The following is a 112,111-nucleotide window of genomic DNA, read 5'->3' on the forward strand; positions in this document are numbered from 1 at the left end:
TGCGACTGGACTAACTCTGCCCCGGCCGAAACCTTCTTGGCAAATTGATCGACCCGGGCCGTATACGGCGGAGCGAACGGGTTGATCGAGCTGCCGATCAACAGCCGCGGCGGCAGATCGAGCTGGCGGCCCGACAGGAACCGGCTTTCATCGCGCAGCGTCCGCACGGTCTGCAGCAGCGACACCGAATCAAGATCGAACACCGGCCTGGCTTCGGGATGATCGCCGACCGACACATCGTCGCCCGACAGGCACAGCACCGAGCAGACCCCCAAGGCCGAGGCGCCCAGCAGATCGCCCTGGATGGCAATGCGATTGCGGTCGCGGCACGAAACCTGGATGATCGGCGAATAGCCCTCACGCGTCAGCAGCGCGCAGACCGCCAGGCTCGACATATGGCAGTTGGCGCCCGATCCGTCGGTGGCGTTGATCGCATCGACATAGCCATCGAACAGCGCAGCCCGGCGCAGCACTTCTTCGGGATCGGCCGAATCGGGCGGGGCGATCTCGCTCGACACGGCAAAGTGCCCAGCGCGCAGCACCCGTTCGAAGCGCCCGTGCGAGGTATGCTGCGGCAGCATCGGCAACGGATCGCCGGGATTGGCACCGACTTCCGCGTAGTGCTCGTGCTGGTCAGTCATCGCGCGCCAGCTTGAGCCACGAGCTTTGCCCACCCAGCCGGTGATCGAGCGCGAAACTGGCCTCGCGGATCGCATCGCCGTGCTTCATCCGCGATGCCCCGTCCCAGGCCGCCACCCAGACGCAGCGCATTTCGGGCTTGACCTCGCAGTGGCCATCTTCGCGCACCCCGCCGCACGGGCCATTGCGCAGGGTCTTGGGGCAATTCATCGGGCACGACATGCCGGTGCGCGACAGCGCGCAATCGCCGCACATCTGGCAATCGAACAGGAAGCCTTTGGCCATGGCTTCAACCTTGGTGATCGGCTTGTCGAGCTTGCGCCCGAACACCTTCACCACGGCGCGCAGCATGGTCACAACGGCGGGATTGAAGGTGGTGTAGGCCCATTCCATCTGCCGCGAATGGCGCACTGACCAGAGCCGGACCCTATACATGCGACGTCCCCCGGATCGCATCGGCCAGATCACCATAGCCAACCTTGCGGTAAACGTAGTTGAGGCCGAGCCGCTTGGCGGCCTCCTGTGCCTTTGTCTGCAGCAACGGCGTGTCGGTCTGGGCAAGATAGACGAGGTCGCGATAGTTGCCGAAATAGGTCTCGAGCATGTCGGGCCGGGTATCGAGGCCAAGGCCTTCCCACACGAGTCGGTCAAAATGCCGCACGAGGAAATCGGTGACGAAGTAGCTGCCAATCTCGGCTTCAGTGATCTGGTTGAACAGCGGCGTGCGGGCAAAGAATTCATAGCAATGCGCATGCGGCAGCCGGTCAGCATCGTGCCGTTCCAGCACCTTGTCGAGCGCGCCGCCGGTGCCGCAATCGCCGTAGCCGATCAAGACCCGCGAATATTTATGGCGGTGCTCGGTCAGGAAGGCATCCACCCGCGGCGCGATCTGGCCCGGACGATTGTGCAATTCGGCGGGCAGGCAGTGCAGAACCATGACATCGTCCGCGATGCCAAGTTGTTCGCGCAGGGCGATGATCTCATTGGCAAGCGCGCCGCAAGCCAGCACCAGCGCGGGACCTTCGGGGTTGGCGCTGGTGGTTACGAGCGATTCCGCCGCAGCCGCCGAAGCTTCCTGCGGCCGGGCACGGCGGCCCAGCCTTGCCTGGCGGCCACCGGTCCGGCGGACAGCGGGCTCATCCATTAACGGTTCTGGCCGACCAGCGCCTTGGCCAGCTCGGCGCTGACCGCGGCATCGCGGCCATAGGAGGTGGCGTTGATCGCGTCGGCAAATTCCTGGTTGAGCGGTGCGCCGCCGACCATCACTGGCAGCGTCTTCAAGATCCCGCGCTTGTCGAGTTCCTCGATCACCACCTGCATATAAGGCATGGTGGTGGTGAGCAGCGCCGACATCCCCATGATTGCCGGATTGTGCTTGTCGATCGCGGCCAGATAGTTGTCGATCGGGTTGTTGATGCCAAGATCGATCACTTCAAAGCCCGCGCCTTCAAGCATCATGCCGACCAGGTTCTTGCCGATATCGTGAATGTCACCCTTCACCGTGCCGATCACATAGGTGCCCAGGCTGGCCTTGGAATCGCTGCTGGCGAGGATCGGACGCAGCAGGCCCATCCCGCTTTTCATCGCCCCGGCGCACTGCAGCACTTCAGGCACGAACAGGATCCCGTCGCGGAAATCGATCCCGACGATCCGCATCCCTTCGACCAAGGCTTCGGCCAGCACATCGTTGGCGCTCCAGCCGCGATCGAGCAGGATCTGGGTGCCTTCGTGCACTTCATCGGCGAGGCCGTCGTAGAGATCGTCCTTCATCTGTTCGACCAGATCGGCGTCGTTCAGATCGCGCAGAATGATGTCTTCGCCCTCGGCCATCGCTCACCCCTCAAACTCGCTGCGCATCGACCATGCAATTGCCAAGACATACTGCGGCAAAGGCTGCAGCATATATATTCCATTTGCGTCAGATGCTGATACATTTGCGACATGACAAATAGGCATGAAGCGTGACCGAGCCCGGCCGAACAGGACGCTGGCCGCGCAGCTTTGCCTTTGTGCTGGTCAAAGACTTTTCGATGATGCCGTTTACCGCCGCGATCGAGCCGCTGCGCGCGGCCAACCGGATGTCGGGCCAGACGCTCTATCAGTGGCGCACGCTGAGCAAGGATGGCGCTCCGGTGCGCGCCAGCAACGGCGCCATGGTTCAGGTCGATGGGATGCTGCGGCTGGTCGGGCTGGCCGATGCGGTGGTGGTCTGCGCCGGGATCAATGCCTACGATCACCGCGATCCGGACCTGGCGGCACAGCTGCGCCGCGCCTCGCGCCAGGGCGCGCTGATCGGCTCGGTCTGTTCGGGCAGCATCGTGCTGGCCGATGCCGGATTGCTTGATGGGCGGCGCTGCACAGGCCACTGGGAAGACCTGGAAACGCTGGCCGAAAACTATCCCGCGCTGGACGTGACCAAAAGCATCTACGAAATCGACGGCAACCGCTTCACCTGTTCGGGCGGGACCGCCCCGCTCGACCTGATGCTCAATTTCATCGCCCAGGATTTCGGGCGCGATCTGGCCGCACAGGTCGCCGATCAGATGTTGCACCATTCGGCGCGCGCTGCCGCCGGGCCGCAGCGCCTGGCCTTGAGCGAGCGCACCGGTGTGCGCCACCCCGGGTTGCTCGATGTGATCGGAGCGATGGAGGCCAACATCGAAAATCCGTTGCCATTGCCCGCCTTGGCAGCACATGCCGGACTGTCTCTGCGCCAGTTGGAGCGGCACTTTGCGGCCCATCTGGGCCAGCGTCCGGCGGCTTATTACCGCAATCTGCGGTTGGGCCGGGCGCGCCAGCTGGTCCAGCAGACCGGCCTTTCGATGCTCGAAGTGGCCGTCGCCACCGGGTTCTCTTCGGCCTCCCATTTCGCGCGCGAATACCGCCGCGCCCATGGCCATGCCCCCAGCACTGATCGCACCGCAGCCTAGGTCATCGTTTCAGCCGTTCGCCGTGCCAGGCCACGTGATCGGCCATGAAGCTGGCGATGAAATAGTACGAATGGTCATAGCCCGGCTGCATCCGCACTGTCGCCGCAATCCCGGCCTTCTTGCAGGCCAGCACCAGCAGCCCCGGCTTGAGCTGTTGATGGAGGAAATTATCCGCCTCGCCCTGATCGACCAGCAGATCGGGCAACCGCGCGCCGTCTTCGATCAGCGCGCAGGCATCGTATTGCCGCCAGTGCGCCTGGTCCGCGCCAAGGTATCCGCCCAGCGCCTTTTCGCCCCACGGGCAGTTCATCGGGCTGACGATCGGGGCAAAGGCGCTGACCGACTTGAACCGGCCGGGATTGCGCAGCGCGATGGTCAGCGCGCCGTGGCCGCCCATCGAGTGGCCGGTGATCCCCTGCCGCGCCATGTCGGCCGCGGGAAACTCCGCCCCGATCAGCGCGGGCAGTTCCTGTTCGATGTAGCTGCGCATCTGGAAATTCGCGGCCCACGGTGCCTCGGTCGCATCGACATAGAAGCCCGCGCCCTTGCCGAAATCATAGCCTTCATCATCGGGCACATCATCGCCGCGCGGGCTTGTATCGGGGGCGATAGAGATGATGCCGTGCTGCGCACAGGCCGCGCGAAACTCGCCCTTTTCGGTAACGTTGGCGTGGGTGCAGGTCAGCCCCGAAAGGAACCACAGCACCGGCAATTTTGCGCCTACCGCATGATCAGGCACGAACACCGAGAAAGTCATCGGCGTGCCGGTGACGGCGGACTGGTGGGTATAGACCCCCTGAGTGCCGCCGTGGGCGCGGTTGCTTGATACCTGTTCCATAGTGCTTCTCCTCCCTCCCGCTTGCGGGAGGGGCCGGGGGTGGGTCAGTCAGCGGTCGGGCGGAAGGCCAGAATTGACTGGCCCACCCCTAACCCCTCCCGCAAGCGGGAGGGGGACTAGACTAGAAAACGACGACGCTGCGAATGCTTTTCCCCGCATGCATCAGCGCGAAGGCCTCGTTGATCTCCTCCAGCCCCATCACGTGGGTGATCATCGGGTCGATCTCGATCTTGCCGGTCATGTACATATCGACGATCCCCGGCACGTCCGTCCGCCCCTTGGCCCCGCCAAATGCGGTGCCGCGCCAGTTGCGCCCGGTCACCAGCTGGAACGGTCGGGTGGCGATTTCCTTGCCCGCTTCGGCCACGCCGATGATGATCGAGGTGCCCCAGCCGCGGTGGCAGGCTTCCAATGCGGTGCGCATCACTTCGGTGTTGCCGGTGGCATCGAAAGTATAGTCCGCGCCGCCATCGGTCAGCGCGACGATCGCGGCAACCGTCTCTTCGCGGCTCATGCCCCTGGAGTTGAGGAAGTCGGTCATCCCGAACTTGCGGCCCCATTCTTCGCGGTCGGGATTGATGTCGACCCCGATGATCTTGCCCGCACCCGCCAGCCGCGCGCCCTGGATCACGTTGAGCCCGATCCCGCCCAGCCCGAAAATAACGACGTTATCGCCGACCTGGACCTTGGCGGTGTTGATCACCGCGCCGACCCCGGTGGTCACCCCGCAGCCAATGTAGCAGGCGGACTGGAACGGCGCGTCCTCGCGGATCTTCGCCACGGCAATCTCGGGCAGCACGGTGAAGTTCGAGAACGTTGAACAGCCCATGTAGTGGAAAATCGTCTCGCCCTTGTACGAAAACCGGCTGGTGCCATCGGGCATCAGGCCCTGGCCCTGTGTGGCGCGGATCGCGGTGCACAGGTTGGTCTTGCCCGAAAGGCAGCTTTTGCACTGGCGGCATTCGGGCGTGTAAAGCGGGATCACATGATCGCCCGGCTTCACCGAAGTTACGCCAGCACCAACCTCGCGCACGATCCCGGCGCCTTCATGACCCAGCACCGAGGGAAAGATCCCTTCGGAGTCAAACCCGTCGAGCGTGTAGGCATCGGTGTGGCAAATCCCGGTGGCCATGATCTCGACCAGCACTTCGCCGGCCTTGGGCCCTTCAAGATCGAGCTCGACAATCTCGAGCGGCTGCTTGGGCGCAAAGGCGACGGCTGCACGGGTCTTCATGGGCGGGGATCCTCTTCGGTGCCTGATGTTCGTGCGGCGCTTATCGCGCGGGGCTTTGCGCCGTCAATGCCGCGCTATCCGCGATGCCGAAAAGGCATCGGCTTGGCAATCGCAGCCCACACAGCTAGCGCGAGACTTATGAGAGCCTTGAAAGATCCCGATTGTCTGCTGGCCGAAGGTCTGGCCGCGATCCGCGCCCAGTTCAAGGTGCCCGCCGCGTTCCCGCCGCAAGTGCTCGCCGCCGCCGAGCAAGCGGCGCGGCGCGTGCCCAGCGAACATGCCGACCGCACCGCGGTGGCTTTCGTCACGCTCGATCCCGCCAGTTCGACCGACCTGGATCAGGCCTTCGCGATCGAGGCGTCCGGAAGCGATCTGCTGCTCCACTATGCGATCGCCGACGTGCCGTGGTTTGTCCGCGATGGCGATCCCATCGATACCGAGGCCTGGGCGCGCGGCGAGACGTTCTATCTGCCCGATGGCAAGGCCGGTCTGCACCCGCCGCTGCTGGCCGAGAACGTCGCCAGCCTGCTCCCCGATGGCGACCGCCCGGCGGTGGTGTTCACCACCCGCGTCGCCCCCGATGGCGGGGTAAAGCTGGAAGGGGCCGAACGCGCCATGATCCGCAGCCGCGCCAAGCTGGGTTATGAGACCGCCACGCCCGCGCAATTGCCCGCAGGCTTTGCCGACCTCGCCCGGCGCATTGCCGCGGCCGAAGCGGCCCGCGGCGCCGCCCGGGTTGATCCGCCCGAGCAGGAAGTCGAGCGTGACGCAGCCGGCCATTTCACCCTCCGACTGCGCCCGCTGACCCTGGCCGAACGCAGCAACGCCGCGCTCTCACTCGCCACCAATCTGGCAGTGGCCGACGCGCTCTATGCCGCCAAAACCGGGCTGTTCCGGGTGATGGCCGGGCCCGATTCGCGCGCCGTTGCACGGCTGCGCTTTACCGCCAAGGCCTTTGGCCTGGCCTGGCCCGAACAGGCCACCCTCGAACAGTTCGAGCGCACGCTTGACGCGGCTGATCCCGCCGCCGCGGCCTTCATGCTGGCGATCCGCCGTGCCGGCAACGGGGCCAGCTACGTGCCTTATGAAGCCGGCGTGAAACCATGGCACGCCGCAATGGCCGCGACTTATTGCCACATGACCGCCCCGCTGCGCCGCCTGGCCGATCGTTATGTCGTGCGCGCGGCGCTCAGTGTGGCCAATGGCCGCCCGGTCGAAGGCGAAGTCGAGGCTGCCTTCAAGCGCCTCGGCCCGGTGATGGGCAAGGCCGATGCCCGCGCCGGGCAGGTTGAGCGCGCGGTGGTCGATCTGGCCGAAGCCGCGATGCTGGCTGACCGCCAGGGCGAAAGCTTTGCCGCAGTGGTCACCCAGATTGACGAGGCCGGAACCCGGATCCAGCTGTGCGACCTGCCGGTAGTCGCCCGCACAACCGCGCACGGCGTCAAGCCCGGCCAGCGCATCACCGTGCGGCTCGATACGGCCGACCCGGTGCGCCGGATCGTGGGCTTCAGCCGCATGGCGTGATTGGTCTTGCGCGCGATAAGCGCCTAAGCTAGTGGCGCACGCTTCTGCGGGAAGCTGCGGAATGAGGCCCGATGGCGGAGTGGTTACGTAGCGGACTGCAAATCCGCGCACGCCGGTTCGATTCCGGCTCGGGCCTCCAATCTATGCGAAGTGCCGCTTTAGCTCAGTCGGTAGAGCACATCATTCGTAATGATGGGGTCACAGGTTCGAATCCTGTAAGCGGCACCATTGCTAATCTGAAATCCGGCGACCGGCGCGAGGCTGTGCCATCTGAACGTCCGCGTGCGCAGAAACCCGGCAGGTCGCTCGGCGTCCATCACCAGATGGAAGGCTGCAATCGCCAATCGACGGCAGGTTTCGATCCTTTTTAGAGCCGTACTGTCCGCAGCCGCAGTGAATTGCCGATCACCGCGACCGAGCTGAAAGCCATGGCCGCGCCGGCAATGATCGGACTCAGCAGCAAGCCGAAGCTGGGGTAGAGAATCCCTGCCGCGACGGGAATTCCAGCCGCGTTGAACACGAAGGAAAAGAACAGGTTCTCGCGGATGTTGCGCATCACGGCGCGGCTCAGCCGCCGCGCCCGGACGATCCCGCCAAGATCGCCTTTGACCAGCGTGATCGCCGCACTCTCCATCGCCACGTCGGTCCCGGTGCCCATGGCGATCCCGACATCCGCTGCAGCGAGGGCTGGCGCATCGTTGATCCCGTCCCCCGCCATGCCGACCCTGCGTCCCTCGCGGCGCAGCTGTTCGACCACTTTCTGTTTCTGCTCGGGCAGCACGTCCGCCATGACTTCATCGATGCCCCCGATCTTGCGCGCGACTGCCTCGGCAGTACGGCGATTGTCGCCGGTCAACATCACCACGCGCACCCCGTCGCGGCGCAGTGCAGCAACCGCCGCGATCGCGCTTTCCTTGATCGGATCGGCGACCACGATCAGCCCCGCAAGCTGGCCATCGACGGCGAGGAACATCACCCCCTGGCCATCGGCGCGCAATGCGTCCGCGCGGGCGGCAAGCGGCGCCGGATCGACCTTGAGCAGTTCCATCATTGCAGCGTTACCCAGCCCGACAGACTGTTCTGCAATACGGGCCGTCACGCCCTTTCCGGTGTGCGAAGCGAACCCGGAAACCGGGGGCAGAGCCAGGTTGCGTGTCTCGGCACCATCGACAATGGCCGCGGCCAGCGGATGTTCGCTACCCCGTTCGAGTGCGGCGGCCTGGGCAAGAAGCACGTCTTCAGCGAAACCTTTCGCGACGACGACCTCGACCAGCCTGGGCTTGCCGAGTGTCAACGTGCCGGTCTTGTCGACCACCAGGGTATCGATTTTTTCAGTCAGTTCGAGCGCTTCGGCATTCTTGACCAGTACGCCCGAAGCGGCACCGCGGCCTGTGCCCACCATGATCGACATCGGCGTCGCCAGCCCCAGGGCGCAGGGACAGGCTATGATCAGCACCGCAACGGCATTGATCAGCGCGTGGCTGAGACGCGGCTCGGGTCCCCACACAAGCCACACCGCAAAAGCCACTACCGCGATCGCAATGACCCCCGGAACGAACCAGCCGGCGACCTTGTCCGCCAGCGCCTGGATCGGGGCGCGTGAGCGCTGTGCTGCAGCAACCATATGCACGATCTGCGACAGCACCGTATCGCTTCCGACGCGCTCGGCGCGCATCAACAACCCGCCGGTGCCGTTCACCGTGGCTCCGGTCACCTTATCGCCTGTGCCCTTTTCGACCGGAACCGGTTCGCCGCTGATCATCGATTCATCGACCGAGGAATGACCCTCGGTCACGGTTCCATCGGCCGGAACTTTTTCGCCGGGGCGGACCCGGAGCAGATCACCGGGCTGGACTTCCGCAAGCGGAACATCGGCTTCAGTACCGTCGGCAGCAACCCGCCGGGCGGTCTTGGGAGCAAGACCAAGCAGCGCACGGATTGCCCGGCCGGTAGCCGATCGCGCCTGCAGTTCAAGCACTTGCCCAAGCAGCACCAGCGCTGTGATAACCGCGGCGGCTTCGTAATAGACCGGCACCATTCCGCCCATCGTCCGTGCGGCGAGAGGAAAGATGCCGGGGGCAAAGGTTGCCACCAGGCTGAACAGATAAGCGGCGCCGACACCCAGCGAAATCAATGTGAACATGTTGAGGTTGCGGGTCTTGAGCGATGCCCAGCCGCGTTCAAAGAACGGCCAGGCGCCCCACACCACCACCGGGGTTGCAATCGCAAACTGAACCCAGATCGAAAGAGCCATAGGCAGCGGATGCCACCCGGTCAGTTCGGCCCCCATCGTCAGGATCAGCAACGGAACCGACAGCGCCGCGCAGACCCGGAACCGGCGGGTCATGGCGATCAGCTCGGGATTTGGGCCCTCGTCGAGGCTTGGCTGCAGCGGCTCCAGCGCCATCCCGCAGATCGGACACGTACCGGGCCCGCCGCGCCGGATCTGCGGGTGCATCGGGCAGGTCCAGATGGTTCCGGACACGGCGGATTGCGGAGGGGCTTTCGGTTTCTGGTAAGCGGCGGGATCGCCAGCAAACTTGCGCGCGCACTGTTCGCTGCAGAAATGCCAGGTCACGCCGGCGACTTCATGGCGGTGCTGGCTCGTCGCCGGATCGACTTCCATCCCGCAGACCGGATCGGTCACCTTGCCCACCACCCCGCCTTGCGCGTGGCGGTGTTGCTGGGGGTCCTGGTCTGCTGCTGGTTCGGGTTTCATGGAACTTCCCTAACGGCCAGCGCAGGGATTGGTTGCTCCTGGAGGTCAAGCCCAGCAACATCACCAAGGCTGCTCGAACTGCGGCCAGCTCCAGGCATCGACCCTTCGCTTGCGAAAGTCCATCGATGCCAATGAACGGTCAATATTCGGGTCACAGGTTCGAAACCCGCAAGTGCACGTGACCTCTCATCTTCTCGCAAAACTTCCATCCTCACGCGCGGTTTGCTCAACTCGCCTATAGCTTTGGGCAGACTGGCGCAGTCATGGAACTTGCCCGCGCCGAGGGTGTTAGATTGGCATGGCAAGCGCCCGGTCTGACCGAGTCGCGCTGCGTTTGATGGAGACTTGCGATGACCGATAGCCAAGACCTGAGCCGCGAATTCTGGAAAGCGCTCGACGACTCGCGGACGGTCATGCTGGGCACGGTAGGCGAGGGCCGGGTCGCAGCCCGGCCGATGACCGCGCAGACCGATGAAGACATCAAGGATGGCTCGATTTACTTCTTCGCCTCGCGCGGGGAAGGGATCGGGCAGGAGGTGCTGGATGGCGCCACCCACGCCCATTTTGCCTTCCAGTCGAAGGATCATGCGATTCTGGCCAGCGCGCTCGGTCCGATTGCTGCGGTGGATGATCCGGCGATGGTCGACAAACTGTGGTCGTTTCTCGCTGGCCTCTATTATGATCAAGGCAAACGCGATCCCGATCTGGTGCTGCTGCGCTTTACGCCGCCCGAATTCGAAGTCTGGCGCTCAACCGCCACCGGCTTTCTCAAAACGATCGCCTCCAAGCTGGCAGGCCGTGATCCCGGCGCGGCGCAGAGCCTGGACAATCGGGCGACCATCCCCGCCTGACGGTGCGGGCCCTGGTCAATGCGGGGAGCCCTGTGCGCCAGGAATGCCGTGCGGCGGTCGTTGCCCGATGGCCGGAAAAATCGGACGAAGGCGTTTTAGCGATTTCGGGCAGAACCATTGTTTCGCAGTCGCAGCAATGCATACGTATCCGCAATCTGCCGCATTGACCGGACGCCACAACAGGGTCTTGCTGCAGTGCAGCAGGAACCTTTCGCAACTGCGGTCGTTAATTGCGATGTGCACAAGGGACGACAGGATCATGGGATATCACAGCGCAGGAGATGCCTTTTTGGGCGATGGCCAACCCGCCGCCCGCAAAATTGTTTCACTTTTCAATGACGATGGGCCGCTTGCCAATGCCCACCGCCCGGGACGGGTGGCGCTGGTTGGCACCTATTCTCCGCGCAAATGCGGCATTGCGACGTTCACCGCCGATCTGGTCGAACAGCTTGGCCGCCATCATCCCGCAATTTCGGCAGAGGTCTATGCCCTCGATCACGCTGGCACTGCCGACCAATACGCAGCGCTGGCCGGCTGGATCGATTGCAGCCAGCCGGATTGCTATGCCGCTGCCGCGCGGCAGATCAATGAAAGCGCGGTCGATGCGGTGTGGCTGCAGCACGAATTCGGGATTTTTGGCGGCCCCGACGGCGACATGGTCTGCGATTTTGCCGATCGCCTTGCGGCCCCGCTGGTCGTCACGTTTCACACCGTCCTGGGGGCGCCATCGCCGGGTCAGCGGCGCATTACCGAGCACCTGATCGCGCGCGCATCGCGCATCATGGTCATGTCGCAACACGGGGCCGACCTGTTGACCGCGCACTATGGTGCCCCGCCCGAACTGGTGGCGGTGATCCCGCATGGCGCGCCCGATCGGCCGTTCGGGCGCGAAGACCTGTTCAAGCAGCGCTTCGGCCTGGCCGGGCGCAAGGTGATCATGACCTTCGGGCTGATCGGTCCGGGCAAGGGGCTGGAGCAGGTGATCGAAGCCATGCCGGCGATTATCGCCCGCCATCCCGAGGCGGTCTACCGCGTGGTTGGGGCAACGCACCCCAACCTGCTGGCCCGCGACGGTGAAAGCTACCGCGAACGGCTGGTGGACCTGGCCGAGCAGCTGGGGGTGGCCGGGCACATCGCGTGGGAAAACCGCTTCCTTGGCACCGAGGAACTGCTCGACCAGCTCGAAGCCTGCGACATCTATGTAACGCCCTATTTCAACCTGCAGCAGGCCACATCGGGCACGCTGAGCTATGCCGTGGCGCTCGGCAAAGCGGTTGTTTCCACCCCATACGTCCATGCCCGCGAATTGCTGGCCGACGGGATCGGGGTGCTGGTCGAACCCAATTCGAGCGCGGCGATCAGCGCTGCGGTGATCCGTCTGCTTGACGATCCCGATCATTTCGCTGCGACCAAACGGCGGGCCTATGGCGCCGGACGCAAGACCATCTGGCCGCGCTTTGCCGATGCCACTGCGGCGCTGCTGCGCCAAGCCATACGGCCCGATGCGCGCGACATTCCGCTGAGCGCGACACCGGGCCTGCTGGGGCTGTTTGCAACGAGCGATTCCACCGGCATCCTGCAACACGCGATCGGCGTGGTGCCGGACCGGCGCCATGGCTATTGCCTTGATGATAATGCCCGGGCGCTGATCCTGATGAACGTTGCGCAGGGGCTTTCACCCGCCGAGCGGCTGGGCTGGTCTTCGACCTATGCCAGCTTCATCCAGCATGCCTGGAACCCGGATCGCAGCACGTTCCGCAATTTCATGCGCTTTGAACGCACCTGGTGCGAAGAAGCGGGTTCGGATGATTCGTTCGGCCGCGCCGTCTGGGCGCTGGGCCACACCGCGGCCAATGCGCCCGATCCTGACATCGCATTCTGGGCCCGGCGCTGGTTCGATACCGCGATCCCGCATTTCGCGCGGGTCGATTCGCCGCGTGCCATGGCCTTTGGCACCCTGGGGGCCTGCGCGCTGCTGCGCACCGGCGAGCACCACGAACAGGCCTGGGCGCTGGCCGAACGCAGCGGGGCGAAGCTGGCCTACCTGCTCGATACGAGCCGCCGCCCCGACTGGGCCTGGTTCGAGGCGGTACTGGCCTATGACAACCCCCGCCTGCCCCAGGCCCTGATCGAGGCGGGCCGGATCCTGCATCGCGGCGATTGGGTGCAGGCCGGGCTTGAAACGCTGGACTGGATCGCCGATCGCCAGACGGCAGCCGAAGGGCATTTCCGCCCGGTCGGTTCGGAAACCTTCGGGCTTCAGCACGATCAGAAGCCGTTCGATCAGCAACCGCTCGAAGCCCAGGCCGCGATCGAGGCCTGCGCCACAGCCTTTGCCGCCACCGGCAATCGCCGCTGGGCCGATCACGCGCAGGCCGCCTATCGCTGGTTCTTCGGCGCGAACGACCGCGGCGCGGTTTTGGCCGATCTCGCGTCGGGCCGCTGCCGCGATGGGGTCAATCCGCGTGGCCGCAACGAGAATTGCGGGGCTGAATCGATCCTGGCATTTCAACTCGCCCATTATTCCGTGCTAGAGATGCTCCACGGCGAACAACCCGCCGACGCGACGCGGACCAAGGACGCTGGGGGCGAAGTTGAACAAAGCCGAGACATTCGAAACCAGTCCCTTGCGCATCCTTGATACGCGCCTGCATGCCGATCCGTCGCGGGTCGTGCTGCGCCCGTTTCACCTTGGTTGGCAATCGACCAGTGCGCCAGGCGAACGGGCGAGGCGGCTAGTCGAGGACGTGGCCGGGCTGAGCAAAGCGCGGGCCAACGAGGAATATGCCCGCGTGGTCCGCGATTTTTCCGGCCGCCACTGGCAAACCGAGCAGATGTTCGACGAACGCTACCGCGAAGTCGAAGCCATGCTCGCGCTTGACGGCACGCGCTTTACCGAGCGGCGCAAGCGGCTGATCGGCGCCTATTTCTGCCACGAATACACTTATGCGGCGGCGGCGCTGATGAACCCGTCGATCGTGCCGCATCCTGACCAGTCAGGCATGGCCGAAGGCGCAACCCGGTTCGTGCTGAGCCTGCGTGCGGTGGGCGAGGGGCACATCTCCTCGATCGCCTTCCGCGAAGGAATTGCTGATGCCGATGGAACGTTCCAGCTCTGGCCGCAAAGTGCCTTTGCCACTTCGGTCGAGCTTGACGACGAAAGTCTGCACGACTGCGACAGCGCGGTCACCGTGCATCGCCATCCCGAAAGCAACCTGTCGAACACCGTGATTTTCCCGATCACCGAACAGCAGCGCGGCGGGCTGGAAGACCTGCGGCTGGTGCAGTTCGAACACGACGATGGCAGCCGCGAATGGATCGGCACCTATACCGCCTATTCGGGCAGTTCGATCCGTTCCGAACTGCTGCGCACCCGCGATTTCCGGCGCTTCCAGCTTGAACCAATCGATGGAGCGGCGGGCCGCAACAAGGGCATGGCGCTGTTCCCAAGGAAGATCGACGGGCGCTACACCATGGTTGGGCGGCAGGACGGCAAGAACCTGTTCCTGCTCCGCTCGGACCGGCTCGGTTGCTGGGACGACGAGGGCGTTTTGCTGATGGAGCCCAAATATCCTTGGGAATTCATCCAGATCGGCAATTGCGGTTCGCCGATCCTGACCGATGCCGGCTGGCTGCTGTTTACCCATGGAGTGGGCGCGATGCGCAAATATGCGCTGGGCTGCGCGCTGCTTGACCGCGACGATCCTTCGAAAGTGCTGGCCCGCACCAGCGAGCCGGTGCTGACCGCCGAAGACGCCGACCGCTCGGGCTATGTGCCCAACGTCGTCTATACCTGCGGCGCGCTGCAAGTCGGCGGGCGGCTGCTGGTGCCCTATGGCATTTCCGACAGCGCCGTGGGCTTTGCCACGGTCAGGATCGACGATCTGATCGCCTCGATGGTCTAGTCAATAACCGCCAGAATTTCGGCAATCCTGCCGACGATTTCGTCGATATGGCTGCGTTCAAGGATCAGCGGCGGCGACAGCGCGATGATATCGCCGGTCACCCGGATCAGCAGCCCGGCGTCGAAGCAGCGGTGGAACAGCTCCATCGCCCGCTTGGTCGGCGCGCCGGGGCGGGGTTCAAGCTCAATCCCGCCGATCAGGCCGATATTGCGGCAATCGATCACGTGGCGGGCTGCTTTCAGCGAATGGATCGCATCGGCCCAATAGTCTTCCAGCCCGGCTGCCGCTTCGAACAGGTTGTCGTCGCGGTAGATGTCGAGCGTGGCTTGCGCCGCAGCGCAGGCGAGCGGGTGGCCCGAATAGGTATAGCCGTGGAACAGTTCGATCCCCGGCGCAGCGTTATCAGCGATGGTATCGTGCAATTCGCGCCGCACCGCCACCGCGCCCATCGGCACGGCGGCATTGGTCAGCCCCTTGGCCATGGTGATGATATCGGGCGTCACCCCAAAGCGTTCGGCGGCGGTCGCCTTGCCCAGCCGGCCGAAGGCGGTGATCACTTCGTCAAAAATCAGGACGATGCCGTGGGTGTCGCAGATTTCGCGCAGCCGCTGCAGATAGCCCTGCGGCGGCACCAGCACCCCGGTTGAGCCCGCCACCGGCTCGACAATCACCGCCGCGATCGTCTCGGCGCCGTGCAGGGCAACGAGCCGTTCCAGATCTTCGGCAAGTTCGGCCCCATGCGGCGGAATTCCGCGCGAAAAAGCATTACGCGCGGGATCATGCGTGTGGCGCATGTGATCGACGCCGGTCAGCAAGGTGCCGAACTGGCGACGATTGCCGACGATCCCGCCCACCGAGATCCCGCCGAAACCGACCCCGTGATAGCCGCGTTCGCGCCCGATCAACCGGGTCCGGGTGCCCTGCCCCCGCGCGCGCTGATAGGCCAGCGCGATCTTGAGCGCGGTGTCGACGCTTTCTGATCCCGAATTGGTGAAAAAGATCCGGTCCAGCCCGGCGGGCATCAGCAGCGCTAGCCGCGAGGCGGTTTCAAAGGCCTGCGGGTGAGCTAGCTGGAAGGTCGGCGCGAAATCGAGCTCACCCGCCGCCTTGCGGATCGCTTCGACGATCCGGCTGCGGCCATGCCCGGCATTGACGCACCACAGGCCGCCCGTGCCATCGAGCACCTGATGCCCGGCCGAGGCGGTATAATGCATCCCCTTGGCGGCAACGAACATGCGCGGGTTGGCCTTGAAGTAGCGGTTGTCGGTAAACGGCATCCAGAAGGCAGACAGATCATTGGGATCGGGCACGCGGCAAGTCTCCAGGCCAAAGGGCATCGCAGGTCTTAAGCGCAGCCTATGGCGGGAGCCACCCGGTTCGCAAGCCGTCAGCCTATCGGAAAAGCCGATAGCTATAGCTGCGATAAATCCCATTGGTAATACCGCACGATTGCCGTCATGGACTGTGCAGGAGGAGGTTGAGCTCCAGAAATGGCGGTATCGTGTGCCTCGGCAGTGTTGCACCAGGCCCGAATGCAGCGCCATCTGCTCAGCCGCAAAATGAGGATGCGCCCATGAAGACGATCACCATTCGCTGTGCCGCCATGCTTGCAGCAACGCTGACCCTGCCCGGTCTGGCGCAGGCCGACGAGGCCGAAGCCGAGGCCGAGGCCACCCCGGCCTTCGATATTTCGGGTGAGGTTGGCCTGCTCACCGACTACCGGTTTCGCGGGCTGTCGCTGTCGGACAAAAGCCCCGAGGCGACCGCATCGCTGAGCATCGAGCACCAGTCGGGGCTCTATGGCTCGGCTTGGGCTTCGAATGTGGAACTGGGTAGCGGAAAGGCCGACGACCTTGAGGTTGACTGGACGGTGGGCTTTTCGAAAGACGTTGGCCGGGTCAATCTCGATGTCGGGGGGACCTACTACACCTACCTCGACAGCAAGGACCTCAACTACTTCGAACTCTATGGCGCCGTCGGCACGGCGGTCGGGCAGGCCGAAGTAAAGGTCGGGGTTGCCTATGCCCCGGTGCAAGACAGTATCGGCGGCGAGGACAACACTTATATCTATGTCGCGGGTGAAGTGCCGCTGGGCGATGGGCCGGTATCGCTGCACGGCACCTTCGGGATCGAAGATGGCGCCTTTGGTGATAGCAAGAAGGACTGGGCATTAGGGCTCAGCGTCGATCTTGGCAGCGGACTGACCGGGAGCGTCGATTACGTCGACACCGCCCACGCGCTGACCACGGCGGGTGATCCGACCGTGGTGGCATCGCTCAAGTTCGGATTCTAGGGTAGGGTTGCCCAGCGGGGTGCAATTTCGCGCCCCGCCCCGCCTGTGAAACGAGACATCCAATGACTACCGACATCGCCAGCTGGATCAAGGAGCGCGGGATCAGCGAGGTGGAATGCATCGTCCCCGACATGAACGGGATTCAGCGCGGCAAAGTGCTGCCCGCGGCCAAATTCGTCAAGTCGCTGGCCGACAGGACCCTGCGCATCCCCGGCAGTGTGTTCATCGTTACCGTTACCGGCGGCTACCCGGAAGATGTCCAGCACATCGTGCCCGATTTTGATCCCGACGTGTTCCTGGTCCCTGATCCTTCGACCCTGCGCGAGGCCCCGGGATACAAGACGCCGACTGCTTATGTGATCTGCGATGCCTATAACGCAGCGGGCAAGCCGATCGAGATCGCCCCGCGCGAAATCCTCAAGAAGGTCCTGGCACTCTATGCCGCCAAGGGCTGGCAACCGGTGATCGCGCCCGAGGCAGAATTCTACCTCGTCACCAAGAACCTTGACGCCGATTTCCCGCTGACCCCGCCGCCGGGCCGTTCGGGCCGCGCCGAAACCGCCAGCGAGGCCTTCGGGCTCGAGGCGCTGAGCGAATACGAAGACATCATCGAGCAGATCTATGACTGGTGCGAGAAGGCCGAGCTCAACATCGACACGATGATCCACGAAGCCGGTGCGGCGCAGCTGGAAGTCAACTTCATCCACGGCGATCCGCTGGCGCTGGCCGATCAGGTGCTGCTGTTCAAGCGGATCGTGCGGCAAGTGGCGCTGGAGCACGGGGTCTATGCCACCTTCATGGCCAAGCCGATGGCCGATCAGCCCGGCAGCGCGATGCACATTCACCAATCGGTGCTGGGCATCGAGAACGGGCGGAACGTGTTTTCGGCCCTCAATGGCAAGGAAACCGCGCTGTTCCGCAGCCATGTGGCCGGGCTGGTCCGGCTGATGCCGCAGATCCTCCCGCTGATGGCCCCCAACGTCAATTCGTTCCGCCGGATGCGCCCCGATACGGCCGCGCCGATCAATGTCCATTGGGGCAACGACAACCGCAGCTGCGGGTTCCGCGTGCCGGTTTCCGATGCCAAGGACCGCCGGGTTGAAAACCGCCTGGCGGGCGCAGACGCCAACCCTTATCTGGCGATCGCAGCTTCGCTGATCTGCGGTTACATCGGCATGGTTGAGCGGATGGTCCCGCCCAAGATGCTGGAAGGCAACGCCTATAACCGCGCCCGCACCCTGCCGCGCACGCTCGAAGCTTCGCTTGACCGGTTCTATCAGTGCAAGCCGGTCAAAAGCTTGCTGGGTGAAGATTTCTTCGAGATTTTCTGGGCGATCAAGGACGCCGAGCTTTACGCCTACCAGTCGGTCATCTCCTCGTGGGAACGCGAACACCTGTTGCTCAAGGTCTAGTCTTGCAGCCGCACGCCCCGTCCTATTACGCCGCCAGCGCCAACCCGTTCCCCGCCCAGCCCCGTCTGGCAGGAGCGGAAAGTGCCGACGTGGTGGTGGTCGGCGGCGGCTTCACCGGGCTGTCGGCCGCGCTGCATGCGGCCGAGGCAGGCTATTCGGTGGTGCTGCTCGAAGCCAGACGCATCGGTTGGGGGGCATCGGGGCGCAGCGGCGGACAGATGATCCCGGGGCTGCGTTGGGGGGTAAAAGATCTGGTGCGCGAACTGGGTCGCAGCCGCGCCGCCGAACTGGTGACGCTGGCCAACAGCGCGGGCGCGATGGTGCGCGGCCGGATCGAACGCCACGCCATCGCCTGCGATCTGCGCCGCGGACACTTTACCGCCGCGGCAAAGCCCAAGCACCTTGACGCGATGCGCGGCGAGCTGGCGCTGCTGCAGGATCTGGTCGGCTACACCTGTGCCGCGATCGTCAGCCGGGCCGATCAGTCTGATTTCGTCGGCAGTGACATCTATCACGGCGGGCTGATCGACATGAACGGCGGGCACCTGCACCCGCTCAACTACGCGCTCGGCCTGGCGAACGCGGCGCTCGCCGCCGGGGTGCGGATATTCGAAGACAGCGCGGTCGCGGATGTCGATCATGGCACCCCGGTGCGCGCCCGCACGGAAAGTGGCAGCGTAACCGCGCGCCACGCGGTGCTGGCGGCCGATAGCTGGATGGGCGATCTGGAGCCGCGCTTTGCCGCCATGACCATGCCGGTGATCAATTACAACGTGGCCACTGCGCCGCTGGACAAAGCGCTGGCGCGCAGCCTGATGCCCAGCGGCGCAGCGGTGGCCGACAGCCGGTTCGTGCTCAACTACTATCGGCTCAGCGCTGACAACCGGCTGATTTTTGGCGGGGGCGAGAAGTATTCGCCGCGCCCGCCCGCCGATATCGGCAGCTTTGTGCGGCCCTATCTGGAGCAGGTCTTCCCCCAGCTCAAGGGTGTGGCCATCGACCATGTCTGGGGCGGAACGGTGGGGGTAACGCTCAACCGGCTGCCGCTGTTCGGGCGGATCGGCAACAGCTTCTATGCCCACGGCTGGTCGGGCCACGGGGTGCTGCTGACCACCTTGGCCGGCGACCTTATCGCCCGGGCCATGCGCGGATCGGCCGAACAGTTTGACCTGTTTGCGCAGCTGCCGCGGCGGGCCTTTCCAGGCGGAACCTTGCTGCGCCAGCCGCTCTATGTGGCGGGCATGCTCTACTATGCATTGCGGGACCGGCTGTGATCACGGCCGCCGCCATAGCCCGGATGATCGCCGCCGAAACCGAACGGTTCAGCGCCGCCAATCCCCGCTCGGCCGCGCTGGCCAAAGCGGCGGCGCGGCATTGGCACGGCGGCGTGCCGTTCCACTGGATGCTAGATTGGGGCACGCCCTTCGCGCTGTTCGCCGACCGGGCCGAGGGGGCGGAATTGTGGGACGCTGACGGGCACCGCTACGACGATTTCTGCCTCGGCGATACTGGATCGATGTTCGGCCATTCGCCGCCGCCGGTTGCTGCCGCGCTGACCCGGCAGGCGTCGCGCGGCCTGACCTATATGCTCCCCACCGAAGATGCGGTGGTGGTGGCAGACGAACTGGCGGCGCGCTTCAAGCTGCCGTTCTGGCAAGTCACCTCCAGCGCCAGCGAGGCCAACCGCGCGGTAATCCGCTGGTGCCGCGGGATCACCGGGCGCGACAAAGTGCTGGTTTTCAACGGCTGTTATCACGGTGCGGTCGATGATGTGTTCGTCGACCTGCGCGATGGCGTGCCCGAACTGCGCGGCAGCCTGATCGGCCAGGTGTACGACATGCGCGAACATACCGTGGTGATCGAATTCAACGATCTGCCCGCGCTGGAAGCGGCGCTGGCCAAAGGCGATGTCGCCTGCGTTCTGGCCGAACCGGCGATGACCAATGCCGGCATGGTCCTGCCCCAGCCGGGCTATCTGGAAGCACTGCGCGAGGCTTGCACCCGTCACGGCAGCCTGCTGGTGTGGGACGAAACGCACACGATAAGCTCCGGTTACGGCGGGTATAGCGCCACCTTTGGTCCGCTGGGCGATCTGTTCGTGCTGGGCAAGCCGGTGGCAGGCGGGATCCCCTGCGCGGTCTATGGCTTCAGCGCCAAGGTTGCCGCGCGGATGGAGCAGCTGCGGGCGGTGGGCGAGAAAGGCCATTCGGGGATCGGCACTACGCTTTCGGCCAATGCCCTCGCGCTTGCCGCGATGCGCGCCTGCCTGACCGAGGTGATGACCCCGGCCGCCTATGCCCACATGCTGCCGCTGGCCGAAAGTCTTGCGGCCAAGATCAGGGCGGTGATCGCGGCCAATGGGCTCGATTGGCACGTCGCCCATATCGGTGCGCGCGGCGAATTCATCTGTGCTTCCGCCCCCGCACAAAACGGCACCGAGGCCCGCGCGAAAATGCACGGGGCGCTTGAACACGCGCTGCACCTGTTCCTGATCAACCGCGGCGTCCTGATCGCGCCGTTCCACACCATGACCCTGGTCAGCCCTGCCACAACAGCAACGCAGGTTGACCGATTGGCCGAAGTGCTCGACCAATGTCTCAAGACCCTGAGGGAATAGCCGCATATGCCTGCCATCAGTTCCAACAAGCGCGCGCTGGCGCAGGAAGCCGAAGACTTCTTTGCCGCCAATCCCGATGTGGACGCGATCGATATCATCTTCACCAACATGTGCGGCGTGCCGCGCGGCAAGCGGCTGCGTGCACATGAGGTCAAGGCGGTCTACCAGTCCGGCCGGTTCCTGCCCGGATCGGTGCTGGTGGTCGATATCACCGGGCGCGATTGCGAGGAGACGGGGCTCGTCTGGGAAGACGGCGATGCGGACCGGTATGTCTATCCGGTCCCTGGCACGCTGGTGCCCGCACCGTGGCTGGGCCCCAATGCCGCGCAGTTCCTGACCAGCTTTTATGAACTGGACGGCACCCCCAACGATCTCGATCCGCGCCATGTGCTGGGCGCGGTGATCGATGGGCTGGCCGAACAGGGCCTGACCCCGGTGGTCGCGGTCGAGCTTGAATTCTATCTGTGCGATATGGAAGACGGCCGTCCGGTGCCGGCCCGCGGCCAGCTGACCGATCACCGCTCGGCCGACATCCAGGTCTATGGCCTGCGCGAAATGGAAGACCTCAAGCCGTTCTTCGACGAGCTGTACGAGGCTTGCGATGCGCAGGACATTCCGCTGGAAAGCGGGATCTCGGAATATGCCCCGGGCCAGTTCGAATTTACCCTGCGCCACAAGCCCGATGCGCTGCGCGCAACAGACGATGCCATCATGTACAAACGGCTGGTCAAGGGCGTAGCGGTGAAGCACGGCATGGAAGCCACCTTCATGGCCAAGCCGTTTGCCGAAACCGCCGGTTCGGGCATGCACCTGCACATCTCGATGAACGACAAAGATGGCAACAACGCCTTTGCCAGTGATAATCCCGAAGGCACACCGCTGTTGCGCCACGCGATCGGCGGCATGAAGTCCATGCTCGCGGAATCGATGGCGATCTTTGCCCCCAACGCCAATTCGTTCCGCCGCTTCAAGGCCAATTCCTATGCGCCCGTTGCAGCCACCTGGGGGGTCAACAACCGCACCGTCAGCTTGCGGATCCCGGCGGGCTCGCCCGCCTCGCGCCATGTCGAGCACCGCATCTGCGGGGCCGATGCCAACCCCTATCTCGCCATGGCCGCAGTGCTGGCCGCGCAGCTCCACGGGATCAGGAACCAGATCGATCCCGGCCCGCCGGTGGTCGGCAACGGCTATGAAGCCGAAGGCGCGGATATCCGCTTGCCCAATCACTGGGCGGCGGCGATCGAGGCGTTTGAGACATCCGTGCTTATGCAGGACTATCTCGGCGTGCGCTTCGTGCAGCACTACGCGACCGTCAAAGGGGTAGAGATGGCGCGCTTCATGGCCGAGGTGACCGAGCTCGACTATGCGTGGTACTTGCGCAACGCGTGAAGCTGCCCGGCGCGCGAAAAATTTGAACTTCCGCCACAACGCCAATCGACAAAACGCAATCGCAGGGTAAAGTATCCCTGCACTGGTACTGCACTCGGGTTGGGTCTGGCGGGATTCTGCCGGACCGGAAGCATTAGGCTTCAACCCGCTGGCAGCCAGGTCTGGGCTGGCAGAATCGCACCGGGTCGCACTGGAACGCATCGTCATACCGGCTGGTCCGGCTGTGGCCTGATGCCTGGCTGGAGCGCCCTTTGGATTTAAGTTCTCAAAATGGAACGGCTGCCGGGCCGAGTTATGTGATCAAGGGTGAAGAGCTGCCGGCGCTGCCGTTTCTCAATCCCGCACATCCCAAACCGGTAACGCTGGAATGGATCAACCGCGGCACCGACCAGAAGCTCAAACCGTCGACTGTGCGGATGCTGCTGCGCACCGCCGACAGCCCCGGCGCTTCGGACAGCGTCCTGCGTCAGCATGAGGCAATGGGGCTGCGCGCGACTTTTGCGAGCGAAACCGATCGCAGCGCTTTCGCCACGGCCTTTACCAGCGCGGTGGCCCACGAAGCGATCAGCAACGGCAACCGCGAGGCCGCCTTTTTCGCCACCAAGGATACCGCAGACGCCGCGATCCTCGAACTCGTTGCCGGCGGGATCGACCCGGCCGCAATCAGCGCGCTGGCACGCAGCGACACCGGCGAACTGATCCGCGGACACAGCCGTCTGCGCGTTGCTTCGGCTACTGCGGGCGGCGGGCTGGCCGGCGCGCTGCTTGGCATGGTGCTGCTGACCATTCCCGGGATCGGCGCGGTCGCCGCGTTCGGTTCGATTGCCGGGATCATCGGCGCGACCGGCGGGGCGCTCGCGGTCATGCTCAGCGATATCGATGTCGATGGCCGCGATCCGTTCGAGATCGAACGGAAACTGACCGCGGGCAAGACCTTCGTGGCGGTGGCCATTGCCCCCGTATCCGGCCCGAAAGCGTTTGTGCGCAAAGTGCTCGACAAGAACGGTGGTTCGAAGGTCCGACTTGGCCCGGTGCTGTACCAGACCGCCCCGCATTTCGAGCAGATGCTGCGGATCTGAAGCGCCCGCCGATCAACGCCGGTGCTGGTGGACCGTTTCCATAAACAGGGTGGCGGCTTCGCTGTGCCGGTTGAGCCGCCGCCAGGCCATGCCGATATCGACCGTGGGCAAGTCCTCACGCGTGCGCTTGGCCACGATCCGGTCACCATCCAGGCTCCACGGGCGATAGACCAGATCGGGCAGCAGGGTGATCCCTGCCCCGGTTCCGACCAGGCTGCGCACCCCTTCCATGCTGCTGGTTCGCCAGGCCACGCGCGGCGGGTGATCGAACTTGCTCCAGATCCCGTCGATCAGCCCTTCCAGCTCATCGAGCTGCAAGGCAACCACCGGCTCGTTCTCTAGATCGGCCAGCGTCAGCCCGTCGACATCGGACAGCGGATGGCTGGGGGCTAGCCAGGCCCGGCATTCGCTGCGCAGCAGCACCTCGTGATCGATCGCGCTCCGTTCCTCAAGGTTTGAGACGATCAGCAGCGCCAGATCAAGTTCGCCGCCGACCAGCATGTGTTCGATATAACTCCGTTTGTCCTCGACCAGCGTGATCTCGATCTTGGGGAACAGCTTGCGGAAGCGCGACAGCAGATCGGTGAGGAAATAGCCGGTCACCACCGGGGTCACGCCGATCCGCACTGCCCCCTCGGTCGTCTCGCCCTCGCGCCCGACCCCGCCGGCCAGATCGGCAATGGCGCCGATGATCGAGCGGGCGTGGCGCAGGAACTGGTGTCCTTCGCGCGTCAGCGTCACCCCCTTGGCATGGCGGTGGAACAGCGTGACCCCGGTTTCCAGTTCAAGCGTGCGGATCGCGTCGGTCACCGCGCTTTGCGAAATGCCGACCGCGCTTGACCCGCCCGAAACCGAGCGCGCCTCGGCCACGGCGATAAAATAGCGGATCTGGCGGAATGTAATGTTCATCGGTTTTTTCGATACCTATCGCTTCGTATAATCGACTGGTCCCCAGCGCAAGAGCGGTCATGCTGCATAACAGGCAATGCTTGGCTTTCCCGGTGCCTGCGCTAGCATCGCCGCTTCGGGACATTCACAACCAAGCCAAAGGGTGGTCAGATGAGCGGTATCGACAATCTGCAGGGTATGAAACTGGGTCGGCGCGGGTTGCTGCAAACGCTGGGCGTTGCTGCAATCGGGATCAGCTTCGGCGGGCTGGCTGCCTGCAGCAAGGGCGAGAGCGGCGGCAAGGCGGCGGCCGGTGAAGAGCCCAAGCTCAACTTCTACAACTGGGACACCTATATCGGTGAAACCACGCTGGCCGATTTCAAGGCGAGCAGCGGTGTCGATGTGAAGATGGACCTGTTCGATTCGAACGATGTGCTGTTCGCCAAGTTCAAGGCCGGCAACCCCGGCTACGATGTGATCGTGCCGTCGAACGACTTTGTCGAGCGGATGGCCAAGGCGGGCATGCTGATGCCGCTTGACCATGCCCAGATCCCCAACCTGAAGAACGTGGATCCAACCTTCATCGATGTTGCCTATGACAAGGGGCGCAAGCATTCGATGCCCTATACCTGGCTGTCACTTGGGATCGGCTATCGCAAGAGCAAGGTGAAAGCCCGGCCCGACAGCTGGAAAGTGCTGTTCGACAGTGCCGAATATTCGGGCCGGATTGCGCTGCTGTCGGAAGCCGGCGACCTGTTCCGGCTTTACGCCAAGTATCTCGGCAAGTCGGTCAACGCCCTGACCCCAGCCGACGTCAAGACCATCGAAGCGATGCTAATCAAGCAGAAGCCGCACGTCAAAAAGTTCCACTCCGATGACGGGCAGGATCTGCTGGCCAAGGGCGATGTCGATCTGGTGCTGGAATACAACGGCGATATCGCGCAGCTGATGCAGGAAGACGATGATATCGATTTCGTCATCCCCAAGGAAGGCAGCCAACTCAATTCGGACAACCTGTGCATCCCGGCGGGCGCCAAGCATCCCGGCAACGCGCATGCCTTCATCAACAACCTGCTCGATGCTGAGGTGGGTAAAAAGATCACCGAAACGATCCTTTACCCCACGCCAAACGCCGCAGCGAAGGCGCTGATGCCCGCTGCCTACAAGAACAACCCGGTGATCTTCCCCCCGGCCGACATTCTGGCCAAGTGCGAATATGCGGCCTTCAATCCCGAACTGCAGCCGCTCTACGAAGAAGCGATGACCCGCGTTAACGCCGCTTGAGCGGGAGCGAACGGGGTCATGGCTGAACAGGACTGGCGCACGCACAAGCAGGGCTTTCTGGCTGCGTCGCTCGCGCCAGTCGGCTGGACGCTGCTGTTTTTCATCGTCCCGATGGGAATTGTGTGGGCCTACAGCTTTGGCCGCAATGCCGGGCTGACCGAGATCGATCTGGTCGGCACGCTCGACAATTACCAACGCGCGACCGAGTGGCTCTACCTGACGATCTTCGCCAAAAGCCTGGTGGTGGCATCGCTGGTCACGGTGATCTGCCTGATCATCGGGTTCCCGGTGGCGATGGCGATCACCTTTGCCAGCGACAAGTGGCGGCCGTGGCTGCTGCTGGGCATCATGCTGCCGTTCTGGACCAACCTGCTGATCCGCACCTATGCGCTGATGATGCTGCTCGGCACGCAAGGCTATGCCAATAAGAGCCTGGGGGCGTTGTGGGGCGGGGCAAGCTGGCTGAAAACGCTGGTCGGACTGGAACCGCTGCCGACCTGGGAGCCGCTGCAGCTGCTGTTCAACAATTTCGCGGTGGTCTTCGGGCTGGTCTATGTCCACTTACCGTTCATGGTCCTGCCGCTCTATTCGGCGCTGGACCGGCTCGATCGCAGCCTGATCGAGGCCAGCCTTGATCTGGGCGCGGGCCATTTCCGCACGATCATGCGGATCGTGGTGCCGCTGGCCATGCCGGGGATCATTGCCGGGGTGATGATCACGCTGATCCCCGCGCTGGGCGCTTACCTGACGCCCGATCTGATGGGCGGCACCGACAGCCAGATGATCGCCAATGTGATCGAACGCCAGTTCAAGCGCGCCAACGACTGGCCGTTCGGTGCGGCGCTGTCGTTCATGCTTATCTATGCGATGTTCGCGCTGATCGCGCTGCAGGGTCTGCGCAAGAAGAAGGTCGGGGTGCACTGATGGCGCTGTTTGCCCGCACGCACCACGCCCCGCTCGATTATACCCGCACCTGGTGGCTGCGTTCGTGGGTCACCGCGGTGATGGTGTTCCTCTATGCCCCGCTGCTGGTGCTGATGATCTTCAGCTTCAACGACAGCAAGCGCAACGTGGTGTGGCGCGGCTTCACCACCAAGTATTACGAGAAGGCCTGGAACGATTCCACGCTGGTCGAAGCGCTGGGCAATTCGCTGACCATCGCCGCGCTGTCGACGCTGTTCAGCCTGGTGCTGGGCACTTTGGCCGCGATCATGCTGTGGCGGTTCCGCTTTCCGCTGAAAAGCGCGGTCGACGGGGTGATGAGCCTGCCGATCATCGTCCCCGAAATCTGTCTGGGCGTCGGGTTCCTGATCTTCTTCGCCGCGGCCGACTGGCCCACCGGAATGCCCTGGCCGTTCAGCCTTTCGGCCATCACGATCGCCCATATCACCTTCAGCTTCCCGTTTGTCACCATGGTCGTCCGCTCTCGCCTGGCCAGCTTCAACACCGAACAGGAGGAGGCCGCGAAGGACCTTGGCGCCAGCGAATGGCAGGCGTTCCGCGATGTGCTGCTGCCGCATATCCGCCCGGCCCTGATCGCCGGCGCGCTGCTCGCCTTCACGCTCAGCCTTGATGACTTTGTGATCACCTTTTTCACCGCCGGGCCCGATACGATCACTTTCCCGGTCAAGGTCTATTCGATGGTCCGTTTCTCGGTCAGCCCGGTGGTCAATGCGGCCTCGACCGTGCTGATCCTTCTGACGGTGGTGCTGACCGCCGTCGCGCTCAAGTTCCAGGGCATCAAAGCGATTTCCGAAAGCCACTGACATGACCCAGCCCGTGCAGCCCATCATTTCAATCCGCAACGTCACCAAGCGGTTCCCCGGCTCGCCGGTGGCGGCGGTCGACAATGTCAGCCTTGATATCCTGCCGGGCGAGTTTTTCGTGCTGCTGGGCCCATCGGGCTGCGGCAAGACCACGCTGCTGCGGATGATCGCCGGGTTCGAAGTGCCGACTTCGGGCCATATCCTGATCGACGGGCAGGACATGGTAGCGGTGCCGCCCAACAAACGCCCGGTGAACATGGTGTTCCAGTCCTATGCGGTATTCCCGCACATGACCGTGGCGCAGAATGTCGGCTATGGTCTCAGGATTGCAGGCACTGGCGGCGATGAAATCAAGAGCCGCGTGGCCGAAGCGCTTGAACTGGTGAAGCTCGACGGGCTTGATGCGCGCCGTCCCGATCAGCTTTCGGGCGGGCAGCGCCAGCGTGTCGCACTCGCCCGCAGCCTGGTCATGCGTCCCAAGGTGCTGCTGCTTGATGAACCACTCTCCGCACTCGACGCCAAATTACGCGCGCAGATGCAGTTCGAACTCAGCGATCTGCAGGACGAGGTCGGGATCACTTTCGTCACCGTCACCCACGATCAGGACGAAGCGCTGTCGATGGCCGGCCGGATCGCGGTGATGAACAAGGGCGAGGTGGCGCAGCTGGCCACGCCGTCCGACCTCTATGAATATCCAGCCAACCGCTTTGTCGCCGATTTCGTAGGGTCGGTGAACCTGTTCGAAGGCAAGCTGACGCTCGACGAGGCGGACCGCGCCGCGATCGATTGTCCGGGGCTGGGCCGGGTCTATCTGAACCACGGCGTCACCGGGCCGCACGGGGCCGATGTGTGGGTCGCGGTTCGGCCCGAGAAAATCTACCTCCACGTTCCCGGCGAAGGCAAGGCGGTGCGCGCCGCCGCGCAGGATGCGCCCGATGGGCACAATTTCGCCCGCGGGCAGATCAAGGGGATGAGCTATCTGGGCGATATCACCCTGTTTGAAATCAAGCTCGATTCGGGCGCGATGCTGCGCGTTTCGCGGCCCAACCTGTCGCGCCACGATCAGGAGGATTTCACCTGGGATGACCGCGTTTCCATGCACTGGCGGGCTGATAGCCCGGTAGTCTTGCTGAGCTGAAAAGGACAAAGCGGCCAGCCATGGGACAGCCGAAGGGCCAATTTATTGCCGGACAGGCACTGCTGGGCGATGAGGCCGGGGAGGCGGTGTTCAACCCCGCCACCGGCGCGCAGATCGCCGACGTGGCCAGCGCCAGCCGCGCCCAGGTCGACGCTGCCGTCGCCGCCGCCGATGCGGGCTTCGCGCAGTGGTCGCGCATGCCGCCTAAAGAACGGGCACTGCGGATGCTGCGAATCGCCCAGCGGATCGAAGAGCTGGCGGATGAATTCGCGGCGCTCGAATCGCTCAATTGCGGCAAACCGATCGCCACCGCCAAAGCGGTTGATGTCGGCAATACGGTGGATGTGTTCCGCTTCTTTGCCGGGGCTGCGCGCACCATTCCGGGGATTCCGGCGGGCGAATACCGCAGCGGTTTCACTTCGATGCTGCGGCGCGATCCGTTGGGCGTCTGTGTGGGAATTGCGCCGTGGAATTACCCGCTGATGATGGCCAGCTGGAAGATCGCCCCGGTGATCGCCGCAGGCAATGCCGTGGTCTTGAAGCCCAGCGAGCACACTCCGCTCAGCGCGCTGCGGCTGGCCGAAGTCTGCGCCGAATTCCTGCCCGAAGGGGTGGTCAACGTGGTTACCGGCAACGGCCAGAGCGTTGGCGCAAGGCTGGTGGCGCACCCCAAGGTGCGGATGGTTTCGCTGACCGGCGATGTCTCTACCGGCCGCAAGATCCTTGAAGCCGTGGCCCCGACGATCAAGCGCACCCATTTCGAACTGGGCGGCAAGGCGCCGGTGATCGTGCTGGCCGATGCCGATCTGCCCGCCGCGGTCGAAGCGATTGCCGAGGGCGGCTATTACAACGCCGGACAGGATTGTACCGCGGCTTGCCGGGTCTATGCCCACGCCGCGCTCTACGATCGGCTGGTGGCCGATCTGCAGAGCGCGGTGGAAGCGATCCGGATCGGCGATCCCGCCGCACCCGGCACGCAGCTGGGTCCGCTGATCACCGCGCGCCAGCGCGACCGGGTCGACGGCTTCGTCGCCCGCGCGGCGGCCGATACCCCAGCCGAAGTGGTGACCGGCGGCTATGCCCCCGAAGGCCCCGGGTTCTATTACGCCCCCACCCTGATCGCCGGCGCGCGCCACTTGGACGAGATCGTCCAGAAGGAAGTGTTCGGCCCTGTGGTTTCGGTCACCCGCTTTGCCGAGGACGAGCAGGCGCTGGCCTGGGCCAATGATTGCGAATACGGCCTCGCCTCGTCAGTCTGGACCCGCGATGTCGGCAAGGCCGCGCGGTTTGCCGCCAGCCTCGAATACGGGGTCACCTGGATCAACACCCATTCGGTCAACGTCGCCGAAATGCCGCACGGCGGGGTGAAAAGCTCGGGCTATGGCTCGGACCTGTCGGTCTATAGCCTTGAGCATTACATGACCACGCGCCACGTGATGATGAAGCACTAGCGATGACCCACGCCCTATACTCACCTTCCCGTCACCCTGAACTTGTTTCAGGGCCCATTGTGCCAGTGGCCCGAAGTGCTGTCAGGCAGCGACCCCTCGTGGTTTGGTTTGGCACGGCGGCTGCCGGGCCAGACGATGGATGGACCCTGAAACAAGTTCAGGGTGACGGGTCTGGTTGGGTGGGTTGGCGATGAGCGCATCATCCCGCCCCGTCCTTGGCATTATCGCCTGCCAGCGCACCGTTGGCACCGAACCGGCGCAAGCGGTGATGGAGCGCTATGTCCGCGCGGCGATGCGCCATGCCGATGTTGCGGCCTTGCTGATCCCCTCGCTGCCCGACCTGATGCGCGCCGCCGAAGTCGCCGGGCGGCTCGACGGTGTGCTGCTGACCGGCAGCCCGTCCAATCTTGAGGGCCGCCGCTACAACGATGAAAGCGGCGAAGGCCCGTTCGATCCCGGCCGTGATGAGATCGCGCTGGGCATGGTTGAGGCGATGATCGGACGGCAGCGCCCGGTGTTCGGGATCTGCCGGGGCTTGCAAGAAATCAACGTGGCGTTGGGCGGGACGCTGCGCCGCGATACCAGTGCCAGTGCAGACCTGATCGCGCATCATGCCCCCGATGACGCCGGGTTCGCAGAGATGTTCGATCATCTCCATCCCGTTGCGCTAAGCGAAGGCGGGGTGTTGGCAAAAACATTCGGTAAGGCCGATCTGACGGTCAATTCAGTCCACTTTCAAGGCGTCGGTCAGCTTGCACCGCAACTGACAATCGAGGCGACCGCCCCCGACGGCCTGATCGAAGGCTACTCCGCCCGGATCGAGGGCGCACCGGTGGTGGCGGTGCAATGGCACCCCGAATGGGACGCCGATACCAACGCGGATAGCGCTGCCTTCTTCCAATTACTAGGCCGTGCTATGCGGGGTCAGTCATGAACAACTGCATCACCCGCTATAACCGATATCAGGCGCGCATCGGCTTTTCGCCCTGACCTCCTGTTGAATCACGCGGGGGGGCGGAGGAGAGGAGTAAGAAGCTCCGCTATCTGTCCTGCCATTCCGCGTCTCCGCGCCATCGCGTGAATCTGCTCAACAAGGAACCAGATATGCCCCGCAATTACGATATCGCCGAACTCCGCCGCCTTGATGTGGCCCACCACTTGCCCGCCCAGGCCGATTGGCAAGAACTTGAAAACATCGGCGGCAGCCGCATCGTGACGCACGCCGAAGGCTGCTATATCCACGATGGCGACGGCAACCGCATCCTTGATGGGATGGCCGGGCTGTGGTGTGTCAATGTCGGCTACGGCCGCGAAGAGCTGGTCGAAGTGGCGGCCGAGCAGATGCGCGAGCTGCCCTATTACAATACCTTCTTCAAGACCGCGACGCCGCCCGCGGTGCTGCTGGCGCACAAGATCGCGAGCCTCACGCAGAACCGCCTGCCGCACGTGTTCTTCAACACCTCGGGCAGCGAAGCCAACGACACCATTTTCCGGCTGGTCCGCCAGTACTGGAAGCTGAAGGGCGAGCCGGCCCGCAAGGTCTTCATCAGCCGCTGGAATGCCTATCATGGCTCGACCGTGGCGGGGGTTTCGCTCGGCGGCATGAAGGCGATGCACCCGATCGGCGATCTGCCGATCCCGGGGGTCGAACATGTCCGCCAGCCCTATTGGTTCGGCGAAGGCTTTGGCGAGGATCCGGCCGAATTCGGCAGCGCCTGCGCCGCGGCGATCGAGGAGCGGATCCTTGAAGTCGGTCCCGAAAACGTCGCCGCCTTCATTGGCGAGCCGGTCCAGGGCGCGGGCGGGGTGATCATCCCGCCAGCCAATTACTGGCCGCAGGTCGAGGCCATCTGCCGCAAGTACGGCATCCTCCTGATCTGCGACGAAGTGATCAATGGATTCGGCCGCACTGGCAACATGTGGGGCCATGAAAGCGTTGGGGTCTCGCCCGATATCATCGCCATGGCCAAGGGCCTGTCGAGCGGATACCTGCCGATCTCCGCCGTCGCGGTCTCGGCCGAGATCATCGCGGTGATGAAGACCGGCGGCGATTTCGTCCACGGCTTTACCTATTCGGGTCACCCGGTTTGCGCTGCCGTGGCGCTGCGCAATATCGAGATCATGGAGCGCGAAGGACTGATCGAGAAAGTCCGCAGCGAAACCGGACCATACCTTGCGGGGGCGCTGCAGCGGCTGGCCGATCATCCGCTGGTCGGCGAAGTGCGCTCGATCGGCCTGCTCGGCGCGGTGGAAGTGGTCTCCAACAAGGGCACCAACCAGCGTTGGGGCGGCAAGGAAGGCAATGCCGGGCCGGTAGTGCGCGATCGCTGCATCGCGAACGGGTTGATGGTGCGCGGGATCCGCGATACCATCGTGATGTGTCCGCCGCTGATCATCACGCCGGCGCAGATCGACGAAATGGTAGGAATAATTTCACGGGCTCTCGACGAGGCGCAGCCCGTGCTCGAGGCCCTGCATAACTGAGGCAAAGCGCAGGCCTTGCGGCAACAGCCTGCCTGGCAAGCGGCAGAACCGCGGCAGTTTTCCTAAGCTGCGGTTAACCCTCTCGGGTCACCGCGCATTGAGGTTAGCACCATATTGAGCATCTCGACGATATTCGGGAGGCCAAGAAATGACGCTCACCAAGACTGCCCTGGTTGCCGCCGGGCTTTTTGCCACCATCGCCCCTGCCGGGGCCTTCGCGCCATCGGTCGATGTCGGCTCGGCGCAATATGCGATCGGGATCGTCGGCTATGTGCCGGTAATCTGCCGCGCCAATGTCGATGCCAGCGCCGTTGCCCCGGTCGCCGGAGTGACTTCGCTCGGCATGCTCAAGGAATTCTGCAACAGCCCGTCGGGCTACCGCGTGATTGCCGACTATTCGCCGGGCCTGGCCGCCGCCAAACTGATCATCGATGGCCAGGTGGTGGCGCTGGGCGAGAGCGGTTCGACCGTGATCTCGCAGTCGGAAAACGCCGCGATCGCCAACCATACGCTGGCGATCGAACTGCCGCAAGACGGCCAGGTCGGCAATATCAGTTTCCGGATCGAACCGCGCTAAACACGCCGGCGCACCTTTCCGAACTGCCAAACGGCCCGCTCCCTTGCCGGGGGCGGGCCGCTTCGTTTTTGCCGATCGCAGCCTTACAGCGATGCGCAGAGATTGACCCCGGGGTCACTGTAGATCAGCGGCGTCACCGTAATGGTCAGAACATCGCTGTACGTCGGGGACGGATTTTTGCCCGAACCCCCTTCGAGGAGAGTAGCCCGGATCGGCAGGACATTACCGGTCGTTGCCAATGTCGCGGGCTTGCAGCTCTTGGTTATCGCGATGCTGGTTGGCGCGGGATTGGTCGTCGAATTGACGTTCTCTCCCAGGAACCGCAGCTGGTACGCAATCTTATCACCCGGAACTGCCGCGCCCGGCTTGTATAGCTGGAACCCGTTCTGCGATGCCAGGGTCACCGAATAGGCCCCCGAACTTTGCACGAAGACATAGTTGCTGGGGCTGGTCAGCTTGGGCGTGCCCGCCAGCGAGCCGGTGGTGACATTACCGATCTCGCCAAAATCGAGCGCCGTTCCGGCGTAATAGGTGCGCAGCGCGCTGAGCACGGTGACCGGGAAGGTCACTGCATTGGCGCGGCTCCCGGTCTGGGTCTGGCCATTGAGCTGGCCGCCCTGGATGTTGCAGGAAAACGAAGCGTCGAAGGCCAGGCTCTGCATCGCGTTGAGCTGCAGGTTCGGCGGCAGCACGACCTGGAAGGTCACGGCCACGGTATCCGAACCGGCGTTATTGCCGGTGAAGCTGATCTTGGCGAAACGGTTCCCGGCGCTGGGCATCGTGTTGATCGGCAGCATGGTGGGTTCCTGTCCGCCCGCCGGGTAAAAGATGTTGAGCCCGGCGCCATCTAGCGCCGCCTGACCCGATACCGACAGCGGGATCAGCTGAATCCCGGCAGCATTGGCGCCGGTCGCGAGGTTGGGCTTGAGGAAGAAGTTGAGCACGCTCGTGGTCCCGCCGCCTTGCGGATTGATGCGCGAGATGTTCATCACGATATTGTTGCTGGAGAACCCGTTTGGATTGAACGGATCATAGACCAGTGGCGCGGCTGACGCGCTGATCCCACTGAGCCCGCAGGCGGTCTGCGCCTGTGCTGCCGAAGACCAGCCGAGCATGATTGCCATGAGGCCAAGCAGGGCGCTTTTGAGTGTGGAAATTTTGAGCATCGTCACTGATCCTTCGCCGGCGTGATGTCCCCCAGGCGCAGGACGCCTTGGGTTTCACCCGGAATGGTAATAACATAAACCGATTTCTTGGAATCGAGCATTTCAAGCCGCCATTGTCCCGGAGCGAGACCGGCGGCGCCGAAACGGCCTTGGCGGTTGGTGAACAGCGTCACCGGCGGCCGTTCGGGATGGGCCAGTTCAGTTGCCTTGCCCGAAACCAGCGCCACCGGCAGGCCATCGACATCGAGCATCGTGCCCAGCGCCGTCACATGGTAATCCGAACCGACTTCAAGCAGATAGCCGCTGCGATAGCGCGGGAACAGCTTGAACGAACCCTGCCCGATATCGACCCCGGCAGGGGCGTTCTCGACATCGACGGTGACCGTCCGTTCCGAATAGGACGACAGGCTGGGCATGGTCGCCAGGCCCATCTTGCCGGTTTCGGCGACATCGCCAAACGGGCTTGGCTCGACGATGACATTGGTGCCGCGCAGGCTGGCATGCGGGCGGACAATCGCGAAACTGTCATAGATCGGCCGCCCGATCGCGACCTCGCCCCCTGCCACGGCGATCGAGGTGCCAAAGCGGAAGCTGGTGCGCTGGCTGGTGCTATCGCCAAAATCGCCGCCAAAGGTGCCGAAGTGACTGACGCCAAGTTCAGCACGGTTGGAGAAATAGTTGGCGTTGAAGGCGATATTCGATCCGAAATCGGACCGTTCGACATCAGCCGTCACGTTGTAGCTGCCCACCCCGCTGCCATGCAGTGTTTGGTAGGACGCCCGTGCGCGGTTGCTGCGGGTATCGTATTCACTGCGCACGCTGGAGGTGCGACCCAGCCGCACGGTCAGCGTCAGGAAGCCGCTGACCTCGTCGCCGTTGGCGTCTTCGCTATAGCGTGCCTCGGCGGTCAGCGTGGCATTCGAGGAAATGCGCCAGCCGGCCAGCACCGCGTAATTGTGCACATCGGGGTTGGCATCGCGCCCGCGCGAGAACCGCGCGTTGGCACCCATATAATAGTTCGAATTGAACGCATGGGTATAGCCGCCGCCCAGTTCGTAATCGTACTGGTTGTCTGCAAGGAAGAAGGTGACCGGGGCGAACTTGCGGCTGCGGGTTTCGGCAAACAGGTTGAAACTGTCGGCCTGGCCATCGGAGTGCTGCAGCAAGCGCTGGAAGGTCGCCTGCAAGGCATAGCCATCGCCGTAACCCTGGGTGTGGCTGAACGCGGCCTGGGTTCCGATCGTGCCGATCGGTGTTCCGAAGACCGCTTCGACGCCGGCCATCTGAACCTGATCGTCGGCCTGGAAATTAGCGCCAAGGGTAAACGAGTCGCTGATCCCGCGGCGGTAGAAGCCCGAGGTAATCCAGTTGTCCGAATAGACCGGTCCGTGCAGCCCGAGCGGCGATTTGACCCCGGCATAGAGGCCAAATTCGCTCAAGCCTTTGCCCAGCTGGGTCTGGTCGAGGAACAGGTTGAAACGCAGCACTTCGGTGCGGCCGGTATCATCCAGCACGTTGAGGCGGATGTCATTGCCGCCCTGCGCAAAAGGAAAATCGCGCAAGTTGTAGCTGCCGGGGCCAAGCTGGATCCGGCGCACTTGTTGCCCGTTGACATAGACTTCGACGGTCGATTGCCGGGCCAGCGTGAAGTTGCGATCACCGCGCGGGCGGATGATCTGCTGCGGGCTGAGCACCGAATAGGACCGGTAGATCGAAATCCCGGCAATGTCGGGCGCCGACTGGAAGCCGCGGCCCTGCGTATCAAGATCGCCCAGCGTGAAGCGGATCAGCGCATCGGTATCGTCATAGACATAGCGCGTTCCGAGCCGCTGAAAATCGGCCCCGCTGCTGCCGGGCGACCAGATCGCATCATTCTCGATCACCGCGCCCTTGAGGTTCACTGCGCTGTTGAGCAGGAACACCGGGTTCTGGAACCCGTCGACCGGGCCGTCTTCGTAAAGATCGACCGAGCCGCGAATGTTGAGATAGGCGCTGACATCAACCGGGCGGACATAGGTGCCAAGCGACTTCTGATCGAGCGCGGCGACCGAAACCGCGCGCGAGGCACGCCTTTCGACCGGAATGTCAAAACGCAGCTCAAGCGTGCGCGGATCGTAGCTGACCGTAATCCCGACCACCGCGAAATCGCCGGGCGAAACTGCGGCCTTGCCCGCGAAGGCGTTGGTCAGTCCGGTCAGCACATCGGGCGCGAGGATCTGTTCGAGCAGCTGCAGCGCGCGATCGGTCGGGAAGCTCAGCGAATCGTCGGCGCCGATCGTCAACGGCATATCGCCAAGATAGGCGGCGCCGTCCTTTGCCGGAACGGTCAGCACGATGGTCCGCCCGGTCGGGTTGAGCCGTTCAGACCGCGCCGCCGGTGCATCAGGCTGATCGCTGCTGGCCGCCGCAGCCGCATCGCTTGCAGCATAGGCCGGTGCCGCCACCAGCCCGGCAAGGCTGGCACCGATCATCAGCCCGATATGTCTACCCCCTGTCGCCATGGCTTAGTTCTCGAGCGAGAAGCTCGCCTCCACGGTTCCTTCGGCGCTGGGCAGTTCCAGCGGCACGGTAACCCGGCGGGTTTGCCCGCCGCCGATCAGGCCAAAGCCCATGGTCTGCTGGATTTCAGCCGCCGACAGCGTGCGGCTGAACACCTGCGCGCCCGACTTGTCCTTTTCGACAACCCGGATGCGGCCGTTCGACAGGTAGCCATGCGCCGGGCTTTCATTGGTAATGGTCAGCACGGCCAGCGGCTTGCCATCAGCCGACTTGCCGATTTCGGCGCCCTGGACCATGATCTTGGGCTTCACTCCGCCCGGCGCGACGCTGATCAGCACCTGGAAGTTGTAAAGGATCTGGATCGCCGACTGGCCTTCGGGCAGCTTGATCGGCAGCTGCGCCACGGTGACGTAATAGTGCTTCGATTTGGCCAGTGCCGGATCGCCGACATATTGCACGCGGAAGGTCTGGGTCTGGCCCGGCTCGATGATTGCTTGCGGCGGGAAGACCAGTAGATCGCCCGGGTCAACCCCGGTCTGCCTGACCCCGTCAGTGCCCAGCTCCAGCTCCTGCACCGTCAGTTCGACCGGCAGCGGCGTGGCGAAAGTGTTTTCGACCGTGATCGTCTGGCTCATGTCGCGGCCCGCGGTCTGCAGGTCGATCACGACCGGCTGGACCGTCATGGCATCAGCCGCCTGGGCCGGAACCAGCGCGGCGAAAAACATGGTTAACGCATATTTGAAATGACTTTTCACTTGGGTCTCCTCCCGCACCAGCGGGTCCTCTAATTGGCTGGCCGGATTTCCACGACAACGGCGTCGCGATAGGCCCCGGCAACCAGCGGCGCGGTGCCCCTGGGAACTTCGATATCGACCGTCACATCACCTTTGGCCGGCTGCGGCCAGGCAAAGGCGGCAGTGCGGCTGGTGCCATCGATCCGCGCGGTCTGGTTCTGCCAGGTGACGGCCACGCCGTAGACCTGGCTTTCGGCAAAGCCCCCTGCGGCGCGGCCATTGGCCCCGTCGCGGGTCAGCGCACCGTTGTAGCTGCGCACGCTGATCGAATGCGAGGTGTTGCAGACCACCGGCAGGCTAAGCTCGATCGACGAGCCGAGCGTGGCGGCTGTATTGGGATCGACCAGCACGGGGATCACCACGGTGCCGCCAGCGGGCCCGCCATCCTGAAAGGTGGCGTTGACCTGGCGGCCCGGGCGCGCTGCCCCGGCGACGCAGCCAACCTGGGCAGCGCCGACCAGCTCGAGCCGCTGGGTCCCGCGGCTAAGCTCCTGCGCCTGGGCGGGCGCGGCCACCGCAGCAGCGGCGACGATCATCAGGGACAGTACGCGCATCAGCGGGGCTCCAGAAAAATGCGCACGGTGTCGACATAGGTGCCGGCCACCAGGGGCGCGCGGGTTTCGACATTCGAGGCGCCATCCTCGATCCGGATCCGCAATGAGAATTCGCCGGCAACCGGATCATTGATCACGATCACCTGCTGGCTGGTGCTGCGCACTTTGGCATCGGCGGAGAACTGCGTATTGACCGGTCCCCAGCTGATGTCGGCGGTATAGGGCACGGCATAGGCGAAGCCTTGCGGGCGATCGCTGACCCGGCCATCGACCGGCCACATCCCGTTATTCTGCGATTCGATCCGTACCGAATGGGGGAAATTGCAAACCGCATCGAAGCTGATCGTCGCACTGGCCGCGCGCACGCTGAGCGTCGAGGGGTCGGTGAACTGGATGATCCGCAGCGTATCGCCATCAAGCCCGGCGATATTGTTGAGCCCGCCCGGGGTGATCGTTCCCTGCTGCAGCGAGCAGAGCTGCGGAACCCGGCCGGTAACTGGCAGGTTCTGCGCGTTGGGGGTGCTTTGCGCCAGGGCAGGGCTGGCAAAAGCCGCCCCGGCCAGAACAACGAGTGTGAGTGCGCGCATGATCAATTTACCGCCGCGATGGTGACGGTGACGAGCCCGCGATAGTCGCCATCGGCAACCAGACGCAGGTTCTGACCGCCGGTTGTGGCAAAGCCCGAAATTGCCACCGTGACATCACCCGAAAAAGAGGTCGGGCGGGACTGGGTGGCGGCGGTATTGCTAGCCGCTGCGGTTTGATAGCTGGCCGGAGTAACGGTCCAGCCGCTCGCGGTAGCGGTATAATCGACCCGGCGGGCAAAGCCGCTGGGCGGAGTGGCGGTGAAGTTCTGCGCTTCAAGCGGGGTCGCCGAAACGGTGATGGTGCTGCGTCCGGTGCAGAACGATCCGACCAGCACCTGCGCCGGCGCCGACAGATCGCTGCGCAACTGACCGCTGGTAGTATCGATCAACACGCCAAGATCATAGCTGCCGGTGCCGCTGAGCGTGCCGGCAAAGCACATCACCGGCGCGGTGCCGACTATGTTGACCGTCTTGGTATCGGTATCGCGCGATTGCGCCTGGGCCGAAACCGGCAGGGCCAGTGCGGCGAGAGCGATCAGGGTGATCAGGCTGCGTGTCATAGCGGGCCTCAATTTGCCACTGCGGCAGGACCGAGCGTGATAACCACGGTCCCGCTGTAGTTGCCGGCAACGAGGAAACCGTCGCCGGGGGTGGTGAAATTCGAAAGCGTCAGGGTAATATCGGCCCGGCTTGGCAAGGGCTGGATCGCGCCCGACCCGCTGGTCGTGGCATTGCTGCCATCGCGCAGCGCGGCACTGGTGGCCGCGCTTGCCCCGCCCGACCAGCCACTGGCGGTCGCGGTGTAGTTGACCGCGCGGGTAAAGCCGGCCTGCGGCGCCGCCGGATCGCCCACGATCAGCGCGGTTGCCCGCACCGTCAGGACCGAGCCGGCAAAGTTGCAGTGGCTTGCGGGAAGCAGCACGGTGCGGTTGGCAATGGTTGCCACGCGCCCGGTCCGCGGACCCGAAGCCGCCGAAAGCTGGCCCAGATTGACGGTAGCCGGATCGGGATCGCCCAGGATGCAGACCGGCGCAACGCGCCCGTCTACCCCGACATTGCCTTCAGCCACGGTCTGCGCCGATGCCAGGCTTGGCACCGCTGCGATCGCGAGGGCAAAAAGGGATAAAGTCTGCTTCATGGAGTGGATCCCGATCCTGTGCATTGGCTCTAGAGCGCCGGAGTCAACGTGACCTTCACGTTGCCCGTGTAGGCCCCAGCCACCATGATCCCGCCCGTCGGCGACGCCGCCGCCGAGAGCAGCACGGTGATATCGCCGCTGAACAAGCCAACCGTGGCAGCCGCACCGGCACCGGCAGTCAGACTCGAATCCGAGGCCGGAACGCTGTTGACGGTCGCCTGCGCGGTGTAATCGACCCGGTTATCGAACCCGGTCATCGCCGCCGTGCCGGTGGTCAGCTGGGTGGTGGTGACAGTCATGGTCGAGGCCGCGCCGTTGCACCAGCCGCTCAGCGTGGCGGTGCGCCCGTTGACCTTGGCGGCATCAAGCTTGCCATTGCTGGTCAGCGACAGTTCGCCCAGCGAGATGGTGGCGTTGGGCAGGGTGAACAGGCAACGGGTCGCAACCGAACCGTCGATGTCTACCCGGCCTTCGACCTGGGCCAGGGCCGGGCTGGCCACCGCAAGGGCGGGCAGCGCGGCGAGAATGAGAAGCTTACGCATGGGTTTAACCTCTTCCTTGGTCAGTCAGCTTCAGATCGGCGAGATCGTGACGACGATGCTGCCCTGGTAGCTGCTGTCGGCCACCATCAGGTCGGTTGCATTGGCAGTGCGCCAGTTGCTGGTGCGGACTTCGATGTTGGTGCCGGTAGCGGCCAGACGATCGCCGATCGCGGTCAGCGAACCGGCAGCGGCGGCGCTGTCGTTGCTGTAGACCTGAGCGGCGGTGGTCGCCTTGTAGACCTTGACGTCAGCCTGGAACTGCACGGTATCGGCATAGCCCGAACCCGGTGCGGCCGAATTGGTCTGGGCCACCAGCGGGTTGGCATTGACGCTGACCTTGGGGTTGGCGACGGTGCAGACAACGCGGGTGTCCTGGGTTCCGGCGGCCGCGGTGTTGAACGCGGTCTGGAGATCGGCGCTGGTCTTCAGCGTGCCGTCGGTCTTGGCCAGTTCGCCCATGTTGACGGTGGCCGCCCAGTTGGGGGCGTTGGTGCCGGTAACAACCGCGCACTTGCCTTCAACGCTGCCGTTGATGGTGATCGTGCCAGTGCTTTGCGCCATGGCGGGGGTCGCAATGGCCGCAGTGGCCAGGAGTGCGATCGAAACAAGCTTCTTCATCTTTTTCTTCCTTCTAACAGGCCGGTCTGGCCGGCTCATCTTCACACTCCCCGGAGCGGACCAAAAAGCCCGGGGCATTCATTCAGCCTCTTAGATCGCGGGGGATACCGTGACCGTGAGGACATCCGTATATGTTCCCTGAACCAGGATATCGGGCCCCGCATAAGCGGGTGCGGCGACCTGGATAAAGGAACCAGACAGGTTGAAACTGCGCGGCACCGGCAGACCATTGGTGGTGGTGGCGGTGCCTTTGAAATTGCACGGCGAGCTGCCCAGGGCCTGGTCGATCTGAGCCACCGGACAGGTGGAGGTGACCGTGCCGGTGCTCGAACCGGTATCGTAGGGAACGTTGACGGTAACCGCATATGGTGCGCGGTTCTGGTAGCCGGTGGGCACCGTTGCCGCGTTCTTGAGCGCGCCGTTCTGCGACGAAACCGCAATGCGCCACGGTGCGGTGCACTGCGCGGTGAACGGCACCTGCGCGCTCCACCCGGTGGTGTCGATATTGGGTTTGGTGATGGTTGCGTTGGGTTCGGTCCCGGTGGCGAACCCGCAGGTGCCGCCTACCGAAGCCGTGACGTTGACAATCAGAACGGCCTGCGGCGGGCCGGGAAAGACATAGCCGACGGGCACCGCACTGCTGCGGTTGTAAGCGTATTGCTCCTGGCTGATCTGGGCCTGGGCCGGGTTTGCAAGGGTGCCTGCTGCCAAAACGGCTGCGGTCAGTCCTGCCACTCGATCAATGCCTCGCCCAAAACGCATCACACGTTCACTCCACACTAGATTATACTCTGCACACGCTGCGCAGACGCGGTCGTTCAATCAGTCAGTGTGCGGCCCCAGAAACCAGTCTGCGATCTTGTGCCGATCACACTCCGGTTTCTGACTTCAGTTAATCGCATTGCTGGGGGGAAAGCCAAGAAGATTTTCTCCCCGACTTTCTGTTAACCACCGCAAGCCGCAGAAGGTTAACATCTTCGGGCCTTAAACGGCTGAATCCTAGCCATTAAAAAACGCCGCTACGATCGCTGCAAAAGGTCCATTTGCTTTCCGTAAACGGTTAATTCAACAGGTTAATTCCCGTGCCGTTGCCAATCGGCAACACGAATCGCCCGCGCGACTCGATTCGCTTGCCGGGACGGGGACGATGTGGGACCACGGCCCGATGGATCGCGCTTCCGATTGCCATGACATCGCCATTCACGGCTGGGGCATGCTGCCCGCCCTGCTGGCGCTGGACCTTCTGGCGAAGGAGCCTGGATCGCGCGTGCTGCTGCTGTGCGGCGACAGTGCCGTTGGCGGCGATCAGCTGGAGCCGGTGGTGGCGAGCCAGCTCTGCCCGGCTGCGCGCGAACTTGCGACAAGTTGCGTCGTTGCCCGCTGGGAAGGCTATTACATCGTCCGCGATGGCGACATCGTCCGGCACGACGATGCGGTGTGGCTGCTCGATCCGGTACAACTTTGGCTCGAGATCGCCGATCAGGATGCGCGCTGCACCGCGCGGACCGGCTGCAGCGGGTTTGCCCCGGCCGATCACGCCGATCGCCTGATCGATCTCTCCCCGCTCACCCTGCCCCAGGCCGAAAGCGAAATCCGGGGCAATGATCTGGTCCGCCAGCTCGGCCTGCCGATCCTGGCCGATTACGATTCGGTGCCGCCGGGTTGGCACGCGCATCAGATGCTGCCGCTTGGCGATGAACGGGTGATGGTGCGCCGGTTGCCCCTGCAACGATCGTTGGTGGCGGCAACCACCAGTTTCGAAAGCCTGCTCAACGCGCTGGTCAGTGAATAGCGCGGCAGCTGTTGCCAGCACGCGGCGATGGCTCTAGCGACCGAACGTCGATGTCCCGCACCGTTCCCCTTGTCTTCGTCCTGTGCCTGTCGCTTCCGGCTGCGGCCCATGCGCAAGAAGCGGGTGCGGATAATCCCGACCTTGTCGTCACCGGCCAGGGGCTTGCCGAACCGCCCGGAGCGCCCGCCTATGATCGCCAGACCATCACCGCCGAACGCCTGACGAACACCGCATCGGGGCGGATCGAGGATGCGCTGGCAGCGGTCGCAGGCTTTCAGCAGTTTCGCCGCAGCGACAGCCGCAGCGCCAATCCTTCGGCGCAAGGGGTGACGCTGCGCGCGCTGGGCGGCAATGCCACCAGCCGCAGTCTTGTGCTGCTTGATGGCGTGCCGATGGCCGATCCATTCTTCGGCTACGTTCCGTTGTCGGCAATCGCACCCGAACGGCTGGCCTCTGCGCGGGTAACGCGCGGCGGCGGTTCGGGCGCATTTGGCAGCGGGGCGGTGGCGGGCACGATTGAACTCGACAGCGCCGGGCCGCGCCTACTTGGCCTGTTTTCGGGTGAAGCGCTGGCAGATGATCGCGGCGAGACTACGCTTTCGGCCAGCCTCGCGCCGCAGCTTGGCGCGGGCTTTGCCGTCGCTAGCCTGCGCTGGGATCGGGGCCAGGGTTTCTGGACCACGCCGGAACGCCAGCGTGTGCCCGCTTCGGCGCGCGCGCGCTATGATGGCTGGTCCTTTGCGCTGCGCGGGGTGGCACCGCTTACCCCGGATGTTGAGCTGCAGGCGCGCGGCCTTGCCTATGCCGACGCGCGCACGCTGCGCTTTGTCGGTGCTGATTCGACCAGCAGCGGGCAGGATGCCAGCTTGCGCCTGGTCGGATCGGGCCACTGGCAATTCGATGCGCTGGCCTATCTGCAGGCGCGCAATTTCTCCAACATTGTGATCAGCGCCACCAGCTTGCGCAAGACGCTTGACCAGCGCGCCACACCCTCGACCGGGTGGGGCGGCAAGCTGGAACTGCGCCCGCCGGTGGGTGATGGCCGCGTGCTGCGGCTGGGGATCGACTGGCGGGTGACATCGGGCGCGATGTTCGAAAATGCCTATTCGGGCATCACCGGCCTTGTCACCGCGCGGCGCAGCGCGGGCGGGCAGAACAGCGATCTGGGTCTGTTCGCCGAACATGACTGGACGCTGGGCCCGGTTACCCTCACCGCGGGAATGCGCGGTGATCGCTGGCGCGTGACGGGCGGATTTTTCCGTGAAGCCAACGCCGCCGGCGCGGTGACCATCAACAACAGCTTTGCCGATCGCGCAGGCTGGGAATGGTCGGGCCGCGGCGGGCTGGTGGTGCGCGCGGACCAGAGGCTGGCGCTGCGCGGCGCGGTCTATTCGGGCCTCAGAGCGCCCACGCTCAACGAACTCTACCGCCCCTTCACCGTCTTCCCGGTTACCACCCGTGCCAATGCCAGCCTGATCAACGAGCGCCTGTTCGGGTTCGAAGCCGGGATTGACTGGACCCCCAGCCCCGCGCTCAGCCTGTCGGTCACCGCATTCGACAACCGGGTCGCGGGTGCCGTGGCCAATGTCACCATCGGGACCAACCTGCGCGAACGGCGCAATGTCGATGCGATCCGCGCCCGCGGGGTGGAACTCGGCCTCTCGGCCAGGGCCGGAACAGTGCGTTTTGACGGCGCACTTGCCTGGACCGATGCCAGGGTCGAAGCCAGCGGGACGTCGGCCGCGCTCAATGGGCTGCGTCCGGCGCAGACCCCTGAAATTGCTGCCAACGCAAGCCTCGCCTGGACCCCGGCGCCGGGCTGGCGGCTGGCGATCAGCGCGCGTCATGTCGGCATGCAGTTCGAAGACGATCTGCAAACCGATCGCCTGCCCGCCGCGACCACGATCGATCTGTTCGCGCTGGTGCCGCTGGACCCGCGGTTCAGCCTGGTCTTCCGGGTCGAGAACCTGACCGACGTACAGGTCGTCACCCGCAATGTGGCGGGATCAATCGACCTTGGTGCGCCGCGCACCGTGTGGGCCGGAATGCGCATTTCCTTCGGCCGCTAATTGGCATAGGCTCGGCGGCGAATAGCAACCGGAGAGAGAACGATGGCCACCCAGCTCAACGTCCACGCCCGCAATATCGAATGCAGCGAAGCCGAATGGCAGGCGCGGCTGGAACTGGCCGCGTGCTACCGGATCTTCGATCACCTCGGCTGGTCGGAATCGATCTACAACCACATTTCGGTCAAGGTGCCGAACGAAGAGGGCGCGTTCCTGATCAATCCGTTCGGCCTGCTTTATTCAGAGGTTTGCGCCTCGAACCTGGTCAAGATCGACATTGATGGCAACACGCTGGATGGCAGCCCCTGGCCGGTCAACAAAGCCGGGTTTGTGCAGCACGGATTGTTCCATCGCCGCGTGCCGTGGGCCCATGCGATCGTCCACACCCACACCACCGCGACCATGGCGGTCAGCAGCCTTGAAGGGGGCTTGCAGCCGGTCAACTTCTACGCCTGCAATTTCGCCGGGCGAATCGCCTATCACGATTTCGAAGGGATCACCGTACGCTCCGAAGAAGGCGAGCGACTGCTGGCGAACCTGGGCGACAAGAAGATCCTGATGCTGAAGAACCACGGCCCGGTGATCCTTGGCAGATCTCTGCCCGAAGTATTCATCACCCACTGGTCGCTGCAGCGTGCCTGCGAAGTGATGCTGGCAACGCTCGCCGCCGGCAAGCCGCTTACCGTGCCCGATGATGTGGTGGCGGTGCATTTGCGCGATCTGGCCCAGGGCGGGGTTCCGGGCACTTTGCCAGGGCAAGCCGATTTCGACGCCTGGACCCGCAGGATCGACAAGATCGACCGTTCGTGGCGCGACTGACCGTCAACGGCCGCGCGGTCGAATTCAAGCTTGATCCCGCTACTCCGCTGCTGTGGGCGCTGCGCGACGTCGCCAACCTGACCGGCACCAAATACGGCTGCGGCGAGGGCGATTGCGGGGCCTGCATGGTCCTGGTCGAAGGCCAGGCGCTGCGCAGTTGTCTGGTCACCCTTGCCGATGCCGAAGGCCGCGCGGTGATCACGATCGAAGGGCTTTCGGCCGACCGGTCGCACCCGGTGCAGCAGGCACTGGTGGCCGAACAGGCGATCCAGTGCGGGTTCTGCACCCCGGGGATCGCGATAGCTGCCGCTGCGCTGCTGGCGCGCAATGCCGATCCGACCCCAGCAGACATTGCCGCCGCGGTGCCCAATCTGTGCCGCTGCGGGGTCTATCCGCGGCTGGTCCGCGCGATCCAGCGCGCCGGCCGCGTGGCGCGGCAAGTCGAAACGATCAGCGCGGCGCCAGCGCCCGGGATCGCACCCGAAGATGCGGCCCGCGCAGTCCCGGCGATGAGGCCCTAAAACTTCAGCCGCGCGGTCAGCTTGACGTTAAGCGGGTCGCCCGGTTGGATGTTGTTGTCGGTATGCGCGCTAGCGTAATAGTTCGCGTCGGTCAGGTTCTCGACATTGAGTTGCAGTGCGAATTTGTCTGACACATCGAAGAAGGCTGCGGCATCGATCCGGGTATAGGCCGGCAGCCGCACCGCGTTGCTGATCGTGGCATATTGGCCCGCTTGGTGCAGCACCCCCAGCCCCAACCCGAAGCGCGGGGTCAGGTCATAGCGGGTCCAGGCCGAGGCCTGATGATGCGGCAGTTTGTCAAGCTGGCGCCCGGCCGGCGCCGCGGTTGTGGCCGTGCGAATTTCGCCTTCCTGCCAGGTATAGCCAAGGCTGAGCTGCCACTGCGGGGTGATCCGCCCAGCCACCGCAGCTTCGATCCCGTGCGCACGACTGCTGCCGGTAAGCAGCCAGAACCCGGGGTTTGCCGGGTCAGCCACGCGGGTGTTGCTGCGATCGAGCTGGAAGGCAGCCAAGGTAAGGCTGAGCCCCGGCTTCACATCCCACTTCGCGCCCGCTTCGAGATTACGGAACGCCTCGGGTTCCAGCGATTGAAAGGTGGGATTCAGCGACGAGAACTGGTCGCCCGATTGCGGCAGGAAGCTGCGCGCATAGCTGGCATAGAGCGAGAGGTTTTCCTGCGGCTTGAGCACCAGACCCAGGCGCGGTGACCACTTGTTGTCGGTGCGCGCGCTGGGAACGCTGGTGAGCAGGTTAACCGCGCTGATCTGGAACCGGTCATACCGCACCCCGCCGATCACCTGCAGCCACGGCGCCAGTTCGATCTGGTCCTGGATATAAAGCGAACGGCTTTTCACCTTGGTCTGGCCGTTGGTGACGAGGCCCGTCCAGCTGATCGCCGGGAAGCTAAAGCTTTGCGCCAACGGCAGCGTTGCCGAAGCAGCGGTGCCGCCGCCGGACGCCGCGAACAGCACGTTGCGGCGCGTTGCACCGGTTGACTGGTCCGATATTTCGCCGCCCACCAACAACGTGTGGCCGATGCCCCCGGTCTGGCCCTTCCACACCAGATTGGTCTGCCCAATCCAGTTGCTGCGGGTGTTGGTGTCTTCGTAGCCCGAGAAGCTGACGGTGCTGGCCGTGGCCACCCCCGGCAGCAGATTGGCGTACTGCTTGTCGTAGAAGGCGTATTGCCCGGTCACGTCAAGCGTCAGTCCTTCGCCTAGTTCCTGATCGATGCGGATGCGGGCAATGTGCGCGTCAACCGATCCGGTGTTGACGCTTGCGCTGCCAAAGAAGGCCTGATCGTATCCGCCGATCGGCCGCCCGCCAAGCGAAGGCACGCCGCGATCGATCACCCGATCATCAGCCGCATATTCATAAGCCAGCACCACGCGGGTGCCATCGGCAGGCGCGAGCGTCAGCGTGGGGGCCAGGCCGATGAAGTGCCCGCCGAACAGATCGCGGTCGTTATCGAAGTTTTCGTAGGTGCCGTTGATCCGCAGCGCGGCATTCTCACTCACTGGCAGGTTGAGATCGCCCGCCAGCGACCAGCCGCCAAAGCTGTCGATCGCGCCGCTGGCACCCAGGCTGGTGCGGCCAAGCTGCGCCTGTTTTGAAGTGCGGTTGATCACCCCGCCGCCGCCGCCGCGTCCGAACAGCAGCGCGTTGGCGCCTTTCAGGACCTCGATCTGCTGCACATTATAGAGCGGGCGATAATACTGCGCATCGTCGCGCAGCCCATCGAGGTAGAAATCGGCGGTGCTGGCCTGGCCGCGCAGGATCACCTGATCGCGGTGGCCCTCGCCTTGACCGATGGTGACGCCGGGCACAAACCGCAGCGCTTCGCCCAGCGATTCGACGCCCTGATCGTCGAGCCGTTCGCGCCCCAGCGTCACCACGCTTTGCGGGGTGTCGATGGCCGCAGTGCCGGTCTTGGTCCCGGAAATTTCAACGCTGGGGCGCTCACCGGTAACCACGATCGGTGCTTCGTCGTCAGCCGCCTCCTCGGCCCAGGCCGGTGCGCCAAGGCTGGCAGCAAGGGCGAACGTGGACAGGCAGGCAAACTGGCGGGGAAACAACATGACGATCCTTATTGATAACGACTCTCATTAGTCATTGGTGCCGCTAATGCGAATCGTTCGCATTGACAAGGATCAAATTGCGTCCGCGACGCTTTTTGTTAGGGAGCGGCCGAACGGAGGCGGAAATGAAAGCAACGATCTGGCACAACCCGGCTTGCGGCACATCGCGCAAGACGCTGGCGATCCTTGAAGAGAGCCCGGGTGTCGCACCCGAAGTGGTGCTCTACCTTGAGAATCCGCCCTCGGCAGCCAAGCTTGCCCAGCTATACCGCGATGCCGGGCTGACCCCGCAGCAGGGGCTGCGCCTGCGCGGCACTGACGCCGAGGATCGCGGCCTGCCGCACGCCGGTGATGCAGAAGTGCTGGCCGCGATGGCGGCCGAGCCGCGCCTGATCGAACGCCCGCTGGTGGAAACCGCCAAGGGCGTGCGGCTGTGCCGTCCGCAGGACCGGGTGCACGAAATTCTTTAACGGCGCGGCTGCATCAGCTCCTCGTCACCAGTCATGCTGCGCAGGCCCAGCACGATCACCGCCGCGCACAGCAGTTCGATCACCGCGAAGCCAACCCACGGGTTATGGCCATAGAGCCAGACCCCGACCGCCGGCGCAACAATATAGCCCGCGCCATTGACCGAAGCGACGATCCCCGCCGACTGCCCCTGTTCCGCGCGGCTTACGGCCAGCGAAGCCCCGGCGGTGAAACCGGGACGGAACAGGCCGAAGCCAAGCGAGATCAGCGCCACCGCAATCGTGATGGCGTGAAGATCATAAGCCACGGCCAGCAGCGCGGTCCCGCCCGCAGCGATCACCATACCCAGCAGGCACGAAGCGCGCGGACCCAGCCGCATGGTCGGGATTACGCCCCACTGCGCAAACAAGGTGGCCATTGCCCCCGCCATCAGCACGATACCGATCGGCCCGGCGCCCGCCCCGGGATTGGCGCGCAAGCCCATTCGGTCAAGAATCAAAAAGCCGACGATCCCCATGGCGGCGGCTTGCGCGTGCCCGCCCAGCAGCCCGGCGACCAGCCACGGGCGCATCCGTTCATCGAACCACGCCAGCTTCGCGACATCGCCGGGAAGCGCATCGTCGGCGGCGGCATCATCGGGTTCGGCATCGGGGGCAATCGGCGCGCGCGATTCCGAATTGGCACTGAACGGCGCGGCCATCACATCGCCGCGCGCGGCATAGGCCGGGGCATCATCGGGCAGCCACACGCGCAGCGCAAACAGCGTTACCACCGCGATCAGGGTAAAAGCGATGAACGGGCCGACCAGCCCCAGCCCCGGCAAGATGAAGTACGGCGCCAGCGCCGGCCCGATCACCGTGCCAAGGCCAAAGCTGGACGAGATCAGCGAGAGCGAGCGGGTGCGCGCTTCGCGGCTGGTGCGGCTGGCGACATAGGCCTGGACCGCGGGCGGTGCGGCCGAGCCGAACCCGCCATAAAGCGAGCGGCACAGCGCGAAGACCAGCAAAGTCGCCACGCCGCTCAGCCAGCCGTTGAGCCCCAGCCACAGCGCCAGACCGCAAAGCCCAAAGCTGGAAATGAAGCCCATCAACCCGATCGCCATCATCGCCTTGCGGCCGCGCTGGTCCGACCGCCGCGCCCACCACGGCGCGCACAGCATCCACAGCAGCGCCGACCAGGTGTAGGCCAGGCTGATCCAGAAATCCTCGACCTTCAGCGCCGTCCCGATCGAGGGCATCACCGATTGCATCGCGGTGTTGCCCGCTGCAGTCACCAGCATCACGGTGAACAGCAGCGCAACGCGCCAGCCCGGCAGGCTGCTGGTGGTCCCTGCGGGCGCAGTGTCTGGTGGCATATCGCTGCGGTTCATCGATTCACCGCTAAGCCGGACGCAGACACCTTGCAATGCCCGGTCAAATTTGTGATGGGCAGGCCTGCATTCAAACAGCCGGACTAATATCTTTCATGACTGCAACTGATTTTGCCTGCCAAAGCCTGGGTCAGCGCATCCGGCACAGGGTTCAGCGCGCGATGGGCCCGTGGGGCGTGTTCCTGCAAGGCTTTGTCGAGCACCCGGTGATGGTCGGCTCGATCATCCCGTCATCACGCTTCACGATTCGAAAGATGCTGGCCCCGGTGAAGTGGGACGAATGCCGGCTGTTTGTCGAATATGGCCCGGGGGTCGGCACTTTCTGCCGTCCGGTGCTTGAGCGCCTGCGCCGCGACGGACAGTTGATCGTGATCGATACCAACCCGCTTTATATCGACTATCTGAACGCCACGATCCCTGACAGCCGTTTTGCCGCAGTGCTTGGTTCGGCTGCGGACGTGGAAGCGATCGTCAAAGCGCACGGGCACGACCACGCCGATTACGTCCTTTCGGGTTTGCCTTTTTCAACCCTGCCCGATGGGGTGGGCGCGCAAATCGCCGCCGCCACCCACCGCGTGCTGCGCCCCGGCGGCGCGTTCCTGGTCTATCAGTTCAGCGCCAAAGCCCGCCTTTTCATGGCCAGGCACTTCACCTGCATCGATGCCGGATTCGAATGGCTGAATGTGCTGCCGTGCAAGCTGTTCTGGGGCTGGAAAGCCTGAGCGCTAGTGCCCCGCTTGCTCGCCGCGTGCCAGCCCGCTTAGCGCCAGCTGGTCGTCGATCTGCGCGAGCAGCCGGTCGAGCCCGGCCTGATCGTTGCTTTCCGCGCGCGCCACCAGCACATCCTGCGTGTTCGAGGCGCGCAGCAGCCACCAGCCATCGCTGGTCGAAACGCGCACCCCGTCGGTAGCGTCGACATCGGCCCCCGCTGCCGCGAGCCGTTCCTTGACCTCGTCGATCACGTGGAATTTGCGGGTCTCATCAACCTGGAAGCGCAGCTCGGGCGTGTTGACCAAGGCGGGCATTTCGCTGCGCAACTGCGTCACGCTCTTGCCCAGCCGTGATGATGCGGCGATCAGGCGGACCGCAGCATACAAGGCGTCGTCGAACCCGTAGTACTGGTGCGCAAAGAACACGTGACCGCTCATTTCCCCGGCCAGCGGCGAACCTGTTTCCTTCATTTTGGATTTAATCAGGCTGTGTCCGGTTTTCCACATAAGCGGCCGTCCACCAAGCTGAGAGACCCGCTCGAATAGAGCACGGCTGGCCTTTACATCGGCGATAATCGTCGCTCCGGGCTCCATCCTGAGGAGGTCTTCGGCGTAGATCATGAGCAATTGGTCGCCCCAGATTACCCGGCCCTGGCCGTCGATCGCCCCGATCCGGTCGCCGTCGCCATCGAAAGCCACCCCGAAATCGAGGTTCTTGTCCGCGACCAGCGCCTTCAGATCGGCAAGGTTCTTTTCTTCAGTGGGATCCGGATGATGGTTCGGGAACGTCCCATCCACTTGGGTGAAGAGAAGATGGTGTTTGCCAGGAAGCTTCTGGACCAGACGTTCGAGCGCGGGGCCGGCGGCGCCGTTACCGGCGTCCCAGCCGATCGCCAGCCCTTCAAGCCCGGCACGGTCAATCCCGTCGAGCCCTTTGACCAGCCGGTCGACATATTGGTCGAGGATATCGCGGCTTTCGCTGGTTCCGGTCCCGCTTGCCCAGCCCCCCCGGGCGGCCAGTTTGCCCAGCAGCTGGATATCCGCGCCGAAGAACGGACGGCCGGCCAATACCATCTTGAAGCCATTGTAATTGGCGGGATTGTGGCTGCCAGTTATCTGAATGCCGCCCTGCACATCTTCCATTGAGGCTTCGGCATAGTACAGCATCGGCGTCGGCCCCATGCCCACCCGTACGGCATCAAGCCCGGCATCGTTGATCCCGTGCACCACCGCTTCTTCGAGCATCGGCGATGACGTGCGGCCATCATAACCAACCGCCACTTTCCTGCCTTTGCCCTTCTTGAGCAAGGTCGCGAAACCGCGGCCGATCGCATAGGCATCAGCGGCGCTCAGCGTTTCATCGATGATCCCGCGGATATCGTATTCGCGCAGCACGGTGGGGTGGAACTGGTGGCTCATTTTGCGTCTGCCTCAATCCTGTCGAGCCGCGCGATCAAAACATCGCGCGCGGCCGTGGCGGCGTGAACCGCCTGGTTGCTTCCCCCGCGGTCTGGATGGACGCGGACGATGAGGCGCCGGGTTGCATCGGCGATCTCGGCGCGCGTAGCCGCTTGGGCCACGCCTAGCAAGGCCCGTGCTTGGGCTTCCTTCTGGGATCGTTCACTTTTTTGCCAGAACTGCCACGGCCAATGGCCAGTCAACATGCGGCAGGCCAGTGATCCGAGCAGGGCGAGCGTGATCAGCTTGCCCACCGCGAATCACCCGGGCTGGCTCAGCGCCAGCTCAGGCTCGTGCCGACTTGGCAGCGGCAGGCCGAGCGCGCTGACCAGCGAGCGCAGCTCCTGGCGGGCGACCAGGTGGCTGGTCCCCAGTTCGCCAAGGTGCCCCTTGTCGAGCAGGGTCAGCCCCGAAGGGAACAGCTCGCGGTAGATCACCCGTTCGGACAGCCCCCCGGCAATCCGGAAGCCAACCCGCTTGGACAGTTCGGTCAGCGCCGAATCGAGCCGCTTCATGTTGCGCGCTTCGGTGTGCTGGGTGCGGTTGCGCACCACCACCCAGTCCATTTCGCGGCGCTTGTCGGTAAGCGTCGCCATGGCCCGCTTCTTGCGCGCCTCCCAGATCAGTTCGGCATAGAACGATAGCTTGCGGACCTTGAAGGTTTCAGCATCGACCTGGCCGATCAGATCGAAATCGACGAAACTGTCGTTGAGCGGGGTGACCAGTGTATCGGCTTCGGTTGCCACATGGCGCGCGAACGGATCATCGCGACCGGGCGTATCAAAGACCAGAAAATCTGCACCCTGGGCCAATTCAGCGGTCATGGCATCAAGCTCTTCGATCGTTTCGCCCCTGAAAACCGCGAAATTCGGGGTCGGCAGGGTGACCCCGCGGCGCTTTTCGGTTTCGCTGCGGTTTTCGAAATAGCGGTGCAGCGTCCGCTGGCGCGAATCGAGATCGATCGCCGCCACCCGCGCGCCTTGATAGGCCAAGGCCACGGCAACATGGACCGCGGTGGTGCTTTTGCCGGTGCCGCCCTTTTCATTGGCGAAAACGATGCGGTGTGGGGCGGTCAAAGTGGGCACGGGGGCTGGGTGAACTTTCGTTAGGCTGTTTGCTTTTGCTGCACCGCAACCTAATGCGTCTCGACAGCTTTCTCCAGCGGGCTTTATCCAAGGGGTACCCGGCGTGCAAATCGTGCGGCAACTTGATCCACTGCGCAATGTCACCGATACCCTGCGGCGCGAGGGACCGCTCGCCTTGGTGCCGACTATGGGCGCGCTGCATGAGGGCCATTTGACGCTGGTGCGCGCGGCGCGCAAACGGGCAGCGCATGTCGCCGTATCGATCTTCATCAATCCGCGCCAGTTCGGGCCGAACGAGGACCTGGCCAGGTATCCGCGCCGGCTTGAGGTCGATTGCGCGCTGCTGGCGGCTGAAGGTGTCAGCCTGGTCTGGGCACCCGAACCCGAAGCGATGTACCCCCAAGGCTATGCCACCACCGTTTCGGTCACCGAGGTCAGCGAAGGCCTGTGCGGCGCGGCGCGGCCGGGCCATTTTGACGGCGTGGCAACCGTGGTGCTCAAGCTGTTCAACCAGGTCCGGCCCGATCTGGCGCTGTTTGGTGAAAAAGACTGGCAACAGCTGGCCGTGATCCGCCGCATGGCGCGCGACCTCGATCTCACCAGGCCGCATGTCGCTGCGATCGAGGGGGTAGAAACCGTGCGCGAAGCCGATGGCCTCGCGCTGTCGTCACGCAATGCCTACCTTTCGGCCGAAGACCGCGCCAACGCCGCGGCCCTACCGCGCGAAATGCGCCGTGCGCTGGCCGCGATCCGCGCTGGCCAGCCGGTTGCCGATGCGCTCGGCGCGCTGATCGGCGCATTGATCGCGAACGGCTTTGTCTCGGTGGATTATGCGCAGCTCTGCGATGCCGAAACACTGGTGCCGCTGGCCCAACCCGGTGTGGCCCCGGCGCGCCTGCTGGTCGCCGCCCGCATTGGCGCAACCCGCCTGATCGACAACCTGCCGCTCTGAAGCTTGGCGGATTTATGCAATTACCCTGAATAGCTTTGTGGCACCTGTCCCGTCAGGCTGAGCGCGCTTGCGATCGCCGGGGGCAGGGCGGGTTTGCTTAGGCAAGCCCGCCCATTCTGTTTCTGGCCCAGCTGGCCAATCTTGCCTTTGCCAATGTCCCGACCCGCGAAGGCCACAATCACCTTGGGGCCAACAAACAGCGCAAAGACCTCGATCAGCGGGTGAGTGAAGGTGCCTATCCAGCCGATCCCGGTGGCGCGAACCTTGCCAGGATAGATCAAGGCGGCGCGACCTGCACATTTTCGCTGTCGTTCAACAAAAATGGTCCGCTCGGCACCTTCTTCCGCTATATCAGTCGATGGCGCTACCTACATCGCCCGCTACGACGATCTGGTGAACGGCAAGGAAGAGCCGATCGACGTCAGCCAGGTCGCCGTCAGCATGAACGGGATCGAACCGCAGGACGGCTGGTCGTAATTGGCAAGGTTGAAAGTATTCTTTGATGGCGGTTGCCGCCCAAATCCCGGGCGGATCGAAGCGGCCGTTGTCGTGCGTGGCAATGTCCAGCTGTTTGACGATTTGGGACACGGCACGAGCAGCGATGCGGAATGGCTGGCGCTGATCTGCGCGCTTGAATTGGCCCAAAGGCAGGGCCTTGCCGACATCGTATTGATTGGCGATGCGATCGCGGTGGTCCAGCAGGCCAACGCGGCGCTTCGAACCGGCCGCGCCAAACACCGGCATGCCGCCAGGTTTCTGGCCCTGTCTGCCAAGGCGCATCCGGTGCGGATCCGCTGGATCAAGCGCGCGCAAAATCTCGCTGGCATCGCGCTGGCCGCCCGGCACCCGCGATAGCGGGCCGGAAACCGGGCCTACAGATCATCGAGCCAGCCACCGCATGCAGTGTAGTGTTGCCGGCTGCATCGGTATAAGTGCGGCTGCGCAGCTTAGGCATTTCAGGCAGACCCATGGCCCGTAAACATTCGAAACATGATCCCTATCGCGACCTCGATCGCGACGAGGACGAAGTGCCTGCGGTGGCTGCCCACTGCTGGCTTTGCGGCCGGCCGATGGGCAAGACCACCGTCTTGCATCATCCCGTTCCCAAAAGCCGGGGCGGGCGCGATGTCGTGCCGATGCACCCGATTTGCCAGCAGACGCTGGTCGCGAATTTCACCAATTCAGAGTTGCAGCGTTTCGGCATGGATGTCGAAGGTCTGTTGGCGAACCCCGCGATCCGCAAATTTGTTGACTGGGTGGCAAAGAAAGACCCCGATTTTAACGCGCCTCAGGCTAGGAAACTACGTTGATTCGCAATACTGCCAGCGCAGCGCAGTACCTTGAACCGCGAACGTCGCCGCATGACGCGGGCGAGTTTTGCAGGTGCGTTGGCTCTGTCGCGGATCACCTCGGGTGAGGAGTTGAAATAGCGGAACGGGCTGGCGGTTTTGCGGGGGCGGGGCATGATTCGGCCCCAGCTTTCATGGACCCATGTCGCCAGTCGTTGCAGTTGCTCTGACAAGCCCAGTTCACCGACGTCTCTCAGCAGTGCGCCTTTTTGCATTTCCGGTGCTCCCGGGCCGTCCGCACGAGAACGCCCTCAGGGAAGATGGTAGGCGGACGATGTGATGGTGTTGAATATTATCGGATCAATCTCCGCAGCGCACGATGATGGCATTCCGACCGGATTCCTAAATGCGCCGATGAGCGCAGCGGCCCGTGCGCGGCGTGCCGCATTGATGGTCGTGATTATTGCAGGTCATCTGGTTTTGGCCCTTTGGATTTTGCTTGGTGGGAGCAGCTTTGCGGCTGTCCGCAAGCCGCAAAGCCTGACGGCGATCGACATTTCCGTGGATGTTCCAAAGCCCGACGCCCCGGCCAAAAAGGCGGTCGTTCCGCCAGTGCCAGACAAGCGGAAGGTAGCGCTTTTGCCCACAAAAGTGACCGTCGAAGCGGCGCCTCCGCCCGCATCGGGGAGCGGAAGCGGGAGTGGTTGTTCCGTAGCAAGCGCGGTGGGCGCCGCGCTGATTGCCGACGAACGTGCCATGGAAGAACTTGCCGCCTTGCCCGCCGAAGTCCGTTCCGATGCCGATGCGGTGATGTTGTGGAATGGGTCTTGGCTGGGCATCGCACCCGAAGCTCAGCAACTGGTGCCGCAACCGCAAACGCAAATCCCCGAGTTGAAACGCGTGGTCACGAATACGGTTCTGGCGCTTCCGGTAGAATGCCAAGGGGTTGAAACAGCAGGACCGCAACTGATCCCGATTCCCGAACCGGGCCGCACGACAATGGTGGTGATCGGTTCTGGGGTGTGGCGTTGGTCAGACCTGATTGAATTGCCCGTTACCGATCCGGAAGCTGGTCAAACCGGCGATGGATGGCTTGATTCGTTCAAACTGAGTGGGAACTGAATCGCCGTGACGTTACGCTGTCCATCACTGCGGCCCAATTGCACAATCAGATCAATCGTCGATCGGATATAGGTAACCGTCTCGCTGCGCCGCAAGTCACTGCCAGACTGACCGACAATCAACGCAAGCTGTTCGATCGCACCGCTGGGTGAACTGGCGTGGATCGTGCTGATCGAGCCAGGATGGCCCGTGTTAACGGCACGCAAATAGCTGAGCGCCTCAACGCCGCGGATCTCGCCCATAATGATGCGGTCCGGGCGCATCCGCAGCGCCGCTTCAAGCAAATCGGCCGAACTGACCGAGGCCTCGCCAAGCTTGCCGCGAACCGCCACCAGGCCGACTGCATTGGGATGAATCAATTGAATTTCCGGCGTGTCCTCGATCAGAACCAATCGTTCCTCAAGCGGAGCTTCTTTCAGCAAGGCATTGAGCAGCGTCGTCTTCCCAGTCGCGGTCCCGCCCGAAATCAGGATCGATTTGCGCGCGCGCACGGCATTGCCGAGAAACCCTGCGATGTCGCCTTCGCCAAGTTGAGCCAGCAGATCCTGATCAATCGCCTGCTGCGCCAGCGCGGCGTGGCCGACTTTCGAAAAAGCCCCGCTCGCCACATAATCTGCCAACGTCAGATCCGGCACAACGTGTTTGCGGATGGCGACCGTTACATGCCCCCGGGTTGCGGGCGGAGCGCAGATTTGAACCCGCGCCCCGCTTGGCAAAGTAGCGGCCAAGAGCGGGTGCTCACGGCTGATCCCCTGATCCGAAGCGGCGGCAATCTGGCGGGCCAGGCGCCACAACGCTGCATCGTCAAGGTTTGGACTGTCATGCTGCTCGATCCCGTCACTCGTCTCGAGCCATAGTTCGCCAGGACGGTTAACAAAAATGTCGGTCACGTCGGGCCGATTCAGCGCGTCTTCAAGTGGGGCCAGGAAAGCGCCCAGATATTCCAGCGGTTGGGCGTTCACCGGCGGGCCGGTCCGACTGCAGTGAAATCAAGGTCACGCGCAACGAAAATCTGGACCAATGCGCCTTGATTGGTTTTGATTGTGGGCGGGATGTCGTTTCCGCGCGAGGCCTGCGTAGCCAGCGCGTTCGCATCGTTGGCTGAATTGACGATAATGGTGGAACCGCCGCCGATCCGGCTTGCCAAGGCACCGATCCCGCCAGTCAGGACCGAAAGCAGGATAGCCCCGCCGAATCGCTTCAGAAAATGCCGGCTCACCTTGCCGCTCAATCCGCCCCGGCCCAACTCGTCGACGGCGGGCGAGCCAAGCGTGATTGACACCCCATCGGGGCGGATCAACCGGCTCCAGACAATGAAGATGCGGCTGGCCCCTTGGGCAACGCCTGAATTGTATTCGCCGATGACCCGGCTGCCAGCCGGGATGAGTACCGACGAACCATCGAACGACAGGACATCCTTGGTCACAACGGCGCGGGCATAGCCGGGCAAGTCAGAATTGAGCGCGGTTTCCATCACCGCGCTGATAATCGTGCCTTGCGGGATCAAACGGTTCAGGTTCGTCAATTGCCGCGCTTCGGAAGCTTCGGGCTGCTTCATGCCAACCCGCTGGGAAAATTGTTCGTTACCCGATCCTGTGGCTGCTTGAGGGCTGGCGGCATTGGCTGCGGCAATTGCATCACCGGTCGGATCGAGGCGGGGGCCAGCATCCTGCGCGGCTTGATCTTGTCCGATCGCGGCACCATCACCGCGTTCGGGCCCGGCCTGGTCCTGTCTCAGCGCGGCGCCGTCGGTGCGTGACGCGCCGCTGGCGTACAGATCTATCACCAGTGCGGACCCGCCAAACCGATCCGTCGCGGGCTGGCGCGTGATCAAGCTGGTTGTGGGTAGGGGCGGATAGCGGGCCGTATAGGCTGCGGCAGGCGGCGATGCGGTCAGCAATACCGGGGCTGCGCGCGGCACGAACGGCGCGGCGGTGACCAGCTTTGGCTCTGACATCAGCGTGGGAGCGGCCATCGATCTTTGCTGGAGCGGGGGCAGCGCGAGGGCCGAAGTCGCCTGATCGGAACGGGCCGACACCATCTTGGCGAAGACCGCACTGCCTACGAACAGCAACCCGATCGCCAACGGTGCGACCGCGGTGCGCGCTGCGGCGCGGGCAACGCGCGGACGCCGGACAGGAGGATCGCTGGGCATGGCTGGTTCCTATGGTTGCTTGGTGACGGTGGCAAAGCGTTTGCCGGCGCGCAAAGTGAACCGCCGGGCGCGCTGCTGGACGACTGCGACGCGGCCGCGCACAGTGACATTGACCAGGCTTTCGTCTTTCTTGGGCCCGCCCGCAAAAATAGCCGGCATCGCTACGTCTTCGGCAAATTCGAAATAGGTCTGGCGGCCATCGTCCCACACCCGGGTCGGCATCAGTCCGGTATCGCCCGCGAGCGCATAGCCGAAATCAAGGTTGACGGGCGGCGGCGGTGGTGGTGGCGGTGGCGCTTCGGCCATGATCGCAACCGGCACCGGGGGGTATTCAAACCGCAAAACCCACGGTGTTGCCGCCCCGCGGGGGGCAACCGACAGGCTGAAAGTATAATGCCGCACCGTGGTGACCACGGTCATATTGGTGCTGCCTTTGGCGCTTAACGGCTTGAGAAACAACATCCGCGCACGCTTGTTGGGGACGACCTGCCAGGCGGTTGCATCACCGATCGAGACATTTTCGATGCGCTCGTCCGGACCAAATTCGATCATGATTTGCCAGCCGACTGCGCCCTTGATCTCGATCACAGTGTCGGGCTGGTAAAACACCGTGTGGATATGCGGGTCCGATGCCATTGCGGGCGATTGTACCCCCGCGCAGGCGCACGCCAGCGCTACCGCGACCAGCGGTGCGATTGACCTCACTGGGTCGCTCCTTCGGAATCGCGCCGATAGCGCGTCACAACAAAGCCGAGCGGGTTGTCGAACCGGTCTTCAAGCCGCAACGGGCGGTCGTTGAAACCAAACGATACGGCGCTGACGTATGCCCGCGTATCGATGATCCGGCCCCCGGCGGCGCTGCGTTCAGTATCGTACCTGACCAGCCCTGCCCCCGGACCCACGAGTGAGACGCTTTTGATGCGGACTTTGACGGTGTCGCCCGGTGATAAAGCACGCAGTGGGCTGGCAGCGTTGTCGGCAGCCATCACCGCCACATACGCGCTGCGGACATCGCCCGACGAGCGCAGTTGCACGCGCCGATAATTGACGGCCAGGTCGGTTGCATCAAACGATTCGCGCGTCCGCACATAATTGGCCAGCTCGGCCTGAATCACCGCGTCGTTTTCACTCAGCTTGCCGTCTTTCAGCGTCGTGGCAACTTCGACCGCACCGGTCTGCCGGTCGACCGTGACAACATACGGCTGAACCGATTTCAATGGCATCATGAACATCATGGTGATCGCCAGCACCAATGCCAGCAGCCCCGCTGCGGCAGCCACGCCCCAGGCGATCTTGCGCATCCGCCGCTCGGCGGCAACGCGCTCGTCAACCCAGCTGAGGGCGGTAGCGTAATACTGATCGGTTTCGGTCATGAATCCCTGCGCTTGGCTGCGCGTGATGCGCGATTTCTGAGAGGCCGCCTGAGCGGCGGTGGTGCAAAGTAAGCACTGTCGGCGCGTGACGACACGGTCAGCGGACGACGCATTCCAGTTGTCATTGCCGTGGCAGCTGGGGTACCGCGCGCATAAACGGGAGCTGCGCGATCGGGCACCGTCTGGGCGTCGCGCCGCTGCAGCGTCTCAAGCGCGCGGACCACACCGGGATGGCTGGGCTCGCGGGCGCCGACGAGGATATTGGATACGCGGCTTTCAGCAGTCGCGTGGAATGACGTTGTCGCCGCTGGCTGATTTTGTCCGATAGCCGGCGCGCGTCCAGCCAGACGAATACCGCCCGCGATCGATCGCAACACCCCCAGCGCGGCCAGCAGCGCAATACTGAACACGATCGTCACAAGCCCGAGCGGCGTGACCGAACTTTCGAGAAATTGCCCTGCCGCCTGCTGGGCCAGATTGCGATCGAGAATCGGAATGACGATCGCCAGTTCGACTGCCGCCAGCACCAGCACCCCGATCGGGGCCAGCGCCGCCGCTACCAGCGCGCGCAACCAGCCTTCGAGCAGGCCGCGCGTGGCATCGAACAGCAGAAATCCCGCGACAACCGGGGTCAGGGCCAGCAACAGGGCCAGGACGATCCGCGAAACCACCAGCAGTCCCAGCGTTGTCATGGTCAGCAGGAAGGCCGAAACGTTAAGCGTCATCGCTGTCGCCGGGGGGCCACCCACGAGCGGTGAGGCGATCCCGGCGCGTTGCCGCCAACCGATGCTCGCCTGTTCGATCTTGTCGAGCGCGCTCTGGATCCCGGCGAGCGGCGGTGACGCGTCGATTGCCGTAACAAGTTCTTCGGCCACCCGGGTCGGCCCGCGGGCCACGGTATCATAAACCACACTCTGGACCATCGCCCACGAAGTGGCGAGCAGCAGCACAACCCCCATCCGGACCGCGAGCCGGGTCAGATCCGCCAGCACCAACCCCCGGCCGAGCATCAGTTGGTACCCGAAAAAGGCCACGGCGATGACCATCAAAGTCGTCAAGGTCGTGCCGGTCGCGCTTTGCGGCGAGGCCAGTGCCGCATAACCGCGCTCGACCAGTCCAAACGCCTGGCAATCGGTGTCCGCCAGCAACCCGGCAACCAGGCCGGGTGCATCGGGTGGCGGGCACGCTCCGGGGGTCACGCAGCTTCAACCAATCGCGGCAGCCACGCATGGGGTGCATCGCCCAGTTCCGCGCGCAGGGCATCGAGCATCCGCACGGTCCGCTCGCGCCCCGACAAGACGGTGAGCAGTTCGGGCTGGGATGCGAGATTGAGCCGCACCACAACGCTGTCGGTGCCGTGCTTGATCAGGAACGCGCGCGCGGTTTCCGGCATTTCGCGGATGATGTCGAACTCATCCTCGGTCAAGCCGAAGCCGCCGATGTAGTCGGCTGCCTGCGCGCTCGCGTTGGCCATGAATATCTGCGTTCCGGCTTGTTCGATGATTGCGCTGGCAATCCGGCTTTCAAGCGCGTCGGAAGCCGACTGGGTGGCAAAACCGACAATACCGCCGCGTTTGCGGATGGTTTTTTCCCAGTCGCGGATCCGTGAGACGAACACTTCGTCATCCAGCGCTTTCCAGCCTTCATCGACCACAATGATCGTCGGTTGGCCATCGAGCCGCTCCTCGACCCGGTGGAACAGATACAGCATCGTCGGCGCGCGCAGCGCCGGCTGATCAAGGATCGCGGTCATATCGAAACCCAGCGATGCCGCATCGATGTCAAGCCGGTCTTCGGCGTTGTCGAACAGCCAGGCGAACTCGCCGTCCGAATGCCACGGAGCCAGACGCGCCGAAAGGTCTCCTGCCGAAGCTCGCCCGCGCCCGCGAAACAGTTCCGCAACATGACGCAGACGGCGCAGTTCGGGACGCCCGGTCATCGCCGCAGCAACGGCTTCGGTGATCCACGACAGTTCCTCGACGTCGAGCGCCGGCCCCTCACCTTGCGCCAGCCGCGCCAGCCAGTCTCCCAGAAACCGGCGATTGACCGGCGTGTCGGGTAGCGCCAGCGGGTTCATTCCGGTGGGCACGCCAGGGCGCAGCGCATCGTAGCTGCCGCCAATGGCGCGCAGAAAAATCTCTGCGCCGCGGTCCTTGTCAAAGAACACGATGCGTGGATTGAACCGCCGGGCCTGGGCCAGCAGGAACGCCAGGACCACGGTCTTGCCCGAACCAGACGGCCCGATCACCGTGAAATTGCCCAAATCGCCGCGATGGAAATTAAAGAAGTACGGCCCGGCGGCGGTCGTTTCGAACAGCGTCACGGCATCACCCCAGTGATTGCCCTCGGCCCGCCCGACCGGGAAATTGTGCGCGCTGGCAAACCCTGCAAAGTTGGCTGTCGACACCAGCGCCTTGCGCGCGATGTAGCCAAAATTGCCAGGAAACTGCGCCCAGAACGCCGCTTCCAGCCCCAGCTCTTCGCGCACCACGGCAAAGCCCGCCTCAGACAAGGCCGCCTGGATTTCGCCTGCCGCCTCATCAAGCGCCTCGAGACTTTCGGCCCGGACCATGATCGTCAGGTGGTGCTCGCCAAAAGCAGCGCGGCCTGCCGCGACATTATCCTTGGCCGCAACCAGCTCTGAACGCAGCGACACCGCCGCGTCGTCGGCGGCGCGCATCCGCCTGATCACCAGGTCCATCCGCTGCTGCGCTATCCCGCGATCGACGAAGGCGAAGCTTTGGGTAACCACCATCGGCAGCGGCAAGCGGTAAATGTCGTCCAGCATCCCCGCCGTCGTGGCAGCGGGATAGTCCTTGACCGAGAGGATTGCGGCAAATTCGGCTGGCCGCCCCTCGCACGGCCCCAGTTCGAGTGCATCGACCCCGAACGCGACCGTTCGCCGGGCAACCGCGTGGCCCAGATCACCAAGCGGCAACAGCGCCGGATTTTTGGCAGCATTGAACAGCTCGCCAAAGAATGCCAGCTGCTCGGACGCGAGGCCGACGCTGGCTTCATAGGCGGTCAGCAACCGGGGGTGATAGGCATCGAGCGCGGCCATCAGTTGCTCGCTAGCCTGAACCAGCACGCGCCGGTCGGCCGCACGGTCATCGCTGGCGGGTCCGGGGGCGCCGGTAAACATACCCATCAGCCGCTCTGCCAGCCCGGCCTTGCCGCTCAGCGGACGGACGATCAGCGTGAGGTACAGGTCATTCACGTAAAGTCGCCGCGAGGCGAGCAGCGCGTTCCAGTTTTCATCCAGTTCGGCGCTGAAATCGTCCCCGAACGCGCCTTCGATCCGGGCTGAAACTTCGCGCCGCACGACATGGTGGTAAAGGGCGAAGCGCGCCGAGCCGATCGCCTGGAACATGTTGTCGCGCACCGCGAGCCGGGATTCCAGCTCGGCGCGTCCGATTGTTTCGAATGGCAGCCCAGTCAGGGCAATGACATGCAGCAGATGACCCTCACGGGTCAGCACGGTATGATCGTCGATCTGCGCCAGATACGGCAGGTGGGTGCCCACCGCCGTTTCGCGCTGCGCGGCCTGATCACGGGCAGTAAACATTGGCGCCCCTGAGCTTGTAGTTCCTGACGCGCGGGGTGCGCCGCAACCGGGTCAGCCACAGCGCCATCACGTGCGGATCGCGCAGATGTGCGGCGTATCCCACCGCGTGGATCAGCAGCGAGGGCAGCAGCGCCAGCGGCGTTTTGAACACCAGGAACAATTCAGCGGCGACAATCGCGTTCAGCACGAAAAACGGGTAAGTTACGCCCGCGACAATTTGCGGCCGGGCCAACGCTTTGAAGAGGGGGTCAGCCATGCTTCAGCCAGCGCCCGCTGCAGATCGGATCCCCGAGACGATCGACGCTGCACCGAAGACAACGAACAGCCCCAGCACAACGGTTGCGCCGTACCGCCAGTTGATCCGGCCAGTGAGCATCATGAAACCGACCGCGGCAACCGCCATGACGGCAATGGCGGTGGCGACATTGCCCAGCATGGTGCCCTGAAGCCATTCAGCGGCATTGCCGATCGCGCCGGAGCCCGCCGGGTCGCTAGCGGCCAATTGCGCGTAGGCCGGGCTGGCGATCAAGCTCAGAAGCACGGCGAAAGAACGTGGTTTCATATACTGGGCACCTCGATCAGCAGGATTGGCAGCGGCGCAGGATCAGATTGCGGGGCCGCGGCGTTAATTTGGGTTACGCCGGTGAAGGCTGATGTACCGTATGGCGGGGGCAGACCGGCCGGTCCCGACCAGCGGTTCATGATCGTGCTGACGTAAACGCGGGTTTCGCGAAACGGCGGGATACCGCCATAGCGCCTGACAGCACCCGGACCTGCGTTGTAAGCGGCGAGCGCCAGCGGAACATTGTGAAAAGTCGCGAGTAGCTGCGCAAGATACGCTGCTCCGCCATTGATATTTGCGATTGGATCATTGGGATCAACGCCCAGCTGAGCTGCCGTTGCGGGCATCAACTGCATTATGCCGCGCGCGCCTTTAGGGCTGACAGCATTGTTGTTGCCCCTGGATTCGGTCCAGGCAACGGCGCGTAACAGATCGGGGTCGATGCCATACCGGCGGGCCGCTAATTCATATGGATCATCGGACGATACCTGTTCGCTGGCAGCTGCCACAGCAACGCGCGGGTTGGTGGGCGCTGCTGGCGCGCCGACAATTCGCGCTTCGCCATCGTCGGATATCTCGATTACATTTGCCTGCGCGATACCCGGTGAAACCAGCAAGGCGAAAAGTAGTAGTGTTTTCGATCGCACGTTCCAGCACCTCCTCTGGACAAGTGGAAAGGGTTCGCACCGGCACCGTGAGGAGGGTCACGGCACCGATGCGAGGCGTTATTTGATGTCGACCGGTTCGGTCAGGAGCGAAACGGCAATGATGTCTCCGTCGGCAACGTTGTAAGGCTCGGAATTGTTATCGGCGCGAAACGCGGTGCCGAAGGCAATTCCGAATGAATCCTCTTGCCGCACCATCACTCCTCCGCCGCCGGGAGGCGGGGCCTGGTAGCTGGAACCGCACGCCGCGACGGCAAGGCCAAGGCCGAGCAGACACGCGCCGCGCAAGGCAAGGCTGGGGTTGCGCTTCATTTTCGGTCCGATCACGGTTGGGTCTGCGGGCGCGGAGCGCCGCGGAGCGGTGGGTTGAGATACGGAAATGCGTTCAGGATGTTGGATGCCGAGCTGGGCGCACCATCGGTGAACGCCACCAGCCCGGTCGGCGCGTCAGCAGGCTTGCACAGCCCCAGGTCGGTCATCTTGCCGGCGATCGGCACCGGATGGCACAACCGCCCCATCGCGACGCGCAGAACGATATCGACCGTATCATCACCCGGCCGGCGTCCGTTGGGGAAGCCTGCCAGATCGTTACCGACCACACCGAGCGGGTGCTGCGAGCCGCGCGGTGTCGGGGTGACCCCCGTGTTCAACCGCAACATCTCGGACGCAGTCACTGTCTTGAGCTGGTTAAGCGACGCGATCCCGGTCAGGAAAGTTGCGACCAGATCGTTGCGCGGAAAGTTGGTGGGCGCCAGATTGGTAAAGCTGGTCCCCAAGGTCGCGTTGACCGCGCCGCGGAACAGCGCATCGAGCAGTGCCGGGAAGGTCGGGTTTGTAACATAATCAGCCAGCGCACCGTCCTGCGTGGGCTTGGACGCGTTGAACTGATCCTTTTGCGGGACGCCGATAACCACCTCGTTCACCAGCGGCATGCCAAGACGTGACACCTGCGTGTAAGCGCCGCCATAGAGCGCCGGCGATTTGTAGTTCGCGTTCGGTTTGTTCAATTTCGCTTGCGGGAGGCTGGCGGTGGACCAGACGCCGATGACGCCGTTACCGGTGCCGGTCAGGCAGGCTATCGGCACTTCGATCGCGACCGAGGTAACATTCTTCTTGCCGATCAGCTCCTGGTTGTCCTGGCTCTGCGTAATGCCACCAGGAAACGGTGAGCCATTGCCATAGACCGGATCATTATCGCCTTCGATCGGCACGAAATTGACCAGATCGAAAATTGGCCCAAGGTTGACCGCGAAGTATTCGGCGCGCTGACCTGCAAAAACACGGCCCTGACTCGCGCATCCGGGAATGGCCGCGTTGTAGACAAACTGGCTGGCGTAACCCGGGTAGTTCGAAATGGTTTTGTTGCCGGCATTGTCGAACGGCTTGAGGAAACTGCCACCGGCGGCATTCGTGACCGTACCGCGTCCCCCAGTACGGCGATTGTTGGTAATCTGGGTGACGGTGTAGCTCTCATCTTCGCCCAGGTTGGCATCGTTGGGGGCAGCGATGGGGCCGATCTGGCGCAGCGGGATCGGCAGCGTTTTGCCGCCCACCGTGATGGTCTTGCCGGTATCGCCCTTCAGCGTGTTGGTGAATTTGAACTGGTACGTAAGGTCTTCAACCCCGTCGCCGGTGTTATCGACGTGGATTTCATAAATCGCGTCAGGATCCATCGTGTAGTAATTGGGACCATCGCCGGGATTTTCGCCCGGCTGGAAATTGGCAATCAGGGTGACATAGGCTTCGCGGCCCGGCTCGTAGCTGCGGAACGCATAGAGGTCAGTATTGTCAACTTTGGGGCTCTCAGTGATCGCAGGAGCTTCACGGTGACTGGAGGACAAGGCCGGCGATGTCAAAGCGACCATAACCAGTCCGCTTACGGCGCCCAGTAACATCTTTTTGCGCATAGATCTCTCCATCAAAATTAAATCGTCAAACATGACTGCTGTGATTTTAGGCACGGCGCTGACAAATTGTTGCACAGATTATGGTGCTGCAATTGCCGACAATGGTGCTTTGGGTGCGGCGCGTTTTGCACAACGCAGAAGTTGGCCGTAACGGCTTCGAGAACCAATTTGCGGAAAGTTCAAATGCAAAAACGATCCATACGAAGCGTGGCGTTTACCGTCGCCGTCGGTTTGGCGGCAGGCCCGCTTGGAGCGCACGACTTCTGGCTGCAGCCCCGAAACTACTGGACCAGTCCTGGCGGCACCATTCCGATGCTGTTGCTGGTCGGGCACGGCGCGGCGCGTCAACGCTCGACCATTCCGGCTGACCGGTTTGTGCTGTTTCGCTCCGCCGGGCCCAACGGCGTCCGCAACCGGATCAGCGATATGACGCTGGGTTCCACCGCCGACGCGGCCTTGTCTTTCGCCACACCAGGCACATTCGTGGTATTTTTCTCGACCAGCAACATCTCTAGCAATTTGCCCGCTTTGCGCTTTAATGAATATGCCAGTGCCGAAGGCCTTACGCAGGTGCTGGCGCGGCGCGCCGCCAATGGATCGATGCGCAAGCCGGGCCGCGAGCTCTATTCGCGCCGGGGCAAAGCCATTGTGCAAGTAGGCCCGCCGGGGAAAACCCCGCAGCCCCAGGTCACCAGACCGGTGGGTCTCGGACTTGAGATCGTGCCCCTTAGCAATCCCTACGCGCCCGGAAATTCCCCGCAGTTCACCGTGCAAGTGCTTTACCGCGGGCAACCGTTGCCGGGCGCACTGGTCAAGCTCAATAACCTTGCGGCAGATGCCAAGCCGGTCGAAATGCACCGCACGGACGCCAGCGGACGCGCCACGTTCAAGGCGCGCCGGGCAGGCCAATGGCAATACAACGTTGTGTGGAGCCAACCACTCGCCAGCAATACCGCCGCAGATTTTCTGACGACGTTTTCAAGCCTTACTTTCGGATTCCCGGATGTCCGTTCCGGTCGCTGAAATGGTCAGCAAAAACGGTCCGATCGCGCGGCCAGCGATTGGCGCGATCGCGTTTCTGGCGGGGTTGTCGTGCTGCGCAGCGCCGGCCTGGGCCCACTCCGCTGAAGGCCTGGCGGGCGGCTTTGCGGCCGGGTTCATGCACCCGTTCCTGGGTCTGGATCATCTTCTGGCAATGGTGTCGGTCGGCTTGTGGGGCGCGTTTCTGGGACGCCCGATGATCGCGGCGCTGCCGGTCATATTCCCCGCAGTCATGGCCTTTGGCGCACTGCTGGCGATCCTCAATATGCCCCAGCCACCGATTGAGCTTGGGATCGCGCTGTCGGTGCTGGCCCTGGGAGCGGCGATTGCCTGCGCATACCGCGCGCCGATCTGGCTGGCCGGCTCGCTGACCGGAATGTTCGGGTTGTTCCACGGCTTTGCGCATGGCTCTGAAATCCCTTCGCTGGCAGACCCGGTGGCGTTCAGTACCGGCTTCGTGTTCGCCACCGGCTTGCTCCATGTTACGGGCATCGGGCTGGGCCTCGCCAGCCATCTTAAGGGAGGAACGCTGGCCATCAGGGGCGGCGGCGCGATAATTTCGCTGTGCGGAATGTACTTCCTGGTTCAGGCGGTGGCAGCATGACCGGCAGCACTTTGCCCGCTGCGCTGATTTTCGCTGCGCTTGGCTTTGCCTTGTCTTTTGCGCCGCACCGGGTTCGCGCGCCTGCGCTGCTGGCGGCAGCGATCATGGCGGCCGTGCTGCTGCAAATCCCACTCGATGATTCTGCTGCTGTGCTCATTTACTTTGCATGCTGGGCCAGCGTGATCGTCGCTGCGGCAAGCGTGCATCTGCCTGGCGGTTTGCCAGAACCGGCGGCGTTGGTCCTGTCGCTCGTCTGCGGAGTTGCGGCTGGCGCGGTCATTGCCGCGGCGGGAAACGCGCCAGATCTGGCCGTGGCAGCGCTCGCCGCGCTGGTGATCTTGCCAGCCAGTTGGCTGGTCGGCACCGGCCGGGGCATCGCCGTGAAAGTCGTGACGAGCTGGCTCATCGCGATCGCGCTGCTCGCGGCGTTTTTACCGCTCACCCCGACACCGGGCTACGCTCCCGATCATATGCAATAACCAACGCGAGAATTTGTCAGCCCACTGAAACCATCAGACCCCATGGCTCGTACCTTCCAAGGGATGGCGAGCAACGGGATGCTAATATGCAAACAGGCACACATGTATTTGGCCCGGCGTATTTTTCAGGTTCAGCCCTGTTGAACCGCGATACCGAGATGCTGCTCAGTCGCCTCTGCGTCGACGTTGTATCGGCTTCCATAGGTGAAATCACGCCGGAGTGTGTCCAGCGTCTTTCGGCAGCCGATCAAGTTATCGTCCTGTATGTCATCAAAGGCGATGGTGTGCTGGAATGGACCGGCGGGGAAATCGCGCTCGGCGAAGGAATGGTCGTTGTTATCCCAAACAATTCCCAAACGATATTAAGGGGATACGGCGAATGTGATGCTGCGAAAGATGGTGCAACGGTGTCCGCCGCGCCATCCCATGGCACCACATCGGACAACGCTGGAAAGCTGGTTATCGTCTCTTCGCTTGTCACTGCCAGCGCAGGTCATGGGCTCGGTTTTTTTGAAAGTCTCAAACATCCGCTGGTCGAAGACGCGAATGACTCGCTTCTGACTCTGATTTTCGGCGGTATCCTGAATGAACTGGAAAATCCGGGAATCGGCAGCAAATGCATTGTCGAAGCCTTGATGAAACAGGTCTTTATTGTCTTGCTGCGACGCACTCTGGCGGGCCACAAAAATTTCACTCCACTCTATCTGACGGTGGCGAATCCTAGCTTGGCACTTGTGATCAATACGATTCAGGATAGCCACGCGGAACGACTGTCGATCCCCAATCTGGCCAGGATGGTCGGCATGACCCCGTTCGCTCTGACCCAGGAGTTTGAGCGCGTATTTGGCGAAAGCCTGCTGGAATATATTCAGGGCGTCCGGCTTTATAAGGCCTCTAACCTGCTGACGCAAACGGACCTGCCGATCAAATCTATCGCCGCATCGGTCGGGTTCGCCAGCCGTAGTCACTTTTCACGGGCCTTCAGGAAGCGGCAGGGTGAAGACCCAACCAGCTTCCGCAAAAACCAAGCCAACTGCGCGATTGAATTTCTGCAGGACCGCGATAGCGATCAGCTGATGTTGATCGTTACCCGTCGTTAGAAGGCCTCAGCCAAGCTGCGATAGATGATCATGCGCGGGGCCAGTCCAAAAGCCGCCCGCATGTCCGTCGTGAAAACATTCAGCATAATTCGCAGCTTAGATTAGCGGAGGGCGAACCTCGTATGGGGATCTTTGTCGGCCTTCCTTCGCGCCCTAGTAGAGCGGTAAGCGCTAACATAGTCGACGCTAGCGGTGCCGCCAGTCGCGCGGCATTGCTGCGCGGCTCGGGCAGCTTGAAGAGCTCGCGCTGCGCGACGGAAAGTGCGTGGTGACCATTCCGATTGCATTGCCACTCAGGGGCGGACGGCGTTCGATCGCCGCCGGTCAGCCCGATAGCGCGGATCACGACACCACGCTGATCGCCGCCCTCCGCAAGGCCCATGCGATGGTAGGCCAAGATGAGCGGGGACATCCGATAATCCTGACCGTGCCCAAATCGCCCTATGAGAGGCGCCTGCTGCGGCTCGCTTTCCTCGCCCCGGACATCCAGCAGGCGATCCTCGCCGGGCGCCAGCCGCGCAGCCTCAATCTCGAGCAGATGATCCGCGGCGAACTGCCGCTGGCCTGGTCCAGGCAGCGCGAAATGCTCAGGTTCCAGGCGCCCCGCGCCCATCCCTGTTAATGCGATCAAATGACCTGCTACGGCCGATTAACAGGCCTGTTATGGTCGACTAAATGTCCTGTTCCGGCGAATAACAGGGAATTGGGGTTTTGGGGCTCCGAACTCGCGGAAATCAGCGGGTTCTTGCAGGCCAGCCTGCCCGGAATGACCCCAAAACAGCTGTTTCAGGCCCGCTTTTTTGCATTTATCCCTGTCATCGCTGAAAACAGGGAGACCGAACCGATTACGATCCGTGCGGAGACTGCGGCTCGCACCTAGCCTGAAAGCAGGCTGGAGACAGCGCAAATCGCCGAGCTGGAAACGGATTGGACCCTGTAACCCCGCCAAAGCCGGGGCATTCGCGCGGCGCCCTGAAGACGGAGACAAGTGCTGGGACTGCGTGGCGGAGCGGGAGGGATTCGAACCCTCGATACGCTTTTGACGTATACTCACTTTCCAGGCGAGCGCCTTCGACCACTCGGCCACCGCTCCGCATGCACTGGAATGGGCAGCGCCCTAGCCCGCCGCGTGCGCCAGCGCAAGGCAGCTACGCAAAGGGTGGCGATCAGAGGATGTAACGCAGCTTGATCTGGGTTTGATGCTGCCCGCTCAGCACCAGCTCGGCCTCGGCAAACCTGGGCGCGCGGGGCTTGAAGCCGGGGTTGCGCGAAAAGCCGTAGCCTTCCTTGGGGATCCCGGCGAACCGATCCAGCTTGCCGTTGGCATTGGCATCGTGAAACACGCTGACCGCGTAGCTGCCCGGGGCAAGTCCATCGAAGCTGACCGCGGCCTGGCCATTGGCAATCGGTAGCGAAGCGGTGCGCACAACCTTGGCCTTGCAATCGGGGAACCCGGCCTGCGGCGGGCACACCGCGACGCGGATCAGGCCTTTGGCCGACGTGATCCCCGTCACGCTGATCTGCAGCGAGGCCGGGCCGCCCTGCGCGAGGCCCGGCCGGACCTGCGCAAATGCGCCAATGGCGACGAGCGTTGCGGCAAGGGCAAGACGGATGGTCGATCGGATCATGCGTGCTCCTTAGGCAATGCGCGGCGCGCGCAAAACCCCCAGGCCGGACATTGCGCCACTTCCCCTTGGGAGGGGTGGGCCGCGGCATCGCTTTGTCCTAAGCAGCAGGTGATGAACGACAGGTTGCCCGTGGTGATCGTTGGCGGCGGGCTGGCCGGGGCCCTTGCTGCCGTGCGCATGGCCCAGCGCCGCCCGGATCTGCCGCTGCTGCTGATCGAGGCAGGCGCGGCGATCGGCGGCAACCACACCTGGTCGTTCTTCGACAGTGATGTGCCTGCCCCGGCCCGTGATCTGATCGCGGCGCTGAACCCGGTGCGCTGGCCGCGCCATTCGGTTCGCTTTCAGGCACTCGCGCGCGATTTTGACGCGCCCTACAATGCGTTCCGGGCCGAAGCGCTAGACCGCCTGGTCCGTGCCACGCTCACCCCGCAGCAGTTGCGCTTCAATACGCCGGTGGAGCGGCTTGAAGCGGACGGCGTGGTGCTTGCGGGGGGTGAGCGCATCGCCGCGCGTGCGGTGATCGATGCGCGCGGGCCGCAAGGCGCGGTTCCGGCGCTGGAACTGGGCTGGCAAAAATTCGTCGGGATCGAATTCGCCGCCTCTGTGCCCGATCCGCAGCGCGCGATGGTGATGGATGCAACGATGCCGCAAATCGATGGCTACCGCTTCGTCTATGTCCTGCCGCTGGCGGCTGACCGGGTATTGGTGGAAGACACCTATTATGCCGACGGGCCAGCACTTGATGTCGAGATCGTGAGCGAAAGGGTGCGGACGCTGGCGGCCGAGCGAGGAATTGCCGGGGCCGAATTGCGCCGCGAATCGGGCGTGCTGCCAATCCTGATCGGCGGCGATCCGCAGGCCTTCTGGCCGGCCGGTGATCCGGTGGCACGGCTGGGGCTGGCCGGCGGATTTTTCCATGCAACGACTGGCTATTCGCTGCGGCTGGCATTGCTGCTGGCCGAGGAGCTGTCCACGCTGCCGGGCCGCCTGGAAGGCCCGCAGCTGGCCGCGTGGAGCCGCCAGCGGTTCCTGTGGCACTGGCATGACATGGGCTTTTTCCGCATGCTCAACCGCATGCTGTTCCGCGCTGCCGCACCAGATCAGCGCCACCGCATTTTTGCCCATTTCTACCGGCTTGGCGAAGATCGGATCGCCCGCTTCTATGCCGGTGAACCCACGCTTGGCGACAAATTGCGGATCCTTTCGGGCAAGCCGCCGGTGGGCATCGCTGCGGCGCTCAAGGCACTGATCCGCCGATGACGCTGCGCACCGAACTGGTTGCCGCCGCGCGCGAAACGATCGCCAAAGGCTCGCAAAGCTTTGCCGCGGCAAGCACGCTGTTTGCCCCCGCCACGCGCGAACGGGCCTGGCTGCTTTACGCCTGGTGCCGCGCGGCGGACGATCTGACCGACGGGCAGGAACTAGGCCATGGCGCAGCGCCCACCGGGGCAGCACGCGACGTGCAGGCGCAGCTTGAGGCTCTGACCGCCGCCGCACTTGATGGCTGCGCCGCCGTTCCCATGCCCTTCGCAGCGCTGCGCGAAGTTGCCCGCGAAACCGGCATGCCGCGCCGCTTCATCGACGATCATCTGGCCGGTTTCGCGCTCGACGCGGCAGACTGGCGGCCGCAGGATGAGAATGACTTGCTGCGCTATTGCTATCATGTAGCTGGCACGGTCGGCTGCATGATGGCGGTGGTGATGGGCGTTTCGCCGCAGGACCAAGACACGCTCGACCGGGCCTGCGACTTGGGTCTGGCTTTTCAGCTGGCCAATATCGCACGCGATGTGGTGCCCGATGCACAGGTCGGGCGTTGCTATATACCGGCACACTGGCTGGCGCGCGAAGGGCTGGACGAAGCCCAGCTGGCCGATCCGGCGCAGCGCGCTGCGGTATCGCGGATGGCGCAGCGGCTGGTCGCCATGGCGGCGGGCTATCGCCGGTCAGCGCGCGTCGGCGCGGCGCGGCTGTCCTTTCGTTCGCGCCTTGCCGTGCTGGCGGCCGATGGCATCTATGGCGCGATTGGCGAGAAGGTGGCCGAACTGGGCCCGCACGCCTGGGACGCGCGCGTGCGGATCAGTGGTGCGGGAAAGCTGGGCCTTGCCGCCCGGGCTGGCCTGCGCAGCCTTAGCAGCGGCGGCAATGCCCCGCGCGAGGGGCTGTGGACCCGGCCGCGTCAGCCCTGACGCTGCGGTGCACGCAGCCGCGCGCGATCCGAATCGCGCAGCTGCTGGCCTAGCACATCGATTGGCGGCGCCAGCAGAAATCCGAAGCTGACCGCGCCGTGCTTGCTCTCGGTCACGTGGTGAAGCCGGTGCGCCTGAACGATCCGTTTGAAGTATGCGCTTTTGGGCACGATCCGGTGCGGCAGACGGCGGTGGACCACCAAGTCGTGAAAGCCGAAATAGATCGCGCCGTATCCGGCGATACCTGCGCCCACTGCGGTCGCCGCGTCGCCCCAGCCGCCGCGCATGCCCAGCCAGATCAGCACAATCGACGGAACCGCGAAAATCACGCCGTAGAGGTCGTTCCATTCGAACGCACCCGCACGCACCCGGTGGTGGCTGGCGTGGAGGAACCAGCCCGGCCCATGCATCACCCAGCGGTGCGTGGCATAAGCAAACAGTTCCATCGCGGCGAGCGTGGCCACAAAGATCGCTACGAGAATCACTGCCTGCATCGCTGCACCCTACACGATCAGGCTGGCCGTGGCCTTGGCACTGCCGACCACGCCGGGAATGCCTGCACCCGGGTGCGTTCCGGCCCCGACGAAATAGAGGTTGGCGAAGTGATCGTCGCGGTTGTGACCGCGGAACCACGCGCTTTGCGTCAGGACCGGTTCAAGGCTAAACGCGCTGCCAAGGTGCGCGCCAAGATCATCGGCGAAATCCTGCGGGGTGTAGTGGAAGCAGGTGTCGATCCGTTCATCGAGATCGGGGATCAGCAGATCGCGCACCCGCCCCAGCACCACATCACGGTAGCGCGGCCCTTCGATTGCCCAATCAACCGGCGCGCGGCCCATGTGCGGTACCGGCGCGAGCGCATAAAAGGCCGCTTTGCCAGTGGGCGCCATGCCCGGATCGGTCGCGCTTGGGTGGTGGAGATAGATCGAGGGATCATCCGCCAGCCGGCCGTGCTTGTAGATGTCGTCGAGCAGCGGGCCATAGCGATCGGAGAACAGGATCGAATGGTGCGCGATTTCGGGAAAGCTTCCGTTCAACCCGAAATGGACCACGAACAGGCTGGGCGAAAAGCGCTTGCGGGTCAGCGAGCGGACCTTTCGTGCGGCATAGTCCGAACCGGCGATCAGGCCATAGCTGTGCACCAGATCGCCGTTGGTCGCGACCAGATCAGCCGCAAGAACCTTGCCGCTGGCGGTTTCGACCCCGCTTACGCGCTTGCCCGCGTGGGTGATCCGGCTGACTTTCTCACCCAGCAGCAGCTTGCCGCCAAGCCGCTCGAACAGCGCGACCATGCCCGATACCAGTGCATGGGTGCCGCCTTTGGCGAACCAGACCCCGCCCAGCTTTTCGAGCTGGTGGATCAGCGCATAGATGCTGCTGGTTTTCATCGGGTTGCCGCCGACCAGCAGCGAATGGAATGACAGCGCCTGGCGCAGCTTGTCGTTGCCGACGTAGCCTGAAACCACCGAATAGACCGAGCGCCAGGCCTGGTATTTCGCCAGCGCCGGCGCGGCCTTGAGCATCGCGCCGAAGTTGAGAAACGGCACCGCGCCCAGTTTGAGGTAGCCTTCTTCGTAGACGCCCTTCGAATATTCAAGGAACCGCGCATAGCCCGCGACATCGGCAGGATCGAGCTTGGCGATCTCGGCGTTCAGCTGGGCTTCGTCGTTCGAATAGTCGAACTGGGTGCCGTCATTCCAGATCAGGCGGTAGAACGGATGAACCGGCAGCAGCGTCACATCATCGGCCAGCCGGCTGCCCGACAGCGCCCACAATTCTTCCAGGCAGGCCGGATCGGTGATCACCGTCGGTCCGGCATCGAAGATATAGCCGCCCTTCTTCCAGACATAGGCGCGCCCGCCCGGGCGATCGCGCGCTTCGACGATGGTGGTGGCGATCCCGGCGCTTTGCAGGCGAATGGCAAGCGCAAGCCCGCCAAAGCCGGATCCGATCACGATCGCAGTGGTGGGGTTTGTCATGGTGCTTGCACCTATTGTGCGGGGGGCGCGAGGCAACCTGTCCCAAAGTGCGGATACCATTGACTGGCCCGGACCATCACAGTGCAGTTCTGAAAGGTGATGGATGTCCGCCCGCATGAACATGCCCGAAGCACAACCGGCTAGCCCGATGGTCCCGGCGCGCGTGCTGCTGGCCAATCCGCGCGGGTTTTGCGCTGGTGTGCGCCGTGCGATCGAAGCGGTCGAGGGCGCGCTCGAACGGCACGGCGCGCCGGTCTATGTACGCCGCGCGATCGTCCACAACCGCGATGTGGTGGAACGGCTCGAAAGCCTCGGCGCGGTGTTTGTGCAGGATGTCGATACCATCCCCGAAGGCAGTGTGACGATCCTTTCGGCGCATGGTTCGGCGCGCGGCGTGCGTCAGGCCGCCGATTCACGCGGATTGCGCGTGGTCGATGCGGTCTGCCCGCTGGTTGCCAAGGTACATGCCGAGGTTGAGGCCTGGTACCGGGCCGGACGGCATGTGATCCTGATCGGCCATGCCGGTCACCCCGAAGTGATCGGCACGCTGGGCCAGGTTCCGGCCGGCGCCATCTCGGTGATCTCGCAGGCCGGAGATCTTGACCGGCTGGATCTGCCTTCCAACAGTGCGGTTTCCTATGCCGTCCAGACCACCTTCGCGATGCGCGATGCTGAAACCCTGATTGCCGCGATCGAAGCCCGCTTTGCCGACGTGGCCGGTCCGCGCGCCAGCGACATCTGCTATGCCACCACCAACCGCCAGGCCGCGATCGAAGCCATCGCGGCGCAGTGCGATCTGGTGCTGGTGGTCGGCGATGAAATGTCATCCAATGCCCGCCGGCTGGTCGAAGTGGCCAAGGCCGCGGGTTGCCGCGAAGCCGTGCTGATCGCTGGCGCCGCGGCGCTGCCGATGGCAAAAGTACTATCCGCGCCGACGATTGGCCTTACCGCCGCCGCATCAACCCCCGAAAGCGCCATCGCGCAGGTTTGCCTGACTTTGCGCGCGCTGGGCTGCACCTTGATCGAGACCGCCGGCAGCAAGGAGCGGGTGCGCTTCAAGCCGGTCGATCTGGATGCCTTGACCCGCCCTGCGCCATCGGGCTCGCTCGACGACCGGCTGGCGCAATTGCGCGGGGCCATCGATACCGCGCTCGAATCTGCAATCGGCCCGGCGCGCGGGCGTGACCGGCGCTTGTGGGAAGCGATGCGCTATGCCGCAATCGGCGGCGGCAAGCGCTTTCGCGCCTTGCTGGTGGCGGCGGTCAGCGAACTGGTGGGCGGCACGCACGCTCAGGCGCTGCGCGTCGGCGCGGCGATCGAATGCGTCCACGCGCAATCACTGATCCACGACGATTTGCCCTGCATGGACAACGATGATCTGCGCCGCGGCCGGCCGACGCTGCACCGCAAATTCGATGAAGCAACAGCAGTCCTGGCCGGCGATGCGCTGCTGGCGCTGGCCTTTGAGATCCTCGCCGATGAAGCGACCCATCCCGATGCCCAGGTGCGCGCGCAGCTGGTGCTCGCGCTCGCCCGTGCGGTCGGTCAGGACGGGCTGGCCGGCGGGCAGATGATGGACCTCTACCCGCCTGCCAGGCCCAGCGCGCAAGACCTGTTCGAGTGCGAATCGCGCAAAACCGGCGCCCTGATCCGTTTCGCGGTTGAAGCGGGCGCGCTGCTGGGCCGCTGTTCGGGCGAAGAACGCGCGCGCCTGCTGCGCTTTGCCGAGAACCTGGGGCTGGTGTTCCAGATCCGCGACGACATCCTCGACGCGATTGGCAACGCGGCGCAGCTTGGCAAAGCGGTGGGCAAAGATGCTGGCGCCGGCCGCAACAGCGCGACCGCACTGCTCGGCCTCGAAGGCGCGGCAGACCAGGCCAGCCGGCTCGAACTGGCCTGCAACGAAGCGCTCGATCCGTTTGGAGCGCGCGCGCGGCCGCTGCGCGACCTGACCCGCTTCGCCGTCCAGCGGATGCATTGAAACTTTCCTGCTCCGGCGCGGCCGAGGCAGACAGCTCCTAAAGCCCGGCCTCGATCGCGATCCGGATCGCTTCGGCCACGGTGCGCACACCAAGCCCGCGCAGCATCGCGGCGCGGTGCATCTTGATCGTGCGTTCGGTCAGGCCAAGCTCGTAGGCGATCTGTTTGTTGAGGCGGCCCTTGGCCAGCGCCTCAAGGATCTGGCGCTGGCGCCGGCTCAGCCCATCGACCAGCGCGTGCGCGCGCTCGTGGCGGCTGGCCCCGGTATCGTCGATTTCCATCTGCGAACCCAGGAAATAGGCCAGTTCACCCTGCTCGTCGAACAGCGGGGCAATCATCACAGCATTGCGAAACCGGGTGCCATCCTTCTTGTAATTGATCAGTTCGACCATCACCGGGCGGCGTTCGGCCACGGCTTCGCGCAGCATCGCGGTCTGCGCCGGTTCGGTATCGCTGCCACGCAGGAAGCGGCAGTTGCGGCCCAGGATTTCATCGCGGTCAAAACCGGTCAACTGCATGAAAGCCTGGTTGCAGGCGACGATCGGGTTGTCCTGCTGCCGCGGGTCGCTGACTACCGCGGCCACTTTGCTGTCAGCAATCAGACTTTCTGGTGTCATTGGTTTCCACGAGTCCTGTTTGCCTGCCCGAATGGTCATATCGCAGAGCTACGCGCGAAAGCATAGACCGTTGTTACCGGTCGCTGACTGCTACCCCCCCAGCCCCAGCGGCCGGACCCTTTCTTCCGTCGGGACTTTTCCTCATGAACATCATGCATGGCCATATTGCGCCCGAACCGGCCGATACAAAATTGCCGGTCCCCGACGCGGTGCAGGACGCGATCCGTACCCTGCTGGTCTGGGCCGGCGAAGATCCCGCGCGCGAAGGCCTGCGCGATACCCCGGCCCGGGTGGGCCGCGCCTGGCGCGAATACTGCGCGGGATATTCCGAAGACCCGGCGGTGCACCTGACCCGCACCTTCGAGGAAGTGGCGGGATACGATGAAGTCGTGCTGCTGCGCGACATTCCGTTTCATTCGCATTGCGAACACCATCTTGCCCCGATCGTCGGCACCGCTTCGATCGCCTATCTCCCGACCGACCGCGTCGTCGGCATTTCCAAGCTGGCCCGTGTGCTTCACGGCTATGCCCGCCGCCTGCAGATCCAGGAACGGCTGACCGCCGAGATCGCGCAGTGTATCTGGACCAACCTCAACCCGCTGGGTGTGGCCGTGGTGATCAAGGCGCAGCACGGCTGCATGACCGGGCGCGGTGTGCGCACCCACGGGGTCGATATGATCACCAGCAAGGTGCTGGGGTGCTTTCGCGACGATCCCAGCAGTCGCAAGGAAGTGTTGGCGCTGATGGGGCATGGCTGAGCAGGGAAGCAGCGCGAACATGAAAGTGGCAATTGTCGGCGCGGGGATCGCCGGTCTCGCCTGCGCCGCGCGCCTCAGCGAAGGCGGGATCGCACCAGTGCTGTTCGACAAGGGCAAACGCCCCGGTGGGCGGCTGTCCACGCTGCAGATCGATGCCGGTGCGTGGGATTTTGGCGCGCAGTATCTCGAAGCCGGCGAAGGGCCTTTTGCCGCGCAAGTGCAGCGCTGGACGCGCGCTGGCGTACTGGCTGAATGGCCTGCCGGGCCGCCCGGGGCACTGGTGGGCGTTCCCGCCATGGCCTCGCTGGCCGAGGCTGCGGGCGCGGGCCACGAGGTGCGTTTTGGCGCCCACGTCCAGCGGATCGATCACCGCGGCGGGTGCTGGTCTCTGGCGGGTGGCGGGCTGACCGAGGGTCCGTTCGAAGCGGTGATCCTGGCCTTGCCCGCTGAACAGGCCGCGCCGCTGCTGGCACTTCATGACCTGCATCTGGCCCGCGAGGCCGCGGCCAGCCGTTCGCAGCCGTGCTGGAGCCTGATGCTGGCTTTTGCCGCACCACTGGCGGGCGTGCCCGATTTGCTGCGCGGGGCCGGGCCGATCGCCTGGGCCGCGCGCAACAGTTCGAAGCCGGGGCGGCCGGGGGGCGAATGCTGGGTGATCCAGGCCGACGCCGCCTGGTCAAAGCGCCACCTTGAGTGGGATCCGGCGGCTGCGGCTGGGGCCTTGTTGAGCGCCTTTGCCGCGGCGGCGGGCATTGGGCAATTACCGCAACCGACTTTCGCCAAGGCTCACCGCTGGCGCTTTGCGCTGGCTCCGGCCAACCACGCCGCACCGCTGTGGAACCCGCAGCTGCGGCTGGGGGCCTGCGGCGATTGGTGCGGCGGACAGCACATTTCCGGCGCCTGGCAGTCCGGCACGGATCTGGCCGAACAGGTTCTGGCAGTGCTGGGCACAGACGCGCAGCAGGGGCAGTGCGGCGCGGCCGGCTGATCTGAAGAGCGGGGAAAAGTGGAGCGGGTAGCGGGAATCGAACCCGCATAGCCAGCTTGGAAGGCTGGTGCTTTACCACTAAGCTATACCCGCCCGCGGCGCACGGCAGCGTGCCCGCGCCCTATGCGGCAGCCCTGCCGCCGGGTCAATCGTTCTGGGACAGCCTGCAATTTTTTGATGCTTTACGCGCCTGCCCACATGGCCCAGCCTTTGCACGCAGCCCCGGGGGTGGGCTGTGCGACAACAACAACGGAGGGGACTATGCCCAATATCAGGAAGCTGTGGGCCGAAACGTTCGGCACGTTCTGGCTTGTATTCGGAGGCTGCGGCAGCGCGGTCTTTGCCGCCGCCTTTCCCGAGCTGGGGATCGGCTTTGCCGGGGTAGCGCTGGCCTTTGGCCTGACCGTGCTGACCATGGCCTATGCCGTCGGCCATGTTTCGGGCGGCCATTTCAATCCCGCCGTCACCGTTGGCCTGTGGGCCGGTGGGCGCTTTGCGGCGCGTGACATCGTGCCCTATGTGGGCGCGCAAGTGGTCGGCGCGGTGCTCGCCGCATTTGCCCTGCTGTTTATCCTGCAAGGCCAGGATGGCTGGGCGGCGAGCGGCAACTGGCTGGCCGCCAATGGTTATGGCGAGCATTCGCCGGGTCACTTTTCAGCCGCCGCCGGGTTCTTTGCCGAAGTGCTGCTGACCTGCTTCTTCCTGCTGGTGATCATGGGTTCAACCCATAAGCTGGCACCGACAGGTGCGGCGCCGATCGCGATCGGCCTGGCCTTGACCTTGATCCACCTGATCTCGATCCCGCTTACCAACACCTCGGTCAATCCCGCGCGCAGCACCGGGCCGGCACTGGTGATGGGCGGCTGGGCGCTGGGCCAGCTGGCGTTCTTCTGGATCGCACCTTTGCTCGGCGGAGCGCTGGGCGGCTGGATCTATCGCACCCTGATCTGCGAAGACTGATTTCGCCCGTTTCGGCACCATAGGCTAAGGCCCCCGCAACCAGTTATGGTTGCGGGGGCCTTTTGCTTTGTTGGCCGGGGAGCGGGCTGATGTTGCCCTGCTCAGCCGCGCCGAAACCGGATCAATGCTTCTTGCCGGCCCAGATATTGCGGTAGGCCATGTAGCCCAGCGTGGTCGCGAAGACCAGGAACAGGATCCACCACAGCCCGGTCTGGTGGCGCTTGTCGAGCTCGGGCTCGGCGGTCCAGACGAGGAACGCCGAGACGTCCCTGGCCATCTGGTCCTTGGTCGCTTCGGTACCGTCGGAATAGGTCACCAGGCCGTCCGAGGCAAGCGGCGGGGTCATCGCGATGTTGAGGTTCGCGAAATAAGGATTGTAATACATCCCCTCGCCGGTCTTGGCATCGGGAAACTTCTTGACCAGCTCGGCCGGCTGCTGGGCTTCATAACCGGTGAGCAGCGAATAGACATAGCGAGCGCCGCCATGACGGGCCTTGGTAATCAGCGAGAGATCGGGCGGATTGCCAACGCCGCCATAGACAACGTGCGGGAACTTGTCCGACACCATGCCGGGGCGGTCCTTCATTTCGCCGGTCAGCGGATCCTTGGCATTGATCGTCGCCTTGGCGGCAATCGCCTTCAGTTCAGCTTCGTTGTAGCCGAGCCCAGCCAAACTGCGGTACGAAACCAAGCCGAGCGAGTGGCACGAGGCGCAGACGCCCTGATAGACCGCAAAACCGCGCTGCAACTGGGCCTGATCGAACTTGCCGAACGGACCGTCGCTGGCCAGCTTGAGCGACTTGAGCTCGTGCACCTTGCCGAATTCATGCGCGGCCGTGCGCGGCAGGCCGTCCTTGCCCAGCTGGAGCGTGTCCCAAAGCAGCGACCAGGCAACGGCTGCCGCAAAAAACAGGCCGACGAGGATGGAGAAGATGCGGATCATGATGGTCTCTTTCGTCTCTGTCCTGAAGGTCAGCCTGCGGCCGGCGGCGTGGCGGGAGCAGCTTCCAGCTTGGCCGCGCCATCGTTGCCCAGAACGCTTTCGGTGATCGAGAACGGCAGCGGATCGGGCCGCTCGACCGACGATACGATCGGCACGATGACCAGGAAATGCAGGAAGTAATACATCGTCGCCAGCTGCGAGATCAGTACATAGGGCTGTTCCGCCGGCGCCCCGCCAAGGTAGCCCAGGATCAGCACGTCGATCACCAGCACCCAGAAGAATTTGCGGTAAAGCGGACGATAGCTGGCCGAGCGCACCGGCGACTTGTCCAGCCACGGCAGGAAGAACCACACCAGGATCGCGGCGAACATCGCCATCACGCCCAGCAGCTTGGCTTCGAAAATCAGGAAGTTCTGGGTGAAGCTGCGCAGGATCGCGTAGAACGGCCAGAAATACCATTCGGGCACGATATGCGCCGGGGTCTGCATCGGGTTGGCCGGAATGTAGTTGTCCGGGTGGCCCAGCGCGTTCGGCATGAAGAACACGAACAGCGAATAGATGATCAGGAACAGCCCGACCGTCCAGCCATCCTTGCCGGTGTAATAGGGGTGGAACGGCACGGTATCGCTGTTGCTCTTCACTTCGACCCCGGTCGGGTTCGATGAGCCGGGAATATGCAGCGCCCAGACGTGCAGGATCACCACGCCCAAGATCACGAACGGCAGCAGGAAGTGGAGCGAGAAGAAGCGGTTCAAGGTCGCATTGCCCGGGGCGAACCCGCCCAGCAGCCATTCCTTGAGCGGTTCGCCGATCAGCGGGATCGCACCGAACAGCCCGGTGATGACCTGCGCGGCCCAATACGACATCTGGCCCCACGGCAGCACATAGCCCATGAAGGCGGTGGCCATCATCAGCAGGAATATGACCACGCCGAGCAGCCAGATCATCTCGCGCGGGGCCTTGTACGACCCGTAATAGAAGCCGCGGAAGATGTGCATATAGATTACCGCGAAGAACGCTGCGGCACCGTTGGCGTGGCCATAGCGCAGCATCCAGCCCCAGTTGACATCGCGCATGATGTGCTCGGTCGACGTGAAGGCGACCGAGGTATCACCGCCGTAATGCATCGCCAGCACAACGCCGGTAACGATCTGGATGATCAGGCAGAAACCGGCCAGGAACCCGAAGTTCCAGAAATAGTTGAGGTTGCGCGGCACTTCATAGCCGCCGCCAACGGCGCCATAGACCAGCCGCGGCAGCGGCAGCCGTTGATCTATCCACACCATCGCCGGGCTGGTGGGCGTGTATTCCTTGGACCAGGGAAAGCTCATGATGGTCTACCTCAGCCGATCTTCACGACAGTGCCGGTGAATGCATATTCGGGCACTTGCAGGTTCTTGGGAGCCGGACCCTTGCGGATGCGCGCGGCGGTATCATAGGACGAGCCGTGACAGGGGCAGAAGTAGCCGCCGAATTCACCCTTGACCTCGCCCGCGCCAGCCCCTTGCGGAACGCAGCCCAGGTGGGTGCAGACACCCATGGTGATGAGCATGTTTTCATGCCCTTCTTTCGTCCGTTCCTGCAACGTCTGCGGATCGCGCAGCGTGGTCACGTCAACGGCATTGGCTGCGGCCACTTCGGCCGGGGTCAGATTGCGGATGAACACCGGCTGCTTGCGGAACACCGCCTTGATCGCCTGACCGGGCTGAACCGCGGCGATATCCACTTCGGTGGTGCTTTCCGCCAGCACGTCGGCCGAAGCCGACATCTGGCTGATCAGCGGATAGACCACCGCAACGGCACCGACGCCGGCCGCGCTTACCGCCGCAATGTTGATGAAATCACGCCGCCGCACACCGGCGCCGCTTTCAGCGCCCGCCGTGTCGATTGCCGCATTTTCTGCCATGGTCGAACCGATCCCGTTTTCTAAGGCCGTCCCGCACGCCTGCGCGTCCGGCTTGGGGCCCCTCAAAGTCTGTCTTTCAGGAAGCCCCCTAAGACAACCACAAGCGCCCCGCAAGTGGGGGATAGGCCTGCGATTTGGCGGGCCTGATAGCCGCGAAGCCCCGCGCTGCCAACTGCCAAAATGTGCATAGCTGTTGATCGCAGCGCAAGTGGGGCGATGTCTATTCCACAGACGTGGAAGCAACATCGGCCCGCAGCCTCTAGGCCAGCGCAATCAGCGACAATTGGCGGCCATAGTCCGGTTCGCTGCGATGGGTGGCGCGGCGATAGGAATAGAAGCGGTCTTCAGGCCTGTAGGTATCGAGCCCGAGCCGTTCGACCGTGCCGCAGCCCGCCGATTCGAGCCGGTGCGCAACGTAACCTTCGAGATCGAACTGCAGGTGGCCTTCGCGGCCCGGCGCGAAGAACGCGGCATTGGCGTTGTCATCGGCGCAAAACCTGTCGGCGAAGCTGCGATCGACCTCGTAGCTGACCTGAGCGATGCACGGCCCCACTGCGGCAACGATGCTGGCGCGCCGCGCGCCAAGCGCTTCCATCGCTTCGATCGTGCGGTCGGTCACGCCGGCCATAGCGCCTTTCCATCCGGCATGGGCCGCGCCGATTACGCCAGCGGCAGTGTCGGCCAGCAGCACCGGCGCGCAATCGGCAGTTACGATACCCAGCGCGAGGCCAGGGCGGTTTGTCACCAGCGCATCGGCCTCGGGGCGTGCATCATCGCCCCACGGTTCGGCGACGGTCACGCACAGCGGCGAATGGATCTGGTAGACCGAAACCAGCCGGGTTCCGGGTGCCACCGTTTGCACCGCCAGCGCGCGGTTGCGGTGGACGGCTTCCCGTTCGCCCGGCGAGCCGAGCCCGGCGTTGAGCCCGGCGACCAGGCCGGCCGAATAACCGCCGCGCCGTCCCATGAAGCCGTGCGCCACGTCTTCCAGCGCGGCAGCCCGGTACACCTCAGGCGCTTCAACCAAGGCTTTTGCTCGCCTGCTCGAACGTGTCCTTCGAGAGGCCGGGCTGGGCAACGATGCGCTCCAGTTCGGCCTTCATCAGCGCCGCACGCAGCGGCTCGATCCGCCGCCAGCGGCCCAGCGGGGCGATGAACCGGGCCGCGGTCTGCGGGTTGATCGGATCAAGCGCGCGGACCAGTTCGCCGATCATCCGGTAACCCTCGCCCGAGGCGACATGGAACACCCCGGGATTGACCGCCGCCGCCATATACAGCGCGCGCACCCGGTTGGGATTGGTCATGGTGAAATCGGGATGGCCGGCCAGCGCCTTGACGTGATCGAGCGCCTGGGGGTGAAGCGAGCCCGCCTGCAGCGAGAACCACTTGTCGATCACCAGCGGATCGCCGGCATGGCGGGCAAGAAACGCGGCAAGCTTTTCCTGCCGCAGCGGCGTTTCGAGCCCGGCCAGCACCATCAGCGCGCCTTGCCGGTCGGTCATGTTGTCGGCGGCATCGAACTGCGCAGCCGCCAGGTCTGCGGCGCGCTGCGGCACGCCGGCCGCCAGCAGGGCAAGCGCCTGAGTCTTGACCTTGCGCGCGCCGCGCGCCTCGGCCGACAGCGCATAGGGCACCGCGCTGGCGCGGTCATGCAGCGCCAACAATCCGGCTTCGAGACTGCGCCCCAGATACGCTTTCAATCCTTCACGCGCTTTGCGGATTGCGCCGGGATCGGCCACCAGCAACTGGTCGGCCAGATAGCCCTCGCCCGGCAAGATCATCAGCTCGCCGCGCATCAGATCGTCAAGCGCCCGATCGCCCACCACTGCGGCAAAGGCTGCCGCGATCGCGCCGCGCCCGGCTTCAAGCGCTGCGTCCGTCAGCGCGCCATCAAGCACCGCCAGCAAATGCTTCACGATCAGCTGCTGGAGCGCTTCGTACCGGGCAAAAGGATCGTCATCGTGCGCGGCGAGGAATACCAGGTCCTCGTCCGAGATTTCGGCATCGATCGCCACCGGAGCGGAAAAGCCGCGGCCCAGCGAGAGCACCGGGCGCCTGGCGAATCCCGGGAAGGCGAACTGCATTTCCGCGCGGTCGAGCACGATCAATTGTTCGCCCTGGTGCGTGCCCGAGGCGGGATCGAACAACGCGATCCTGAGCGGGATCACCATCGGCTGCTTTTCGCCCTGCCCCGGTGTCGGCGGAATGGACTGCGCCAGGGTCAGCGTGGCGACGCCATCAGCGTGATCCAGCCGTGCGGTGACCCGCGGCGTGCCAGCCTGGCTGTACCACAAGCGGAACTGGCCAAGATCGATCCCGGCCCCATCCTCGATCGCCTTGACGAAGTCTTCGCAAGTCGCCGCTTCGCCGTCGTGGCGATCAAAATATAAGTCAGTGCCCGCCCGGAAGCGTTCCGGCCCGACCAGCGTGCGCATCATGCGGATCACCTCGGCGCCCTTATTATAGACCGTGGCGGTGTAGAAGTTCGAGATCTCCTGATACGAATCGGGCCGGATCGGGTGCGCCAGCGGGCCCGAATCCTCGGGGAACTGGGCGGCGCGCAGCACCCGCACATCTTCGATCCGCTTGACCGCCGCGCTCCCCATGTCCTGACTGAACAGCTGGTCGCGCAGCACGGTGAAGCCTTCCTTGAGGCTCAGCTGGAACCAGTCGCGGCAGGTGATGCGGTTGCCCGACCAGTTGTGGAAGTATTCGTGCGCGACCACACCCTCGATCCCGTCATAGTCCAGGTCGGTTGCGGTTTCGGCGTCGGCCAGGATGTAGCGGGTGTTGAAGACGTTGAGCCCCTTGTTCTCCATCGCCCCCATGTTGAAATCGGACACGGCAACAATGTTGAACAGATCAAGGTCGTATTCGCGCCCGAACGTCTCCTCGTCCCACTTCATCGAATCTTTCAGCGCCTGCATCGCGTGGTGCGTGCGGTCCTGATCGCCTTCGCGGACCCAGATGCCCAGATCGACCTTGCGCCCGCTCATGGTGGTGAAGGTATCCTGGTTGGCAACCAGATCGCCCGCCACCAACGCGAACAGGTAGCTCGGTTTGGGCCAGGGATCGTGCCAGGTGGCGTTGTGCATGCCCGCACCGGGCCCCTCGCCCTGCTGGGTGCAGTTTCCGTTCGACAGCAGCACCGGGAACAAGTCCTTGGACCCCTGCATGTGGACGGTGTAGACCGACAGGACATCGGGGCGATCGGGGAAGAAGGTGATCCGCCGGAACCCCTCCGCCTCACACTGGGTGCACAGCATGCCGTTTGAGGCATATAACCCCATCAGCTGGGTGTTGGCTACGGGGCTGATCGCAGTGGTGATGGAAACTTCGTGGCTCTCGCCCGGCAGTTCGACCAGCAGGTCCGCGCCGTCCATCCGCCAATCGTTGGTGGGCTGACCATCGACCAGCACCGCTTCGGCCGCGATCCCATCGCCGTTCAGACGCAGGGTCTGGCTCTGGCCATTGCGCCGCACCTTGAGCGCAGCGACCACGCGCGTCTGTTCGACTCCAAGGTTGAAGGTGAGTGTGACTTCGGGAACCAGCCAGGCGGGCGGCTGATAGTCTGCGCGGTGGATGACTGTGGGGGCGGGCGGCAGGGCAAGGGAAAGGTTCATGGCCGCCTTGATAGAAGCGCCACGGCCCCAAGGCCAAGCGCAATCTTGGCTTGACAGCAATGCGTCGCTGCGCCCACTGTCTTACCAAAACAATACACTGGAGGGATCACGATGCGTCTCAAATTGCTGGCGGTTGCCGTCTTGATGCTGGCGCTGCTGCCAGGCACCGCGCACGCCGCGCCGTTCGATGTTGAGACCGCGACGCGGGCCTATCTCGATACCTTGCAGGGAGCGGCGCGGGCCAAAAGCAATGCCTATTTCGAAGGCGGCTACTGGCTGGTGCTGTGGGGCACGCTGGTTTCGGTGCTGGCCGACGGACTGCTGCTGCGCTTCGGGCTGTCGGTGCGCTTTCGCGCCCTGGGCGAGCGGCTGTTCAAGCGGCCGGCCGGGGTCACCTGGATCACCGCGCTGTGCTATACGGTGGCGGGCACGATCCTGACCCTGCCGTGGTCAATCTACACCGGCTTCGTGCGCGAGAAGCAGTACGATCTGATGAACCAGAGCCTGAGCGACTGGTTGATCGATCAGGGCAAGGACGTGGGCATCAATCTGCTCATCGTGCCACTGATCGTGATGGCGGTCTATGCCGTGATCCGGCGCTTCCCGAAAAACTGGTGGGTCATGGCGGCCGGAGTGATCACAGGGTTCCTGGCGTTCGGAATGCTGATCGGCCCGGTGTTCATTTCGCCGCTGTTCAATACTTACACCGAACTGCCCGGCGGGCCGATCCGCGACCGGGTCGTGGCCATGGCCAAAGCGAAAAATATTCCGTCCGAGCACATCTACCTGTTTGACGCATCGAAGCAGAGCAAGCGAATTTCCGCCAATGTCTCGGGGATCGGACCAACGATCCGGATCAGCCTCAACGACAACTTGCTGAACCGCAGCACTCCGCAGGAGATTGCGGGGGTGATGGGACATGAGATGGGCCATTACGTCCTCAATCACGTCTGGTGGAGCCTTGCATTCCTAAGCGCGCTTGCGGCATTGGCGATGTTCCTCGTCTCGCGCATCGGCCCTGCGCTGATTGCCAGGTACGGCGCGCGCTGGGGCGGCATCCGCGACATCGCCGATCCCGCTTCGATGCCGGTGCTAGGGATCCTGATCGCGCTGTTCTTCATGCTCGCGACCCCGCTGACCAACACCATGATCCGCGTCGACGAGAGCCAGGCCGACGCTTTCGGTCTTGATGTGGCGCAGGAACCCGATGGTTTTGCCTCGGTGGCGATGAAGCTCTCCGAATACCGCAAGATCGAACCCAGCGCGCTCGAGGAAATGCTGTTCTTCGATCACCCCTCGGGCGCAACCCGGGTGCGGATGAGCATGCAGTGGAAGAAGGATCATGTTCCGAATGCGCAGATGGTGGTGCCGTCGCCGATGCCGCAAGCGGAGCTCACGCCGCAATAGTCCCGGTACCCGCTCATGCTGAGCGGGAACAAGGCAGGGGCCTAGATTTTGGACTACTGATGCAACCACGACTGTTCATTTTTGGGCTGGGCTACAGCGCCGCGCGGATCGCCGCCGCGGCTGAGGCGCAAGGCTGGGATGTGATCTCAACCGGGCGCGCAGGAACGCTGTCGTTCGATGACGCAAGCCAGGTCCGGCTGGCCTTGGCCGATAGCGCCCAGGTGCTGAGCTCCGTCCCACCCAGCGGCGATGGCGATCCGGTGTTGGAGCACTACGGCGATGCGCTGACCGGCAAGCGGCTCACATATCTATCCTCAACCGGGGTCTATGGTGACTGCGGGGGGGGCTGGGTCGATGAAAGCGCGCTCACCGGCACCGGCCGCCGCACCGCGCGCAGCGAGGCTGACGCCGCCTGGCTGGCACGGGGGGCGCGGGTGTTGCGGCTGCCGGGGATCTATGGCCCGGGCCGCTCGGCGCTGGAGCGGGTAGGCGAAGGTGCGGCGCGGCGGATCGATCTGCCGGGGCAGGTGTTCAGCCGGGTTCATGTCGATGATATCGTCGAGGCGGCGCTGCTGGCTTTTGCCGCACCTGCCGGGGCCTACAACGTGACTGACGACTTGCCGTGCAGCCAGAACGCGGTGATCGAACACGCCTGCCGCCTGCTTGGCGCACCGCTGCCGCCACTGCAAAGCCTTGATGCGGCGCAACTCAGCCCGGTGGCACGCGCCTTCTATGCCGAGAACCGCCGCGTCGCGAACGGCAGGGCCAAACGCATGCTGGGCTGGCAGCCGCGCTATCCCAGCTATGTTGAAGGATTAGCCGCCTGTCTTGCGGCCAGATAGCGCAATCAGCAGCCCGGCCATCGCCAGCACCGCCCCGCTCACCGCGAGCCCGGTCCAGCGAAAACCCTCGAACAGCGTTGACAGCGCCATGGCCACCACCGGCACCGCAACGCCGTTGTAGGCCGCCTTGCCCGGGCCCCATTCGCGGATCAGCGCGGTGTAGATCGGGAAAGTGGCGACCGTGCCGATGATCGCCAGATAGGCGATGCCGGCCAGATACTGCGGCCGCGGATCGAACGTCGGCGGGCCATGCAGGACCCAGGCATAAGCTGCATCGCCCAGCGCGCCGAAAGCCAGCCCCCAGGCCAGCAGCGTGATGACCGGCTGGCGCCGTGCCGTAGCGGTGCCCTGCAACACATTGCCCAGCGAGGCGCACATCACCGCGCACAGCACCAGGCCCGCGCCGGTCCCCACCTCCATCCCCGACGGCGCATCGTGGTATTCGTGCAGCAGCAGCAGGGCAATTCCCCCCAGGGCCACCGCACTGCCCAGCACAAACCGTCCGCCAAACCGCGCCCCCAGAAAAATCCGCGCCATTACCGCATTGGGCACCAGCATCAGCGCGAAGAACACCGCGACCAGCCCCGAGGTCAGGTAATGCTCACTGGCATAGACGAACTGGAAGTTGAGGTTGAACTGCATCAGCCCGAACAGCGCCGCCAGCCGCAGGCCATCGGCCGGCAAAAGCAGCGGTTCGCGCCGCACCGCCGCCAGCGCGAACATCGCAATTGCCGCGAGCGAGAAGCGCCAGGTAACCGACCACGGCGCGGGGACCACGCTGATCTGGTCCTTGATCACCAGCCAGGTTGATCCCCAGATCAGCGCGATCAGCACGAACCCGGCCAGGTTGCGCGCCTCGCTGCGCGCCGGTGCGGCATTGGTCATAGCGCGCTAATGGCTTTGGCCAGCGCGGCAACGTGATCGGGATTGGTGTTCCAGGCAGCTATGAGCCGCGCGCAGTCCGGCCCCCAATCGTAAAACGAAAAGCCGGCGCTGCGCAGTGCCTCACGCTCGGCTGCGGAGAGGCGGAGGAACACCTCGTTCGCTTCAACCGGGTGCAGCAGCCGGTTCCCTGCGGCCCCGGCCAGTTCTGCTGCCGCAGCATTGGCGGCGCGGGCATTGCTCAGCCACAGGTCGCCTTCCAGCATGGCGAGGATCTGTGCCGCCATGAACCGGCCTTTCGATTGCAGGTGCCCGGCGCGCTTGCGGCGCAGGCAGACCGTTTCGGCCAGCTGCTGATCGAACAGGACGATCGCCTCCGCGCTCAATCCGCCGTTCTTGACGCAGCCGAACGACAGCGCCGCTGCGCCTTGGCAGGCTTCCCACGGGCTGCAGCCAAGAAAGGCCACAGCGTTGGCAAACCGCGCGCCATCGACATGCAAGGCAAGGCCGTGGCGCGCCGCGCAGTGCGAAATCGCCGCCACTTCATCCGGGCGGTAGGCGCGGCCATATTCGCTGGCCTGGGTGATCGACAGCGCCTGCGGCTGGACCTGATGGATATCCTGGCGGATCGCGCCGATCGCCGCGTCGATCGCCTCAGGTTCAAGCTTCGCGCCTTCACCATCGATCAGGATCAGCTTCGCCCCGTGGGTGTAAAACCCGGGCGCGCCGCACTCGTCAGTCTCGATATGCGCCTCGCGGTGGCACAGCACCCCGCCGTGCGGCGGGACCATCGCCGCCAGCGCAAGACAATTGGCCGCCGTACCCGAAGCGACCCACAGAGCCGTGCAAGGCCGCTCGAACAGCGCCGAAAAGGCTTCGTCCAGCGCCTGGCTGAGCGCGTCACCATCATAGGGCGGCTGCGGGCCGTCGGCGCTGCGCATCGCCTCCCACAGCTTGGGATGAACAGAGGCGGCATTGTCGGAAAGGAATTGCATCGCCATCTTGCATGGCAAGGCGGCACCCTCCGCGTCAAGCAAGGAGCGCGCAATGAGCGAAGTTACCATCACCCGTCATGGCAATGATCAGTCTGGCGAATACCATGCCCACGTTGCCGGCGAGACAGCGATCGGTCGCCTGACCTGGGTTAGCCGTGACGGTGCGCGGGTTGCCGAACATACGCTGGTACCCCCAGAAATCGGCGGACGCGGCGTGGCCGGCAAGCTGGTCGAAGCTTTGATCAGCGATGCGCGCGAGCAGGGCTTCAAGATCGTGCCGCAGTGCTCTTATGTTGCTGCGCAGTTCAAGCTTCACCCCGATTGGGCCAAGCTTCGTGCCTAAGATCGGGTAACCGCGCCGCGCAACCGGCGCTTTACCTTGGCGCTGCAGACTGGCGAGCAGAGACCGACAATCGCAGCGGGAGGGCCGCATCATGCGCTATGTCTTCTATGCCTTCGCGTTTGCGGCCGTGGGCCTGTTCTGGATGAACACCAGCGACAAGGGCCAAAGCTTCAAGCGCGCGCTGATGTCCAATCACACGCCGGAGTGGAAGGCGCTTTAGGCGCTCACCCCAAAATCCCCGGCAGGTCCAGCCCCTTTTCGCGCGCGCAATCTTGCGCAATGTCATAGCCCGCATCGGCGTGGCGCATCACGCCGGTGGCGGGATCGTTCCAGAGGACGCGCTCGAGGCGTTTGGCCGCCTCGGGCGTGCCATCGGCGACGATCACCATGCCCGAATGCTGCGAATAGCCCATCCCCACCCCGCCGCCGTGGTGGAGCGAGACCCAGGTCGCACCGCTCGCAGTGTTGAGCAGCGCGTTGAGCAGCGGCCAGTCGCTGACCGCATCCGAGCCGTCCTGCATCGCCTCGGTTTCGCGGTTGGGCGAAGCGACCGAGCCCGAATCGAGGTGATCGCGCCCGATCACCACCGGGGCCTTGAGCTCGCCCGAGGCAACCATTTCGTTGAAGGCGAGGCCGAGCCGGTGGCGATCGCCCAGCCCGACCCAGCAGATCCGCGCCGGCAGGCCCTGAAACTGGATCCGCTCGCGCGCCATGTCGAGCCAGCGGTGGAGGTGCGGATCATCGGGGATCAGTTCCTTCACTTTGGCGTCGGTCTTGTAGATATCCTCGGGATCGCCCGACAGCGCCACCCACCGGAACGGGCCGACCCCGCGGCAGAACAGCGGGCGGATATAGGCGGGGACGAAGCCGGGGAAAGCGAAAGCATCGGCGACGCCCTCGTCAAACGCGACCTGGCGGATGTTGTTGCCATAGTCAGTGGTGGGCACGCCGCGCTTCTGAAACTCCAGCATCGCTTCGACATGGCGGGCCATCGAGGCCTTGGCGGCCTTGGCCACCACGTCGGGCTCGCGCTCACGCTTGTCGGTCCATTCGGCCACGCTCCACCCGGCGGGCAGGTAGCCGTTGACCGGATCGTGCGCGCTGGTCTGATCGGTGAGGAGGTCGGGCAGAATCCCGCGTGCCAGCATTTCTGGCAGCACTTCGGCGGCATTGCCGAGCAGGCCGACCGATATCGCGCGATTTCCAGCGCAGGCCGCATTGATAAGCGCCATCGCCTCGTCCAGCGTTTCCGCCATGTGATCGACATAGCCGGTGCGCAGTCGCATCTCGATCCGGCTGCGCTGGCATTCGATCGCCAGACAGCTCAGCCCGGCCATGGTCGCGGCCAGCGGCTGCGCCCCGCCCATCCCGCCAAGCCCGGCGGTGAGCAGCCATTTGCCCGTCAGACTGCCGCCGAAATGCTGGCGGCCCATCTCGACAAAGGTCTCGTACGTGCCCTGCACGATGCCCTGGCTGCCGATGTAGATCCAGCTGCCCGCGGTCATCTGGCCGTACATCGCCAGGCCCTTTTTATCGAGCTCGCTGAAATGCTCCCAGGTTGCCCACTTGGGCACGAGGTTGGAATTGGCCAGCAACACCCGCGGGGCATCGGCATGGGTCTTGAACACGCCGACGGGCTTGCCCGACTGGATCAGCAGCGTCTCATCGTCCTTTAGCCGGCGCAGCGTTTCGACGATCTTGTCATAGCTTTCCCAGTCGCGCGCGGCGCGCCCGATCCCGCCATAGACCACCAGTTCCTCAGGCCGCTCAGCGACATCGGGGTGAAGGTTGTTCATCAGCATCCTCAGCGGCGCTTCGGTGAGCCAGCTTTGCGCGGTCAATTCGGTCCCGGTAGCGGGGCGGATCACGCGGCTGTTGTCGAGACGGGTCATGCGGACGTTCCTTCGGCAAAAGTCAGGCAGGCGGCGATCAGCACCTTGAGTGTGGGGAGAATCGCCGGATTTTCGTGCAGCGGCGCAGGCCAATTGGCTTCGCTCAGGTCAGCGGGCTCATCCATATAACCGCGCATCGCCAGCTCCATCTGCACCGCGTAGACACCCTTTGCCGGTGCGCCATAGTGCCGCGTGGTCCAGCCGCCCTTGAATCGCCCGTTGGCGACCCACGGCTGGCCGGATTGGGCGCAGACCTCGCTCAGCGCCGCCTCCAGCAAGGGATCGCAGGCCGCCCCGTTGTTCGTGCCAAGGTTGAACTGTGGCAGCGCGCCTTCGAACAGCCGCGGGATCCGGCTGCGGATCGAATGGGCATCGTAGAGCACGACGCGAGGGTGGGTTTCGCGCAAGCGTGCGATTTCGGCCGCAAGCGCGGCGTGATAGGGATCGAAAAAGGTGCCGCGCCGCCAGGCGATCTCATCATCTTCGGGATCGAACGCGCGATAGAGCCGTGTCCCGTCAAAGGTCGTGGTCGGGCATAGCTCAGTGGTGGCCATGCCGGGGTAGAGCGACGCGCCCGAGGGATCGCGGTTGACGTCGATCACCGCGCGGCTGACCTCGGTGGCGATCGTCGTCGCGCCCAGCTCGCGCACGAATTCATAAAGCTCGGCAATCCACCAATCGGCATCGCGCCGCGCCAGCCAGGGCGAAGCGAACCGCGGTTCGACCCCGCCCAGCCCCGAGCCGCCGTGCGGGAAGGCGACCACCAGCGGAGCTTCGCCGCGGTGCACGTGCAGCCAGTCGCTCATGCCACCCCCGGCAGGTCCTGCCCCGCTGCATCCGCCACCGCACCCGCGCGGACCAGCGCTTCGGCGGCCTGCATATCGGGATGGAAATGGCGGTCTTCGTCTAGCGCGGGCACCTGTGCGCGGAGCAGCCCCCGCACCGCTTCGAGCGCCGGCGATGAGGCGAGACCGGTGTGGAATTCGCAGCCCTGCGCCGCCGCCAGCAGCTCGATCCCCAGCACCGCCTCGGCATTGGCCAGCATCGGTGCAAGCCGCCGCGCGCCGTGGGCGGCCATCGAAACGTGGTCTTCCTGATTGGCCGAAGTCGGGATCGAATCGACCGAGGCCGGATAGGCCATCTGCTTGTTCTCGCTGACCAGCGCGGCGGCGGTAACCTGCGGGATCATGAAGCCCGAATTGAGCCCCGGCCTGGGGGTGAGGAAGGCGGGCAGGCCGGATAGCGCGGGATCGACCAGCATGGCGATCCGGCGTTCGGCAATGCTGCCGATCTCGCACAAGGCCAGCGCGATCATGTCGGCCGCAAAGGCGACCGGTTCGGCATGGAAATTGCCGCCCGAGAGTGCCGTGTCATCTTCAGCAAAAATCAGCGGGTTGTCCGACACGCCATTGGCTTCGGTCAGCAGCGTAGTGGCAGCCTGGCGCAGCACATCGAGCACGGCTCCCATCACCTGCGGCTGGCAGCGCAGGCAATAGGGATCCTGCACGCGCGGATCGTCAATCGCATGGCTGGCCCGGATTGCGCTTCCGGCCATAAGACTGCGCAAGGCTGCGGCGACTTCGATCTGGCCCTTGTGACGGCGCAGCGCATGGATGCGCGGATCAAACGGGGTGTCCGATCCTTTCGCCGCCTCGGTTGAAAGCGCGCCGGTGATCAGCGCGGTACGCACCAGCCGCTGCGCCCCGAACAGCGCGGCCAGCGCGTTGGCGGTGGAGAACTGCGTGCCGTTGAGCAGCGCCAGCCCCTCCTTGGGGCCGAGCGTCAGCGGGGCGAGGCCAGCCTTGGCCAGGGCATCGGCGGCGGGAACGCGCGCGCCGTCCACCCAGATCTCACCCACCCCGATCATTGCCGCGGTCATGTGGCTGAGCGGCGCGAGATCGCCGCTCGCCCCGACCGAACCCTGGCACGGCACCACCGGGGTCAGGCCGTGCACCAGCAGTTCTTCGAGCAGCGCCACCGTGGCGGGCCGCACTCCGCTCGCCCCTTGGGCCAGGCTGGCGAGCTTGAGCGCCATCATCAGCCGCACCACCGGCACCGGCGAAGGCGCGCCCGTCCCCGCCGCATGGCTCAGCACGATATTGCGCTGGAGCAAGGCCAGTTCATCATCCGCTATCCGCACCGAGGCGAGCTTTCCGAACCCGGTGTTGATCCCGTAAACCGGCGCACCCTTGGCGAGAATCCGCTCGACTGCGGCAGCGCTGGCGGCGACGCACGGTGCGCTGGCCGGATCGAGCCGGGCCCCGGCGCCCTCGTAAATCGCCTGCCACTGGCCGAAACCGACCTCGCCTGGAAGCAGCGTAATCATTGACCTCTCCACACCCGGGCATGGAGCGGATTTGCACCCATGCGATAGACCAGCTCGGCTGGCTCCTCGATATTCCACAGCGCCAGATCGCAGCTTTTGCCCGGCGCAAGGCTGCCGCATTCGTCCAGCAGACCCAGCGCTCGGGCCGCGTTAACGGTTACCCCGGCCAGGCACTCAGCCACGGTCAGACGAAAGCAGGTCGCGGCCATGTTCATCGCCAGCAGCAGCGAGGTGAGCGGGCTGGTGCCGGGATTGCAATCGGTCGCCAGCGCAATCGGTACGCCCGCCGCGCGCAGCGCTGCCACCGGCGGCAGGTGCGTTTCGCGGCAGAAATAGTAGGCACCTGGCAGCAGCAGGGCGACCGATCCCGCCGCGGCCATCGCTGCCACCCCGGCCTGATCCAGATGTTCAAGATGATCCGCGGACAGCGCGCCATATTTTGCCGCCAGCGCCGCGCCGTGGAGGTTGGAAAGCTGCTCGGCATGAAGCTTGACCGGCAGGCCCAGTGCGCGCGCCTTCACGAAGACGCGCTCGATCTGGGTGGACGTAAACCCGATCCCCTCGCAGAACCCGTCAACCGCATCGGCCAGCCCCTCGGCGGCGACCGCGGGGAGCATGTCCGCGCAGACATGATCGATGTAGCCATCGGGATCGCCGGCAAATTCGGGCGGCACGGCGTGCGCGCCAAGGAACGTGGTCCGCACCCGCACCCGCCGCGCCGCGCCCAAAGCCCGCGCCGCGCGCAGCATGTTGAGTTCGGCCTCAAGCGAAAGCCCGTAGCCGCTTTTGATCTCGATCGTGCCGAGCCCCTCGCCGAGCAGCTGATCGAGCCGGGGCAGCGCCGCCGCCACCATCTGCTCCACATTGGCGGCGCGGGTGGCGCGCATGGTTGCGACGATCCCGCCCCCGGCCCGCGCGACCTCTTCATAGCTGGCACCTTCGAGCCGCAGTTCAAACTCGCGGGCGCGGTTGCCCATATGGACCAGATGGGTGTGCGCATCGATCAGCGCCGGGGTGATCCAGCGGCCCTGGCAATCAATCGTCTCGGCGGCCTTGAACGCAGGAGCTTGATCCGCCGGTCCGGCATAGGCGATCCGCCCCTGCCGCGCAGCCACAACGCCGCGCATCGCCGCCGCGCCGGGGGCCATGGTCAGCAGATGGGCATTGGTCCAGACGGTATCGACCTGCATCGCACTCTCCTGCGGAGTCGCGAATATGTATAGACATATTGGCTCGCTTGTATAGAGTGATTTGTACCGAGCTAGGACCCGAGGCGCGCATGAACCAGACGCTGCATTTTGCCGAAGCGCTGTTGCCCACCGGCTGGGCGCGCGATGTGCGGATCACGATTGCAGCCGGGCGATTCGCCAGCATCGCCGCAGATACCCGGCTAATGCCCGGCGATGCGCGCCACGCTGTCGCGCTGCCCGGCCTGGCCAATCTCCACTCCCACGCGTTCCAGCGCGGCATGGCGGGGCTGGCCGAGCGGCGCGGGGCCAGCGCGGACAGTTTCTGGACCTGGCGCGCGATCATGTACCGCTTTGTCGATGCAGTGACGCCGGACGACATGGCGGCAATCGCGGCCATGGCCTATGCCGAGATGCTCGAAAGCGGCTTCACCCGGGTCGGCGAATTCCACTACCTGCACCACGATCCCGCCGGCGCGCCCTATGCCGGGGCCGCGATGGCAGAGGCGATTGCAGCGGCCGCCGCGGAAACGGGAATCGCGCTGACCCTGCTGCCGGTGTTCTATGCCCATGCGGGGTTTGGCGGGCAGGAACCTGCGCCCGCCCAGCGCCGCTTCATCTGCTCGCTCGACCAGTTCGCGGCCCTGCGCGATGCCAGCCGCGCGGCGATTGCGGCGCTGCCTGATGTCGTGCTCGGCCTCGCCCCGCATTCGCTGCGCGCGGTGATGCCAGAGGAGTTGGCGGCGCTGGAAGAGCTGGCGGGTACAGCCCCGATCCACATCCACGCCGCTGAACAAGTGGCCGAGGTCGAAGCCTGCCTCAAATGGTCAGGCCAGCGCCCGGTCGAATGGTTGCTGGATAACGCGGCGGTGGGGCCAAACTGGTGCCTGGTTCACGCCACCCACATGACCCCGGCAGAAAGCCGCAACCTCGCGCAAAGCGGCGCGGTGGCGGGGCTCTGCCCGATCACCGAGGCCAATCTGGGTGACGGGCTGTTTCCCGCTGCCGAATACCTTGCGGCGGGCGGGCACTTCGGTGTGGGCAGCGATTCGAATGTGCGGATCGATGCGGCCGAAGAACTGCGCTGGCTCGAATATGGTCAGCGGCTCAACCTGCAGTCGCGCAATGTCTTCGCCGCCGGGCCCGATGCCAGCACCGGCGCAGCGCTGTTCGGCGGGGCGCTGGCGGGCGGCGCGCAGGCGCTGGGCACTGTCGCCGGGATTGCCGAGGGGCTTCCCGCTGATTTCATCACGCTGCGGTCTGACCACCCCGATTGCAGCGGCGATGGCTGGCTGGACCAATGGCTTTTCGCTTCACCGCGCGGGGCGGTGGACGGCGTCTGGCGGGCCGGGCGGCAAGTGGTGCGCGAAGGCCGCCACGCGGGCCGCGATGCGATAGCCGCACGCTATCGGCAGACACTGGCAAGATTGCTGGCATGACCCCCGGTATCAGCGAACAGATCCGCCGCACGATCGAAGCGCGGATCCTCTCGGGCGAGTGGGCCCCGGGTACCAGGGTCCCGGGCGATGACGAGCTGGCCGGGCAATATGGCTGCGCGCGGATGACGGCCAACAAGGCGCTGTCGGCACTGGCCGCCGCGGGCCTGGTCGAGCGCCGCCGCCGCGCCGGGACTTTCGTCGCGCGCCCGCGCAGCCAGGCCATGGTGCTCGAGATCACCGACCTCGCCGCCGAAGTTGCCGCGCGGGGCGAGGCCTATCGCTGGCAGCTTACCCGGCGCCGCGCGCTGCGCTCCGAGGCGCTCGGCCCCGTGGCCCCGCTGCTCGAGATCGAAGGCGTCCATTGGGCAGACGGCGCGCCTTTCGCCGCCGAACAGCGCCTGGTCAATCTCGCCGAAGTGCCCGCCATCGCGCAGGCCGACCTGACGCGCGAGGCCCCCGGCACCTGGCTGCTCGCGCACGCCCCCTGGACCGAGGCCGAACACCGCATCAGCGCCGAGGCCGCCGACCGCCCGCTCGCCAAGGCCCTCGCCTGCCCCCCCGGCAGCGCCTGCCTGACCGTTCGCCGCCGCACCTGGCGCGGCCTCGCTCCGGTGACGCTGGTAACCCAGCACTTCGCGCCAGGATCGCACGAATTGATTGCGCGGTTTGGCGCGCGCGGATAGCCGCTGCCCGTTTCGTCAGGTATCCGCGCCGTCGGCAGCGCGGCAAAGTGCGAGTTTATGAGCCAGACCGCAATCCAATCCAGCGCAGTCGTTTTTGGCGCGAGCGGCGCGATTGGCGGCGCCTTGACCACGCGATTGTTGGCACAGGGCACGTATTCCCATGTCCATGCCGGATCGCGCGCGGGAGACACTGCTCCGGACGGCGCGGTCCCGTTCCGTTTCGCGCTGGACGACGAAGCCAGCATAACTGCCGCGCTGAATGCCTTGGCCGCACCCCCAACGCTGGTGATCGTCGCCACCGGGCTGCTACACGATGCAGCAGCCGGGATTACCCCGGAGAAGAGTTGGCGCGCGCTTGATCCGGCGGCGATGGCAGCGGTTTACGCCGCCAACGCGATCGGTCCGGCGCTGATTGCCAAACATGCCCTGCCGCGCTTGCCGCGGGATCGACCGGCGACCTTTGCCGTGCTGTCCGCCAAGGTTGGTTCGATCGGCGACAACCGGCTGGGCGGGTGGCACGCCTACCGCGCCAGCAAGGCGGCACTCAATATGCTGGTCCGCAATTTCGCGATCGAACTGGCGCGCAGTCACCCTTTGGCGGTGGTCGCCGCGCTGCATCCTGGCACGGTCGATAGCGGGCTGTCCGCGCCGTTCCAGCGCGGCGTGGCGGCGGCTGCGCTGTTCAGCCCGGATCAGGCCGCCGGGCACCTGTTCGATGTCATCGCCGCGCTGGGCCCGGCGGACAGCGGCGGGTTGTTCGCCTGGAACGGCGCGCGGCTGGCCTGGTAAGCGAAACAGCCGACAATGCCCAAAATGCGCCGTAAGGGCGATTTGCCAAGCAAGGTCTGCGCAGCCTGCAACCGGCCATTTGCATGGCGGCGCAAATGGGCGCGCGATTGGGACGCGGTGAAATACTGTTCGGACCGCTGCCGCAGCGCACGCCAGCAAGCCGGCACGCTGCGGAATGGTGCTGCTGGGGAGGATTGAACTCCCGACCTCAGCCTTACCAAGGATGCGCTCTACCACTGAGCTACAGCAGCACACCATTCCGAAGGACCCAGCGCGGCCAAGGCCGTGGGGCAGGGGCGCGCTATTGGCTGCGGGCTCTTGCTTTGTCAAGCTGAACGCCTGATAGCGCGCAACAATTGCCAATGCGTGAAAAAAAGCCCGCCCCCACCCGTGAACAACGTCTGGCTGCCAAGCTGCGCGAAAACCTGCACCGCAGAAAGGCGCAGGCGCGCGGCGGCAGCGACGCGGCGGCCCGGGCAACTTCGCTTCCCAAAGACGATTCGAGCGGCTAGGGGCCGGTTTCGCGCCACATACGGAGATCCGACTTGCCCCGCTTGATCCTCGTCCGCCACGGCCAGAGCCAGTGGAACCTGGAAAACCGCTTTACCGGGTGGTGGGATGTCGACCTGACCGAAAAGGGCGAGGCCGAAGCGCGCGCCGCGGGCGAACTGCTGCTGGCCAAAGCCATGCTGCCGACCATGGCCTTCACCAGCCTGCAGACCCGCGCGATCCGCACGCTGCATTTCGCGCTTGAGGCTGCCGGGCGGCTGTGGGTGCCAGAGATCAAGGACTGGCGGCTGAACGAGCGGCACTACGGCGGGCTGACCGGGCTCGACAAGGCCGAGACTGCGGCCAGGCACGGCGACGATCAGGTCAAGATCTGGCGCCGCAGCTTCGATATTCCGCCGCCTGTGCTAGAAGACGGATCGGCGTTCGATCTCAAGGCCGATCCGCGCTACGCCGGGATTGCGATTCCCAGCACCGAAAGCCTCAAGGACACCATCGCCCGCGTGCTGCCCTATTATGAAAGCGCGATCGTGCCGCAATTGAAGGCCGGCCATGTGGTGCTGGTTTCTGCACACGGCAATTCGCTGCGCGCGCTGGTCAAGCACCTGTCGGGCATTTCGGATCACGACATCACCGGGCTGGAAATCCCGACCGGACAGCCGATCGTGTACGAGCTCGACGAGGCGCTCGCCGCGACCGAGCGCTATTACCTGGCGGAGCGCTGAGCATGGCCGCACCCGTTGCAATCGTCATGGGCAGCCAGTCTGACTGGGCCACCATGCAGCGCGCCGCCGATGCGCTCGACGCACTGGGCGTGGCCTATGACGCGCGGATCGTATCGGCGCACCGCACGCCGCAGCGGCTGGTCAAATTTGCGCAAGGTGCGGCGGACGAAGGTTTCAAGGTCATCATCGCCGGGGCCGGCGGTGCGGCGCACCTGCCGGGCATGGTCGCCAGCATGACGCATCTGCCGGTGCTGGGTGTGCCGGTGCAATCAAAGGCGCTGTCCGGGCAGGACAGCCTGCTCTCGATCGTGCAGATGCCGGCCGGAGTTCCGGTCGGAACGCTCGCCATCGGCGAAGCGGGCGCGACCAATGCCGGCTTGCTGGCCGCATCGATCCTCGCGCTGGAAGACCCGGCGCTTGGCGCGCGGCTCAAGGCCTGGCGTGCGGCGCAAAGCGCCGGCGTGGCCGAACGGCCGAGCTGAGATGCGGCAATGATCCCGCTATGATGATCCCACCGGGCGAAACCATCGGTATTCTTGGCGGCGGGCAGCTGGGCCGGATGCTGGCGCAGGCGGCGGGCAAGCTTGGCTATCAGGCCCATATCTATGCGCCCGAGGCCGACTCGGTCGCTGCCGAGGTGAGCCAGGCGCACACCCGCGCAAACTGGGACGATGCCCGGGCGCTGGCCGCGTTTGCCGCGCACTGCGCAGTGATCACCTACGAATGGGAAAACGTACCGATTGCCGCGCTCAAGGGGCTCGGTGCGGCGCGTTTGTTTCCCTCGGTCCGCGCGCTGGAAGTGGCGCAGGACCGGCTGAACGAAAAAGACTTCGTTGCCCAGCTTGGCGGCCGCACCGCGCCCTACATGGCGATCGATACGGCCGAGGATCTCGAAGCGGCACTTGTCCGGATCGGTTCGCCCGGGATCCTCAAGACCCGGCGCGAAGGCTATGACGGGAAGGGCCAGTGGCGGATCAATTATGATCATGAGGCTGACGGCATCGCGCTTGGCGGGCAGCCGATGATCTATGAAGGCCTGGTGCGCTTTGCCTGCGAATTCAGCGTGATCCTGGCGCGCGGTCAGGATGGCGCGGTGGTATTCTGGGACAGCGCCGAAAATGTCCACCAGCACGGCATCCTTGCCACGTCGCGGGTGCCGGCCGGCGCAGCCGCGCTAGGCCAGGTCGAAGGCGCGCGCGCGCTGGCGCGGCAGGTGGCCGATGCGCTGGATTATGTCGGCGTTGCGGCATTCGAATTCTTTGCGACCGACGCCGGGCCGGTGTTCAACGAGATGGCCCCCAGGGTCCACAATTCGGGGCACTGGACGATCGAGGGGGCCAAGACCAGCCAGTTCGAAAACCACATCCGGGCGATCTGCGGCCTGCCGCTGGGCGACACGGTGCTGGCCGCGCGCGAAGTGATGATGACCAACCTGATCGGCGATGCCGCACAAGCCGCCCCGGCGCTGGCGGCGGATCCCGCCAATCACGTGCATCTTTACGGCAAGGGCGAAGCACGCCCGGGCCGCAAGATGGGCCACGTGACCCGGCTGACCCGATGAACCGCAGCGAGATTTTCCTGGTCGCTGCGGTGGCCGACAACGGCGTGATTGGCGTTAGCGGCGAAATTCCCTGGCACATTTCCGAAGACTTCCGCCGGCTCAAGGCGCTGACCATGGGCAAGCCGCTGGTGATGGGGCGCAAGACGTTCGAATCGCTGCCGGGCGTCCTTCCGGGGCGGCGCCATATCGTGATCACCCGCGATCCCGCCTGGCAGGCCGAAGGGGCCGAAGTGGCACGCACCCTCGGCGCGGCGCTCAAGTTGGCCAATGCGCCGCATATCGTGATTTTCGGCGGGGCGCAGGTCTTTGCCGAAGCCTTGCCGCTGGCCGACCGGATCGAATTGACCGTAGTGCACCTCTCACCCGAAGGTGACACACGCTTTCCGCAATTCGACCGGAGCGACTGGATCGAGACATTCCGCGAAAGTCATCCCCCGCAAGCTCGCACGCCGGGGTTTGATTTCGTGACGCTGCTGCGTAAACCGGCAGCCTAGCTTCAGTCAGGGGACGCTATGCGCAAGGCTTTCTGGACACTGTTGGTATTGGTCGCAATTGGCGTGATTGCCTTCTTCCGGCTTGGCCCGGCGCTGATCGAATCGAACATGAACCGGATCGACGGCAAGCCGCTGCTCGCAATATCGCCGCAGGCCGAAGCATTGCACCGCACGCTCAACATTGTCGACCTGCATTCCGATACCCTGATGTGGGACCGCGATCTGGCCGCGGCATCGAACCGCGGCCACGAAGACCTGCCGCGGCTGATCAAGGGCAATGTCGCGCTGCAGGTGTTCGCTTCCACCACCAAGAGCCCCAAAGGCCAGAACTACGACAGCAACGGCGCCGATAGCGACAACATCACCGCGCTGGTCATCGCCCAGCGCCAGCCGATGCGGACCTGGGATTCGCTGCTCGAACGTTCCTTGTTCCATGCCGAAAAGCTCGATGTCGCGGTGTCGCAGTCGCAAGGCCTGCTGCGCAAGGTGACCGACCAGAATGGGCTCGATCAGCTGCTGGCTGCGCGCGGCACGCCCCTACGCCCGGTTGGCGCGTTGCTGTCGGTCGAAGGGCTGCACAATCTGGAAGGCAAGGCGGAGAACCTCGACAATCTTTATGCCGCAGGGTTCCGCATGGCCGGGCTGACCCACTTCTTCGACAACGAGCTGGCGGGATCGATGCACGGCCTGGCCAAAGGCGGGCTGACCCCGTTCGGACGCCAGATCGTCGGCATGATGGAAGATCGCGGAATGATCGTCGATGTGGCCCATTGCAGCCACACCTGCGTGGCTGAAGTGCTGAAAATGGCGCGCCGCCCGGTGGTCTCGAGCCACGGCGGGGTCCAGGCCGTCTGCCCGGTCAACCGCAACCTGACCGATGAAGAAATCCGCGGCATCGCGCGCACCGGCGGGGTGATCGGGATCGGATACTGGGATGCTGCCGTGTGCGACACCAGCCCGCAGGCGATCGTCAAGGCGATGAAATATGTCCGCGATCTGGTCGGCATCGAATACGTTGCGCTGGGCAGCGACTACGACGGCGCCACCACGGTGCGCTTCGATACCAGCCAGCTGGTCCAGCTGACCCAGGCGCTGCTCGATGCGGGGTTCACCCCTGAGGAAATTCGCGCGGTGATGGGCGGCAATGCGCTGCGCGTGATCCATGCTGGCCTCTTGCCCTACGCCGAATGGGCCAAGGGCCGCCGGCGCGGATAGGACGGACAAACGTGGACATCGTCAGATTGAACGCAGGCGAACCGGTGCCGCCGTCGTTGCGCGGCGCGGTGATCGCGCTAGGCAATTTTGACGGGTTCCACCTTGGCCATCAAGCGGTCGTGGGCGAAGCGCTGGGCTGGGCCCGGGCTGAGCAGCGCCCGGCGATCGTCGCCACCTTCGATCCGCACCCAGTGCGGTTTTTTGCGCCCGGCAGCCCGCCGTTCCGGCTGACCACGCTGGACCAGCGCGAAGAATTGTTCGGTGCGGCCGGGGCCGATGCGATGCTGGTGTTCGAATTCGGTGCAGCCCTTGCCGCGACCAGTGCCGAGGTTTTCGTCAAGGACTTGCTGGCCGATCGTCTGGGCGTGGCCGGCGTGGTGACGGGCGAAGACTTCACCTTCGGCAAAGGCCGCGCGGGTAATGTCGCGGTGCTGCAGCAGCTGGGTGCGCCCTGCGGGCTGGCCGCGCGGGCAGTCGGCCCGGTCAGCGACGCGGGCGAAGTGGTTTCCTCCAGCCGGATCCGTGACGCGCTAAAGGCGGGCGACTGCGCGACGGCCACCCATCTCCTGACCCGGCCCTTTGCGGTGCGTGGCGAAGTACGGCACGGGGCCAAGCTGGGCCGCAGCATCGGCTATCCCACCGCCAACCTCGAAATGGGCAGCTATCTGAGGCCGCGTTACGGGATCTATGCGGTGACCGGCACCCTGCCCGGCGGACAGGTGCTGCACGGCGCGGCCAATCTGGGGATCCGGCCCAGTTTTGAGCCCCCAATCGAGCTGCTCGAGGCCTATTTCTTCGACTATTCCGGCGATCTTTACGGGCAAACGATTGAAATCGCCCTGCATCACTACTTGCGCGGCGAAGAAAAGTTCGAGACACTGGAAGCCTTGACTGCGCAGATGGAACGCGATTGCGCGTTGGCGCGGGAGCTTCTGGGGGGATAGTTTACGATGAACAGCTGGTTGCGGCGCGCTGCCTTTGTTCTGGCACTGGCATTTCTGGTGATGACTTTCGTCAATGCCAGCTGGCTGGCCGACAAGCCCAAGGGCTATCCGCACCTGCTCTCGGTACGCGGGATCACCCAGCAGCCGGTCAAGCTGGACGCGCCGGACGGCCAATGCGCCGCGTTAAGCATCGAACCGCCGGTCCACGATTACATCGAAAACACCCTGCCCGCGCTGCAACGCGCCAGCGGAATGGGTTCGGCGATGGTCTTGGTCGATGTGAACGCCAGCGCCGACGGAAAGATTGTGCTATTCCGCGACAAGACGCTCGATTGCCGCACCAGCGGCACCGGCGATGTCGCCGCGCTTTCGCTGGTGCAATTGAAAGCGCTCGACGCCGGGCACGGCTACAGCGGCGATGGCGGCAAGACCTTCCCGCTGCGCGGGCTTGGCGTGGGCTATATTCCCACGCTTGACGAAGCCCTGGTGGCGCTGCCCAGCGAACCGATCCTGTTCAACCTTTCCGGCCGCGATGTCGCCGTGGCAGCCCGGCTGGTCGATGGCCTGCTGGCTGCCGGGCGCGAAGTGGAAACGCTCGGCGATGCCTTCATGGGCGATGAGGCCGTGCTCGCCCCGATCCGGCGCCGCTTCCCGAAAGCCTGGGCGTTGTCGATGGAAGCCGCGCGGCAATGCACCGGCGACTACATGCTGCAAGGCTGGCTGGGCATGAGCCCGGCGAGCTGCAAGGGCGGCACGATCCTGGTGCCGATCAACCGCCAGTGGCTGTTTGCCGGGTGGCCGAACCGCCTGATCGCGCGGATGGCGGCGGTGGACGCGCATGTGGTGGTCACCGGCCCGGCCAGCGATGGCGCCGAACCGCGCGGGCTCGATCTGCCCGAACAGATCGGCAAGGTGCCCGCCAGCTTCAACGGCTTTATCTGGGTGAGCGACCAATGGGTGATCGGCCCCGCGCTCCACCCCGCCGCCGATCGCCGCAACGGGCGTGAGAAGGCCGAAACCGAAGTGCTGGTCGCGAAGCGGCGCGAGAATAGGTAGGAAGAAGGGGGTTCACGCAGAGGGGTTATGCTGGGCCGCAGGCCCCTTCACCAGTCAAGACGTTGCGCCAACCGCAACATCTGATCAGACGAGGCGGCTTCGCCGAAAGCGCGGCATCTCTGCGCCTCTCCTTCTTCTCTGCGGCCTCTGCGCGAACCAAAAATTGCGCAACGCCGCCCACCTCGCTAAGGCCCGCCGGTCATGACAGAACAGCGCGATTATAGAGACACCGTCTTCCTGCCGAAGACCGAGTTCCCCATGAAGGCCGGCCTCCCCGCCAAGGAGCCGATCATTGCCGCGCGCTGGGAAGCCGAGAAGCTGTACGAACAGCTGCGCGATGCCCGCCGGGGCCGCGAGACCTTCATGTACCATGACGGCCCGCCTTACGCGAACGGCGACATGCATATCGGCCATGCGCTGAACCACACGATCAAGGACATGGTCTGCCGCACCCAGAACCTGCTGGGCAAGAACGCGCCCTATGTGCCGGGCTGGGATTGCCACGGCCTGCCGATCGAATGGAAGGTCGAGGAGCAGTACCGCAAGAAGAAACTCGACAAGGACGAGGTCCCCTTGCTCGAATTCCGCGCCGAATGCCGCGCCTATGCTCAGCACTGGGTCGACGTGCAGCGCGCGCAATTGAAGCGGCTTGGCGTGCTGGCCGACTGGGACAACCCCTACCTCACCATGCAGCCCGAGAGCGAAGCGACGATTGTTGCCGAGCTGCTCAAGTTCGCCACCTCGGGCCAGCTCTATCGCGGGGCCAAGCCGGTGATGTGGTCGCCCGTAGAGAAGACCGCGCTGGCCGAGGCTGAGGTTGAATACGAGGACATCGTCTCGACCCAGATCGATGTGGCATTCGAGATTGCTGAGAGCCGGTGTCAGGCAGTCCGTGGTGCCAAAGCCGTCATCTGGACGACGACACCTTGGACTATCCCAGTCAATCAGGCTTTGGCTTACGGACCCGAGCTTGAATATGCTGTTTGTCGGTTCGGAGACCGGATGGGCGACCACGATCGACCTTCGCCAGAAGGTGCGGTGGTCATTTCGTCTGGGCTTATAGAGCAGTTTGCGGGTCGAGCCGGTTTCCGTGTGATCCCAATGCAGATCATCAAAGGCTCCGATCTCGCCGGAACCATCGCTCGCCATCCGATGCATGCGCTAGGCGGGTTCTTTGCCGAGCCCCGCCCCATGCTGCCGGGCGACTTTGTCACCACCGACAGCGGCACGGGACTGGTGCATATGTCGCCCGATCACGGCGAGGACGATTTCGAGCTGTGCAAGGCGCATGGCATCGGCCCCAAGTTCGCGGTCGAAGCCGATGGCAAGTACCGCGAGGACTGGCCGTGGCTGGGCGGGCAAGGCAGCGTTATCAACCCCAAGTTCAACGCGCCCGATGGGCCGATCTGTGCGGACTTGCGCGAAGCGGGCGGGCTGCTGGCGGCCTCGGCCGATTACAAGCATAGCTACCCGCACTCGTGGCGCTCGAAAGCCAAGGTGATCTACCGCTGCACCCCGCAGTGGTTCGTACCGATGGACAAGCCGATTGACCCCTCCGGCGGCTTCGCCGCCACCTCCCCATCGCAAGTCGATGGGGAGAATCTAACGCAGCGTGTCTCCCCATCGACTTGCGATGGGGAGGTGGCAGCCGGAGCGGCTGACGGAGGGGTAACGCTCCGCCAGATCGCCATGGCCGAAATCGAGCGCGTCCAGTTCACCCCCGACAAGGGCCGCAACCGCATCGGTTCGATGGTTGCCGGGCGGCCCGATTGGGTGCTTAGCCGCCAGCGCGCCTGGGGGGTGCCGATCACGCTGTTCGTGCATAGGAAGAGCGGCGAATACCTCGTCGATCTAGAAGTGAACGAACGCATCGTTGCCGCCGTGCGCCAACAAGGCATCGACGCCTGGACGCCCGAGACCGCGCACAGTTTCCTCGGCGATGGCTATGACCACGATGAGTGGGAAGCGGTGCCCGACATTCTCGACGTGTGGTTCGATTCGGGCACCAGCCACGCCTATGTGCTCGATTCGGGGCGCTGGCCCGACCTGAGCTGGCCGGCGGACATCTATGTCGAAGGCAGCGACCAGCATCGCGGCTGGTTCCAGTCGTCCTTGCTCGAAAGCTGCGCCACCCGCGGCCGCGCGCCCTATGACCGGATCCTGACCCACGGGTTCACCATGGATTCCAAGGGCATGAAAATGTCCAAGAGCCTGGGCAACACCATCGATCCCAACAAGGTCATGGAAGTCTACGGCGCGGACATCATCCGGCTGTGGGCGCTGAGCGTCGATTTCACCGAGGATCACCGGATCGGCGATGAAATCCTCAAAGGCGTGTCCGACCAGTACCGCAAGCTGCGCAACACCTTCCGCTATCTGCTGGGCGCCTTGGAAGGGTTCAGCGAGGCTGAGCGGGTGCCGGTTGAGGCGATGCCCGAACTGGAACGCTATATGCTGGCGTTGCTGGCGCGGATGGATGCGGGCCTTCGTGAAGCGGTCGATAGCTACGATTTCAACACCTATGTCCGCACTCTGACCGATTTCTGCAACGAGGACCTCAGCGCGTTCTTCTTCGATGTGCGCAAGGACTGCCTCTATTGCGACGCGGCTTCGGACCCGAAGCGGATGGCCTACCGCACGGTGCTCGACACGCTGTTCCACGCCCTGGTCCGCTGGGCCGCACCGGTGCTGGTGTTCACCAGCGAAGAGGTGTGGGGGACGCGGTATCCGGATGGCGATTCGGTGCACCTCCTCGAATGGCCGGTGCTTCCTGCACTCAAAACAACCCGTCAGCCCGTGCTTGACACGGGCCAAGGCTTTTCTTCGCCAACCTTGGCGGAAGAGAGCCAAGCCCCGGATCAAGTCCGGGGCGACGAGTTGGTTGAAAGGTGGGCTTCACTTCGGGCACTGCGCTCTGAGGTATTGGAAACGATTGAGCCGTTGCGTCGCGACAAGCAGCTCGGTTCAAGCCTTGAGGCCGAGGTTACGCTGATCGAAGATGACAACCTCGCGATGCTGATGCGCGGTATTGATCTTTCAGAGCTGTTCATAAGTGCAAAGGTTCAAGCGCTGTCGCTAGAGACAGCTCAGAAAGACCTACCCCAAGCAACCTTCCGACGGTTTCCTGACTCCGGCGATTTGGTCGCAGTCACCCGCACCTCCCACCACAAATGCGGCCGCTGCTGGCGTCACCTGCCCGAGGTGACCGAGGACGGCGCGCTTTGTTCACGTTGCGATCAGGTTGTGAGCGGCATGGACGCGCACGCATGACCATGTCTCACTCCCGTCACCCTGAACTTGTTTCAGGGTCCATTTCGCGGCTCGCCCAGAGCCGTGGGGCGGGCGCAAACCTCGCGGTTGGCTTTTCATACGCCAGCTTCGGATACGCGGCGCGATGGATGCTGAAACAAGTTCAGCATGACGAATTGGGGTTAGGGTTTCGGATTCGGGGATCGCAATCGTGCTGACCCGCAACCGCAAGATCGGCCTTGGCCTGGCCGCCGCCGGCTTTGTTGCCGATCAGGCGCTGAAGGCTCTGGTCAACGGCCCGCTGGGGCTGGAAAGCGATGGCGACCAGATCGTGCTGACCAGCGTCTTCAACCTCACCCGCACCTCAAACTACGGCGTGTCGCTGGGGCTGCTGACCGCCGATTCGGATGCGATGCGCTGGATGCTGGTGGCGCTGACCGGAGCCATCGCGCTGGTCGTCGGGGTGTGGTTGCTGCGCGAGAAGAAACTGGGCGATATTTTACCCTTCGCGATGATTCTGGGCGGGGCGCTGGGCAACATTGTCGACCGGATTCGCTATGGCCACGTGGTCGATTATGCCGACCTGCATTTTGGCACATGGCGCCCGTTTCTGGTGTTCAACCTGGCCGACGCGCTGATCAGCGTGGGCGTGGTGATAATCCTTGCCCGCAGCCTGCTTATCCGCGAAAAGCCCAACCTTGATACTGCGGGCACGCCCGCGACGGAGATTTGAGAGATGCGTAAGACCACTGGCCTGATCCTGGTCACCACTTCATCGCTGCTGCTTTCGGCTTGCGGCGGCGGCGGGCTGTTCAACCGCCAGCGCCCCGATGAATTCGCCGTGCAGCGTCAGGCGCCGCTGGTGATCCCGCCCGATTTCGCGCTGGTTCCGCCCGCGCCGGGCGCGCCGCGTCCCAACGATACCAGCGCCGCCGCGCAGGCGCAGAGCGCGCTGTTCGGTGCGCCGCAGCCGCGCTCGGGCGTGGAAAGCACGGTCGGCAACAAGGCCGGCCTGGCCGCCCCGGCGATCCGCTCGACCGTGGGTGACAGCCAGACCAACACCGTCGACAAGGGCGAAGTGGTGCGCGATATCGTCGCCGCGCCCGAAGGCGATGGCCGCGAAGCGCAGACCAAGGCCGGCGGCAACTGAGCCCACTGGTTTTTTGAAATTCAAAGGGGCTCGCCGTTCGGCGGGCCCCTTTTGTTTCTCGCAAAGGCGCAAAGGCGCGAAGAGGTTTTCGTTCGCAGATGCTTTTCGCAATTCGCACAAGCGGATCGAAAATTCATCGATCAATCGGGGCGCTTCGCGCGGAAACTCGGCAACCGCCCACTTTGCGCCTTCGCGCCTTTGCGTGAATCCTATTCCTGGGTGGAGGCCATCGCCACCCGGCTGGCCAGCAGCTTGTCGATCTTGCGGCCATCCATGTCGATCACTTCGAAGCGCCAGCCCTGATCTTGGAAGTACTCGCCTTCGCGCGGCAGCTTCTTGAACACCGACAAGGCATAGCCCGCCGCGGTGGCGAAATCGCGATCGTCGGGGAAATCGAGCCCGAGCTGGTCGATCAGCGCATCAACCGGAAGCGAGCCCGACAACAGCAGTGAACCATCCTCGCGCGTGACCATCAGCGGGGCATCGCCTTCATCAAGATAGCTGGCAAAATTGCCGACAATCGCCGACAGCAGATCGGCCGGGGTGACCACGCCTTCGAGGTGGCCGTACTCATCATGGACCAGCGCCATCGCGACGCCGCTTTGCTGCAGGATCTTGAGCGCATCCATCGCATCAAGCTGATCGGGCAGGATTTCCGCCTTCTTGAGCAGCCGCGCCAGGTTGGGCTTCTTGCCCGCCAGCAGCACCGCCAGCACGTCCTTGACCTTGACCACGCCGACAATGTTGTCCGGGCTGGCATCGGT

The 112,111-nt window shown here is 64.3% G+C and carries 111 protein-coding genes, 5 tRNA genes and 1 pseudogene (1 of these 117 cut by a window edge); 62 read left to right on the forward strand and 55 right to left on the reverse strand.

The window, feature by feature from the left end; translation table 11 throughout:
* The 4 genes from RMN99_RS11580 to RMN99_RS11595 all read right to left on the reverse strand — a co-directional run.
* Nucleotides 1–641 (reverse strand): methylenetetrahydrofolate reductase (locus RMN99_RS11580; protein WP_309623473.1); only part of this gene is annotated, 641 nt, incomplete at its 3' end.
* Nucleotides 634–1,074: a methylenetetrahydrofolate reductase C-terminal domain-containing protein gene (locus RMN99_RS11585; protein WP_309623474.1), complete on the reverse strand. Its 441-nt coding sequence runs from the start codon at nt 1,072–1,074 to the stop codon at nt 634–636. The genes RMN99_RS11580 and RMN99_RS11585, both read right to left, overlap by 8 nt.
* Nucleotides 1,067–1,783, reverse strand: a complete 717-nt coding sequence (locus tag RMN99_RS11590; protein ID WP_309623475.1) for a DUF1638 domain-containing protein — start codon at nt 1,781–1,783, stop codon at nt 1,067–1,069. Before RMN99_RS11590 ends, RMN99_RS11585 begins: the two co-directional genes overlap by 8 nt.
* Nucleotides 1,783–2,469 carry a B12-binding domain-containing protein gene (locus tag RMN99_RS11595; protein ID WP_309623476.1) on the reverse strand — a complete coding sequence of 229 codons (687 nt, stop codon included), beginning with the start codon at nt 2,467–2,469 and terminating at the stop codon, nt 1,783–1,785. The genes RMN99_RS11590 and RMN99_RS11595 overlap by 1 nt, the downstream gene beginning before the upstream one ends.
* 131 nt (nt 2,470–2,600) lie before the next feature.
* Between RMN99_RS11595 and RMN99_RS11600 the strand changes: the two genes are divergently transcribed.
* Nucleotides 2,601–3,569, forward strand: coding sequence for a GlxA family transcriptional regulator (locus RMN99_RS11600; protein WP_309623477.1), 969 nt, complete (start codon nt 2,601–2,603; stop codon nt 3,567–3,569).
* A 1-nt stretch (nt 3,570) separates the two neighbouring features.
* On the opposite strand, the gene fghA is transcribed toward RMN99_RS11600, so the two are convergent.
* Together fghA and RMN99_RS11610 are read right to left on the reverse strand one after the other, a co-directional pair.
* Nucleotides 3,571–4,407 carry an S-formylglutathione hydrolase gene (gene fghA / locus RMN99_RS11605; protein ID WP_309623478.1) on the reverse strand — a complete coding sequence of 279 codons (837 nt, stop codon included), beginning with the start codon at nt 4,405–4,407 and terminating at the stop codon, nt 3,571–3,573.
* A 121-nt stretch (nt 4,408–4,528) separates the two neighbouring features.
* Entirely contained in the window at nt 4,529–5,641 is a 1,113-nt protein-coding gene (locus RMN99_RS11610; protein WP_309623479.1) for an S-(hydroxymethyl)glutathione dehydrogenase/class III alcohol dehydrogenase, read from the reverse strand.
* A gap of 138 nt (nt 5,642–5,779) precedes the next feature.
* On the opposite strand from RMN99_RS11610, the gene RMN99_RS11615 reads away from it, so the two are divergent.
* From RMN99_RS11615 to RMN99_RS11625, 3 genes are all read left to right on the forward strand, one after another.
* On the forward strand, nt 5,780–7,165 hold the full coding sequence (locus RMN99_RS11615; protein WP_309623480.1) for an RNB domain-containing ribonuclease: 1,386 nt from the start codon (nt 5,780–5,782) through the stop codon (nt 7,163–7,165).
* 65 nt (nt 7,166–7,230) lie between these two features.
* Nucleotides 7,231–7,304 (forward strand) — tRNA-Cys (locus tag RMN99_RS11620).
* Between the two features lie 13 nt (nt 7,305–7,317).
* Nucleotides 7,318–7,393: transfer RNA gene (locus RMN99_RS11625), tRNA-Thr, on the forward strand.
* Nucleotides 7,394–7,532: 139 nt separating this feature from the next.
* Here RMN99_RS11625 and RMN99_RS11630 read toward each other — a convergent pair.
* Nucleotides 7,533–9,884, reverse strand: a complete 2,352-nt coding sequence (locus RMN99_RS11630) for a heavy metal translocating P-type ATPase (RefSeq protein WP_309623481.1) — start codon at nt 9,882–9,884, stop codon at nt 7,533–7,535.
* Between the two features lie 350 nt (nt 9,885–10,234).
* On the opposite strand from RMN99_RS11630, the gene RMN99_RS11635 reads away from it, so the two are divergent.
* From RMN99_RS11635 to RMN99_RS11645, 3 genes are all read left to right on the forward strand, one after another.
* A complete protein-coding gene (locus RMN99_RS11635; protein ID WP_309623482.1) occupies nt 10,235–10,735 on the forward strand; it encodes a pyridoxamine 5'-phosphate oxidase family protein in 501 nt (166 codons plus the stop codon).
* 259 nt (nt 10,736–10,994) lie between these two features.
* Nucleotides 10,995–13,376 carry a glycosyltransferase family 4 protein gene (locus RMN99_RS11640; RefSeq protein ID WP_309623483.1) on the forward strand — a complete coding sequence of 794 codons (2,382 nt, stop codon included), beginning with the start codon at nt 10,995–10,997 and terminating at the stop codon, nt 13,374–13,376.
* Nucleotides 13,330–14,640 (forward strand): glycoside hydrolase family 130 protein, encoded by a 1,311-nt coding sequence (locus tag RMN99_RS11645; protein WP_309623484.1) that lies wholly within the window; start codon nt 13,330–13,332, stop codon nt 14,638–14,640. The genes RMN99_RS11640 and RMN99_RS11645 overlap by 47 nt, the downstream gene beginning before the upstream one ends.
* Here RMN99_RS11645 and RMN99_RS11650 read toward each other — a convergent pair.
* Nucleotides 14,637–15,950 carry an aspartate aminotransferase family protein gene (locus RMN99_RS11650; RefSeq protein ID WP_309623485.1) on the reverse strand — a complete coding sequence of 438 codons (1,314 nt, stop codon included), beginning with the start codon at nt 15,948–15,950 and terminating at the stop codon, nt 14,637–14,639. The two genes, RMN99_RS11645 and RMN99_RS11650, sit on opposite strands and share 4 nt — an antisense overlap.
* Before the next feature lie 263 nt (nt 15,951–16,213).
* Between RMN99_RS11650 and RMN99_RS11655 the strand changes: the two genes are divergently transcribed.
* From RMN99_RS11655 to RMN99_RS11680, 6 genes are all read left to right on the forward strand, one after another.
* Entirely contained in the window at nt 16,214–16,933 is a 720-nt protein-coding gene (locus RMN99_RS11655) for a TorF family putative porin (protein WP_309623486.1), read from the forward strand.
* A 62-nt stretch (nt 16,934–16,995) separates the two neighbouring features.
* Entirely contained in the window at nt 16,996–18,345 is a 1,350-nt protein-coding gene (locus tag RMN99_RS11660; protein ID WP_309623487.1) for a glutamine synthetase family protein, read from the forward strand.
* 2 nt (nt 18,346–18,347) lie between these two features.
* The gene (locus RMN99_RS11665; protein ID WP_309623488.1) at nt 18,348–19,619 is read left to right on the forward strand and encodes an FAD-binding oxidoreductase; all 1,272 of its coding nucleotides are present in this window, start codon (nt 18,348–18,350) and stop codon (nt 19,617–19,619) included.
* A complete protein-coding gene (locus RMN99_RS11670) occupies nt 19,616–20,962 on the forward strand; it encodes an aspartate aminotransferase family protein (RefSeq protein WP_309623489.1) in 1,347 nt (448 codons plus the stop codon). Before RMN99_RS11665 ends, RMN99_RS11670 begins: the two co-directional genes overlap by 4 nt.
* A gap of 6 nt (nt 20,963–20,968) precedes the next feature.
* A complete protein-coding gene (locus RMN99_RS11675) occupies nt 20,969–22,351 on the forward strand; it encodes a glutamine synthetase family protein (RefSeq protein ID WP_309623490.1) in 1,383 nt (460 codons plus the stop codon).
* Nucleotides 22,352–22,602: 251 nt separating this feature from the next.
* Nucleotides 22,603–23,430 carry a hypothetical protein gene (locus RMN99_RS11680; protein WP_309623491.1) on the forward strand — a complete coding sequence of 276 codons (828 nt, stop codon included), beginning with the start codon at nt 22,603–22,605 and terminating at the stop codon, nt 23,428–23,430.
* Between the two features lie 12 nt (nt 23,431–23,442).
* On the opposite strand, the gene RMN99_RS11685 is transcribed toward RMN99_RS11680, so the two are convergent.
* A complete protein-coding gene (locus RMN99_RS11685) occupies nt 23,443–24,339 on the reverse strand; it encodes a LysR family transcriptional regulator (protein ID WP_309623492.1) in 897 nt (298 codons plus the stop codon).
* A gap of 150 nt (nt 24,340–24,489) precedes the next feature.
* Here RMN99_RS11685 and RMN99_RS11690 point away from each other — a divergent pair, with 150 nt between their 5' ends.
* From RMN99_RS11690 to RMN99_RS11725, 8 genes are all read left to right on the forward strand, one after another.
* A complete protein-coding gene (locus tag RMN99_RS11690; protein ID WP_309623493.1) occupies nt 24,490–25,602 on the forward strand; it encodes a spermidine/putrescine ABC transporter substrate-binding protein in 1,113 nt (370 codons plus the stop codon).
* Between the two features lie 18 nt (nt 25,603–25,620).
* On the forward strand, nt 25,621–26,526 hold the full coding sequence (locus RMN99_RS11695) for an ABC transporter permease (protein ID WP_309623494.1): 906 nt from the start codon (nt 25,621–25,623) through the stop codon (nt 26,524–26,526).
* Entirely contained in the window at nt 26,526–27,368 is an 843-nt protein-coding gene (locus RMN99_RS11700) for an ABC transporter permease (RefSeq protein WP_309623495.1), read from the forward strand. Before RMN99_RS11695 ends, RMN99_RS11700 begins: the two co-directional genes overlap by 1 nt.
* A gap of 1 nt (nt 27,369) precedes the next feature.
* Complete coding sequence (locus tag RMN99_RS11705; RefSeq protein ID WP_309623496.1) at nt 27,370–28,506, forward strand: ABC transporter ATP-binding protein; 1,137 nt, start codon at nt 27,370–27,372, stop codon at nt 28,504–28,506.
* A gap of 20 nt (nt 28,507–28,526) precedes the next feature.
* The gene (locus tag RMN99_RS11710) at nt 28,527–29,957 is read left to right on the forward strand and encodes a gamma-aminobutyraldehyde dehydrogenase (RefSeq protein ID WP_309623497.1); all 1,431 of its coding nucleotides are present in this window, start codon (nt 28,527–28,529) and stop codon (nt 29,955–29,957) included.
* 190 nt (nt 29,958–30,147) lie between these two features.
* The gene (locus RMN99_RS11715) at nt 30,148–30,891 is read left to right on the forward strand and encodes a gamma-glutamyl-gamma-aminobutyrate hydrolase family protein (protein WP_309623498.1); all 744 of its coding nucleotides are present in this window, start codon (nt 30,148–30,150) and stop codon (nt 30,889–30,891) included.
* Nucleotides 30,892–31,061: 170 nt separating this feature from the next.
* On the forward strand, nt 31,062–32,441 hold the full coding sequence (locus tag RMN99_RS11720) for an aspartate aminotransferase family protein (RefSeq protein WP_309623499.1): 1,380 nt from the start codon (nt 31,062–31,064) through the stop codon (nt 32,439–32,441).
* A 148-nt stretch (nt 32,442–32,589) separates the two neighbouring features.
* Nucleotides 32,590–33,018 (forward strand): hypothetical protein, encoded by a 429-nt coding sequence (locus RMN99_RS11725; RefSeq protein ID WP_309623500.1) that lies wholly within the window; start codon nt 32,590–32,592, stop codon nt 33,016–33,018.
* 83 nt (nt 33,019–33,101) lie between these two features.
* Here the strand turns inward: RMN99_RS11725 and RMN99_RS11730 are convergent, their stop codons facing one another.
* From RMN99_RS11730 to RMN99_RS11775, 10 genes are all read right to left on the reverse strand, one after another.
* Nucleotides 33,102–34,184 carry a hypothetical protein gene (locus RMN99_RS11730; RefSeq protein ID WP_309623501.1) on the reverse strand — a complete coding sequence of 361 codons (1,083 nt, stop codon included), beginning with the start codon at nt 34,182–34,184 and terminating at the stop codon, nt 33,102–33,104.
* A gap of 2 nt (nt 34,185–34,186) precedes the next feature.
* Nucleotides 34,187–36,655 carry a fimbria/pilus outer membrane usher protein gene (locus tag RMN99_RS11735; protein ID WP_309623502.1) on the reverse strand — a complete coding sequence of 823 codons (2,469 nt, stop codon included), beginning with the start codon at nt 36,653–36,655 and terminating at the stop codon, nt 34,187–34,189.
* A gap of 33 nt (nt 36,656–36,688) precedes the next feature.
* Nucleotides 36,689–37,438, reverse strand: coding sequence for a fimbria/pilus periplasmic chaperone (locus tag RMN99_RS11740; protein ID WP_309623503.1), 750 nt, complete (start codon nt 37,436–37,438; stop codon nt 36,689–36,691).
* A 29-nt stretch (nt 37,439–37,467) separates the two neighbouring features.
* Nucleotides 37,468–38,031, reverse strand: a complete 564-nt coding sequence (locus RMN99_RS11745; RefSeq protein WP_309623504.1) for a hypothetical protein — start codon at nt 38,029–38,031, stop codon at nt 37,468–37,470.
* A complete protein-coding gene (locus tag RMN99_RS11750; protein ID WP_309623505.1) occupies nt 38,031–38,618 on the reverse strand; it encodes a hypothetical protein in 588 nt (195 codons plus the stop codon). Before RMN99_RS11750 ends, RMN99_RS11745 begins: the two co-directional genes overlap by 1 nt.
* A 2-nt stretch (nt 38,619–38,620) precedes the next feature.
* Nucleotides 38,621–39,178 carry a hypothetical protein gene (locus tag RMN99_RS11755; protein ID WP_309623506.1) on the reverse strand — a complete coding sequence of 186 codons (558 nt, stop codon included), beginning with the start codon at nt 39,176–39,178 and terminating at the stop codon, nt 38,621–38,623.
* Nucleotides 39,179–39,186: 8 nt separating this feature from the next.
* Nucleotides 39,187–39,756 (reverse strand): hypothetical protein, encoded by a 570-nt coding sequence (locus RMN99_RS11760; RefSeq protein WP_309623507.1) that lies wholly within the window; start codon nt 39,754–39,756, stop codon nt 39,187–39,189.
* A 29-nt stretch (nt 39,757–39,785) separates the two neighbouring features.
* Nucleotides 39,786–40,298 carry a hypothetical protein gene (locus tag RMN99_RS11765; RefSeq protein WP_309623508.1) on the reverse strand — a complete coding sequence of 171 codons (513 nt, stop codon included), beginning with the start codon at nt 40,296–40,298 and terminating at the stop codon, nt 39,786–39,788.
* A 30-nt stretch (nt 40,299–40,328) separates the two neighbouring features.
* Nucleotides 40,329–40,916, reverse strand: coding sequence for a hypothetical protein (locus RMN99_RS11770; protein WP_309623509.1), 588 nt, complete (start codon nt 40,914–40,916; stop codon nt 40,329–40,331).
* Nucleotides 40,917–41,006: 90 nt separating this feature from the next.
* The gene (locus tag RMN99_RS11775; protein ID WP_309623510.1) at nt 41,007–41,651 is read right to left on the reverse strand and encodes a hypothetical protein; all 645 of its coding nucleotides are present in this window, start codon (nt 41,649–41,651) and stop codon (nt 41,007–41,009) included.
* A 430-nt stretch (nt 41,652–42,081) separates the two neighbouring features.
* Here RMN99_RS11775 and RMN99_RS11780 point away from each other — a divergent pair, with 430 nt between their 5' ends.
* Genes RMN99_RS11780 through RMN99_RS11795 form a run of 4 tightly spaced genes read left to right on the forward strand, consistent with a single transcriptional unit; the run spans nt 42,082 to nt 46,114 of the window.
* Nucleotides 42,082–42,708 carry a hypothetical protein gene (locus tag RMN99_RS11780; RefSeq protein ID WP_309623511.1) on the forward strand — a complete coding sequence of 209 codons (627 nt, stop codon included), beginning with the start codon at nt 42,082–42,084 and terminating at the stop codon, nt 42,706–42,708.
* Nucleotides 42,709–42,758: 50 nt separating this feature from the next.
* Nucleotides 42,759–44,777, forward strand: coding sequence for a TonB-dependent receptor domain-containing protein (locus RMN99_RS11785; RefSeq protein ID WP_309623512.1), 2,019 nt, complete (start codon nt 42,759–42,761; stop codon nt 44,775–44,777).
* A 42-nt stretch (nt 44,778–44,819) separates the two neighbouring features.
* Nucleotides 44,820–45,593, forward strand: coding sequence for a class II aldolase/adducin family protein (locus tag RMN99_RS11790; RefSeq protein WP_309623513.1), 774 nt, complete (start codon nt 44,820–44,822; stop codon nt 45,591–45,593).
* Complete coding sequence (locus tag RMN99_RS11795) at nt 45,581–46,114, forward strand: 2Fe-2S iron-sulfur cluster-binding protein (RefSeq protein ID WP_309623514.1); 534 nt, start codon at nt 45,581–45,583, stop codon at nt 46,112–46,114. The genes RMN99_RS11790 and RMN99_RS11795 overlap by 13 nt, the downstream gene beginning before the upstream one ends.
* On the opposite strand, the gene RMN99_RS11800 is transcribed toward RMN99_RS11795, so the two are convergent.
* Nucleotides 46,111–48,192 carry a TonB-dependent siderophore receptor gene (locus RMN99_RS11800; protein ID WP_309623515.1) on the reverse strand — a complete coding sequence of 694 codons (2,082 nt, stop codon included), beginning with the start codon at nt 48,190–48,192 and terminating at the stop codon, nt 46,111–46,113. The genes RMN99_RS11795 and RMN99_RS11800 overlap by 4 nt on opposite strands.
* 125 nt (nt 48,193–48,317) lie before the next feature.
* Between RMN99_RS11800 and arsC the strand changes: the two genes are divergently transcribed.
* On the forward strand, nt 48,318–48,662 hold the full coding sequence (gene arsC / locus RMN99_RS11805; RefSeq protein WP_309623516.1) for an arsenate reductase (glutaredoxin): 345 nt from the start codon (nt 48,318–48,320) through the stop codon (nt 48,660–48,662).
* Here arsC and RMN99_RS11810 read toward each other — a convergent pair.
* Nucleotides 48,659–50,029, reverse strand: a complete 1,371-nt coding sequence (locus RMN99_RS11810; protein WP_309623517.1) for an MFS transporter — start codon at nt 50,027–50,029, stop codon at nt 48,659–48,661. The two genes, arsC and RMN99_RS11810, sit on opposite strands and share 4 nt — an antisense overlap.
* A gap of 95 nt (nt 50,030–50,124) precedes the next feature.
* Between RMN99_RS11810 and RMN99_RS11815 the strand changes: the two genes are divergently transcribed.
* Complete coding sequence (locus RMN99_RS11815; RefSeq protein WP_309623518.1) at nt 50,125–50,751, forward strand: methyltransferase domain-containing protein; 627 nt, start codon at nt 50,125–50,127, stop codon at nt 50,749–50,751.
* A 3-nt stretch (nt 50,752–50,754) separates the two neighbouring features.
* On the opposite strand, the gene pgmG is transcribed toward RMN99_RS11815, so the two are convergent.
* From pgmG to RMN99_RS11830, 3 genes are read right to left on the reverse strand one after another with little or no spacing between them, the layout of a single operon-like run.
* A complete protein-coding gene (gene pgmG / locus RMN99_RS11820; RefSeq protein ID WP_309623519.1) occupies nt 50,755–52,158 on the reverse strand; it encodes a phosphoglucomutase/phosphomannomutase PgmG in 1,404 nt (467 codons plus the stop codon).
* Nucleotides 52,155–52,451, reverse strand: coding sequence for a molecular chaperone DnaJ (locus tag RMN99_RS11825; RefSeq protein ID WP_309623520.1), 297 nt, complete (start codon nt 52,449–52,451; stop codon nt 52,155–52,157). Before RMN99_RS11825 ends, pgmG begins: the two co-directional genes overlap by 4 nt.
* A 6-nt stretch (nt 52,452–52,457) precedes the next feature.
* Nucleotides 52,458–53,282, reverse strand: coding sequence for a division plane positioning ATPase MipZ (locus RMN99_RS11830; protein ID WP_409035254.1), 825 nt, complete (start codon nt 53,280–53,282; stop codon nt 52,458–52,460).
* Between the two features lie 103 nt (nt 53,283–53,385).
* Here RMN99_RS11830 and panC point away from each other — a divergent pair, with 103 nt between their 5' ends.
* On the forward strand, nt 53,386–54,234 hold the full coding sequence (gene panC / locus RMN99_RS11835) for a pantoate--beta-alanine ligase (protein ID WP_309623521.1): 849 nt from the start codon (nt 53,386–53,388) through the stop codon (nt 54,232–54,234).
* A 20-nt stretch (nt 54,235–54,254) separates the two neighbouring features.
* Here panC and RMN99_RS11840 read toward each other — a convergent pair whose 3' ends face one another.
* Nucleotides 54,255–54,515: a hypothetical protein gene (locus RMN99_RS11840; RefSeq protein WP_309623623.1), complete on the reverse strand. Its 261-nt coding sequence runs from the start codon at nt 54,513–54,515 to the stop codon at nt 54,255–54,257.
* 3 nt (nt 54,516–54,518) lie between these two features.
* Here RMN99_RS11840 and RMN99_RS11845 point away from each other — a divergent pair.
* From RMN99_RS11845 to RMN99_RS11860, 4 genes and pseudogenes are all read left to right on the forward strand, one after another.
* Nucleotides 54,519–54,699 (forward strand): annotated as a pseudogene (locus RMN99_RS11845) (oxidoreductase); the annotation flags it as partial.
* A 12-nt stretch (nt 54,700–54,711) separates the two neighbouring features.
* Nucleotides 54,712–55,089 (forward strand): reverse transcriptase-like protein, encoded by a 378-nt coding sequence (locus RMN99_RS11850; RefSeq protein ID WP_309623522.1) that lies wholly within the window; start codon nt 54,712–54,714, stop codon nt 55,087–55,089.
* Between the two features lie 113 nt (nt 55,090–55,202).
* A complete protein-coding gene (locus RMN99_RS11855; protein ID WP_309623523.1) occupies nt 55,203–55,544 on the forward strand; it encodes a hypothetical protein in 342 nt (113 codons plus the stop codon).
* Nucleotides 55,545–55,859: 315 nt separating this feature from the next.
* On the forward strand, nt 55,860–56,645 hold the full coding sequence (locus tag RMN99_RS11860; RefSeq protein ID WP_309623524.1) for a hypothetical protein: 786 nt from the start codon (nt 55,860–55,862) through the stop codon (nt 56,643–56,645).
* Here the strand turns inward: RMN99_RS11860 and virB11 are convergent.
* From virB11 to RMN99_RS11915, 11 genes are all read right to left on the reverse strand, one after another.
* Nucleotides 56,597–57,607 (reverse strand): P-type DNA transfer ATPase VirB11, encoded by a 1,011-nt coding sequence (gene virB11, locus RMN99_RS11865; RefSeq protein ID WP_309623525.1) that lies wholly within the window; start codon nt 57,605–57,607, stop codon nt 56,597–56,599. The genes RMN99_RS11860 and virB11 overlap by 49 nt on opposite strands.
* Nucleotides 57,604–58,800 carry a TrbI/VirB10 family protein gene (locus RMN99_RS11870; RefSeq protein ID WP_309623526.1) on the reverse strand — a complete coding sequence of 399 codons (1,197 nt, stop codon included), beginning with the start codon at nt 58,798–58,800 and terminating at the stop codon, nt 57,604–57,606. Before RMN99_RS11870 ends, virB11 begins: the two co-directional genes overlap by 4 nt.
* 9 nt (nt 58,801–58,809) lie before the next feature.
* Nucleotides 58,810–59,505: a TrbG/VirB9 family P-type conjugative transfer protein gene (locus tag RMN99_RS11875; RefSeq protein ID WP_309623527.1), complete on the reverse strand. Its 696-nt coding sequence runs from the start codon at nt 59,503–59,505 to the stop codon at nt 58,810–58,812.
* Nucleotides 59,502–60,173, reverse strand: a complete 672-nt coding sequence (locus RMN99_RS11880; protein WP_309623528.1) for a type IV secretion system protein — start codon at nt 60,171–60,173, stop codon at nt 59,502–59,504. Before RMN99_RS11880 ends, RMN99_RS11875 begins: the two co-directional genes overlap by 4 nt.
* Nucleotides 60,170–61,372 (reverse strand): type IV secretion system protein, encoded by a 1,203-nt coding sequence (locus RMN99_RS11885; protein WP_309623529.1) that lies wholly within the window; start codon nt 61,370–61,372, stop codon nt 60,170–60,172. Before RMN99_RS11885 ends, RMN99_RS11880 begins: the two co-directional genes overlap by 4 nt.
* Nucleotides 61,369–63,738, reverse strand: coding sequence for a VirB4 family type IV secretion system protein (locus RMN99_RS11890; protein ID WP_309623530.1), 2,370 nt, complete (start codon nt 63,736–63,738; stop codon nt 61,369–61,371). Before RMN99_RS11890 ends, RMN99_RS11885 begins: the two co-directional genes overlap by 4 nt.
* The gene (locus RMN99_RS11895) at nt 63,722–63,994 is read right to left on the reverse strand and encodes a VirB3 family type IV secretion system protein (RefSeq protein WP_309623531.1); all 273 of its coding nucleotides are present in this window, start codon (nt 63,992–63,994) and stop codon (nt 63,722–63,724) included. The genes RMN99_RS11890 and RMN99_RS11895 overlap by 17 nt, the downstream gene beginning before the upstream one ends.
* Nucleotides 63,995–63,997: 3 nt before the next feature.
* Entirely contained in the window at nt 63,998–64,300 is a 303-nt protein-coding gene (locus RMN99_RS11900; protein ID WP_309623532.1) for a TrbC/VirB2 family protein, read from the reverse strand.
* Nucleotides 64,297–64,947 carry a lytic transglycosylase domain-containing protein gene (locus RMN99_RS11905; protein ID WP_309623533.1) on the reverse strand — a complete coding sequence of 217 codons (651 nt, stop codon included), beginning with the start codon at nt 64,945–64,947 and terminating at the stop codon, nt 64,297–64,299. Before RMN99_RS11905 ends, RMN99_RS11900 begins: the two co-directional genes overlap by 4 nt.
* 78 nt (nt 64,948–65,025) lie before the next feature.
* Nucleotides 65,026–65,277: a hypothetical protein gene (locus RMN99_RS11910; RefSeq protein ID WP_309623534.1), complete on the reverse strand. Its 252-nt coding sequence runs from the start codon at nt 65,275–65,277 to the stop codon at nt 65,026–65,028.
* An 11-nt stretch (nt 65,278–65,288) separates the two neighbouring features.
* The gene (locus RMN99_RS11915; protein ID WP_309623535.1) at nt 65,289–66,872 is read right to left on the reverse strand and encodes a DUF4331 domain-containing protein; all 1,584 of its coding nucleotides are present in this window, start codon (nt 66,870–66,872) and stop codon (nt 65,289–65,291) included.
* Between the two features lie 141 nt (nt 66,873–67,013).
* Here RMN99_RS11915 and RMN99_RS11920 point away from each other — a divergent pair, with 141 nt between their 5' ends.
* The 5 genes from RMN99_RS11920 (at nt 67,014) to RMN99_RS11940 (ending at nt 70,718) form a co-directional block, all read left to right on the forward strand.
* Nucleotides 67,014–67,895, forward strand: a complete 882-nt coding sequence (locus RMN99_RS11920; protein WP_309623536.1) for a DUF4198 domain-containing protein — start codon at nt 67,014–67,016, stop codon at nt 67,893–67,895.
* Nucleotides 67,876–68,517 (forward strand): HupE/UreJ family protein, encoded by a 642-nt coding sequence (locus RMN99_RS11925; RefSeq protein WP_309623537.1) that lies wholly within the window; start codon nt 67,876–67,878, stop codon nt 68,515–68,517. Before RMN99_RS11920 ends, RMN99_RS11925 begins: the two co-directional genes overlap by 20 nt.
* 11 nt (nt 68,518–68,528) lie before the next feature.
* Nucleotides 68,529–68,996, forward strand: coding sequence for a hypothetical protein (locus tag RMN99_RS11930; RefSeq protein WP_309623538.1), 468 nt, complete (start codon nt 68,529–68,531; stop codon nt 68,994–68,996).
* 140 nt (nt 68,997–69,136) lie between these two features.
* Nucleotides 69,137–70,096, forward strand: coding sequence for an AraC family transcriptional regulator (locus tag RMN99_RS11935; protein WP_309623539.1), 960 nt, complete (start codon nt 69,137–69,139; stop codon nt 70,094–70,096).
* 268 nt (nt 70,097–70,364) lie between these two features.
* Entirely contained in the window at nt 70,365–70,718 is a 354-nt protein-coding gene (locus tag RMN99_RS11940) for a hypothetical protein (RefSeq protein WP_309623540.1), read from the forward strand.
* A gap of 380 nt (nt 70,719–71,098) precedes the next feature.
* Here the strand turns inward: RMN99_RS11940 and RMN99_RS11945 are convergent.
* Nucleotides 71,099–71,189: transfer RNA gene (locus RMN99_RS11945), tRNA-Ser, on the reverse strand.
* A 73-nt stretch (nt 71,190–71,262) separates the two neighbouring features.
* Nucleotides 71,263–71,724, reverse strand: a complete 462-nt coding sequence (locus tag RMN99_RS11950; RefSeq protein WP_309623541.1) for a DUF2141 domain-containing protein — start codon at nt 71,722–71,724, stop codon at nt 71,263–71,265.
* 111 nt (nt 71,725–71,835) lie between these two features.
* Here RMN99_RS11950 and crtY point away from each other — a divergent pair, with 111 nt between their 5' ends.
* Entirely contained in the window at nt 71,836–72,984 is a 1,149-nt protein-coding gene (crtY, locus tag RMN99_RS11955; RefSeq protein WP_309623542.1) for a lycopene beta-cyclase CrtY, read from the forward strand.
* Complete coding sequence (locus RMN99_RS11960; RefSeq protein WP_309623543.1) at nt 72,981–73,910, forward strand: phytoene/squalene synthase family protein; 930 nt, start codon at nt 72,981–72,983, stop codon at nt 73,908–73,910. The genes crtY and RMN99_RS11960 overlap by 4 nt, the downstream gene beginning before the upstream one ends.
* On the opposite strand, the gene RMN99_RS11965 is transcribed toward RMN99_RS11960, so the two are convergent.
* Nucleotides 73,901–74,404, reverse strand: coding sequence for a sterol desaturase family protein (locus tag RMN99_RS11965; RefSeq protein WP_309623544.1), 504 nt, complete (start codon nt 74,402–74,404; stop codon nt 73,901–73,903). The two genes, RMN99_RS11960 and RMN99_RS11965, sit on opposite strands and share 10 nt — an antisense overlap.
* A 9-nt stretch (nt 74,405–74,413) precedes the next feature.
* A complete protein-coding gene (locus tag RMN99_RS11970) occupies nt 74,414–75,886 on the reverse strand; it encodes a phytoene desaturase (RefSeq protein ID WP_309623545.1) in 1,473 nt (490 codons plus the stop codon).
* Nucleotides 75,887–76,001: 115 nt separating this feature from the next.
* On the opposite strand from RMN99_RS11970, the gene ispH reads away from it, so the two are divergent.
* Nucleotides 76,002–77,867, forward strand: a complete 1,866-nt coding sequence (ispH, locus tag RMN99_RS11975) for a 4-hydroxy-3-methylbut-2-enyl diphosphate reductase (protein ID WP_309623546.1) — start codon at nt 76,002–76,004, stop codon at nt 77,865–77,867.
* A 37-nt stretch (nt 77,868–77,904) separates the two neighbouring features.
* Here ispH and RMN99_RS11980 read toward each other — a convergent pair whose 3' ends face one another.
* Nucleotides 77,905–78,483, reverse strand: coding sequence for a PAS domain-containing protein (locus tag RMN99_RS11980; RefSeq protein WP_309623547.1), 579 nt, complete (start codon nt 78,481–78,483; stop codon nt 77,905–77,907).
* Nucleotides 78,484–78,635: 152 nt separating this feature from the next.
* Between RMN99_RS11980 and folE the strand changes: the two genes are divergently transcribed.
* On the forward strand, nt 78,636–79,241 hold the full coding sequence (folE, locus tag RMN99_RS11985; RefSeq protein WP_405029534.1) for a GTP cyclohydrolase I FolE: 606 nt from the start codon (nt 78,636–78,638) through the stop codon (nt 79,239–79,241).
* Nucleotides 79,234–80,229, forward strand: a complete 996-nt coding sequence (locus tag RMN99_RS11990) for an FAD-dependent oxidoreductase (protein WP_309623549.1) — start codon at nt 79,234–79,236, stop codon at nt 80,227–80,229. The genes folE and RMN99_RS11990 overlap by 8 nt, the downstream gene beginning before the upstream one ends.
* A gap of 19 nt (nt 80,230–80,248) precedes the next feature.
* Here the strand turns inward: RMN99_RS11990 and RMN99_RS11995 are convergent.
* A tRNA-Gly gene (locus tag RMN99_RS11995) sits at nt 80,249–80,322 on the reverse strand.
* A gap of 168 nt (nt 80,323–80,490) precedes the next feature.
* On the opposite strand from RMN99_RS11995, the gene aqpZ reads away from it, so the two are divergent.
* Nucleotides 80,491–81,189: an aquaporin Z gene (aqpZ, locus tag RMN99_RS12000; protein ID WP_309623550.1), complete on the forward strand. Its 699-nt coding sequence runs from the start codon at nt 80,491–80,493 to the stop codon at nt 81,187–81,189.
* Between the two features lie 121 nt (nt 81,190–81,310).
* On the opposite strand, the gene RMN99_RS12005 is transcribed toward aqpZ, so the two are convergent.
* The 5 genes from RMN99_RS12005 to pepN form a co-directional block, all read right to left on the reverse strand.
* On the reverse strand, nt 81,311–82,132 hold the full coding sequence (locus RMN99_RS12005) for a cytochrome c1 (protein WP_309623551.1): 822 nt from the start codon (nt 82,130–82,132) through the stop codon (nt 81,311–81,313).
* A gap of 29 nt (nt 82,133–82,161) precedes the next feature.
* Nucleotides 82,162–83,463, reverse strand: coding sequence for a cytochrome b/b6 (locus tag RMN99_RS12010; protein WP_309623552.1), 1,302 nt, complete (start codon nt 83,461–83,463; stop codon nt 82,162–82,164).
* Between the two features lie 11 nt (nt 83,464–83,474).
* The gene (petA, locus tag RMN99_RS12015; RefSeq protein ID WP_309623553.1) at nt 83,475–84,038 is read right to left on the reverse strand and encodes a ubiquinol-cytochrome c reductase iron-sulfur subunit; all 564 of its coding nucleotides are present in this window, start codon (nt 84,036–84,038) and stop codon (nt 83,475–83,477) included.
* A 259-nt stretch (nt 84,039–84,297) separates the two neighbouring features.
* Entirely contained in the window at nt 84,298–85,005 is a 708-nt protein-coding gene (pgeF, locus tag RMN99_RS12020) for a peptidoglycan editing factor PgeF (protein WP_309623614.1), read from the reverse strand.
* 52 nt (nt 85,006–85,057) lie between these two features.
* Nucleotides 85,058–87,661, reverse strand: coding sequence for an aminopeptidase N (gene pepN, locus RMN99_RS12025; RefSeq protein ID WP_309623554.1), 2,604 nt, complete (start codon nt 87,659–87,661; stop codon nt 85,058–85,060).
* A 111-nt stretch (nt 87,662–87,772) separates the two neighbouring features.
* On the opposite strand from pepN, the gene RMN99_RS12030 reads away from it, so the two are divergent.
* Entirely contained in the window at nt 87,773–89,068 is a 1,296-nt protein-coding gene (locus tag RMN99_RS12030) for a M48 family metallopeptidase (RefSeq protein ID WP_309623555.1), read from the forward strand.
* 59 nt (nt 89,069–89,127) lie between these two features.
* Nucleotides 89,128–89,910, forward strand: coding sequence for an SDR family NAD(P)-dependent oxidoreductase (locus tag RMN99_RS12035; protein ID WP_309623556.1), 783 nt, complete (start codon nt 89,128–89,130; stop codon nt 89,908–89,910).
* Here RMN99_RS12035 and RMN99_RS12040 read toward each other — a convergent pair.
* Nucleotides 89,884–90,795, reverse strand: a complete 912-nt coding sequence (locus RMN99_RS12040) for a DMT family transporter (RefSeq protein ID WP_309623557.1) — start codon at nt 90,793–90,795, stop codon at nt 89,884–89,886. The genes RMN99_RS12035 and RMN99_RS12040 overlap by 27 nt on opposite strands.
* The gene (locus RMN99_RS12045; protein ID WP_309623615.1) at nt 90,792–91,787 is read right to left on the reverse strand and encodes a beta-eliminating lyase-related protein; all 996 of its coding nucleotides are present in this window, start codon (nt 91,785–91,787) and stop codon (nt 90,792–90,794) included. Before RMN99_RS12045 ends, RMN99_RS12040 begins: the two co-directional genes overlap by 4 nt.
* 52 nt (nt 91,788–91,839) lie before the next feature.
* On the opposite strand from RMN99_RS12045, the gene RMN99_RS12050 reads away from it, so the two are divergent.
* Nucleotides 91,840–92,130, forward strand: a complete 291-nt coding sequence (locus tag RMN99_RS12050) for a GNAT family N-acetyltransferase (RefSeq protein WP_309623558.1) — start codon at nt 91,840–91,842, stop codon at nt 92,128–92,130.
* 91 nt (nt 92,131–92,221) lie between these two features.
* Nucleotides 92,222–92,350, forward strand: a complete 129-nt coding sequence (locus RMN99_RS12055; protein ID WP_309623559.1) for a hypothetical protein — start codon at nt 92,222–92,224, stop codon at nt 92,348–92,350.
* A gap of 4 nt (nt 92,351–92,354) precedes the next feature.
* On the opposite strand, the gene hutU is transcribed toward RMN99_RS12055, so the two are convergent.
* From hutU to hutI, 4 genes are read right to left on the reverse strand one after another with little or no spacing between them, the layout of a single operon-like run.
* Nucleotides 92,355–94,022 carry a urocanate hydratase gene (gene hutU / locus RMN99_RS12060; protein ID WP_309623560.1) on the reverse strand — a complete coding sequence of 556 codons (1,668 nt, stop codon included), beginning with the start codon at nt 94,020–94,022 and terminating at the stop codon, nt 92,355–92,357.
* A complete protein-coding gene (gene hutG, locus RMN99_RS12065; RefSeq protein ID WP_309623561.1) occupies nt 94,019–94,828 on the reverse strand; it encodes an N-formylglutamate deformylase in 810 nt (269 codons plus the stop codon). Before hutG ends, hutU begins: the two co-directional genes overlap by 4 nt.
* Entirely contained in the window at nt 94,825–96,348 is a 1,524-nt protein-coding gene (gene hutH / locus RMN99_RS12070) for a histidine ammonia-lyase (RefSeq protein WP_309623562.1), read from the reverse strand. Before hutH ends, hutG begins: the two co-directional genes overlap by 4 nt.
* Nucleotides 96,345–97,538: an imidazolonepropionase gene (hutI, locus tag RMN99_RS12075; protein ID WP_309623563.1), complete on the reverse strand. Its 1,194-nt coding sequence runs from the start codon at nt 97,536–97,538 to the stop codon at nt 96,345–96,347. Before hutI ends, hutH begins: the two co-directional genes overlap by 4 nt.
* Before the next feature lie 89 nt (nt 97,539–97,627).
* Here hutI and RMN99_RS12080 point away from each other — a divergent pair, with 89 nt between their 5' ends.
* From RMN99_RS12080 to RMN99_RS12095, 4 genes are read left to right on the forward strand one after another with little or no spacing between them, the layout of a single operon-like run.
* Complete coding sequence (locus RMN99_RS12080; RefSeq protein ID WP_309623564.1) at nt 97,628–98,974, forward strand: formimidoylglutamate deiminase; 1,347 nt, start codon at nt 97,628–97,630, stop codon at nt 98,972–98,974.
* Nucleotides 98,971–99,657: a UTRA domain-containing protein gene (locus tag RMN99_RS12085; protein ID WP_309623565.1), complete on the forward strand. Its 687-nt coding sequence runs from the start codon at nt 98,971–98,973 to the stop codon at nt 99,655–99,657. Before RMN99_RS12080 ends, RMN99_RS12085 begins: the two co-directional genes overlap by 4 nt.
* 57 nt (nt 99,658–99,714) lie before the next feature.
* Nucleotides 99,715–100,446: an SDR family NAD(P)-dependent oxidoreductase gene (locus RMN99_RS12090; RefSeq protein ID WP_309623566.1), complete on the forward strand. Its 732-nt coding sequence runs from the start codon at nt 99,715–99,717 to the stop codon at nt 100,444–100,446.
* A gap of 15 nt (nt 100,447–100,461) precedes the next feature.
* Entirely contained in the window at nt 100,462–100,644 is a 183-nt protein-coding gene (locus tag RMN99_RS12095) for a DUF2256 domain-containing protein (protein ID WP_309623567.1), read from the forward strand.
* On the opposite strand, the gene RMN99_RS12100 is transcribed toward RMN99_RS12095, so the two are convergent.
* Nucleotides 100,623–100,697: transfer RNA gene (locus RMN99_RS12100), tRNA-Thr, on the reverse strand. The two genes, RMN99_RS12095 and RMN99_RS12100, sit on opposite strands and share 22 nt — an antisense overlap.
* Nucleotides 100,698–100,808: 111 nt before the next feature.
* Between RMN99_RS12100 and RMN99_RS12105 the strand changes: the two genes are divergently transcribed.
* The 11 genes from RMN99_RS12105 (at nt 100,809) to RMN99_RS12155 (ending at nt 111,347) form a co-directional block, all read left to right on the forward strand.
* Entirely contained in the window at nt 100,809–100,958 is a 150-nt protein-coding gene (locus RMN99_RS12105; RefSeq protein ID WP_309623568.1) for a hypothetical protein, read from the forward strand.
* Between the two features lie 33 nt (nt 100,959–100,991).
* The gene (gpmA, locus tag RMN99_RS12110) at nt 100,992–101,678 is read left to right on the forward strand and encodes a 2,3-diphosphoglycerate-dependent phosphoglycerate mutase (RefSeq protein WP_309623569.1); all 687 of its coding nucleotides are present in this window, start codon (nt 100,992–100,994) and stop codon (nt 101,676–101,678) included.
* A gap of 2 nt (nt 101,679–101,680) precedes the next feature.
* Nucleotides 101,681–102,160 (forward strand): 5-(carboxyamino)imidazole ribonucleotide mutase, encoded by a 480-nt coding sequence (purE, locus tag RMN99_RS12115; RefSeq protein ID WP_309623570.1) that lies wholly within the window; start codon nt 101,681–101,683, stop codon nt 102,158–102,160.
* Nucleotides 102,161–102,183: 23 nt separating this feature from the next.
* Nucleotides 102,184–103,239: a 5-(carboxyamino)imidazole ribonucleotide synthase gene (locus tag RMN99_RS12120; protein WP_309623616.1), complete on the forward strand. Its 1,056-nt coding sequence runs from the start codon at nt 102,184–102,186 to the stop codon at nt 103,237–103,239.
* Nucleotides 103,236–103,733, forward strand: coding sequence for a dihydrofolate reductase (locus RMN99_RS12125; protein WP_309623571.1), 498 nt, complete (start codon nt 103,236–103,238; stop codon nt 103,731–103,733). The genes RMN99_RS12120 and RMN99_RS12125 overlap by 4 nt, the downstream gene beginning before the upstream one ends.
* A gap of 18 nt (nt 103,734–103,751) precedes the next feature.
* Entirely contained in the window at nt 103,752–104,948 is a 1,197-nt protein-coding gene (locus RMN99_RS12130) for a dipeptidase (protein ID WP_309623572.1), read from the forward strand.
* Nucleotides 104,949–104,965: 17 nt separating this feature from the next.
* A complete protein-coding gene (locus tag RMN99_RS12135; RefSeq protein ID WP_309623617.1) occupies nt 104,966–105,892 on the forward strand; it encodes a bifunctional riboflavin kinase/FAD synthetase in 927 nt (308 codons plus the stop codon).
* 6 nt (nt 105,893–105,898) lie between these two features.
* Nucleotides 105,899–106,948: a glycerophosphodiester phosphodiesterase family protein gene (locus tag RMN99_RS12140; RefSeq protein WP_309623573.1), complete on the forward strand. Its 1,050-nt coding sequence runs from the start codon at nt 105,899–105,901 to the stop codon at nt 106,946–106,948.
* A 201-nt stretch (nt 106,949–107,149) separates the two neighbouring features.
* Nucleotides 107,150–110,218: an isoleucine--tRNA ligase gene (ileS, locus tag RMN99_RS12145; RefSeq protein WP_309623574.1), complete on the forward strand. Its 3,069-nt coding sequence runs from the start codon at nt 107,150–107,152 to the stop codon at nt 110,216–110,218.
* A 193-nt stretch (nt 110,219–110,411) separates the two neighbouring features.
* The gene (gene lspA, locus RMN99_RS12150) at nt 110,412–110,930 is read left to right on the forward strand and encodes a signal peptidase II (protein ID WP_309623618.1); all 519 of its coding nucleotides are present in this window, start codon (nt 110,412–110,414) and stop codon (nt 110,928–110,930) included.
* Between the two features lie 3 nt (nt 110,931–110,933).
* A complete protein-coding gene (locus RMN99_RS12155) occupies nt 110,934–111,347 on the forward strand; it encodes a DUF3035 domain-containing protein (protein ID WP_309623575.1) in 414 nt (137 codons plus the stop codon).
* Nucleotides 111,348–111,556: 209 nt separating this feature from the next.
* Here RMN99_RS12155 and RMN99_RS12160 read toward each other — a convergent pair whose 3' ends face one another.
* A protein-coding gene (locus tag RMN99_RS12160) for a hemolysin family protein (RefSeq protein WP_309623576.1) crosses the window boundary here: on the reverse strand, nt 111,557–112,111 show its final stretch. The gene runs 759 nt beyond the window's last position; the window shows 555 of its 1,314 coding nt (coding positions 760–1,314); its start codon lies off the right edge, out of view; it ends in the stop codon at nt 111,557–111,559.

Origin of the sequence: Novosphingobium sp. (assembly GCF_031417815.1) — a bacterium.
In the GTDB taxonomy this organism is placed as follows: domain Bacteria; phylum Pseudomonadota; class Alphaproteobacteria; order Sphingomonadales; family Sphingomonadaceae; genus Novosphingobium.

Excerpts from the sequence above, each read along its gene's own strand:
- RMN99_RS11855 (WP_309623523.1), top strand. The coding sequence starts at position 55,203 with ATGGCCCGTAAACATTCGAAACATGATCCCTATCGCGACCTCGATCGC.
- RMN99_RS11655 (WP_309623486.1), top strand. The coding sequence starts at position 16,214 with ATGAAGACGATCACCATTCGCTGTGCCGCCATGCTTGCAGCAACGCTG.
- RMN99_RS11710 (WP_309623497.1), top strand. The coding sequence starts at position 28,527 with ATGGGACAGCCGAAGGGCCAATTTATTGCCGGACAGGCACTGCTGGGC.
- petA (WP_309623553.1), bottom strand. The coding sequence starts at position 84,038 with ATGGCAGAAAATGCGGCAATCGACACGGCGGGCGCTGAAAGCGGCGCC.
- RMN99_RS12085 (WP_309623565.1), top strand. The coding sequence starts at position 98,971 with ATGACCCCCGGTATCAGCGAACAGATCCGCCGCACGATCGAAGCGCGG.
- RMN99_RS11915 (WP_309623535.1), bottom strand. The coding sequence starts at position 66,872 with ATGCGCAAAAAGATGTTACTGGGCGCCGTAAGCGGACTGGTTATGGTC.
- RMN99_RS11815 (WP_309623518.1), top strand. The coding sequence starts at position 50,125 with ATGACTGCAACTGATTTTGCCTGCCAAAGCCTGGGTCAGCGCATCCGG.
- RMN99_RS11765 (WP_309623508.1), bottom strand. The coding sequence starts at position 40,298 with ATGCGTAAGCTTCTCATTCTCGCCGCGCTGCCCGCCCTTGCGGTGGCC.
- RMN99_RS11800 (WP_309623515.1), bottom strand. The coding sequence starts at position 48,192 with ATGTTGTTTCCCCGCCAGTTTGCCTGCCTGTCCACGTTCGCCCTTGCT.
- hutG (WP_309623561.1), bottom strand. The coding sequence starts at position 94,828 with ATGAGCGACTGGCTGCACGTGCACCGCGGCGAAGCTCCGCTGGTGGTC.
- RMN99_RS11785 (WP_309623512.1), top strand. The coding sequence starts at position 42,759 with ATGTCCCGCACCGTTCCCCTTGTCTTCGTCCTGTGCCTGTCGCTTCCG.
- RMN99_RS12140 (WP_309623573.1), top strand. The coding sequence starts at position 105,899 with ATGAACAGCTGGTTGCGGCGCGCTGCCTTTGTTCTGGCACTGGCATTT.
- RMN99_RS12090 (WP_309623566.1), top strand. The coding sequence starts at position 99,715 with ATGAGCCAGACCGCAATCCAATCCAGCGCAGTCGTTTTTGGCGCGAGC.
- RMN99_RS11660 (WP_309623487.1), top strand. The coding sequence starts at position 16,996 with ATGACTACCGACATCGCCAGCTGGATCAAGGAGCGCGGGATCAGCGAG.
- RMN99_RS11720 (WP_309623499.1), top strand. The coding sequence starts at position 31,062 with ATGCCCCGCAATTACGATATCGCCGAACTCCGCCGCCTTGATGTGGCC.
- RMN99_RS12045 (WP_309623615.1), bottom strand. The coding sequence starts at position 91,787 with ATGCAATTCCTTTCCGACAATGCCGCCTCTGTTCATCCCAAGCTGTGG.
- RMN99_RS11750 (WP_309623505.1), bottom strand. The coding sequence starts at position 38,618 with ATGCGCGCACTCACACTCGTTGTTCTGGCCGGGGCGGCTTTTGCCAGC.
- RMN99_RS11810 (WP_309623517.1), bottom strand. The coding sequence starts at position 50,029 with ATGAACCGCAGCGATATGCCACCAGACACTGCGCCCGCAGGGACCACC.
- hutU (WP_309623560.1), bottom strand. The coding sequence starts at position 94,022 with ATGACCCGTCTCGACAACAGCCGCGTGATCCGCCCCGCTACCGGGACC.
- RMN99_RS11890 (WP_309623530.1), bottom strand. The coding sequence starts at position 63,738 with ATGTTTACTGCCCGTGATCAGGCCGCGCAGCGCGAAACGGCGGTGGGC.
- RMN99_RS11870 (WP_309623526.1), bottom strand. The coding sequence starts at position 58,800 with ATGCCCAGCGATCCTCCTGTCCGGCGTCCGCGCGTTGCCCGCGCCGCA.
- RMN99_RS11705 (WP_309623496.1), top strand. The coding sequence starts at position 27,370 with ATGACCCAGCCCGTGCAGCCCATCATTTCAATCCGCAACGTCACCAAG.
- pepN (WP_309623554.1), bottom strand. The coding sequence starts at position 87,661 with ATGAACCTTTCCCTTGCCCTGCCGCCCGCCCCCACAGTCATCCACCGC.
- RMN99_RS11635 (WP_309623482.1), top strand. The coding sequence starts at position 10,235 with ATGACCGATAGCCAAGACCTGAGCCGCGAATTCTGGAAAGCGCTCGAC.
- RMN99_RS11950 (WP_309623541.1), bottom strand. The coding sequence starts at position 71,724 with ATGATCCGATCGACCATCCGTCTTGCCCTTGCCGCAACGCTCGTCGCC.
- RMN99_RS11595 (WP_309623476.1), bottom strand. The coding sequence starts at position 2,469 with ATGGCCGAGGGCGAAGACATCATTCTGCGCGATCTGAACGACGCCGAT.
- RMN99_RS12155 (WP_309623575.1), top strand. The coding sequence starts at position 110,934 with ATGCGTAAGACCACTGGCCTGATCCTGGTCACCACTTCATCGCTGCTG.
- RMN99_RS11925 (WP_309623537.1), top strand. The coding sequence starts at position 67,876 with ATGTCCGTTCCGGTCGCTGAAATGGTCAGCAAAAACGGTCCGATCGCG.
- RMN99_RS11745 (WP_309623504.1), bottom strand. The coding sequence starts at position 38,031 with ATGCGCGTACTGTCCCTGATGATCGTCGCCGCTGCTGCGGTGGCCGCG.
- aqpZ (WP_309623550.1), top strand. The coding sequence starts at position 80,491 with ATGCCCAATATCAGGAAGCTGTGGGCCGAAACGTTCGGCACGTTCTGG.
- RMN99_RS12130 (WP_309623572.1), top strand. The coding sequence starts at position 103,752 with ATGCGCAAGGCTTTCTGGACACTGTTGGTATTGGTCGCAATTGGCGTG.
- RMN99_RS11630 (WP_309623481.1), bottom strand. The coding sequence starts at position 9,884 with ATGAAACCCGAACCAGCAGCAGACCAGGACCCCCAGCAACACCGCCAC.
- RMN99_RS12040 (WP_309623557.1), bottom strand. The coding sequence starts at position 90,795 with ATGACCAATGCCGCACCGGCGCGCAGCGAGGCGCGCAACCTGGCCGGG.
- RMN99_RS11960 (WP_309623543.1), top strand. The coding sequence starts at position 72,981 with ATGACGCTGCGCACCGAACTGGTTGCCGCCGCGCGCGAAACGATCGCC.
- pgeF (WP_309623614.1), bottom strand. The coding sequence starts at position 85,005 with ATGGGACGGCGCGGCGGTTATTCGGCCGGCCTGGTCGCCGGGCTCAAC.
- RMN99_RS11640 (WP_309623483.1), top strand. The coding sequence starts at position 10,995 with ATGGGATATCACAGCGCAGGAGATGCCTTTTTGGGCGATGGCCAACCC.
- RMN99_RS11590 (WP_309623475.1), bottom strand. The coding sequence starts at position 1,783 with ATGGATGAGCCCGCTGTCCGCCGGACCGGTGGCCGCCAGGCAAGGCTG.
- ileS (WP_309623574.1), top strand. The coding sequence starts at position 107,150 with ATGACAGAACAGCGCGATTATAGAGACACCGTCTTCCTGCCGAAGACC.
- RMN99_RS11980 (WP_309623547.1), bottom strand. The coding sequence starts at position 78,483 with ATGACACCAGAAAGTCTGATTGCTGACAGCAAAGTGGCCGCGGTAGTC.
- RMN99_RS12005 (WP_309623551.1), bottom strand. The coding sequence starts at position 82,132 with ATGATCCGCATCTTCTCCATCCTCGTCGGCCTGTTTTTTGCGGCAGCC.
- RMN99_RS11615 (WP_309623480.1), top strand. The coding sequence starts at position 5,780 with ATGAGAGCCTTGAAAGATCCCGATTGTCTGCTGGCCGAAGGTCTGGCC.
- RMN99_RS11730 (WP_309623501.1), bottom strand. The coding sequence starts at position 34,184 with ATGCTCAAAATTTCCACACTCAAAAGCGCCCTGCTTGGCCTCATGGCA.
- RMN99_RS11700 (WP_309623495.1), top strand. The coding sequence starts at position 26,526 with ATGGCGCTGTTTGCCCGCACGCACCACGCCCCGCTCGATTATACCCGC.
- RMN99_RS11970 (WP_309623545.1), bottom strand. The coding sequence starts at position 75,886 with ATGACAAACCCCACCACTGCGATCGTGATCGGATCCGGCTTTGGCGGG.
- RMN99_RS12030 (WP_309623555.1), top strand. The coding sequence starts at position 87,773 with ATGCGTCTCAAATTGCTGGCGGTTGCCGTCTTGATGCTGGCGCTGCTG.
- RMN99_RS11735 (WP_309623502.1), bottom strand. The coding sequence starts at position 36,655 with ATGATCGGTGCCAGCCTTGCCGGGCTGGTGGCGGCACCGGCCTATGCT.
- fghA (WP_309623478.1), bottom strand. The coding sequence starts at position 4,407 with ATGGAACAGGTATCAAGCAACCGCGCCCACGGCGGCACTCAGGGGGTC.
- hutH (WP_309623562.1), bottom strand. The coding sequence starts at position 96,348 with ATGATTACGCTGCTTCCAGGCGAGGTCGGTTTCGGCCAGTGGCAGGCG.
- crtY (WP_309623542.1), top strand. The coding sequence starts at position 71,836 with ATGAACGACAGGTTGCCCGTGGTGATCGTTGGCGGCGGGCTGGCCGGG.
- RMN99_RS11790 (WP_309623513.1), top strand. The coding sequence starts at position 44,820 with ATGGCCACCCAGCTCAACGTCCACGCCCGCAATATCGAATGCAGCGAA.
- RMN99_RS12105 (WP_309623568.1), top strand. The coding sequence starts at position 100,809 with ATGCGTGAAAAAAAGCCCGCCCCCACCCGTGAACAACGTCTGGCTGCC.
- RMN99_RS11770 (WP_309623509.1), bottom strand. The coding sequence starts at position 40,916 with ATGAAGAAGCTTGTTTCGATCGCACTCCTGGCCACTGCGGCCATTGCG.
- RMN99_RS11585 (WP_309623474.1), bottom strand. The coding sequence starts at position 1,074 with ATGTATAGGGTCCGGCTCTGGTCAGTGCGCCATTCGCGGCAGATGGAA.
- pgmG (WP_309623519.1), bottom strand. The coding sequence starts at position 52,158 with ATGAGCCACCAGTTCCACCCCACCGTGCTGCGCGAATACGATATCCGC.
- RMN99_RS11895 (WP_309623531.1), bottom strand. The coding sequence starts at position 63,994 with ATGGCTGACCCCCTCTTCAAAGCGTTGGCCCGGCCGCAAATTGTCGCG.
- RMN99_RS12080 (WP_309623564.1), top strand. The coding sequence starts at position 97,628 with ATGAACCAGACGCTGCATTTTGCCGAAGCGCTGTTGCCCACCGGCTGG.
- RMN99_RS11880 (WP_309623528.1), bottom strand. The coding sequence starts at position 60,173 with ATGACCGAAACCGATCAGTATTACGCTACCGCCCTCAGCTGGGTTGAC.
- RMN99_RS12095 (WP_309623567.1), top strand. The coding sequence starts at position 100,462 with ATGCCCAAAATGCGCCGTAAGGGCGATTTGCCAAGCAAGGTCTGCGCA.
- RMN99_RS12055 (WP_309623559.1), top strand. The coding sequence starts at position 92,222 with ATGCGCTATGTCTTCTATGCCTTCGCGTTTGCGGCCGTGGGCCTGTTC.
- ispH (WP_309623546.1), top strand. The coding sequence starts at position 76,002 with ATGAACATGCCCGAAGCACAACCGGCTAGCCCGATGGTCCCGGCGCGC.
- RMN99_RS11695 (WP_309623494.1), top strand. The coding sequence starts at position 25,621 with ATGGCTGAACAGGACTGGCGCACGCACAAGCAGGGCTTTCTGGCTGCG.
- RMN99_RS12010 (WP_309623552.1), bottom strand. The coding sequence starts at position 83,463 with ATGAGCTTTCCCTGGTCCAAGGAATACACGCCCACCAGCCCGGCGATG.
- arsC (WP_309623516.1), top strand. The coding sequence starts at position 48,318 with ATGAAAGCAACGATCTGGCACAACCCGGCTTGCGGCACATCGCGCAAG.
- RMN99_RS11910 (WP_309623534.1), bottom strand. The coding sequence starts at position 65,277 with ATGAAGCGCAACCCCAGCCTTGCCTTGCGCGGCGCGTGTCTGCTCGGC.
- hutI (WP_309623563.1), bottom strand. The coding sequence starts at position 97,538 with ATGCAGGTCGATACCGTCTGGACCAATGCCCATCTGCTGACCATGGCC.
- RMN99_RS12050 (WP_309623558.1), top strand. The coding sequence starts at position 91,840 with ATGAGCGAAGTTACCATCACCCGTCATGGCAATGATCAGTCTGGCGAA.
- RMN99_RS11610 (WP_309623479.1), bottom strand. The coding sequence starts at position 5,641 with ATGAAGACCCGTGCAGCCGTCGCCTTTGCGCCCAAGCAGCCGCTCGAG.
- RMN99_RS11685 (WP_309623492.1), bottom strand. The coding sequence starts at position 24,339 with ATGAACATTACATTCCGCCAGATCCGCTATTTTATCGCCGTGGCCGAG.
- RMN99_RS11990 (WP_309623549.1), top strand. The coding sequence starts at position 79,234 with ATGGCTGAGCAGGGAAGCAGCGCGAACATGAAAGTGGCAATTGTCGGC.
- RMN99_RS11965 (WP_309623544.1), bottom strand. The coding sequence starts at position 74,404 with ATGCAGGCAGTGATTCTCGTAGCGATCTTTGTGGCCACGCTCGCCGCG.
- RMN99_RS11725 (WP_309623500.1), top strand. The coding sequence starts at position 32,590 with ATGACGCTCACCAAGACTGCCCTGGTTGCCGCCGGGCTTTTTGCCACC.
- RMN99_RS12120 (WP_309623616.1), top strand. The coding sequence starts at position 102,184 with ATGATCCCACCGGGCGAAACCATCGGTATTCTTGGCGGCGGGCAGCTG.
- RMN99_RS11675 (WP_309623490.1), top strand. The coding sequence starts at position 20,969 with ATGCCTGCCATCAGTTCCAACAAGCGCGCGCTGGCGCAGGAAGCCGAA.
- RMN99_RS11900 (WP_309623532.1), bottom strand. The coding sequence starts at position 64,300 with ATGAAACCACGTTCTTTCGCCGTGCTTCTGAGCTTGATCGCCAGCCCG.
- RMN99_RS12125 (WP_309623571.1), top strand. The coding sequence starts at position 103,236 with ATGAACCGCAGCGAGATTTTCCTGGTCGCTGCGGTGGCCGACAACGGC.
- RMN99_RS11715 (WP_309623498.1), top strand. The coding sequence starts at position 30,148 with ATGAGCGCATCATCCCGCCCCGTCCTTGGCATTATCGCCTGCCAGCGC.
- purE (WP_309623570.1), top strand. The coding sequence starts at position 101,681 with ATGGCCGCACCCGTTGCAATCGTCATGGGCAGCCAGTCTGACTGGGCC.
- RMN99_RS11755 (WP_309623506.1), bottom strand. The coding sequence starts at position 39,178 with ATGACACGCAGCCTGATCACCCTGATCGCTCTCGCCGCACTGGCCCTG.
- RMN99_RS11780 (WP_309623511.1), top strand. The coding sequence starts at position 42,082 with ATGGATCGCGCTTCCGATTGCCATGACATCGCCATTCACGGCTGGGGC.
- RMN99_RS12035 (WP_309623556.1), top strand. The coding sequence starts at position 89,128 with ATGCAACCACGACTGTTCATTTTTGGGCTGGGCTACAGCGCCGCGCGG.
- folE (WP_405029534.1), top strand. The coding sequence starts at position 78,636 with ATGCATGGCCATATTGCGCCCGAACCGGCCGATACAAAATTGCCGGTC.
- RMN99_RS11690 (WP_309623493.1), top strand. The coding sequence starts at position 24,490 with ATGAGCGGTATCGACAATCTGCAGGGTATGAAACTGGGTCGGCGCGGG.
- RMN99_RS11760 (WP_309623507.1), bottom strand. The coding sequence starts at position 39,756 with ATGAAGCAGACTTTATCCCTTTTTGCCCTCGCGATCGCAGCGGTGCCA.